We start from the raw sequence: 115,343 nt of genomic DNA on the forward strand, positions 1-115,343 counted from the left end.
AGCCGGGAGCAATGGTTCCTGGGCGGAGAAAAGCTTGAAGACGTACAGGCGGGCCGGGAAGATCGTTTGCCATTGGTGCTGCCAGAGCTGGAACCTCTGCGTAAACTCCTTGCTCAATCACCGTGGCTCGGCGGGGAAACACCGAATTTTGCCGACTTTTCCGCACTGGCGGTATTTCTCTGGTGCGCGTCAGTGGCAACCACGCCGCCATTTACGGACGATGATCCATTGCGAGACTGGCTGGATCGCGGCTTTGATCTCTACGGAGGATTGGGTCGCCATCCTGCCATGCATTCACTGTTTGGTTTGCAATTGCGTCCTGGCGATCCCGCGCCCTTTGTAAAGCAAGACGTCGAAGCTGGCATCAACGGCATCAATACCGGTCCGGAATCCACCGGTATGCCCAAGCGCACCGGCAGTGATTGACGTTAACGATTGAATGCGGCGTACTCAGGGATGAAGCCATAAACAACGCCGCCATTGATTGTCGTCAAACGGCCCGGAAAAACACAGGCGACCGTCTACCTCTTGCGGTGCCTCGATTCCGTAAAATGGATTTTGAAATCGTTCGCGCTCAAGCGGTTGGCTATGAAGCTGATTGAACAAAGCGATCTTCGCGTCTAGATCAAACAACCGCGCCACATAGCCGTCGGATTCAGGAGGCATTTGCAATAATACCTGGCCGACATAGTTGCGCCATTTAGACGTTGTCGGCTGACGATACTCATACCCCGTAACCGCCTCGGCAAACTCGGTTGCCGAGCGCTGGGAGAGCCAATCCATCCTGGAATTTATCGGTGCAAGCGCGTTGATGGTCATATGTGGTTTGAAGAAAAGACGTGTCAACCAACCTGGCACATTACCGCCAACGTCAAAAAATTCCGGATGCTTATCTAGCTCTATAAACGAGTAATAAGCCATTCCAAATTCTCGCGCAGCAACTAGGCTTAGGCTTTTTTCGCGGCCACTCAACATGGCGATAGGCTCGGACGTCAAATCATGTTCACTGAGGATGACACTGGTCACATCGAGATTGTCCGCCAGCATCGCCAACAGAACCATCTTTCCAATCAGATTATCCTGTTGCTCAAAAACCTGCCTGATCTGTCGGCGCTGGTGTTTTAACTCGGCCAGAGCCTCATCTATCTGTCCCTGCTGATAACGAGCGATTACGGACAATGTCTTAATACGCTGTGCGGCGACCAGGTATTGAAATGGCGGAAAGACTTCATCTATGCTCGGCGTCACCAGCGTTCGATAATCCTGCAAGTCTAGAAAATGATTGTAGCGATCAACCAGAAGCTGATGTGCCCGAACCACGGGCGCGATTGCATCGACATCAGAGAAAAGTACGTCTAGACAGCCATCCTCTTGTAAACCGCAAAACAAGGGCCCGGAGGGCAAGGGAATCTTGTGGGAATCGTCATAATCAGAGATCGAATCCGAATCTCCGAGTACGCGCTTTTGATAGCCTTCCAGTAAACGACGCCCGACCTCTGCGGGATCTCCCTCTTCGGCAGCAAAAATACCCAACAAATAGCGATAGGCTCGACTGTCTCCCGAGGTGTCGATTCTCTGCAACAAGCCCTTAGATTCCGCACTTAACTCATCATCGACTTGTAACATAAACGCCAGAGCGATAATCGCCACAAATACCACCAGCAGGCAAAAACACAACTTTTTCATAGAAACTGCAACGCAAACAAGGCCTTGCACAAGCCTAGTCTGCTTCTGCTGAGCACGCGAATGGCGCTTTAATCTTTTTAGTCGTACGAGTCATGGATCACAGATATGGAAGCGCTGAAACCGCCAAAACGCATAAATCTAACGGGTATGATCGCCTATTTCATCGTAAGCTGTGACAGAGAGTCGTTCGCCCAGGCGCCGCATCTCCAACATCTCTTTGGGGTTTTCAGCCATCCAGAACGCTTGCCACGCGTCTTTGGAAACCCATTTTGCGACCGTCAATACCTCACAGGGGTCATCGTGATTGCGCAACATAAAACTTCCCAGCGCGCCGGGAACGGTTTTATGAATGTGGTTGGTGGTGTCTGACCATACCTCTTCAAACCGTTGAAAATTTTCCGCTTGCACACGCCACTGATAAACAACTCGAATCACTACAAACCTCCAACGTCATAGAATGGAAATGACAGTGTATTGTATTTCCTGCCCGTGATTTTACGAGCGCCGCTCGGTGAAAAAGGCTTTCATCGCCTATTTTTGAAAGTGCATTGCACTTTTTTTCGGTCTCATCCGTCTTGGTAGTAAAGCGATCGGGCAATCTCGCATCGTATTACCGCAAGAAGGATGGTTTAGATGTTGGTACACACACTTTGTCGGATAGCGATCTTAGTCGCTATTCCATGTTTCTGGATAACCCACGCACAGGCTCAAGACACACAAGAAGCAGCAACGCTTCTAGACAGTGTTGACGAAACATCAGATGCACAACAACCAATAGCGGATCCAGCAACGACGACAAAGACAGCCGAGCGCTCAGACTCCGAACCGCCGCTTAAGCCTCCAGCAGAAAATCAGCAACCTGCCCTACAGCAGCCTCCAACAAACGAAGACCTCGATACAAACCATACGCAGGAGGCCAACCCCACTCAGGAGGCAAAAACACCGGTGAGCAGCAACGCACGTCCGGCGACAATGCCTCACGATCTCAGCCCCTGGGGAATGTTTCAACAAGCGGATTGGGTGGTGAAATCAGTAATGATTGGCCTGGCTCTCGCCTCTTTCGCTACCTGGGTCGTACTGCTGGCCAAATCTCTGGAACTGTGGACACAGATGGCCAGGCAACGACAAACCCTACAGATTCTATCTGAAGCACAAAGCCTGAAATCCGCTCATGCGGATCTCGCCGACGCTGGCTCGGACACAGACCTAACTCACGCCGCAGCCCAAGAACTGCGGCTATCAACCAGCGTACTGTCAGATACCGACAGCGCCAAAGAGCGTGTTGCCTCCACCTTGATCCGCCTGGAAGCGGCTCGATCGCGAAAAATCCTGCAGGGCACGGGCATTCTGGCCACCATTGGTTCGACCGCACCATTCGTAGGATTATTCGGTACGGTGTGGGGCATCATGAACAGCTTTATCGGGATATCCAAAGCTCAGACGACCAATCTCGCCGTCGTTGCCCCCGGGATTGCAGAAGCGTTACTGGCCACAGCGCTGGGGTTGATCGCTGCCATTCCAGCGGTCGTCATCTACAACCATTTTGCTCGCAAAATCGCCGTTTATAGAGCCCTGGTTTCCGATTGTTCAGCCGCCGTATCCCGCCTGGTCTCGAGAGACCTTAGCCTCTATACAACCCACAGTCACGACTCGACGTTTGAGGTTTAAAGCATGCAATTTCAGCAAAACCAAGACGACGAGCTGATTGAAAATCATGAGATCAATGTGACGCCATTTATCGACGTCATGTTGGTATTACTCATCATCTTTATGGTGGCCGCACCTTTGGCTACGGTTGACATCAAGGTTGACCTACCCGCATCAACAGAAGCGCCAACACCGAAACCGGAAAAACCTGTCTATCTCACGATTCAGGCAAATCACCGCCTCAATATTGGCAATGACGAGGTTCTGATTGAGAACATCCCTAGTGCACTGAATAACGCCACCAACGGTGTACGCGATACGTTGATTTTTCTCCGCGCGGATAAAACGGTGGACTATGAAACGTTGATGCAAACCATGAATAAACTCAGAGAGGCTGGCTACTTGAAGATTGCCCTGGTCACACTCGAGGACAGCTCTGCGTGACACATTTCCACAACCGCCGATCACATCTAACACTGGTTGCAACCAGCGCCAAAGTGAACTCGCCATCACAGACGCATGCCTCCGCGAAAGCGCGCATTACCATCGCGGATTTGATTCCGGAAGCATTAAGTCGCTCTCGTCCGCAGCCACAACCGAAGATTTGCCCGGAAACTCTGCGATGGCTCATTGCCATGGTTTCGGTCAGTGCCATTTATGGTGTGATTATATTAGGGTGGCTTCTACCCGGTGAGACAGCCTCTGTCCCCAGGCCGCCACCTGCGGCCATGGTTGTCGAGCTCGCACCCGCGCCAGTTGCGCCACCATCATCAAAAAACTTACCACCCGGCCCCGAACAAACAGAAGCGACGCCTTCAGCAATAGAGCCAGTAACAAAACCGCCGCAAGAACCACAACCTGTTGTGCCCGACGCGCCTAAAGACGTCGATCCAGCGCTCGCTGTCGAGAAAAAAACCATCGAAAAACCGATCGAGCCGCCACTGGAAGAGATTAAGCCCACGATCGACACCGTTAAAGAAAACACGCTTGCGAACGAAGCCATGGCGACCTCCTCGGCACCTCCGGAAGCCAAGCAGGAAGCTGACATAGCGGCAGCTCCAACAGTTGGTACCCCCAATTCGGACGCCTCTCAACAACGCAATTTAACCTGGCAGAACGCACTGATGCTGAAGCTAAACGAAAGCAAACGCTACCCAGCGCAAGCGCGTCGCCAACGCCAACAAGGCGTCGTCTACCTGAGATTCTCCATGGGTAGAGACGGTCACGTTATTACCGCGAAAATTGAGCAAAGCAGCGGGCATTCACTGTTGGATGCAGAGACACTTGCGCTTATTGAACGAGCTCAGCCCCTACCTATTCCGCCTCCGGAAATGGCAGAAGCTGCGCTGGAATTTGTTGTACCCATTGAATTTTTCTTACGGCGTTAGGAAACCCAAGTGCTGCTATGAAGACTGAACGAGATATCCTTCACGACGCTGGCCTGAAAGCGACACTGCCACGCCTGTACGTCGTCCGGGAACTCCTGCTGGCAAAAGCGCAGCAACAGCGACTGAATGCTACCGATATTTATCACATCATTATTCGACGGGGCGAACAAATCAGCTTGGCGGCCGTCTATCGAGTACTTCAACAACTGGAAAAATCGAAGCTCGTCGTACGCTATCAATTTCATCAAGGCTCACTCCTATATCAGCTCTCAACGAGCGCTCATCACAACCACATGATTTGTGAAACGTCCGGCGAAGTCATTGAATTCGAGAGCCAGATACTGGAGCAACTGCAAAAGGAACTGGCCGCAAAATTAGGGTTTGATATCGTCTACAGCCAGCGCATTGTCTACATCCGAAAACGCCCCACTTAAACCACGTCAGCTGCCACTATGGACAATCGCCACAAACACAAATAAGAATACTTTGCATTTAATAGGCGCGACGATTACTATCCAACGGTAAGATCGCAGTTGAGACAGGCACATGACTGGTCCCGCCAAAAGCAACCCGCTGGAAGATATGTACAGTGAGCACCAAAGCTGGCTATGCAGTTGGTTGCAGCGTAAAACTGGCTGCAGTTTTCAAGCAGCGGATCTGGCGCAGGACACCTTCTTACGGATTCTAAGCTCGCCAAAGTATCGTCACGAAATTGATCAGATTCGCGAACCTCGTCATTTTCTTTCGACCATCGCGCGCCGACTGTGGATTGACTTTGTACGCCGGGACAGATTGGAAAAAGCCTGGCTGGAGGCGTTGCAACTCGAACCGGAACCCTTATCCATTTCGTCTGAGGAGCAAACGATCATTCTCGAAACCCTTATGCAGCTGGATAAGATGCTGGAAGGTCTGGGTGAAAAGGTACGACAAACGTTTTTAATGTCGCATTTGGAAGGGCTTCGCTACGGAGAGATTGCCCAGCGCTTACAAGTCTCAACAAGCTCCGTTAAAAAATACATGGCAAAAGCAACAGAACAATGCCTGCTGCTCATGCTCGACGATGATCTGAACAAACACACCAATGAGCGTCTCTAGCCCCATCAAAAAAGATATTCTACGTTCTGCAGCTCAGTGGTACGCATTATTACAATCTGAAGATGTCTCGGAACAACAGCGGCGAGAACACCAACACTGGCTACAATCATCTCCCGAGCACCGCAACGCCTGGCAACAGGTTGAGCGACTGCGACAACAACTCCTGTCTGTTCCGGGCAAAACATCAATCAACACCCTGCGGATAAAACAACAGCACGGCAAGCATAGACGCACTGTTCTGCGTAGTTTTGCGCTGCTTGCAACGGGCGGAGCAATTGGTGTGCTAGGCAAACAGCACATTCCCATGGAGCGCTGGCTGGCACACTACAAAACCGCAAAAGGCGAACATCGTGAATTCCAATTAACCGACGGAACACGCGTGGTTATGAACACCGCAACCGCCCTCAATCTGCTCGATACTGCCAGTGGTCGCGCTCTTCACCTTTACGACGGAGAAATCTACGTAAAAACTGGAGCGTCGAAAAATCCATTGAAACCTCTGGAAATCCATACTGAGCAAGGGCGTATCACGCCACTGGGTACGGAATTTACCGTCAGGGTGTTCGCGTCTTATACCGAAGTGGTTGTTTTGCAAGATGCCGTCGACATGAAACCTTCTGGGCGACAGGACATATCACAGCGCCTGGAAGCCGGTAACCGTGCTCGCATGACCAAAGATCACATTCAAGTGTCCACCGCACCGGCCCATCAAAGTACCTGGGTCAAGGGGCTGTTGGTCGCCATCGACTGGCCACTGCAACAACTCATCAACGAAATCAGTCGTTACCGAACAGGCATATTACGCCTGGATTCAGACATTGCCCATCTGCAGATTTCGGGCACATTCCCAATTCATGATACAAACCGGGCACTGCAGGCGATTGCCAATGCGCTTCCCGTCACCATCACCAAACTCACCGATTATTGGGTATCCATTACGCCCGAAAAAAAATAATTGTTAGCTGCAATTGTCCTTTTTGAAATCTCGTTCGACCCAAAGGTATATCGACCACACAGAACGAGAGACAGACATGGCAGTAGATGTTGCAAAAAAATCACAATCCGACGCACCGACACAGGCAATTCCCAAACGCTATGGCCCACGTCTGAAGCATTCCTCGTCGCTACCTGCCATTGCAAGCATTCTGCTTCTCAACCCGCTCTTACTCGCACCTCTCTCAGTGCATGCCCAGGAACAAAGACCGAGCGAGGTATCGCAGCCCAGAGCGTCGGCGCAGAACTATGATATTCAAAGCGGACCCTTGGGGAGTGTGCTCAGCGAATTTGCCAGTGTATCGGGTATCGTGTTGTCGTTTCCCTCTACGCTAACCGCAGACATACACAGCGGAGGACTACAGGGACAATTTACCATTGAAGAAGCCTTTGCCTATTTGCTCTCCGGTACCGGACTTGAGGTCAGCCAGAGGGGGGCTGCCGACTATGTCATTGGCAAAGAATTAGATTCGGAGGCAACCTTGTTGAGCACGATTGTCATCGAAGGGGAATCCGATGCATCCGCGGGCTATCTGGCAAACGCGTCGGCTACAGGATCAAAGCTTAATATCGCGCTTGTCGAAACCCCACGCAGCATTAGCGTTATCACCGAAGATCAGCTGCACGATCGCCAGGTACAAACCATAGAGCAAGCTGTCGCTTACACCGCAGGTGTGCGAATAGATGGTGCAGGACTCGATCCCAGATTTGATACCGTCAACATTCGTGGCTTTACGACGGTATATAACGGCGACTTCCTCGATGGCTTACGCCAACCCAACAGCGGCTGGCTGTCTTACTATTCAACTCTGCCTTACAACTTGGAGCGCATTGACGTCGTAAAAGGTCCGGACTCCGTGTTGTACGGTCAGTTATCACCCGGCGGACTTATCAATCGTGTCAGTAAACGCCCCAACGCGAGCGCGCCTCAAGAAGTGCAATTCCAAATGGGAAGTCACGATCATCTGCAGGGACAATTTGATGTCGGCGCCAGATTGGGAGCAAACGTGCAAGGCAGATTAGTGGGTTTACTCAGGGATGCTCAAACAGACATCGAACAAGTCGATGATGACGCAGCAATGTTGGCGCCCACACTAAAATGGAACATCAGCGAAAAAACCGACATTACCTTTATTGGCCAGTATCAAGACCGCTTAACCGCAGCCTCACCCCGCCCTTATCAAGACGGCGAGACACTGACACGTTTTTGGGCTGGTGACGAAGACTTTGACAAGCTGGACCAACAGCAGTGGGCACTGGGTTACGAACTGAATCACGCGTTTAGTGAACAGCTGACCCTGCAACAAAATGTTCGCTATGGGCAAGTCGATACCATTAATCAATACCTTTCCGTCACAGGAAGAACAGACAATATCTTAGAGCGTTCCAGTATCGGACTCTATGAAGATATGGATACCCTCAGCACAGATACTCGACTTATCAGCAAGCTGTCCCACGGTCCCGTAGACCACCAACTTCTGTTTGGTTACGACTATGCGAAACTGGAACATCAAGTCGAATATATTGCTGGAAGCGCCCCGTCTATCGATATGACCAATCCAGACTACCACCAGTATGTTCCCAAACCCGAAGGCGCTGTGTATTCAGACGATAATGGTAGAACGTCACGCCAGGGTATCTATGCTCAAGACCATATCAAGGTAAATAATTGGACCGTGATGACGGGGGTTCGCCGCGATTGGGCTGACGACAAAACCTTAAGTCACATCACGGGAAATACCACTAGGCGCAAAGATCAAAAAACCACGTGGCAACTGGGAGCGCTTTACCTGTTTCGTCCGGGGCTCTCATCGTATTTCAGCTTCGCTCAATCCTTTGTTCCCCAAACCGGGCAAAGTTTCGATGGCAGCGACTTTGATCCCACAGAAGGCGAACAGTATGAGATAGGAGCAAAGTATCAGCCCGAGCAGATGAACGCGATGTTCACAACAGCGGTTTACCAGATCACAGAATCAAACCGTTTAACCAGCGATCCTCTCAACTCCGGCTTTCAGGTGGAATCCGGCGAAGTTAGAACCCGCGGCGTAGAATTCGAAGCCGTAGGCAGTCTTAATGAACAATTGCAAATGACCGCCAGCTATAATTACAACGCCGCCATCATTACCCACGACAATGACGGCTATCAAGACAACGATCTCGCACTCACACCCCGACATCTGGGATCGTTTAGATTTGATTATTCACTCGCCAGTTTTCGCGGGTTGAAGTTCGGTGGCGGCGTACGCTATACAGGCAGCGAGTATATCGATAATGCTAACAGCTACAAAAATGACGGCTACGCGCTTTATGATCTCGATGCTCATTACGATTTCGGCGGAGCATTGACTGGCGTCCGGCTCAGCCTCAACGCAGCCAACATCACTGACGAGGAGCATATATCCTGCCAAGGCAGCTATTGCTATCGAGGGCCGGGACGCAGTTTAATCGGTAGTGTGGCCTTTCAATGGTGATAGGTTAAATAGATAATGTAACGGAACACCGTCTAAAAAACGTTCTTGCACGGTAACAATAGCAATTGTTACCGTTTAACCCCAAGCTGCCGTCTCGGGTTGAACGATAATAACTACCGAGACGAAAAATCGTCGGCAACACGACGTCGATATTCAACTATCGTGATACACATCGATCGCAGTCAATCTGGTTTTCTTAAAAATTCACACTGGCGGAAAACGCGATGGTTCTTGGAATACCTAACGAGTAGCTGGTCGCCCAATAGCTTTTGTTCGTCAAATTTGAAACATTTAACCGAAACACCGTTGGCGTCCTGAAGGCGTTAGTTTCGTAACGTAACCCAGCATCAAAGATGGTGTAGTCGGACATCTCCTGTTGATTCGCCGAATCCTTATACATCTCTCCCGTATAATAAGCTCCCGCAGTAGCGGTGAGGCCCAGCATCGCCGGGACAGAATATTCTGCGTAAACTTTAGCGAGCTTTGACGCAATTCCCGTCGGCTTTTTTCCTTCGATGGTTGCGTCAGTCGCCTTCTCGACACTGAGATCCATCCAGGTACCACCCGTAATCAGCGTCAGATTGTCCGTCACTTTTCCCTTTAACGTGAGTTCAAATCCCTGATGTATTTGTAAGCCATCTTGATTGACCGTAAGTTTGCCATTGGCAGTGCGCTCGTTAAAGGAATTGGCTTTTTCCAGTCGGAATGCTGCCGCGGTGAGCATCAAGCGGTCAGAAATTCCGTAGCGGGATCCCAATTCATACTGCTTGCTCACATAGGGTGCAAGTATCTCGCCTGGGTTGTTGTATTCATCGGGATTATTGGCAACGGTTGTCCCCTCCTCCAAGCCTTCTATGTAACTGGCGTATGCCGTTAACGACGTCGTGGGTTTGTAGATAAGCGAGAGCGTAGGCGTCAGTTCTGACTCATCGTATGATGATTGCTGTACACCTGAGCTGTTGTAACTTTTAGATTCAATCGTTGAGTAATTAATCCCTAATAACGCACTCCAATGCTCGCCAAAAACAACATCATCTCCAACAACGACATTTGTTACGGTATCTTTGCTCGCAGTATAACGTCGCCCTTTGTCATCAAGCTGAAGATCATTGGCAATATAGTTTTCAATATCCAGAGCGGTATTGTAAATGGGCGAATTGCTCCCGGAGATTCGGTTGTTCTCGAATTGTTCCACTTCGAACACATCACCGGACAAACCAACCGTTAGCGTGTGTTGCACGCCTGCTGTCTCGAAACTGCTGTCCAAGTAAGCGTAGTAACCATTGGCGATATTATCGTAGGGAGCACTGTTAAAATTCCAACCGGATGCCCAGCCAGAATCTGCATAATAGACCGGATACATTCCCTGTTGCGTGTGCGTGTCTTTCTTATAGAGATACGCACTCCGAAAGGTAAACATCTCGTTTAAGGTATAGGTGAGGTTGATACCCGCTCGGTCAGTTTCCGTCTCTAGAAACGTCCAGTCAGGCGTATATGTATGATCGTTATCTTGGGGGGCGATCCAATAATCCAAGGCACTGTTGTTGCTATCGGCATAGGCGTAGAATCTTGAATCGATTTTATCCACGCGATAGAAGGTATAACCTGCTTCTACCTGCATTAGTAACTGATCAGTAATATTCCAATCGAGAGCACCACTGACCAGCTTTCGCTCTACGTTTTGGTCTTGCTTACCGGTTTCACCGTCCTGATACACGCCATTGAATCGATACGCAAAACGGCCTTCGTCATCGATTTTATTTCCCAGATCGATATGCCCAACCCATTGGTCGTCACCATAATTCGCAACCGTCACCTGAGTGAGAGGATCGTAAGTCGGCCGCTTTAAGACATAATTGGTCGTCCCACCAACCTTACCGGCACCAAACATAAATCCGGTAGGACCACTGACCACCTCTACTTGTTCCAGTTCTTCCATGCTAATGCCAATCGACGTCGATGACAGCTTGATGCCATCGACCACACCGGACTGGGTATGTATGCCGCGGATAACCGCATAGGGTGTTGCATAGACTGTAGTCGGCGCAGAGTTTTGCACGACGGGGTTCATTTTATAGATTTGATCCATGTCTCCGGCGATAGCATTTTCGATCAAATCTTTGGACGTGACACTGATAGAGTAAGGCGTGTCCTGTAGCTCTCTTGCGCCCCAAGGCCCAACGCCGGAGCTGTCACTAACCACATAGCCCTGAGCGGCTGAACCCGTCGAGCCTTCGACATCCGCGCTAACTTTAAGCGGCGGCAGCGTATCGATATCATTACCCAGTAGACGATAACTGCCGTCTGATTCCTGACTGACGTCGAGTCCTGATCCAACAAGCAATTGCCTCAAGCCCTCATCAACGGTATAGCTTCCCTGCAGCCCCTGTGTTGTCAGACCTTCGGTGAGACTGGCGTTAAAATAAATCGTTACGCCGGTCTCCACGGCGAATGCGTTAATCGCCGCACCCAACTCGCCAGCAGATATATCGACGACGACAGGATCGGTTTCCGCCAGAACAGAAGAAGATGTCGCCAACAACGCAACCACGATGACGCCCACAGCAAAACGCTGGGTTACCGCTTTCGCGAGGGTTGATTTGGAATACGGTGGCAACGGCAGATTGCTTACACTGGGCGCTGGGTTCATGGTGCATCCTATTAATTTACGGCGAAGAGATATTAATTAGGTCGCACAACACAGCAAAAAGGTACCGAGCTAACGTAAATTATGTTTGCGATTCAATACTCACCCAGTATCGAGTAAAACGGCGAACGGTAACCGGAAAGGATTTTTCCAATGCTTGTAACGCCTGCTCAGTGTTATCCAGGCGAAACACGCCGCTGATCCGGAATCGGGCGAGCGCCGGATCACAGCGAATAACACCGTTGCGATATCGGCTAATTTCGGCGACGAAGATATCCAGTGGCATCGCATTTACCGCGAGGGTTAAGCGAGTCCAGGCATCACCATTCTCACGCACCGGCTTGGTAAAAATGCCGGCCGCCCCGAAATCAGCCGCCTGTCCGGCGTCCAGAATCTGCGGCTCACCACCCTTAGCCGTTATGGCGACCTGATGCTCAAAAACCTGTACATCAACGCGGTCCTCGAGTTCCCTTACTGAAAACCGTGTCCCCAGCGCTTCGACAGTTCCCTGTCGGGTGACAATAATAAACGGTCGACTCAAGGTATCTTTAGCGGTTTCGACCAAAATTTCGCCCCGGCGTAAATGCACACGTCGCGCCGTCAGGGAATAGTCAACGTCCACACTGGAAGCGGTGTTTAGAATCAATGTCGAACCATCGGCCAATTGAATCGGTTTGACCTCTCCTCGGCGGGTATACACATCAGCCAGCCACGCCTCCTGCAATTTATGCTGATAACCCAACCAGCCCGCAGTGCCGACACCGGCAAACAGCAACATCCCGCGGAGTAAGTTTCGTCGCTCGCGATCGACTTGACGATCGGCATAGTCGACAGCATCCACCGCCAGATTCGCCGAGGGGTGGTTGCGCGTTGCTAACAGTTGCTGGCGGAGAGTTTCCACACGATGCCAGGCCCAACGATGGGCAGGGTCCGCCGCCAACCATTGCTCCAAAAGTACATGATCCGCTTGGCTGGCATCCTCTGCACAGAGTCGGGCATACCATTCAGCCGCCGCTTTGAGCGCACGACTTTCTTCCATGGTTGATTGCATAACCTCCACCAGAACAATGGTTAAAGATCGTGATGCAACGCAAACACCAAGCAGTGCTCAGTCGCCTTTGCCATATATTTTTTAACAGAACTGACGGAAACGTCTAAGCGCACGGCGATTTCCCGGTAGGTTAGCCCTTGAATCTGCGACAACAAAAAAGCCCGTCTCACATTGGAACCCAAGCCGCACAGCATGGCATCCAGAGATTGCAGAAGATTGATCACCGAGACTCGCTCTTCCGGAGAAATGTCCTGGGGCTCTGGCAGCGCCGATATCGCTTCAAGATACGCCGCTTCAATCGCGCGCCGACGGATGTTGTCGACCATAACGCGATTGGCGATGGTCGCGAGATAACTGCGCGGCTCGCGAATCGATTGTACTGTCGCGATAACATTTTCAGCGGACAGAACTCTGAGGAAAACGTCTTGGGTCAAGTCCGCGGCCCGATGGCAGCAGCCTAACTTTCGGTAGAGCCTGGCCAAAAGCCAGCTGTGATGGTCGCGGTATAAGTCAGTGAAATCGGTATGAGGTACTGTATCCACGCCAGTCACGTCGAACTCCTTGGGTGGGACAAAGGTAGAGCTCCAAAGCCCATAAGAATGAGAATATTTCTCATCTTATCGAATGCCGACGCAATTAAAAAGATATTGCCGCCATAAAGCGCCAGTTTTCGGTAACTGCAGCCCTTCTTTATCGGCGTTTCAGTTTGTGAAGTGCCAGTGGCGGCCAGAGGTAAGCTAGGAGTGAGCCAATGAGATGAGAGATGCACAAAGGATGACGGGATGATCTGCGCCAACAGGCCTGGCAGACCCGCAAGCGAATAAACGGGAGAAGCCCTCCCGGCTTTTATAGGCTCCGCTCGGTTTTACGATTCTAGCTCTTGATCAATTGGAATGGACTGAAACAACGCATACAGATAATCACTTTCCATACGCTTGCACTCCCCCTCGAGCTGCTCGACAAGCATACGGACCTGCGGCAGGGTAAGTTGTAGCTGCATACGTTCCATGACCAAAGGTTGCCCAAGAGGTTGGTCCTCAACGATGGGCATGTCGACAATGGTTTGGTAATCCGCCGGCGTTGGCAAAGGATTAAGCCGATAACCAGCCCCCATGGTGGCATCTCCACACGCGAGAAAACGCTTTTCTTTCATCTGCTCTACCTCTACCTGTTTCGGGCTAGCCACGCGCGCAACACAGTACGGACCCGCCCAATGTCAAAGATCCACTGTAATGAGAGGTCAGTTTTTAAACAATACGGCAAATGTCGGTTTTTTGACACGCAGGCAGGCTACCACTCGACGATTCAACCAGAAAACGGGAAAACAGCAAACACCTTTGGCATTAGCGCCTGACTTCTGGCAGAGCGAAGCGAAAACGCCGACCGAAATCTCTGAGAAACAATAGGCTAGGCGTATAGAAGCGAGAGAGGGTTTGGCAAGAGCTGGCAGTTCGGTATGGCATTTGCCCTAAACGACGAGCCAAGAACCGACGTAATTTACAGGAATTAAAAGAAGAAATTGGCGGAGAGGGAGTCCGCCCAAATAGAGTCTCCAGAAATCCATATAGATCTTTATATACACCATATTTCAACTACTTATGGTCTATCCGAATCTACTAAAATCTAAATAAATTGGGGGACCAACTGGGGGACCAGACTTCCCATTTAACCTGTAGATTTACCGACGCAACGCATGGCAATACACCGGCTCAATGCCGCCACCCTGAAGAAGCTCAGACCTGGTAAATATGAAGATGGCGGCGGATTACGTTTTGTGGTCTCGAAGAGACTGGCAAGAAAATGGGTGTATCGTTTTACCGTGGCCGGAAAGCGAAGAGAGATGGGGCTGGGGAGCTATCCTGCAGTTACTCTCGCAGAAGCCCGGAGGAAGGCTATAGAGTACCGGAAACAGGTCAGCGAAGACCGCAACCCAATCCAGGAAAGGCGGCAGGAAGCCGTGCGGATCCCAACCTTCACGGGCTGCGCTGCTCGATATATCCGCGCCCACCGACGAGGATGGCGCAACAGGAAGCATGCCAAGCAGTGGGTAAGCACCCTCAAAACCTACGCGAGACCCATCGTTGGCAAAAAGACCGTGGACAACATAACAACCGAAGATGTTTTAAAGATCCTTAACCCCATCTGGAATGACAAAACCGAGACTGCCAAGCGGGTGCAGGGCCGCATGGAAAACATCATCGATTTTGCGACCGCCCACGGGTATCGCGAAACAGCCAATCCTGCCCGGTGGCGCGGGCACCTGGACAAGCTATTACCAAAGCCCTCCCGGGTTGCTCGGGTGCAACACCACCCGGCCATGCCCTACGAGCAGGTTCCGGCCCTCATCCATAAGCTCAGAGAATCCGATAGTATTTCTGCCCTCGCGCTGCAGCTTCTTATCCTGACTGCGACACGCACCAGTGAAGTGCTAAAAGCACAGTGGGTGGAGATTGACCTGGAGGAGACGGTCTGGATCATCCCACCCGAGCGCATGAAATCTGGGCGAGAGCATCGCGTCCCCCTATCTGCTGCGGCTGTGAGCATACTGGGAGAGCTACCCCGGATTGCCGGCACCCCCTTTCTGTTCCCTGGGACAAAGCTGGGGAAACCTCTATCCAACATGGCCCTGCTGCAGCTGATGCGACGGATGGGCTACGGGGGTGAGGGAGATCTCGGTGATTACGTGCCACACGGCTTCCGCAGCAGCTTCCGTGACTGGTCTGGCGAAATCTCCAGTTATCCGCGTGATGTTGCCGAAATGGCCCTCGCTCACGTCATCGAAAATAAGGTGGAGGCCGCCTACCGGCGTGGAGACCTTTTTGCCAAGAGGCGGCAGATGATGGATGACTGGGCCGGTTATTTGGTCGGTCACAGCACCAATTTGTAGAGCCACTGCGGTTCGATGGTTTGCCAGGGAGTCGAACCGCTGCACTGACTTTCATCTCATGCTGTGGGTTTCTCTTGTATAGCGCCATATTCGGTATAAGAACCCTAAATTGCCTAATTTTAAGCATCGCCGACTTTCGCCGGTCACATTAATCACAGATTTCAACTATTTCAAAAGATGGCTTGAATGCCATCGACAACGCTCCGCCTTTAGTCCCCTATAGATCGGGTCTGCCTATTCAACTGCTCCAATAAATATTTTTAATATTTACAGACAGATACCAACCCCCTTGGCGGAATTTGCATCGCCTCAATAGTTTACAATGCAAGAATCGCGTTTTCATTCGATGTGCCCAGTATATGTACCCCAAACGTATTGCCCTGCGAACCAAGAGTATAGACTTCTGCCTTTCGTGGTAAGGTGTAAAAGCGAACATCATCTGCGACCGGATTAATTAAATTGGCAATTTCCTGCAGTATGGTTTGGATATCTATGACTGCGCAATACGCAAGAAATACAGAATTCTGGACTGGCATCGCCCGAGCCTTCAGGTAGCGATGAACCTTTTGCAGGCGTTTTCGATCAGCAATATCATAGCTGATTATATGCAGGCGCAAGTCTGTTTTACTCATCAATCAAGCTCACAGATCCAGAGTTCAAATCGCATCAGTAATCGCTGAGTCTGAAACTCTATAAACTCCTTTTCTCGGGCAAACCAAGTGACCACGTCACGGTGTTGCAGAGAAGTCTTTCGGTGTCTTCGCAACCATTTATCACGAACAATTAAAAGTAAACAAAACAATGTATTGGATAGATCTGCAGCCAGATCGATAGGCTCGATCAAAAGTAACGGGCTATTTTCCCAGACTCCACGCTCATGTAATTTCTGCGTCATGTACCCGTAGAGTTCACTTTTTAGCCACCGTAAGGAGGACTCGAGGTGTTTAGTATTAAAATCCTTTGATAATAAATCAGCGCTGGCGCCGGGCAACTTGTACAATGCTTCTAAATCCGAATACCTTAAACCTAAACGTCGAGCTGCGTCTCGGCGGTTTTGAAAATTCAGAGCATAGCACCACTGATCATATTCAGTTTTCCAATCAGGCCTCTGAATTAGCCTACAAAGCAGTAGCGCCAGATCTGTCTGTTTCGCCATACAGCCCACCATTCTGTACAGCGGTCTGCCGTCGCGCTTCACAAAATGAATCGTAATACCCTCTTCCGCGCAGGCCTTTAGAGCTTCTCCTCCCCAAGTCACCGGTCCACTGACCTGAATACGTTCAATTCTTCGCAGAGGGAAAACCCTCTCAGTTTTATCAATCCCGGAAACCGTAAGGGCAGGCCATTTGACTGCAATTTCCAATGGTTTACTTGCATACAAGTACAAGGGCTCCCTCATCGTCAGAATGTTTGCCAATGTTTTGCGATTACAGCAACTACCTTGCGTGCACTTTTACGCATTCGATGAGCGTGTGCTTCGTACTCCGGATAAAAAATCGCTCTGCCTTCCTTACTAAGCAGGCAAGCTTCCCCGTCAATATTAAAATGGTGCTTTCGAAGCGTTTTATCCGCCAACAGTCGCCAAACCAAATGATCAATATGAGTGCGATACAGCTCAGCCAGATCGCAAGCCAGAGATGGCCTGCCGTGCATCGGTTCGTGGTACATTCCCAACCACGGATCGAGGCCGATAGAGTTGATGCTCTTTACCAGCTCTCCATTCAGAAGCGTATAGCCCAGCGATAGCAGAGCATTTACAGGATCCCTGGGTGGTCGCCGGTTACGGCCGCGGAAACCGTATTCTTTCGGGATAATCTGCGCAAAAGCGCGGAAATAACTCCTGGCTGCCGCACCCTCTATCCCTCGCAGAGATTCCAGGATAAATTCTTCTCCAGCTGTCAACCGACTTTCCATCGTTTCCAGCTGCTGTATTCCTGAAGTCAAAGATTGACGCCTATCCGGCCGGCGTAAGACTGCTTGTTTTAAGAAGCGTTTTTGCCGAACAAGCTTATGGGCAAGCAACCTGTTGACCCAACGCTGTCTATAAGAAACATCATTGAAGCAACGAAACTGCCCGACTCTGCGAATAACATCGCCACCGCCCACTGATCCGATGAAAACCGAATGACGAGAATGGCGGCCTCCGGCAATACTGACCGCAATTCCGCTCTCCGACAACCTTGCCAACAAGCCAGTTTTGATATTGACACTACTGTTGCAGATAATCTGACTGATCATCCCGAGCGGTATCGTGCGCTGATATTGTCCATCCAGATACAGCGCCAGCGCCTTATTTTTCAACTCGAGAGCAAGGCCCCGTCGATCCAGATAAAGTGTTTTGTCCATCATTCCTCCTAACCAATGTAAAACAGATCATCGGCCGACAATGAAACTCCCCTGCCCAGCGCATAGCTGCTACACCGAGCATCGAGTCGAATTAACGCAAATTTGTCCTCGTCAGGGTCAATGACCTGCCGCAGTCGAGTCAATATTTCATCGAGCTCATTTGCAGTTAAAGGGCATTCGAATACTGACTTCTGATAGCCGAGCGCATAGTCGCGCAATATGACATGTGCCTGTCGCAATCGACGCGGATGTCGAATGTCGTAGGCAGCGAGATATAAAGTGCGACTTTTCATGAACAGAACTGTAGGCGGGTTTCGTTCTAAAAGCCGTTGCGGCAAGCTTGCAATAGAAATACATCTGCAAGCTTATAAAACTTTTCAAACGTCGATTATTCGAATGAGCATACCGACTCAATTGATTACGCTAAACATTATCCCCTGTGTTTCGGGTCTTCGGTTTTTACGACATCATCGCAATCAAATTCACCGGCATTTCTTAATCCCCTGTGTTTCGGGTCTTCGGTTTTTACCTCGCGAAAGTCCTCAATACGACATTGAAAGAGTCTTAATCCCCTGTGTTTCGGGTCTTCGGTTTTTACTTCGCACAACGGATCATAACGGTCAAGCGATGATTGGTCTTAATCCCCTGTGTTTCGGGTCTTCGGTTTTTACCCGCCACTGCTTCTTTAATCATCCTGAGCAAGAAGTCTTAATCCCCTGTGTTTCGGGTCTTCGGTTTTTACGCATCCAGACCTGATAGTGGCTTCTTTGTTCACCGTCTTAATCCCCTGTGTTTCGGGTCTTCGGTTTTTACGCAGACGGTGATCAAGATACGAGCACTCCGACTGAAGTCTTAATCCCCTGTGTTTCGGGTCTTCGGTTTTTACCAGCAATGGTTTCTCATTTGTTTCAACGTTTTTAGTCTTAATCCCCTGTGTTTCGGGTCTTCGGTTTTTACGCTGATCGTGAAATACTTGATCGTTTTAAAAATGTCTTAATCCCCTGTGTTTCGGGTCTTCGGTTTTTACCAACAAACCGGTGGTAAATGAACACTATTTACAAGGTCTTAATCCCCTGTGTTTCGGGTCTTCGGTTTTTACATTTTCACGACTGGAAAAGCGGAAGAAAAGCCGTGTCTTAATCCCCTGTGTTTCGGGTCTTCGGTTTTTACCAAGCAGATTGCAATAAAGGCCCATCTACTCTGCAGTCTTAATCCCCTGTGTTTCGGGTCTTCGGTTTTTACGGCCAATGGAGACGGTAAAACGACGAAGAGCGACGTCTTAATCCCCTGTGTTTCGGGTCTTCGGTTTTTACTAAGGGCTTGCACGGTATAGATGGTGAAAACGAGTCTTAATCCCCTGTGTTTCGGGTCTTCGGTTTTTACTGCTGTGGTCAATTTCCCCTTGATTTTCATAGAACTATAGAGGCCTTTGGCAAGATCTAGGCTTTCCAAAAAGTTTACTCTTTGCAACATCTCTAGAACTCGTTGTACATAGGTTTAATCGAGACTATATCAAACTCACCTAACCGCTCTAACTCAATAGCCATTGCTGCAATCTGGGACGAAGCCCCTGAAGTTCGCGAAACTGGAGTATGTCAATATTGAGATCCTGAGCCCTGCGTCTACTGGCTGAATTCAGTTCCTGATAACTGATCAACATGGGTTTAGCCTGTAATCCCCCCACGGCGTCCACCAGGCTATCGAGTTTGTAAAGAGCATCTGCAACGTGTAAATCTGAAAGCTTGCTGAAATTTCGTGACTTGCATTCGATAAGCCGCAGCCGGTTATTTGCTAATATCACCACGTCCAGTTCATTGCGGGAGCCTTTACCTGCCCATTCGATTTCCAGCCCCTGCGCGGTATCCTGGATAATTGATAATTCGGACTTTAAGCTGTTAACGCAGGCAAATACATATTGCTCAAGCCATCCTCCACAAGAAAAAAATCGAGATTCTTCATCAGTAAAGTGCAGCGCTTTTCCTACGGCAGTAACCATGCCAATCGCCGTTAAATGATCAACCAGTTCGGGAAAGGCACCGTACCCGAGGTGAGCGCTATCCAGCGGCTTTGAAATCAGAGCCGCCTCAGCGCTGCTGGCATACCAACTCAGTACGCTTAGTGCCGGCGCAAAAAAATCTATACGATCAATTAACAGCTGGGAAAACTCACGCCGGGCTGGGGCCACCTGTTCCCGGCACTTTCCAAGTACTCTGGCACCATGAGCATGTATCATATCGACAATACGAAGGGTTTCTGAAATTTCATAGGGAGGCTCACCGGTAGGCGATAGCCAGACCAATTGATCCAATTCCGGGTGTACGTAATAGATGGGTTGATTATACAACCGGAAGACTTCGTAACAGGCAATACTCATGGGTTTGGTGCCGCCTGTTGCATTGAGTGCAATACCCGGCGTTAAATCGCTAATATTTTCAGCTTCGAACAATTCAAGAATCCGCTCCTGGATGTGGGAAAAATCCCAGGCATTGTCTATTGTCCAGACCATGACAGAGATTCCGCGAGGGCGGTAAATTTCCATCAACCAATTTGCGCGCTGGTGCATATCCGGGCTAACCAGTAAAACGATCTGTTTCGGGCGACATGCCGGATCCAGCGCAGGGGTAAGATTGGGGGTGGGTTGGGCAGACACCAGCATGCAGTGAATATCATATCTGGCAGGTGTATTCATGAAGGGAAACTTTCCAGTAGTTTTTTATAAATGGCGCGATCCACTCGTTTTAACAATTTTTCACGGTCTTCGCTACTTATAAAGGCGCTGGCAAATGCCTGCTTATTGAGAGATAACACCTCCCACAGACTGAATGGTTTGTCTATCATCAGATTTGCTGCTAAAAACTCATCGCAGAGGGAGGTACGGCTGATACCGGGGTTGTCGGTATTGATACAGAGCGACACCCCCTGATCCCATAAGTCGCGCAAGGGGTAAGCGGGATAGTTCTGGCTCGCTGGATAACGTGGGTCCCGGAATCCCACGACCTCTCGATTGGAGGTCGGGCAGAGCTCCAGGCAAATGCCCCGGTCGCGAAAACGTCGCAATAGCTGCGGTTGTTCATGGAGAGTTAAACCATGGCCAATTCGGTCCGCGTGCAGATGATAGGCAGCGTGCCAGATCCTGTCCGCTGACTGTCCTTCGCCCGCGTGAATAGTGATGGGTAAGCACGCGCGGAAGGCCGGCAAAAACCACTCTGCCATCCGCTCCGGGTCCTGGCGCTCTTCTCCGGCGAGATCCAGTCCTACTACAAATCCCTCCCTCTGCGCGGATACTGCAAGGTCGACGGCCTGGCGAACCTGAGTCTCACTGCCGCGTCGATCTACAATAATGATAAATCTAAGTACGGGGGAATCGTCGTCATTTAGATGACGCCGAAATCTTGCTTTGCGGATCTCTGCGGAGAAAGCCTTGATAAAAGCCGCACCATCGCCGCCCAGATATTTCTGTGGACTACCTCGAAGTTCGACGTAGGCGAGATTCTCCTCCAGAGCTTGCTGCAAAACAGCCTCCGCGTAGGGGCCAACCGCTGCAGGGTGTTGAAGAATAGCCGATCCAGTCAGTTCACCAGGCCGTTCGTAAGCGGCAAATCCCCTTGGGTTTTCACGAGCAAGCCCCAGGCGCGGCTCCGTTGCTCCCCACAGCTGCTCGATCAATCTCTCATCGTCGATTTCACTAAAAAGTGCAGCCACACACAGGCTGCGAAGCATTGGCGATTGCTCGCCCATACTCTTGAGAAGATCCGGCCAAGCCCACTCCCAGCGGGAATCGTTGCTGAGCAGTGGCTGCACGCGGTCCAGCAATTTCCCCCGCTCCTGAAGTGGCGTTTCATCCCAGACGTAAGCTGCGACCCTGCGTTGAGATGGAAGATCCAGACACCCACCCAGATGCCGGTGCAGATCCGCTTGCGGTAGACTTGCGAGCCATTGCCGGTGTTCACTCGAGAACCGGGTCGACCTAAGCCGATTGATCAGTTCACTGGGTAGCCGGTAGAGTTGCCGCCAGTTTTCATGGTGCTCCCGGTCAATGATGGTTGCCAGATAGTTTCCGAGTAAAGACGCTCCTTCGCTCTCACGGCGATCCACTTCACTGAACAGACGCGAGCCACCAGCGACCGGAGCCCAACTACAAATATCGCCGCTTTCCGGTAATGGGATCGGGTAAGCACCCGTTCGCACCGGAGGAAAGTCACGAGTGTCAATATCCAGCAACTCTGCCCGATGCCCTGAACCGACGACCAGTGGAATCAACTGTGGAGTGCCCTCCGCGCTACACAACATATGCGTGGGAATCGGCGCTGCCAGTAAGCTTGGTTCGGGGTAGCGCAACGGCTCCGGTAGTTCGCCTGCATCGACAATATGTAATAGCCGATAGGCGCCAAACAGGCTGGCAGCCCGTTGCAGATCAGCACTCATCGTTTTTCGGCCACCGGCTAGGCTGAAATTCAGTTGGCCGCCAGCACAGCGCGCCCAGCCAAGTAGTGCCAGCCTGAAGATCAGCTCCCGAAACAGCTCGCACTCTGCCTGGCTGGCCAGCTGGTCGGTACCGGCTGCTGTCCAGATTCGCAAGGGTATGGGTTTGCCGGCAATTTCCCACCAGCGAGTGAGCGCTCGTATGCTGTTGTGCGTCTTACGACCTTCTGTAGTACACACCCAGATTTCATCCGGAGCCAATAGTCCATGTTGCGCACGCGTTTGTTTTAATTCACGTATCTGGGGGTGATTTTTGTAGAGAGACAGTTCAGATTCGAGAAATCCATAGGCTTCCGGGACAACCGCCCAGCTCACGCCCAGAGTTGAGAGCAATATATTCATTTGCAAAACCCATCAGTTGCCCCTTCGAATCTTCACGTCGAAGCGGGGGTGCTTTGGAAGCATTTAGTATGGCAAGCGCCAACAGCTATCCCTTGCGAACGCGTTCAATGATTTCTCGTTTTTTGTTCTCCTGTTTCGCACGTTTTTTCTTATCCGTGCCGGCCGGGTACCAACCGACCGACTCGTACACCTGTTGCATCAACTCAGCAAGTTTCGCGCGACTGGGATCAGTCGCTTCCCATGAAGCTGCGACGTCGGCGTAGGAGTTTAATAAACCGACCAGCAGTGCATACCGATCTTTAGGTACCGGGGCTACCAGATTCCCCAGTGCAGCAAGCTCGGAATCCAGCCGGAACAGGTGTTTGCCAGACTCGGACAGCGCATCGAATGCCGCCTGCTCTCTGGCTTTGCGCTCCGCTGCGGCGTCAGCTCGCGCCTGCGCAGCGGCTTTTTCTTCAGCTTCGTGCTGCCGTTCTGCAGCCTCTTCCCGCATTTGCGCTTCTTTTCGTGCATTGATCTCTGCAAGGCGCTCAGCCTGAGCCTGTTCTCGCGTCTGACGCCACTGCAAAATCTCATCATTCTTCAACGCCAGCGGCCAGTCCTCCAGTGACTCATCCTTCTTAAATACTTCAACGAGCAACCAGCCAAAGGGTAGCAAGTCACGTTGAGAGGTCAGCTCAGACCCGGCCAGCCAAAATGTTGTCGCATAATCTTTATACTCATGCGTATGTCGTCCTGTCTTTATCTTTATGCAACGTAAGCCATTCAAGGTGACGGATTCGGCTCCACTATGGCGACCCACCCGAAGCAAAAACAGACGGTTGTCTGCCAGCTTTGCCCTAACCCACGGCAGACTGAGCAATTGATTAACCTGCTGGCCCCAGTCGGGATCCATATAACCCAGACTCTGCAACTGCTTCATCTCCTGCTGCAGTCGCTGCCCGTAAAACTGGTTACAGGCGGAAGCAATTTCCGCTAAGTTAAATTGCATAGCGGGATATTTTTCAGGATTTCCGCAATTGATATTTTCTAACTCAAGCTGGCCGGCGAAGGCGCGGGGCAAAAACCCAGGTACGCATTCCAGCATTTGCGGAATTCCTTTCTGCTCCGCCTTAGCGTCTCTGAGCCGCTCGCCTTCTTTTCTGTCAGACTTTTTAGTGCGATTCAGAGCAAAGTAGATAGCCGTCGAGGCCGGTATCCCGTCCCGAGTATTGGCATCACTCAACTTAACCAGTCGCAAAGGATCCGTTGCGAAGCTACCTTGCAGCAAGCGTTCCTGCAGCTTTTGATTTGCCCTTCGATCGCGCTTAAGGTCCGAATCCAGAGATTCACCATTGTTGAGTCTATCCAGCAAGGCTGTTCGAATAGCTCCTTTCAATCCGCTACCGGGTAAAATCGGGCGTTGCGATGGAGGGTTCCACGCACACCGCTCAATCTGCAGTTTATTCTGGACATAACGACCACCCGCTTCGCGCTGACTGACCTGCCCAACACGGCTTTGATAGTATTTTTCTACCGAGTCTCTGACATAAATAAGATGTTCCGCACCATCTTTAAACCGGGATCGATTGTCATAGAAGAACTGCTGTATCAGCCGCAACATCCGCTCATCGGCGCGTCCATCAAGAAGCTTCAACAACTTAGCGCGTTCTATTTCGGGCAAAGCCCTCATTGCAACCATCGAGTTAAAATGATAAAGAGTTTCATCCTCTATCACATAGTTGGTTGGGTCATAGTCGGCAGCAGTACCCATATGAACCGGTGACAGGGGTGTAATAGCCAGCTTCCAAAGTGCGGTTGTCATTTTTCATCCCCTTGTGACTGCCCGAAATTAACAAGCTTTTCGGGGAGCTGAATGCCAACCCCCGGCGCATAACCCTGATGAACGGTTTCTGGTAATGCCTTTGATAAACGGCCTCGGCCGCCAAGCCCTTGCCCAACAAAATACTGCGCTTTCGGGAAATCCCCGTAGAACACTGCACCCGTGTCGGCAAGCAGTAATGGGTTTTTAAAAGGCTTGCCGGTGAAAACGGCGCGATCCCCATGACGACCAAAACGTGTGAAAGGTTCGTAGAAGCTACTGGCTGCGCAATATCCCATCCCCTGAGGAGCACTGGGTGCTAGCGTCATTTTGGCGTTTGCACCTGCCTGACTCGGTAGCTCTTTATTTTCCAATGCAACGACCGCAAACTTACCGAGACCGATACTCGCGTCTCTACCGAACCCAATTTGCCCAATATCAGTGATCAGTTGTTGTAAAAGATCTGCAGATAAACGCTCAGTAGCGATAAGTATCCAGAGCTCCAGTGGTTGTCCAACGGGATACCAGTATTGTGGGAGGGAAAAGGGTGCAAAATCACTTCCTTGTGTGGTATTGAATAAACGGTCGATGCTGTTGTGCGGTTGCAGATGGGAAATTACCAGGGAGTTGCCAGATGGATCCTTTTCTGTAATAACCTCCTGATCCGCGCGGCAATACGTTAACCAATCTCCAAAGCATTGTTCTATTTCCGCGATAGGCATCCACCGCCTCTTTTTTAACTGTTTGGGATCTGATTCTGCCTCTTGATTAAAACAATGAATCGGTAGTGACGGGCGAGGGACAAACCCCAAGGGGAAAGCATCTGAACATATCAGAAACGGGGAGCCCTCGGTGTAGCCCTCCAGGCAATGTGACAAAGCATCCACACCCTCGCGATTAGCCAGCGCCCAACATAGTTGACCAAAGAAGGTGTCGCCTTTGAGGCTTGTTCCGAAGGCTGATTCCGGCCGGATCGTCAGACAATAGGAGTTCATAGCCATCTCATTCAAAATCAAACTGTCAGCTCAGAAAGCCGTTCCATTAGCGACTCTCCGGCGTACTCCAGCCCCTCGAACTTCAGCTTGCCATAACCTCTGGACCCGGAGCCACCGATGCCGCTCAATTCGAGTAGGCGAAGCCCTATCAGGACATCTTCAATTAAATCCTCTTCATCGTGAACACGGATCGACAGCCGAAAATCGAAGATCGCGCCTGCAGGCACACGCTCCGTATTCCGGGGATTTTCTGCGACGCCTTTGATTCGATCGATCGAGTTCTCCATTTTGATTTCCGTAAGAAGCTCATTCCGACTTTTCATTGATTCGACCCAGGCAGTGTCAAGCTCGCAGTCCCAGAAGGAGAGTCGCGACGGACCGATGCGGGAAACCAAATTTTGGTCAAGCCCAGCCCCTTCCGGTGCCCCCCCGAAAAGCTTTAGGATAGTTTCAGCCTGGGAAAGACTTTCCTGTTCAAGTTCAGTAAGGTGCTTGAAGCTCACCGGCGCACCTTTCGTAACGCCGACCACCCCAGCCCGCCACTCCATCAGACTGCGCATTTTTCCCTTTAAACTGGAACCCGGTACGTAGGGCTGTTGCGTGACAGGATTCTTGATCACGGGATTATCTGTACCACCAATATGCATCTCCGTGTTACCCGCTCCGATATGAAGTCCGGATACCAGTTCAATTTTTCCGGTGACTTGATGTATATGATTGAGTTTCATAGCTGATCCTAACCCTGTTAGCCTTTTGGATTGTGCAGCTTGTAAAAGCCAATAAAGGCTTCAAAAAAAAGTTTAAAATTATGCAAGCTTTTACCGTCAGTCACTTGATCCAGACATCGCGAAATAAAAAGGACAAAGTTATCGTCAACGTTTTTTCGTCCCTGCGCATAGGCGGCTTTTGCCTTGATCATGCGTATGAATGGCAAGCACTCCGCGAATGATTCCGGGGACTGGCGGATCTTTTCATCCCACATTACGACTTCATTGTAAAACTGCCGGACCTGACTGGGTTTATTGCCATTAGTATTTGCGCCGATGACCTTCGCCACCTGCTCCGCTATGGTATCGAACAAATCCGGGTTGAGGGGTTCTCCGGGAGCTGCTGCTAAAACGATGGGTCTGACATCCAGCTCCTCGCGATCACCTTTTCTCCCACCATCTCGGGACGAATTTTCTCTATTCATGTTTTTAATTCTCTCTAGTTTCTGTATTGATAAAGAAGCGTATACAGTGCGACCCGGAATGATCCTCCATGACGTCGAATTGCATCACCGAGTAAACTGCCCAGCTGCATCTGGTAATGCGCATAGCGCTCAGCCGGTATATCCCTGTTTTTCTCCAGCATACGGCGGGTTCTGTAGGCAAAACGGGAATTCCAAAGCGCACTCTCTACCTGCCAATGGTTGTTTTTCAAATCCTCCGACATATCGGCCAGGTGCTGAAGTCCGTATAGATAGCTGGTACTGAGATTCAGATCTTCTTTTACGGCCATCATTTCGGCAGCCAGCTGCAAAAGTTCTTCAAATTCCGACCATCCCAGAGTGAAACCAAAACAGTTGACGCCATCCTTAACAATTTCCCCCTGAAGTTGCCGACTTTTGGCAGCGTCCAGACTTCGCTCTGCATACTCTCCCAATTGGCGAATCGGAAAGCCCGGGCGTGTCATCGAGAGCCCCGCGGATAAATGAATCTCCGGATTGCCCGCCACATAGTGACCGAATTTTAGGCGCAGCTCACCGGCAAGCTTTAAAGTACTGTGCCAGGGTCCGATGAGGAAAAAGTCATCCCCTCCGGCAAAAACGGTATAAGTGCTGGGGTAGTTTTTTTGACAATAAGAAGGTAACCAGATTGAAAAAAATGCGTTCATCTGGCGGGAGAGCGCAGCGAGCTTGGCAAAACTCGGGCTCTCCATCCCACTTTGAAAAATTCGGCCCAGGTTATCTACATCCCCTTTTAGAGTGACAAGGGCTTCCACCCCTTGAAAACTCTCTGAATGCTCTGTTACAGGCTTGCGATCATCACAGGCAATCATCTCCAACGTCTTAAACCCTTTTGGGTCCGTACTAATAGCGTCAGGTGTAAGCTGGTCATAGCGAGAGGCTTCCCATTCGTTCAGAATGCCAACTTTCGGAACATAGCCGTTGATAAAACGGCGCGCATAACCGGCAAATACTGCCTCATCTGCCAATAGAGGAATGGAATAATCCCAGGCTCTGCGTAGCGTGCCGTCGCGAGCGACAGTGCTGAACTGACCACTGGCCTCCTCATTGCCGGTGAATTGGATGTAGTAGTCAAACAGGGGTATCCGCAAGCTATTATGTTTGAGCGTTTCGGAGCTGATCAGCAGCCGCTGGCGGGATGCCAAATAGGATCCAATGGCGATCTGATCTGCAGCCAGATCACTGACCTGGGCGCCCTCCATAGCCCGTTTTGCGGGAGAGACCCCATCGATGGAGCAGACGCCTCGATCCCATTCGAATGAGTCCAGAAAGTCATCGAATATCGCCGGAGGCGCATCGTCTCCACAGAGATCAAACCGTCTGGACTTGGCGAAATGCAGCGACTCAAACAGCTTTTTGGTCAGCCCCGCAAAAGGGCTTTGCTCGTCGTCACGCCCGCGAAGAAAGTCATTACAGGCGGCGGGTATCCAGGCGATGCCGAGACCTGCCTGCCCATAAGTATGTTGCAGGAACCACTGATCAAATACGGTGCGAAGATCCTGCAGCGCAGCGATAACTTCCGGTGTATTCGGCGCCACGATCAAAAATTTGCCGGCGGCATTCCAGATCTGACTAGTGGGCGGTAAGCTAAGCGCCTCGAGGATTCTAAGCCCCGCACATTCGGTCAGCAGAGACACGTAAAAAGAGCGGCCTCGCAGTAACTTGGCGGCTTTCTTCTGGCTCTCACCGCCGGCAGCAAACAGAAAATTCTGAATACCAAACAGATCGCCCTGAACCAGCAACAATTTCTGCTCGTCCCAATCGGGCCTGTGAAATTGACTCAATTGCGCTCTGACCGACGCCAGATCATGATTAAGATCGTGATGATAGCGCCAGATGGCCGTGGCCAGAGCGGCTGTGGTTTTACTGTGATCGTACAAAGAAACTTCCGGGCGGATATTAAACGCAGTGGCTGCCGGAATAGCATGCGTGAAACTCGCCCAGGCAGAGTCAAAATGATCCAGCCATAACGACCAGTTCCGACGATGCGCGTCCGGGATCTGCGCCAAGGACTTCTGGAACACCTCCCACAAGCGCAAATACTCCGCACTGGCCTTATGCTTATCGTCACTCTCGCAGACCGAAGCCGCGACGGGAAAGATGGAGACCGGCGACAAAGGAGCAAGCGGATATCGCCAGTTCAGCTTCTCCCGCCGGTGTTCGTTAGTGGTTTCCAGGCGGATCTGTTCAAATAACGTAAATTGGCGTGCGGTAATGTGGTTTTTACCAGCTCGAGTGGTTTCACTCTTTGATTCTTCCGGATTATTGTATTTTTCAAATTCCTCGCGTTCGAAGCCAGAGGCAACCCGATCTGCCGTAGCGACAACCCACTGTAGAAAACTCTCCGGTTTGTGATGCATCGCCGCGGCATTGACGACGGAATCATCGATATCGCGACTCGTCCAGTCTTTAAATGGAAAAACATCTCCATCCAATAGTTCCGGAAATTGTCGCTCAATCAGCTCCCAGGCCAACGCTGTATAGGCAGCGTGGCGATGACTATACCAAGAACGCCCCCCGGCTTCCTGACGCTTCGCGTATAATTGTAGATGTGTCTGCAAACGCTCTTTGTCAACAGCAATATTGGCGCGCTCGGCGAACTTACCCAGATCGTGCAGATAGGCGGCTAACGCTACCCGGCAGGAAGCTTCCAGAAGTGCTTCAGTAGCCATATGTTTTAGCTCTCCTGATCAAACCACTTATTAACTGGTAGTTTACTTTCACGTTTCAATCTAGAAACCATCCTTGGCAAAAAGTCGCTATCAACTCTCAATCCATGGACGAAAATATATATTGCCTGGCAAAACATTACTGCTCCTGCAAGCTTGCGCCATTCTCTAATAGATTAAATTCGATTGATGCCGGGCCCAGCGTAAGTCGGTATCGTCGAGGACGCTCGTTTCCATCGGAAATAAGGTAAGGTGCAGCGGCAGCGCCCAAGCTAAGCGTGATTTCTCGGTGTAAACGGCTTTTACACGTCGAAAAGTATTCCCCATCCATACCGCGTCGTAGGGACTGGCAGGTTGCATCCGTGTTGGCCAACGGGCCGCGGATCTGTACATATTCCGTCAAAAACCACTCAGCCCATTGCTCGTCCGGAACACCTTTGACAGGCGCCGTTACCGGCCCGAGAAACTCAAGGGTTCGCCGAGCAAAAACACACAACATGGCCAGGCTTGCAGGTTTCAATTTGAAGGTATGCCCCGCTGCCTCTACTTTCTGGGACTGCCGGTCAATGACAAGTCGGGGCGGTGCAAAAGCCCGCCGGGCATTACTAACCGCCTCTGAAAAGCTGGTATTGCCTTCAGGCAGGGTTTCATTTAGTCCGTGTCTTAAGTGGACGATAGGAATTTCAGCCAGCGTCACGGTAGCATCGCGGGTATCAATCAAATTTGAACCTTTCGCAGGGATTACACAACTATAAGGTGTCGGGTAAAAAAAATCCCAGCAGGACTCGTAGGGTTCACTAACCAGCACGTGGGATAGCCGGTCCTGAGGTCGTCCTAGCAGCGAGAGCGCATAGCCGAGATAGAACCCCATGGTCTTGCGGCCGCCGGCAATGGAGACGTGCAATTGATGGCAACTGTCAGCCGTAAGTCTTCTGACCTGCTCTAGTATGAAATCCCCCATGCACTCGGTGTCAGCCTGCGTTCTAATATCATTGAGCTCCGCGCCATCTCGAGTCTTTGGTACCAGAATATCTTCAAGACCCAAAATAATTTCTGGCAACGAGTAATCCCGCCGGAGTCGCTCCAGCCAGCCAGGATTATCACTCAGCAAACTGAGACGCACACGGCGCGCGCCCTCAGTTGTGGTTATTATCTGTACCCTATCCGGTATCCAGTTCTCATCAATTGCCAGAGAATAAAGAGTTTCTGTAATAACCTGAGGCGATAGCCCGGCGACGCAGAGTAATGTACGACTACTGAATTCCGTCACACTTAATTCGCGACTGAAATACGATAGCGGCCTAATCCAAACAACGCGTGCTTGCCCGCATGCACCCACTGCCCCAGCTCAAGGAGTGGATAAATTACAGCCAGAGAATCCCCCCCTAGCTGAAAGACCCCGACGACACCGCCCATCTGCATTTCCGTTTTCTGTCGGGAAGAGCGTCGTTGCCATTCGACCCAACGCAGATTGATATCGCTGGTTTCAATACAATCAGCGGCCTCGAGTACAAGACTGTGATTCCAGCCGACAGACTCTGGATCATGCAATTTTCTCAGTGACGACATCCGCGCCGCTAGACTCCTTACAAACCTGCGGCCACAAAATGTTTTCGGCGTCACCAGACTGCCATTAGCTTTACTGCGATAAGGGGTATTGAGTGATACTTTGATATCCATACTTTGGGCTCGGATATTCCTGACGGGATCGATATTCGGCAATTCATCTTCACCCGCGTGATGATGCATCAACGTCGTTACTTTTCCCGTGGCCACATCAAATTGCCGTACAGCGACAACGTCAAAACGCGCTCTGGCTGGCCCGAGGCCCAGCTGTCCAGCTCGACGCCAGGCCTGAACAATATAGGGCAGGTGGAGAGAAGATTTACCGATCAATGTCATCTCGATAGCGAAGAGTGAGCCTTCTCTGTAAAATCTTTGAAGATTGAATGCATCGATAAGGATTGGCTGCGGAGAGTCACTGGCCTGCCCCGTGAACAACCCAGTTTCAAAGAGTTGTGTGTAAGCACATTGCTGCCTCAGGGGGCAGTTTCCACACTCTTTCTGGCCCGTTATACATACGGTTTGTTTAAGAGCATGACCGAAAACACCACGTAGAGCCGATCCCGAGTAGGCGGACAATGGCATATCATCCAACGTTCGGCCTACAAATTGATATCGAGATACGGCAAGCATCTGGCAATTCCCTCTGAAAATGTTCAGCTGTGATTATTTTTAAATTTCAGTTACAAAATCAATGGCTGCAAGCTTGCACGAAAGCTGGTTTCAGGACAAATGGTTTGGTTTTCGGATGATTATGGGCAATTTCTCATTTCAGTATGTATTTCCAGCCGACTGCTGATCAAAAATTAAACGAATTATTGCGTTGTAACTCTCTCTGGTACGCATTAAATGCTACCTCCAAAGAAAATCGTTGAATGACATCGGGCGAGAGGCCCTGAATATAATAATGAATAAATTTTGAAACTTGCAGAGGTAGTAGGTAGATTTGCCCCGCTATGTTAATAGCGTATGAGTTGTATTTCTAACAGATCTGACAGAATCCCACTTGTCCAATTGAATCCCGTTTGCAACTATTTTTGTTTAGATACTAACAATGTCCTAGGCATCATCGCTTCGTTCCAACGAATGCGAAATTCTACACTATTTGAGGTTGAACATCCGAGCAAGACGCTGCTCGGACTAGTTAACTGTGGTCGCCACAGATGGATAAAGCTAATAAGTTGCTCTTCGAGATCTTGGCACATGTTTCAGCATGGACACGCTTAAGGACGCGAATACTTAATATAATCTTATAAGCTGGTATGGCTTCTGGTCCTGCTCCGGGCCCTGATTGACCAGTCAGTCTGGCAATTGGTTTAGCAGCCGCCGCTGTTCCCGGAGTAATCGTGCGATCTGACGAAGTTGTTTCCGATGCCCTCCCTTAAAACCGCGTGCGGCCGACCGGTGCTTACCCTGATCAGTCCGCGGGCCGGTCGATCTCTCCCAGGGTTTCCACTGCCGAATCCTCTCTGCCTGCCGCGCCCGGTGTTCCGGAGTGCGCTCGTAACTCATACCCCACCCCCTTCGGTTGATAGTTGGTTTGGCGCCTTTTCTTTCTCCCGCGCGCGTGTCGCCGGGTCGACGGTATTATTAACCTGCTGGTGCCCCTGCGCGATATTGGCTTGCTGAGCAAAAACAACGGGTGGATTTTTGATTGCAGAAAGCGCTTCCAGGGTTGCGCGACTCTGGGACTGAGCTCGTAGTGCCAGTTTCATATAGCTCTCCATAACGCATAGTTGTTCCGCGCTGAAGGCCCGAGCGATCAGCTGTGAAAATACCGATTGCAATGCAACGGCTTGATTGGCGAGCATGGCCTCCGCCTGCCTCATATCGCCGTTCTGGACAGCCTCCGCTTGCCGTTGCAACTCCTTGAACAAGGCGGGCACATCCAGCTCGCCATTGAGCGGTGAGTTTGATTCCGCCGCGTCAATGACACGGTAACACGCCAGCTCAGGCGACGTCGCGGTGCGGGCAACGTTTGCGCGGGTCTGGTCTGGAGTTTCTCCGAGCAGAAGGGGGATGGATTTTCGTGGCGCCAGAACATCACTCACGCAATTGTTTTCTGTTTCCATCACTTCACCTCCAAAGGCTCATTCGCTACCGTCCAAAGATTTGATAAGCAAGCCATACTACATTCATCCAAAACCCCAAATAGCCTTGCTGGCGCACCTAAATTCCCTAATTTGCTCGCTCGATGGCTTTAGGGAAATTAGGTTAACCATTCAATCGTATTACGGACTTTTATCGTCGTTTTGCATTATGATTTTCGGATTTATCAAGTAAGTATATGCAGGTTTGGTTCCTCCTCCAGCTCGATTTTCCTTCTCCCGCAGATAACCAAGATCTACCAACAGCCTGATGGCCTCCTTCACCATTTTACTGTCCGTCAATCCAGACCAGCCGCTCTGATAGATCTGAGCCGGTTTGAAATTATCCTGAATTTTTCCATTCAGTATTTTCTGTAAAATCAATCGTGCACTGTCCTGTACCATATTGGCGCTCGCTTGGTAAACCCGGCGAGCATGGGTTTCTAAGTATTTGGACCACCGTGTTGCAAGGTTGAGATCTTCTATCGTAATGTGATCGTGCCCATTTACCACTGCAAATATCGCAGAGAGAGAGCACCAGTTTTCGATATTTTGCAAAATGTGATTCGAGAGCGGGCGCCCAATCCCCTTGCCGCAGATAATGCTCAAGTTTAGCTCTCCACTCATCAAAACTATCTTGTGCTGCTGGATCAAACCGCATCTCCTTTGCGATCAAGCAGCCATGTTCGTCCAACTCCTCGGGCATAGCCGCAATTTTTTCGAACAGCTTATAAACCTTTTCCTCTGCTATCTCATTGGGGTGCCGATCCACATTTTCCCACTTCGAGCAAACATCCGGGTATGCCATCAGACCAAACCTCTGCATTAAGCCGTCATCACCTTTACCTCCAGATTCAGCATCTCGCACATATGATTTCAGCTTGCCAGGCTGTATTCCGCCCAGAACGCTCAACGCTACGGCTGGAATGTGCAGATACTTGCCCCGGCCGATTCGATCGAAGGTAAACGGCTTGTCGCCATCATTTCCCTGCAAATAAAATGATCTGGAACCCTCCTGCCCTTTCGCATCCAGACCCTGTAACAATCCATGTAGCTCATCCCGATAGGCAAGCACACCGCAAGGATTTTCGATGGAAATTTCCCCCAATGCCTCTACGGTTGCATCGGTAACCATATAGCGCCGCATGACCGGGATCAAATTGTCCTTTGCTTCGATAAACCTGCTGAACTCTGCTTCAGCGGCCTTTTTATCGCCCTTTTTTAGCTGCATTTTTACAGATTTCTCCGCTTCCTTGAGTTCGAGTTCATACATCATCTGTGCGACCTTATGGCTTTTAACAGCCTGCTCATACTCTTTATTCGCATTAGTCTGGAGCCGTGTGAGCAGTTTCAGTACGGCACCTATCGCCGGGGATTTCATCACTCCGGGCCTGCCGATAATCATCCCCCATAGAATGGGGTGGACTCGCCAATTATCGCAACGTTTTGGCAGGACAACGATTTTTTTACCTGACAACGAAGATAGGATCGTCAACAACGGAATAGCCACGAAATCCGGCGGGCACTGCATGCGTTCAGAAATATCCTGAACGAAAATGCGCAGATCAGGGGGTAGCAAATCAAAGTCAAACGGTAGGACAGGCGGAAGACCGGTGTTGAGAGGTATCGGATCCCCCCATTCGGAGCCGTTATTATCAACGACACATTGCACAGTCCTTGGAATATCGTCATACCTCTCCTTCCAACGTGCAGACGTTTTGTCGGTCTGGCTATTGTTCATTAGCTCACGTAATGTGTTTACGACCGCGCCGGGAAGCATCCCCTGCTTAATATACTTGCCTGCAAGACGGAGTAAAGAATCATGAAGAGCGATGCCGGAGAGGATATTACTGACCAAGTCCTGTGGCTCTGGGGGTGCGCTGGGCTCTTCAAGCCAATCGACCTGAGCTTTCAGCTTTTCAATGAGAATCGGAGGTGCGAGAGGCAGCTCGTCATAAGGTGGCAACTCATCATCACGTAAATTCTTGTGGGGCTTAATGTGCATCAGCTGATTCCCCCGCTTTACGTCTACACCCGGCCAACAGCCATCTCGAGAATGACGTAACTCCGTTTTATCATTCGTTCTGAACAGCCAATGTAGTGAGGTGCCCTCCCTATTTTCCTGAACGGGTGCTTCCAACTCTATTCCAAGAATCGCTTCAAGCTCCGCCAAGGAAACTACACCTTCTTTATAACCATCATAATCGACAAGAATTACATCCTCCAACACTATCCCGACCGCACTCGCATTTTCATAGTCCAGCATGTCCAGATAAGTCTGATGATTTTTAAATGGTTTCGCGGCATTTCCTGGATAGACGGGCACGACTCGATAACCTATCTCGTGCAACATAGTGACAGTGTCCTGTACCCATTCAGCAGGAGCCAGCTCCACTCCGGCAGCCTGGTTATTTTTTGTGCTTAAATTAATCTTGGAATTGAGTTGAGCCGTTCTTTTCGGGGCGGCATCTTTTTTCATTGTTCCACCCCCCAGCCATCGGATACTCCTCTCCTAGCGATCTGAACGTCGAACCAATCATCTATGTCCTCTTCAAGACAGCCGACGGCTCGCCCAGATAACCTGATAGGTTTCGGAAAGACACCCTCCTTCATCTTTTTATAGATGGTGGGACGCGTCAGGCCCGTGCGGTCCTGAACTTCGGGAAGTCTCAATACTTTTTTAGCCATGTCTGGATATCTCCGGATATGTTGATGGACATGGCTGGAGATGTTAGGCGCCAACATTTCGATTCTTGGATCGTAGTTAGTACCTATTTTTCAGGTATTAACTACTTTCAGAGTTCCGGGCCCGACCGCTTCGTTTCTGCAATAAGATCGCGCCAGGTAGCCGGGCTGTACTTGAGCCCACAGGCATCGGCCACGATTTTAATCATTTTGATGGCGGTAGAGAGGTAGACCGATTCCCCGGGGTCTTCAGGATTCAACGTGATGTCGACCAATTTTTCGTACTGACGATAGGTGCCCGACGGAGAAATGCCATAGTCCATCATTACCCTTAACGCTCGCAGCGCAAACTCCCGGGCAGCATGTCGTTTGCGGCCGTCGAGCCGCTGTCTGGCGGGAACTGCAGATTTGCTGGACGAATCCCCGGGCAGCGCCTTAATAAAAGCAGTAAGTCTGTCATCCAGCTCGCCGACATCCGCTGACTGGGGTAATAGCCTTAACACCTCGTCGGACATATTCCTCAGGCCATGCTGCGCTGCCGAAAGGCGTGTCGCGAGATCCTCGCATTCGGCCAAAATTTCACTTCTGGTCAATTCATTGTCGATATCGAGGAGCTCACTGTGAAAATCAAGGCCGTGTGCGAGCAGCAATTGAACGAATTCCTCTGGGGGCGTTATCAGACCATGGAGCTCATAGGGCCCAGCAATAGGATATAAATTCAAGAGCTGTGTATGTATTTCATCTGAAAACTCGAAGATCGCACCGGTTGGCCGATTTCCGCGATATGGGGGTTTAGTGAATGCCATTCAGAACACGCTCGTCGGAATGTAAAGTATCACAGGGTTGCTTGAGGAAACTGAAATGGGGGACCAGCTGGGGGGCCGAGATCACACTACAAATCTATGTGATTGTTTTTATTATATTTTTTTACGGAATATGGCGGAGAGGGAGGGATTCGAACCCTCGATACGTTGCCGTATACACACTTTCCAGGCGTGCTCCTTCGACCACTCGGACACCTCTCCGCAGAGGTAACGAACAGCCAGAGAAAGCCGCCCGTTTAGCGAGGGCGGTACTCTACACAAAGCCTTGCCCAAAGGCAATGTTCCTGCCGTAGCTTTTTGAAATTCCTCAACAATTAACCGCCATCCCGATTAAATCTTAACCATTCCAAGACGACACAAACTGAGACGGATCGACATCTGCCACCGCGCGAAAAGGCACCTGGGGCTTACCCAGATAGATAAAGCCAATGATGGCTTCCGATACGCTTAAACCAAGTCCCTTTTTGACAACCTCATGTTCTGCCATGGCGCCGGTACGCCAATAGGCGCCAATTCCCATATCATAGGCAGCATTGATCATATTTTGCACAGCGCACCCCACAGTTATCCGCTGCTCCCACTCAGGGACTTTAGGGTGTTCACTGTAATTGAGAATCGCGACAATGATTAACGGTGCACGCATCGGTTTGTGCCGCAGCTTATCGGCATCCGCTTCCGAAAAGCCCGGATCATCCGAGCGAGCGGCATCGACAAACAAGTTTCCAAGAGCCTGACGGGCCTCCCCCTCAATTTCAAGGAAACGCCAGGGTTTCAAAGACTTATGGTCAGCAGCACGAACGGCAGCCTTATACATCCATTGACGCTGCTCGCTATCCGGCGCTGGCTCAGCCACTCGCCCACAAGACACACGGTTTAAAAGGAGATCCAACCCTTCCATACTACTCGCCTCCCCTTTGGGCTTTTGTTAAATTCATAGTGTTGCCGAGTTCAAGCGTGAATTCGCGAACTTTGCATTTTTGTCTCATACTCTTTTTAACCTCTCAAGTGTTTGATTTTCTTGAGTACCTGTAATGGCTTTATGTTACCAAGCGCAGTGATAACGCAACAGCGCAAGCGACACTTACGTTTGGAGAAAATAGATAATGCTACCCGACAATTGGCTTCTCTATGGTGCCTTTGAGATCGTCGCGATACTCACTCTTGCCACCGTTCTTTTATTGATCTATACGCGCAAACTCAAAGGACTGACCGTCCGCCTGCAAAACAAAGCCAAAAAGATGTTGCAGGAACTCAAACAGGAAAGAGACCACAACCTAGAGTTGAAGAATGCCATTTCGGATTCCTACGACTCCAATCTCGATTCTAAGCTGGCAGAAACATTGGACTTTCATGCAAGCCAATCGCCGGACTGTGATATATCACAGGATCTCAGCTTGGAATCCCCTATGCCCAGACGCGTCGCCTCATTACGTCACGCGATGCTAATGACGGAAAAGGAAGCCTACGCCGAAGGCAACGCCCACGACAGCAATTGGTCTGTGCTGCAAGCCAAACTAGGCCACATCATGACCTTCCTGCAGCAGGATGCCGAAGAGTTTTTTAAGAAAAGCCTGCCGCACAAATCTGAGCCCGCCCAAACGGATGATCAGCTGGAAGAATTAAAAGCGCAACTGGCAACCAGCCATCAACACATCGACAATCTCGAGCATTTTCGTGAGATGTTTTTTAATCTTGAAGAACACTGGGCCACGATGGAAAAAGAACTGGCATCCTGTCAACAGAAGATGGCCGAGGAGCTCGCAGCCGCCAATTTAGAGCCCAACGAACACTATCGAAATGCCTTAGAACAGCAGCAGCGTATTATTACGGCCTTCGGTGAACAAATGCAGTCGCCTAATCGTGCTGCGGACACCGGCGTCACTCGGGTTGTCGACGTTGATCGCAAAGCCAGCGCCGATAATTCGGACGAGCTTAGCCAGATGAAGCAGCTCACGGCAAACCAGCACCTATTGATCAACGAGCTTCAGCAGCGTCTTGCCCATGCCTACTCTTCGGAGGAAAAGCAAGACGTCATTGATGAAATGCAACAACAGCTGCAGAAACAGCTGGCCTTTATTCAGGAGACCGAATCCTGTATCGAACAGTTGGAAAATGAACTCCAGCAGGCCAACAATCACATTGACCAGATGCAAACGGACATGAACAGCATGACCGAACGTCAGCATCGCGCCGCGAAGCTATTGCGACAGGCCGAACAGATGCAAAAACGCTGGGACGAAATGGAGACGTCTCTGAAGATGCTGGAATCGGAAAACGATCAACTGGCGAGCCAGCTCGAAGCGTCCATGGCAAACCCTGGTGGCGACAGCAGTGAACTGGAAATGCAGCTACATGCCATGGAAGAAAAATACACCCAAATGGAAACCAAATATTTGGAGTTGCGGGCAAAAAACGGCTAGTACCATCGTCAAACTTACTGTCGAATCAACCTCAATGACGACGGCAGCTCCCCCTTATGACTGCTGCGAAACGGATTGATATCCAGCCCGCCTCTGCGGGTATACCGCGCATAGACAGCCAGACGCTCTGGTCGGCACCTATCCCAAATATCCATAAACATCCGCTCAACGCAATGTTCGTGATAGTCCTGATGTTCGCGGAAAGAAACGATGTAGGCCAGCAATCCCTTGTGATCGATCGGCGCACCGCGATAACGAATTTGCACACTGGCCCAGTCCGGCTGCCCGGTAACGGGACAATTGGTCTTTAGCAAATCGCTGAACAATTGCTCTTCCACATGAGCGTCGGCATCTCGAAGTGTCAACAAGCTCGGCTGCGGCGTGTAATGCTCAATCACCACAGACTGATCATCAATACAGGTTCCTTCAAATCCCTCCAGATTTTCTGCTTGCATCGTCGACAGCAACTGCAGCATCACCCCTGTCCGCTGCCCCGTCGCGTTGGTCAAATCTGCTTTGAGTGTTTCGGTTACTTCACTGACAGAACCAAATCGGGTCTGATTAAACGAATTCAGATAGAGCTTAAACGACTTAGACTCGACAATATTCGGACTTGAAGACGGCACATAAAATTCTGCCAAGGCGACCTGTGGCAATCCACGAGGATTAAGCCAGCTGATCTCAAACGCCGTCCAGATATCGACGCCGTGAAAGGATACCTCATCGCCCAATGGCAGATTCTTTCTCGCTTCATGGCGGGGTATCGGAAACAGCAAGCTGGCATCGTAGTCGGTCTTGTAAAGCGTGGGCTGCCCCAGGGGATTACTGTGTAACAATGAATCGTCAGACATAGATCTTCTACGCGCGCAAGCGCTTACCATTACTCAAGAGATAGAGACAAAAAATAAAAAAGCCAATGATGAAAATAATCACTCCGAAAAAGGCATGGCCAATATCGATATCGGAAATTCCAAGGATACTGTAACGAAAGGCATTGACCATATACAGAATCGGATTTAGCTGCGAAACACCCTGCCAAAACGGTGACAGCAGATCGATGCTATAGAACACGCCGCCCAGATAGGTCAAAGGCGTCAACACAAAGGTTGGAATAATAGAAACGTCATCAAAGGATTTCGCGTAAATACCGTTCACAAACCCCATCAGAGAAAAAAGCACCGCCGTCAAAACCACAATCAATATCATCACAGGAAGGTTGTGCACGTGGAGGCGAGTAAAGAACAGCGAGACCAGCGTCACAATAAGACCAACGGCGAGGCCTCTTGCCACGCCGCCCAGGACATACCCCAACAGAATAATATAGTTGGGTGTCGGCGACACAAGCAGCTCTTCAATACTGTGTTGAAACTTTGCACTGAAAAACGATGACACCACATTGGTGTAGGAATTACTGAGAATTGCCATCATGATCAAACCGGGGACGACAAATTCCATGTAGCTGAATCCTGCCATGGTTCCCACTCGCGACCCGATCAGCTGACCGAAAATAACAAAATACAGGGACATGGTGATGACCGGAGGCACCAATGTTTGAATCCATATGCGCATAAAACGGCGAATTTCTTTACGCAAAATGGTCAAGAACGCTACCCACTGCTCTGAAGGGCTCACGCGGACACCTCCTCGAGCTTCGCGGCAGATTTTCCGTCGTGCTCGTGAATCAAATTGACAAACAACTCCTCCAAACGATTGGCTTTGTTACGCATACTGACAACATCAACGCCGACTGCAGCTAATGCACTGAACACACCACTGAGAGACGCCCCTTTCGGCAATCCCACTTCAAGGGTCGTATCGTCCACCAGAACCATGTCGTAGGGTAAAGCGTCGGGCAAGGTACCGATGGCGGTGCGAAGGTCGAGAATAAACGTCTCACGATCCAGGGTTTTCAGCAGCGCTTTCATGCTGGTATTTTCGACAATGCGTCCCTCATCAATAATCGCAATATTGCGACAGAGACTTTCCGCTTCTTCGAGATAATGGGTAGTGAGAATGATGGTCGTACCCTGTCGATTAATCTCTTGCAGAAATTCCCACATTGAGCGACGCAATTCGATATCGACACCCGCTGTCGGCTCATCCAGGATAAGCAGCCTGGGCTCGTGAACCAACGCTCGGGCGATCATCAGCCGTCGTTTCATCCCGCCAGACAACATAAATGCTTGCGTATCTCGTTTATCCCACAAACCCAGCTGCTTGAGATAGCGCTCGATGCGAGGCGCAACGACCGAGGATCGCAAACCGTAGTAGCCTGCCTGATTGGCAACAATATCAGCCACTGTTTCAAATTGCGGAAAATTAAATTCTTGCGGGACAACACCGAGCATTTTTTTGGCGAGGGCAAAATCCTTATCGATGTCGTGACCAAATATGGAAACACGCCCCCCGGACTTGCGCACGAGCGAACAAATCACACCAATCGTCGTGGATTTTCCGGCGCCGTTAGGACCGAGCAACGCGAAAAAGTCCCCTTCTTGCACCTCCAGATCGATTCCTTTTAACGCCTGAAAGCCTTTATCGTAAATTTTCGTGAGCTGCTCAATGGATAGAGCGATCGACATAGATGTTTACCAACTGAGTGTATACGAGAACGTTTGCCGGTCTGATCGCGGCAACACCGCAGGCTGGAGATTCTGTCCGTTAGAATATGACAGCATCAGAAACAGGAGATTAGGCGCAGATCGAGAACAAATGAGCCGCCATAATACCATTTCCTCGTTATGACGGGGAATGCCTCCTGCGCTGCGCGATACAGTTGCAACGCAGCGCCAGGGGAACCTGAATCAGCCTCGAAGGGCAAAAGATACGCCATCCAACCAAGAAATGTTCAATATCACGCCAACACGTCCGGGTACTTTCGCAAAGCGGCCCGGAGTTGGTGGTAGGTCAAACCCAGCGCCTCAGCCGCAGGCTTCTGTCGAAATTGATGTTGCTCAAGGGCTTTACGCAAATAGGTCTGCTCAACGGCCGCTAACGTCTGCTTCAAATCTAGGGGTAGGTCTTGCGGTTTATTTGCGACGCCTATTGAAAGCTCTGACGCCTGCGCATCCGTCACGTTTGCATCAGATACATCCACCGATTCAGCCCATTCGTTTCCAGAAGGTGAGCCCATGGGTAACCATGGCGCCTGAAAAGGATCGATCAATAACGACGCCACCACCGCGTCAGGATTGTCATTGCGATACACACTGCGCTCCACCACATTTCTCAGCTCACGAACATTTCCCGGCCACGAATACTCTTGCAATTGCGCTAACGCCTGCCGACCAAACCCCGGAAACCAAGCCCGCTCCAGCTCGCGACACATTTTGTGAGCAAAGTGCTCTGCCAACTCTATGACGTCATCATCCCGCAGACGCAGTGGCGGCAAATGAACCACATCAAACGCCAGGCGATCCAGCAGATCTGCCCGAAATTTGCCGGACTCAACCGCCGCAGGCAAATCCGCATGCGTCGCTGCGACGACTCGAACGTCGACGTCGTACACTCTATTGCCACCGAGCCGGGTGAATTGACCATACTCGATCACCCGCAGCAATTTTTCCTGCACATTTAACGGCAGCGTTGCCAGCTCGTCTAAAAACAATGTGCCGCCGTCGGCCCGCTCGAACAGGCCTTCCCTCGCTCGTGCAGCACCGGTGAACGCCCCCGCATCATGGCCGAACAGCTCAGACTCCAGCAGCCCTTCTGTAAAGGTCGCGCAATTTATTTGCAGAAACGGTTGATTCCAGCGCGGTGACAAAAAATGCAATCGCTCGGCAATCAGCTCCTTACCAGTCCCTCTCTCACCAATAACCAGTACAGGTCGCTGCAACGGCGCCACACGAGAGACGTGCTCGAGTGCTTTTAACAAATTTTCCGAACTGCCCACCAGGTTTTGACGAGGGGTCACGGCACCTCCCAACTCATAAGCCAAATTAACCACATTATGGTCGATCAGACACATTAAAAGCTATATTAACCGCCAAAAGATCACCAAGAAAACACCAAAAAGTCACTTTTTTATTATTTTTCATAGAGTTACGTAAACCGGCACACTCCTCGCTATGTATCCGCCATACAACGCATTACGACCAAACACAGATCACTAGGAGACAGACCATGGGTATCTTTTCCCGCCTTGGCGACATCGTGAACGCCAACCTCAACGCGCTGCTGGATAAAGCAGAAGATCCGGAAAAAATGATCCGACTGATGATTCAGGAAATGGAAGAAACTCTGATAGAAGTCAGAAGCACGTCTGCACGCATCATCGCAGATCGGAAAGAACTTGAAAGACGCGCCGAATTTTTACAACAGGAAGCTGGCAAGTGGGAGCAAAAAGCCCGCCTGGCACTCAGTAAAGACCGCGAAGATCTCGCCCGCGCCGCTCTGATTGAACAGGACACCATCGAAGAAAATCTGGCACTGGCGCAGAAAGAAATTGCGGCAATTGATCAACAGGTTTCAGCCCTGGATACAGACATTGCCCAACTTCAGCAAAAGCTGGATGATGCTAAGAACAAACAGAAGTCTCTGCTGGCCCGCGAACGCTCAGTGCGTTCACGCATGGATATTCGCCGTTCAAGCAACCGCAGCAAATTGGAAGATGCCTTTAGCCGCTTTGAAGCTTACGAACGTCGTATGGATACCATGGAAGCAAAAGTGGAAGCTGAAGATCTCGGTTACACACGAACCTTACATGACGAGTTTGCGGATTTAGAAAAAGACGACAAAGTTAACGAAGCCCTCGCCAAGCTGAAAGCATCCATGTCATCCAAACAGGAGGAAAGCTGATGTCAACCACTGCTGCGTTTGTTACACCGGCGGTTGTTTTTCTGGTCATTGTCGCCCCGCTATGGCTGATACTGCATTACTGGACACAGGCCAGACTGCGCAAAGGTTTGTCCGCGGAAGATCGGGATTTATTGCGCCAGAGCCAACAGACGATTGTGCGTCTTGAAAAACGTCTGGAAACCCTCGAAACCATTCTTGATGCCGAGCACGAAGGGTGGCGTACCTACGAAAATCGCGACAGCGATGACAAGCACATGAGAGGACACTGACATGACTTGGTCTAGAAAATCCAGCGGCTACGGCCGCGACCTCTATCGAGACAAAACCAATGGCTGGATCCTTGGCGTCTGCGCGGGAATTGCCAATGCCTATGATAAGCCTCGCTGGCTGATTCGAATCCTGTTAATTACCGTGTGTCTGTTTAGTGGCGCACTGGGATTGCTACTCTACTTTGGTGGCTATCTACTGATGGATCGTCGACCAACACGACGACGTGAATCGTTTACTCATCATCAGCGACCCGTTTTTGATTATGATGAACCGCCCATGGAGCGAGCGCATAAAGTGCATGAAAGCCTTCACAGAATCGACCGACGACTGCAGGCCATGGAGCACTATGTCACCTCAAATCGGTATAAAGTAAACGAAGCATTCCGGAAACTTTAAAGAAAACCGATGCGCTTTCTACCGAAAGCGCATTTGTCCTCCCTCTAGATATTTTCGCGGCACCCTGTCATTTAAATCCTTTTTATATAGTTACCATGTTAACTATATTGCCTCCATTGCAGTTGTATTCTCCTCGTCTACACTGACAGTAGCGCAGGAATTTACCGACACCAGGGTCGGCAGCCGATAAAGCCCTGCAAACAAGTGTTGCCAGCATACAAAACCGTTCGATAGGCAACGTCTGGAATGCGTCGCCCATTGCAACGACGCTTCTGCGAACAGCGCTTAGACTCCTTTTCGATCGCCAAACGATTGAGCAGGTATTTTGATGGCACCCTCAGAAATCAACGTCGGCCAGATTAGTGACCTAATTCGGGATACTTCCTCTCTTATATCCCTGCCCGAAATCTATCTGAAAATAAAACAACTGATGGACGATGACCTATCGGATATTGAAGATTTTGCCGGTGTCGTTTCCATGGATGCGAATCTGGCAAGCGTCGTTCTCAAAGTCGTTAACAGCCCCTTTTACGGATTCTCCGGTCAGATCCAAGCCATAGACAGAGCCGTTAATTTACTGGGAATCGGTCAACTGCACGACTTGGTGCTGGCACTGTCTGCCGTTGATGCCATTAAAGTCGACAATGATATCGAACCCCTCAAAACCTTTTGGAAACGCTGCATTTATTGTGGTGTTATGGCACGTCTGCTGGCTGAAGAGCGAGGCGCGAAAGATGCGCCCACGATGTTTGTCATTGGCTTGCTGCACGAGGTGGGCCATATGCTGCTTTATATTAAACACCCACATGCGATAAAAACAGCCATTGACCTGGCTCTTGAAAAAAACGCCCCTCTTGCCAACAGTGAACTGCAGTTATTTGGATTTCACTATGGTCAGGTCGGCGCCGACCTTATGGAAAGCTGGAATTTGCCATCAAAATTTCAGCAGATCACCCGCCACCACATACAGCCGGATGCGGCTCCAGAAGACTTCCGTATGGACGCGTCCATTATGGGCCTCAGCCATAAACTTGCGAGCAATCTGCACCGCGGCGCTGATCCCCACGAATTTATAGAAGGAGAAATTGATCCGCAAGATATCGGAATAGATAAAGACACTATTGACAGCCTGCTGCCCCGAGCGGAAGAGCTGAGCCGTGACATGGAAAGTATGATCATTCGCAACTGATGTTGATACATTAATTCTATGGAGAGGCTATGATTCCTGCCCATCAAATGGTAATGCGCGTCGCCGACAAATTAACCTTGCCGCCGGTTTATGAAAAAGTCCGTGCCTTGATGCAAATGCAGGAGACCAACATTGATCAATATGTCGACGTGGTTGCTACAGATCCGGCCCTGGCTGAACGCATTACAAATTTCGCCAATAGTCAGTTTCTTGGCTATAGAAGACGCGCAAGAACCCTAAAGCAAGCCATGTCACTTATCGGCGCTATTCAAGTCCATGATATTTTACTGGGCTGCCTAGCCATGCGCGCGTTCGACGCCATCCCCGCTACGATTTTGGATCTAACAGAATACTGGCAGGGGAACGTATTTTGTGGAATAGCGGCTCGCAGCCTGAGTCGCCACGCGATGCTACCCGCCAGAGACAGAATGTTTACTCTCGGCTTACTGCACGATATCGGCCATATTGCCATGTACACAACCCTGCCCGCCAAGATGCAGGAAGCCATTGCCAACGCAAACGATCGACATCAAGCATTACATTTATTGGAAAAAGACCTGATTGGATTTCATTATGGTGAGGCGGGTAAAGAGATGGCGACCTATTGGAAATTGCCGGAAATCTATTGCGACGTCATCGAATGGCATATGGAACCGACGCTTGCCTCAAGTAATCGAATAGAAAAGGCAATTGTCTGCCTTGCACGTCATCTTTTATTGGATCAACCACAGGTTGGGATTAATCAGAAAATTCTGCCCAGCTGTCCCGGCTGGCAAATATTGCAAACCCCAATCGATAAACTCACCTATCTGCGCGAAGAGTCTCTGGCCCAAGTTCCGGATGTTATGAGCTGCCTCGCGCCAGACCTGGCGATAAACTCAGCATTAACGATAAACTCGCATTAAGGGAACTAGAGTGACGAATTTCGCCCAGACTTGGTTGAACATTCAATGTCGCTTGATTCAAGGTGTCGCGAGAGCGGTATTTCTACTGGCGGACGCAGACCAACGAAAATTAAAAGTCGCAGCACAATGGCCGCCCAATGATAGCGAAGCCAGCGAACTATTGGCGATTGCGCGCCTGTCCGCAAAAAAGCATCAACATAAAACACCTACGGCTTCATTAACGACCACCAAAAACTACGATTACTTTGCCTGGCCTCTAACGTTAAATGGCAGACTCTTAGGGATCGTTGCAGTTAAGACTTCTCACCAGGCAAAAACAACTCAAAAAAATATCTTACAAGCGTTACGCGTGGGATCACAGTGGCTCGCCCTACCTGAGCCCACCCAGCGAGAAAAAGATCAAACATTTGAGAAAATAACAGAGTTCGCCATCGCCATCAGCGCGCAGCCCGATCTCAAATCGACCATCGCCACCATCGTTAACACTCTGACCGCCGACCTGGAGTGTGAAAGAGTCAGCTATGGTGAGCAGCAAGGAGATCATTTACAGGTTAAAGCAATCTCCAATACCGCACTGTTGACCAATAGCTCAGACATTCTCAACGTGATCGGCGCCACCATGAATGAGGCGGCAGATCAGGACACGATCGTCAATTACCCTGCAACTCAATCAAAAATGCTAATCACACACGCGCATCGTGAACTTACGCGTCGTTACGGCAGCGGTTGCATCCTAACCATACCCTTAATAAACGACGGAATATTATTTGCGGCGATAACCTTAGAGCGTCGGGAAAGCAAACCTTTCACACAACGAGAGATCGATATTTGCCAACAGGCATTAAATTTATCTGCACCACTTATACAACTCCGTATGGATGCAGAGCGACCGCTTCACGAGCGGCTAGCCAAAGATACAAAAGAAGGCGCAGCGGCATTATTAGGCCTCAAGCATTTACGCGCCAAGGCGGTCGTACTCGTAATGATCGCCGTTCTGACCACCATGGCATTCTGGCAAAGTCCTTTTAAAATCACCTCAGACGCGGCGCTCGAAGGCGTCATTCAACGGTCGATCGCTGCACCTGTCGAAGGGTTTATTAAAACCGCCGTTGCCCGCGCCGGAGATACGATTCGTGAAGGCGATATTATTGCTACCATGGACGACAGCGAGCTACAACTGGAGCAAACCAGACTCACCAGCGAACAGCAACAGCTCAATCGGGAGTACCGTGAAGCCCTGGCGAATCGTGACCTTGTAGAAGTCAGAGTACTCAACGCCAAGCTTTCACAAACTGACGCGCAACGTAAACTGGTGTCTGAACAGCTGGAACGTACCCAAATACGCGCACCTTTTGATGCCATAGTGATTGACGGTGATCTGAGCCAATCTCTCGGCGCTCCCGTCACTCGCGGAGAGAACCTCTTTACAGTAGCGCCCTTGGATGGCTACCGAGTCATTTTAAAAGTTCGCGAAAACGATATCGCATATATTGAAAAGTCTCAGTCAGGCAACTTGTTATTATCCAGTCTACCGGATCAGACTCTACAGTTTACCGTGCGAAACATCACTCAGATTGCCACCAGCGAAGCTGGAGACAATCTGTTTCGTGTTGAAGCAGAATTGTTAAATCCACCAGCCAATCTGCGTCCGGGGATGGCAGGTATCGCCAAAGTTGAAATCACCGAAAAGAGCCTCCTGTGGATATGGAGCCGCGATCTTCGTGAATGGTTACACCTGCAATGGTGGCGGCTACTCCCTTGACGGATTCACCTTTCAGCCCCCAGTGGTATCGTGTTTGCCGGCTGACGCCTCGATTGGCATCCCATGTAGTTGTCCAACGCAACAGCTATCGAGGAATGATATGGTTTATCCTCGACGACCGAATCAACAACCGCACCCACCGATTCAACGCGGCAGCCTATCACATCATTGGCATGATGAACGGGCGCCGAGATGTCGACACCATCTGGCAGAAGACGCAATCAGAACTGGGAGATTTCGCCCCCACACAAGACGACGTCATTGATCTGCTCTCACAATTACATCAGGCGGATCTTCTCGGCACCAACAAAGCCAGCGATCTTGATGAACTGTTTTCTCGCTCTGATACCCAGCGTCAACAAAACCTTAAGCAGCGAATCGGCAATCCTCTGGCCATCAGGATTTCTCTCTGGGATCCTAACGCATTTCTGAATAAACACATCCGCTTTATCAGTTTGCTATTTCACGCCAGGATTCTCTATCTAAGCTTTCTGTTTCTCATTGTTTGCTTACTGACCTTGGCCATAAAATGGTCATCACTTTCCATTTATGCCGCTCAAAGCCAAGACTTTGGCTTTACCTTGGTGTGCTTTTTACTGCTCTACCCGATCGTTAAACTCTTGCATGAATTGGGACACGCGTTTACAGCGAAACACTACGGCTGTGAAGTTCACGAGATGGGCATTACCTTCCTGTTATTTATGCCCATCCCCTACGTCGATGTCTCCAGCGCCAGCTTATTACGCAGTGCTAAACAACGAATGTTAATCGGCGCCGCCGGCATCCTTGTTGAACTGGTCCTGGCGGCAGTCGGACTGGTTATTTGGCTTGCTACTGAACCCGGATGGATCAAGCACATCGGCTATAGCCTCTTGTTGATCGGCGGGATCTCTTCGCTGTTGTTTAATGGAAATCCTCTGCTTAAATACGATGGTTATTACATCCTTGCGGACGGCATCGGTATACCTAACCTGTTTCAACGATCTCGTCATTATCTCGTTTTCTTATTAAAAAAATATGTGCTTGGGATCAATACCCTCACGTCGCCAGCTACGTCACCCGGCGAATCCTCCTGGTTTATCGGATATGGCATCGCCTCTACATTCTATCGTCTGCTGCTGATATGGATCATTGCCTTATATTTACTTGAGATCAACGTTTACCTTGGCGCCGCCTTGGTCGCCTGGTTGGCCTTTGGACAAATTGGCTATCCACTGATAAAAGCAATAGGTTTCCTACTGACCAGCGCGTCTCTCGATGGGAAACGGCTTCGCAGTATTACCATCACACTATCCACTACAACCACATTGCTCGCCTGCATTTTCTGGATGCCGTTACCATCGTACACCTCTGCCCAGGGAATCGTCTGGATGCCGGATGCCGCCGAACTTCGAGCCGATGCAGACGGATTCGTTACACAAGTTTCAGCGTCAACCGGCGACACACTTTCAGAAGGAGGATCGGTCATCGGACTCAGTGAACCCGAGCTTGGTGCCCGCGTTACAGTCATTCGCTCGCGCTTACGCGAGTTGGGCAGTCAATATCAGTCCCTCTGGGGAAAAGACCGAGTTGCAGCACAAAATATAAAAGAGGAAATGAAAGTCCTCTATGCAGAACTGACAGAGGCTGAGAAACGACTCGCCAACCTCGTCATTCGCACTAAGCAAACCGGAACACTTATCTTCCCCGATGATGACCTGCTACTCGGTAAATACCTACACAAGGGGGACTTGGTTGGATTTGTCGTTTCCGACCAGCCGACGTTAATTAAAGTTGCCATACCACAGACAGATATCGGAAAAATTCAAAACCACGTTCACAAAGTCACGTTTCGACTCTCAAGCGATATACATCGAACACTTACCGGCGATTTCATCAGAACAATACCGGAGGCAAGTCACAAACTCCCGAGCCCAGCTCTGGCGAGCCGCAACGGCGGTCCAATCGCCGCAGAGATGACACCCGATAACACTTTACGCAGTTTCGATAAAATTTTTACAGTCGAAGTTGCACTACCAGAAATGAACATGCCGCTGCTTATCGGACAACGTGCTTATGTCCGCTTTGAACACGGCCGAGAAACCCTCGCCACTCAATGGTACCGAAGCTTTCGGCAAACCTTCTTGAGGCGTCTGCATGTTTGATAGTAGCCTTAAACCGGGCTTGTCTCTGGGCCTCTATCCGCAGCGGTGGTCTCAAACACCAAATTTCGCAGAGCGCACTTTCAAATGGCTAAAGGATCAAAAAGACCGCCAGACTCTGCCAACAACAAGAGCACAGCTTGCCGCCAAAGTGGATGCCGCTGCGAGCCACTTAAACGAGCTCACTGATATACAACTCGGAAAAGAGTGGCACCAACTCCGCGATAAATTAAACCGTTTTGGCCTCTGCCCATCAAGCATATTCCTGAGTTTTGCACTGCTACGAGAAATCGCAGAGCGTGAAACAGGGAAACGGTTTTATGATACACAACTGCTCGGCGGATGGACGATCATGACCGGGCGAATTGCTGAAATGGAAACCGGCCAAGGAAAATCCTTCACCTGTGTACTGCCTGCCTGTACCGCCGCTCTGGCAGGAATTCCCGTCCATGTCTTCACGGCAAATGACTACCTCGCCCAACGCGATGAGGCAGAATTTCGCTCTCTCTACAGAAGGCTTGGGCTAAGCTCCGCCGCGGTGTACGACGGACAACCGCTCGAAGAGCGACAGGCGGCTTACGAAAGTGACATCGTTCACTCTACCGCACCTCAGATCGCTTTCGACTATCTGAGAGACCGCCGAGAGATGTCCAGTACTCGTTCAGACAAACAATTACAATTGCGATATATGCAAGCCCGCCATCGCGACCAAAAAAGGCCTTTCTGCCTGCGCGGCTTATGCTTTGCGATTGTTGATGAGATCGATAGCGTGCTGATTGATGAAGCGAGTACGCCGCTGATTTTGTCTGCCACTCGCCAAGAAAAAGCACGTCAACGGCAATTTTGTGATGCCCTGTATCTGGCAAAATCTCTAGAGAAGACGGTCGACTACACAACTGATCTTGAAAATCGCAAAGCGACACTAACCGAAGCGGGTTCCGAAAAGCTAACCACATTGGTCGACGTTCTCGATGGCTTTTGGAAAATTCGCCGACAACGAGAATTTTTGGTGACTCAAGGACTGCAGGCACTTCACCTCTATCAACGGGATGAAGACTATATTGTCCGCGATGGCAGGGTTATGATCGTCGACCCTCTCACCGGTCGAGTTATGCCTGATCGCAGCTGGCAGCAGGGCTTACACCAGCTGATCGAAGCAAAGGAAGGCTGCGAAGTAACATCGGAAAAAGACCCTCTCGCCAGGATCACCTTCCAAACGTTCTTTCGTCGTTATCTGTTTATGGCGGGCATGTCAGGCACGGTCACCGAATGCTCAGCTGAAATCTGGAAAGATTATGGTCTAACGGTGACACGCATCCCTCCTCATCAAAGCAATCGACGTCATCATTTCGGTGAACGATTGTATCTCGACAATCACGCATTACGACACGCACTGATATCGACACTGAAACAACGGCACAATCAGGGACAGCCCGTCCTCATTGGTACTAGAACGATTGCCGAAAGCGAGAAGGTCAGCGACTGGTGTCATCAGGCATCACTTCCTCACCAATTACTCAACGCTCATCAAGACTACCAGGAAGCGCAACTCATTGGGCAGGCAGGAAACAAAGGAGCCATTACCATTGCTACCAATATGGCTGGTCGAGGCACTGACATCTCTATTTCCAAAGAGGCGGCGCAATTGGGAGGCTTGCACGTCATCTGCATTGGCCGCAATACATCTCACCGCCTGGACAGGCAGTTAATCGGACGCTGCGCCCGGCAAGGCGACCCCGGCAGCGCAGAGTTGATGAGTTCACTCGATGACGAACAACTAAAAGCCGGATATACGGAAAGTGTTCTTACCGGGTTACGTAAATTATTCATACGTCCCCACGATGCCCTACCTGCTTGGCTATCGACAGTGATCCTGGCCATCCCTCAAATCCAAAAAATTCATTATGACAAACGGCATCGACAACGAATGAAGCGCCACGAGGAACAACTGCAGCGATCTCTGGCATTCAGTGGACGACAGGAATAACCAATCTCGCTATCAAGGAAACAATCGTGCCGCCGCTATTGACGTTATGATTCTAATGAAACGTGTAACCATGCAAATTTCAACACCAGAGTTTCGCACACCACACCTTCGCTGGTTAGGGCTGGTCTTATGTATCGGTGGGTCTCACCTGTTCGCTCAAGATTCGACAGACCTCGATTGCATGGTAAAACCGGAGATGTATATCAATCTGGCAAGTCCCGTTGATGGTGTTCTGGCAGAAGTTCATGTCAATAAAAGTGACACCGTTGTGCGAGGACAGGCACTTGCTCGCCTAGAATCTCTCGTGGAGGAAGCAAACGTCGACATCGCCCGGGAAGAAGCGGAAACCGATAATCTGGTAAAAGCCCGAAGGCTTCTTTATAAGCACTCTCTGCGAAAACAAAATCGTATCGGAGATCTCTTTAGAGCCAAAGCGGCCTCCAGTCAGGATTATGATGACGCGGTAATCGAAACCGAAATTGCACAAACGGAACTTTTACAAGCGGAAGTTGATCAACAACGGGCAAAGTTGCAACTGGAATTGGCGAAAGCTCAGTTGGAGCAAAAGATTATTCGTAGTCCCGTGGATGGCATCGTTGTCGAACGCTATCTGATGCCGGGGGAATCTGTCGAAAACCGCCCAATATTGCAATTGGCCAAGGTCGATCCTCTGCAAGTCGAAGTTCTTGCTCCAGCGCAGATTTTTGGCAAAGTTCTGCCCGCTATGGAGGTTGAGATATTTCCCGATTACCCTACAGACAGTCGTTACCTGGCAAAGGTATCGATCATTGACCGCATCATTGATGCCGCCAGTGGAACCTTCACGATACTGCTGGAGTTACCGAATCCGGATGAAAAACTGGTTGGAGGCACTCGGTGCATCGCTCGCTTTGCAATCCCTTCCGACATTCAAATCGGCCGAATTAAACAAACGGGTTTTGACGGCGATCTTCCGGCGGAAATTCGCGCCTTGCTAAAGGAATAAGTCACTGCGACAAACAAACGATCCCTGTCATTGCCCTCGACTAAAACAGAAGCCAAACAAGGCGTTCCAGCCGTGCGCTTTCGACTACTCTTACAATAGCAGGTAAATCGCACCCTATATTTCTATTCGAAATATAACATACGTATTTAGTCAAAAAGGTTTGCTGCGTTGCTCGTGTTTCCGGTTTCAGGACGAGACCAAGATTTCCAGGCCTTCTGAACTATGAAACAGAAAATTCATCTTACCGTTCACTCACAGGCAATTTTTGAACGATTAGAGCCCCGCCAATTGTTCAGTGCCGGAGTGGAATCTCTCGTGCTCGACTCAGGTCTCGACAACACTACACCACCCCTGGAAATGACAATCAACGAATCCTCCTCGGATTTCGATCATAGCGAGCAGGCAGACGCATTAAATATGCGTCATGAACTGATTATTATCGACGCAGGTGTTGAAGATTATGACCTGCTTGTCAACGACATCCTTGGAGATAAAAACGATCTCGAACGCAATATCGAAGTCGTCGTGCTTGACAGCAATCGCGATGGTATCGATCAGATCTCCTCCATTTTGGCCGACTATAATGATCTCGATGCCATACATCTGCTCTCCCATGGCAACGATGGTTTCATAGAACTGGGCAATCAACGCATCGACGATGTCAGACTTTCTCAAGAGTTTGAAGAGATCAGTCGTTGGGCAGGTTCGTTCAGCGAAAATGGCGAAATATTGATTTACGGCTGTAATCTCGCCGCCACAGAATCCGGCCAAGCCATGGTGAACACCCTTGCCGCATTAACCAACACGGATGTTGCTGCTTCAGATGACGTCACCGGATCAACCGCTCAGGGCGGTGATTGGCAACTCGAATACTATACCGGCAGTATCGAAACCACCGCACTGAATAGCACCAGCCAGAGCAGTAGCTGGCAAGGCACACTGGCGAGTGAAAACCTTACCGGAATCTGGGGCTCGCCCGCCACGAACACCTACACGGCAAATACCAGTGCCGCCAATCAGGTTGGCGTAACAGTAAACTACGCAACCCCCTCCGGAACCGCCGTCACCAACGTTTCTAACAACACGATGACAACAAACAGCTTCTTCAGTAATTCAGCTGTCGAAGGCGCTACATCACTGAGCGGCAACTTCTTTTGGGATACATCCCCTGAAGACGGAACCAGCGCAACGGACGACGGGGGCACAATTACCGTCACCGTAACATTTGATCAGGAAGTGATAGACCCCATCATCCACATTGATCGTCTCGGAGGCATCGGCAGTAGTGTCAGTAATTCCGCCTTATGGACACTGACGACAGCCGGTGCCTCACTCGTCAAACTGGCGGGCGTTGATCACCTCGATGTGACTTCAACAACGTTTCAGAGAACGCCTGGTGATGCTCAATCCGTGGTAAATCAAGAAGCCTCTGCCAACCGGAATGAAGGCACCGCAGCGGGATCCATTCAGGTAACCGGGACGTTTACGACTCTCACCTTTGCTGTGACTGGATCAGGCGTGGAAGGCGCGGGTGGCGATGGTATTGAGTTTGTTTGGGAGACCATTGGCAATAACCCACTCATTACCAGCGATGGCGGCGGCAACAATGCAGCGATAAGTGTCATCGAGAATACCAATGCAGTGACCACCGTAACTGCGACGGATGAACAGTCTCAAGACATCACTTATAGTATTTCAGGCGGCGCCGACGCCAGCTATTTCAGCATTGACTCGAATAGCGGTCAACTCCGTTTTATTTCAGCACCCGATTATGAAACTCCGGCAGATGCGGATGCCGACAACATCTACGATGTTACTGTTAGGGCAACCGATACGTCCGGTGCGTTCGATACCCAACAAATATCCGTCACGGTTCAAGACGACCTGAGCGGCCCCACCATCACTAATCCTGGCAACCAAACAACACCGGAAGATACTAACCTGATCTTTAGTACTGCGAATGGCAATGCGCTGTCGCTAAGCGATGATGCCGGCACTCTTCTTACAACAACTCTGAACATAAGTAACGGTGTTCTGACATTGGCGACAACCTCTGGACTGAGCTTTTCTGAAGGCGACGGCACAAATGACAGTACGATAACGTTTACCGGCAGTGTCGAAGACATCAACGCAGCCCTGGATGGAATGGTTTTTACGCCAGCAAATGACTTCAACGGGACCTCTCAACTGTCGCTCAGTACCGAGAACAATGAACATGCTACCCTAGCCATCGACAACTCGCTGCAAGCGAGATACACCTTTGATGAAAGCGATCCAGGAAGTGATTCAAGCCCTAGTGGCGCGAAAGACGGTATTGTCAATGGTGCGACTCAGATAGAGGATTCTGAACGAGGCACCGTACTCGATTTCGATGGCAACGACGACTATGTGGAAATCGCAGGCCTGTTTGATCAGCCAGAAACTATAACGCTTGCAACGTGGATCAATGTTGATGCGGGGGAAACCACAGGACATCTTATCGTTCTCGGGGATTCCGTTGGTCTAGGTTTAAATTCCGCAGGCAGCCAGATCCACGGTTGGTTTTACGACGGCACCAGCTTTCTTCATACCGGTACGACAGATACTGCTTACAATCTAGCGGGCGACGGATGGCAACATCTCGCCTATACCTTAGATACAGTCAACAATATTCAGCGATTTTATTTGAATGGTGAATTACTCGCCGAGACGACCTATATCACGGATGTTTCCTGGACGCTGGGCACAAATACGTATTTAGGTTCTAGAGATGCGTCATCGCCGGAATGGGCCTATTCCGGGCTAATGGACGACGCCAGAATCTACGACCGCGCTTTGACGACTGACGAGATCGCAGCTCTCGCCATCGCCGCCCCCATTCAAGATGAAACCTTAGAAATTCAAGTCACTCCGTTAAACGATGCCCCTGCAGTGACCGCTGCCACAGGAAGCTTCAACTATTATGAGGGCTACGGCGTCGTACCGCTCGGCGGTACAGTTAACATTACAGATGTTGACAGCAGTGACTTTGATGGAGGAACGCTGATCTACCAACTGTCACAAAATGGTGAGGCGGAGGACCGACTTGCCCTCACCGACGAAGGCCCAGGAGCAGAAAATGTTAATATTGATGGCACTAACATTTACTACAGTGATGTTCTGGTAGGAACCTATACAGGATCTGTAACGGGTTCAACACCACTCGTAGTCACCTTTAACGGCAATGCGTCCGTTGAGGCTGTCAATGAAGTTGCTCGCAACATCACCTACGAAAATACATCCGAGAATCCGATCGCTTCAACCCGTACGATAGAAGGCTATGTTACCGATGGCGATGGCGGCACGAGTAATACGATCACCGGATATATAAACGTTGTCCCCGTTAATGATGCGCCGCAAGGCATCGACAGCTACGTCAGTACAACCGAGGATTCTACCTATACCTTTGCGCTCAGTGATTTCAATTACAGCGATCTTGAAGACGACAATCTTAGTGCAATCTGGTTTGACGATATTCCCAGCAGTGGCAGCCTGATTCACAATGGCGTTATCCTGTCAGCCGGGGACTCAGTATCAGCTGCCGATATTCAGGCGGGGCTACTGACTTACCAACCCGCATCAAACATCAACGGAAATAACGCAGATAGTTTTACGTTTCGAGTCCAGGACGACGGAGGCACAGACAACTTCGGAAGTGATACAGATTCAACACCGAATACCTTAACCATCAATATTGCGGCTGTTAATGACGCCCCGGTTATTACCAGCGACAGCAATCTGTCAGTGGTGGAAAACACCACCACAGTCGCTACCCTTACCAGCAATGATGTGGATGGCGATACGGTAACCTACACCATTACCGGTGGTGCCGACGCCGCGCTCTTCTCCATCGACAGTAATACAGGCGAATTGCTCTTCGATGCCGCACCAGATTTTGAATCCCCCGTCGATGCCGACGGTAACAATATTTACGATGTACAGGTAACCGCCAACGATGGGAATGGCGCCAGTGATGTACAAAACCTTGCCATTACGGTTACCGACAGCAATGAAACGCCAACAGATATTTCCCCCAATGGCTTTTCTATCCCAGAGAATACCGACACCTCTGGCGGGTACTCCCTCGGTGCACTCTCCACCATTGATCCGGACTCGGGCGATACCTTCACCTACACCATTGTTGGCGGACCAGATGCAGCCGTGTTCGCTATTGGCGGCGCCAACAGTGACGAACTGATCATCGATGATGGTGTGCTGGATTATGAAACTCAGGCGCTTTACCAGGTCGTGGTACAAACCACCGATGCCGGTGGACTGACTTATGATGAAACCTTAACCCTTACAATCACCGATCAAAATGACGCACCCATCATCACCAGCGCCAGCAATCTGTCGGTGGTGGAAAACACCACCACGGTCGCTACGCTCACCAGCAATGATGTGGATGGCGATACGGTAACCTACACCATTACCGGTGGTGCCGACGCCGCGCTCTTCTCCATCGACAGTAACACAGGCGAACTGATCTTCGATGCCGCACCAGATTTTGAATCCCCTGCCGATGCCGACGGCAATAATATTTACGATGTACAGGTAACCGCCAGCGACGGCAATGGTGCCAGTGATGTGCAAAACCTTGCCATTACGGTTACCGACAGCAATGAAACGCCAACGGATATTGCCCCCAATGGCTTTTCTATCCCTGAGAATACCGACACCTCTGGCGGGTATTCCCTCGGTGCACTCTCCACCATTGATCCGGACTCGGGCGATACCTTCACCTACACCATTATTGGCGGACCAGATGCAGCCGTATTCAGTATTGGCGGCGCCAACAATGACGAACTGATCATTGATGATGGTCTGCTGGATTATGAAACCCAGGCGCTTTACCAGGTCGTGGTACAAACCACCGATGCCGGTGGACTGACCTATGATGAAACGATAACCCTTACAATCACCGATCAAAATGAAGGTCCCGCCTTCACATCAACTCCGGTGACCATTGCGTCGGAAGATGCCGCCTATTCCTACACTCTGACCGCCAACGATCCCGAGGGAGCCTCTCTAATCTTTACGGCAGATACCCTGCCCGCCTGGCTGACTCTTACCGACAACGGTGATGGCACCGCGACCTTGAGCGGTACCCCCTCTAACGATGATGTCGGTGACCAACCGGTGGCAATAAGAGTCTCCGACGGTGTCAATCAACAACTGCAGAGTTATACCCTATCCGTCGTCAACACCAATGACGCTCCGGTTATTACCAGCGCCAGCAATCTGTCAGTGGTGGAAAACACCACCACGGTCGCTACGCTCACCAGCAATGATGTGGATGGCGATACGGTAACCTATACCATTACCGGTGGTGCCGACGCCGCGCTCTTCTCCATCGACAGCAACACAGGCGAACTGATCTTCGATGCCGCACCAGATTTTGAATCCCCTGCCGATGTCGACGGCAACAATATTTACGATGTACAGGTAACCGCCAGCGACGGCAATGGTGCCAGTGATGTGCAAAACCTTGCCATTACGGTTACCAACAGTAATGAAGCTCCAACGGATATTGCCCCTAATGGCTTTTCTATCCCAGAGAATACCGACACCTCTGGTGGGTATTCCCTCGGTGCACTCTCCACCATTGATCCGGACTCGGGCGATACCTTCACCTACACCATTATTGGCGGACCAGATGCAGCGGTGTTCTCTATTGGCGGCGCCAACAGTGACGAACTGATACTCACAAATGGAGTTTTAGATTTCGAACGACAATCAAATTATGCGATCGATATTCAATCCGTCGACAGCCAAGGGAATCTGCTAACGAAAAGGGTTCAAGTGACGACAAGCGACGTTGATGAAACAGCACGAATCACGTCAATAGTTTCCACGAATCTCATTGCCGACGAGACGTACGTGCAGAGATTAGTCATAGAAAATGGCAGTAGCGATACACAATGGTCAACAATAACGCTACCCTCTTGGCTCGTCTTAAACCAACACGAAGATGGCAGTGCGACCTTGCAGGGTATAGTGCCGCAAAGTCTCACAACTACCACAGATGTCATTCTTGAAGTCACACATAAAGGAGAAACGACTCGATTCAGCTTTTCACTCACGCTGGATAGCAGTCAAACCACTCCTGTATCAATTGTGAACGATGGGGACCAACGTATTTTCGGTTCCGGGCCAGATATAACCAACGGACATCAGCATCAAACAACAATTCAGCGTATTGACGACGCCATCGCAGAACCATCTCATACCGAAAACTCTGATCACGATGCAACGCTGGAAGAATCCACCGAAACCATCGACGAAAACACTGAATCTGCACAGAGTTCAAACGCAGAGGAAAAGCTATCATCTGACGAATCTTCATCCACATCCGAAAACCTTTCTCAGCTCAGCGAAAGCACAACTGAAAAAACAGCAATTGCGACACCTTTCAACAAACTTAGAACCGAGACACCGGCAAGCCAGTCACACGATCTGTTTGATCAAGGTCTTTCACCAAAAGACAGTAACGATCATGAGCGCATTGAACAGAATTATGATTTTGAATCCCTAATAAAAACCTCTAACCCGGTCGATAATTGGCGCAATCAAAGTGCGCAACTCATGCAAAGTCAATTGCAGCTTAGTCGCGCCTCCCTTTCTACAGATTTTACCTTAAACAGCGACAATGATGAGCTATGGACCAATATACGCCGCATGCAACTCGAAATGGAGGAGGATTATCAAGAGATAGAAGCCAATGACGTAGAAATCCATTTTGTTACTGGTGCAGCGATTAGCGTTACAGCAGGGTTCGTGGGCTGGATCTTTCGCGGCAGTGCCCTTCTAAGCAGCTTGCTGTCTTCGGTGAAAGTATTCCAAAACTTTGACCCTCTCGCTATTGTTTCTAAAAGCTCGACGACCTCGGGCACCGAGAGAGCACCTGCTGACAGCGAACATCAACCCATTGACGAATTTTTTAATCAACACAAGCGATGACTGAATGAAATCACTATCGTTCAAACAAATTGTCGCAATCGTCTGGCCATCGGCACGAATAAGCCTTGCACTCGTTTCGATTCTCACCAGCATTCTGCTTTTTTCCGATCTTTTAGGACTGACACCAAACCACCGTCAATATGAAATGGAAACCCGCAAGCGCATAGCGGAGACCTTTGCAATAACAGTGGTCGAACTGATTCAAACCGAAAACCTGACGCTGATTAGACGCCTTCTCGCAAAAACCGTTGAAAAAAATGATACCCTAGAGTCCGCAGGATTTCGCTACGTCGATGGTAGACTTCTGTTTCAGATAAACCAGCACGAATCAGCTTGGGGTGAATATGACAATACAAAGTCCACCTCGACTCACATTCAAATCCCCTTGTACAAAAATGCTCAACTGCTTGGGCGAATAGAGTTAAAATTCAAACCTCTTACAGCAGACGCCGGCATTTTTAGCAACAAAACTTATCGCTGGATTGCCTTCGTCGCCAGTACCTCGCTGTTTTTCTTTTTAGCCTTTATGCTACGCACATTAAGGCAAATTGATCCTTCCGCCGTCATTCCCGACAGAGTAAATGCCGCCTTCGATACACTCGCAGAGGGTGTGGTAATCCTCGATGATCGAGAGCATATAGTTCTAGCAAACAAGGCATTCACTGAATTCATTGGGCGGCCAAGTTACACTCTTATGGGACTAAAACTGTCAGAATTAGGCTGGAAACGAAAAGATACTGAATTTGACAACCAACCTCCCTGGGTCGATGCCTATCGCACAGGCAAACATCGCATTGGCGACAAGCTTGCGATAGATACCGGTCTTGACGCCTCTCGAACAATGTTGATCAATAGCGCACCTATTATGGATGCCAACAACAATCCACAGGGTATGCTGCTAACCTTCGATGACGTCACCGACCTAGAAAAGCAGAAACTAAAGCTGCAAACCATGGTCGACGACCTGGAAATATCTCGTAAAGAAATTCAGCGACAAAATAAAGAGCTTTATTATCTCGCCACCAGAGACCCGCTCACGGGCAGCTTTAACCGCCGCTATTTTTATGAGGAGTTTGAAAAGCGCTACCAATCCGCTAAGGCTAGCCAAAAACCGCTCTGTTGCATCATGGTTGACATTGATCACTTTAAAAATGTGAATGATACCTACGGACACGATATCGGCGATCAAGTGATTAAAATGCTCGCTTTCGCACTAAACAGTGTTACTCGAGACGTAGACCTTGTCGGCCGATACGGCGGAGAAGAATTCTGTGTGATCCTGCCCGACCTGCCGCTGGATGATGTTCTCAGCGTTGCGGAGAGAATTCGCCTGAAAATTTATCGTGACTCCGGTCAGGCTATGCCCAACGGAGAGAAAGTGACGGCGAGCCTGGGCGTCGCCAGCATCGATGACGGCTCGACAACCCACGACGAATTAAACAAACAGGCCGACCAGGCGTTATATGCCGCGAAAAACTCGGGCAGAAACCGAGTTGTTCGCTGGATTCCTGCATTTTCAGAGGCGCGAGCGGAAGACGCTTCCCAGAAAGCAAGCCAGGCCGAGCAGCGCCTCTCTCTCACGGATGGAAATGAGCGTCAGGATGAAATGCTGAATCTGCAACAACAAATTCAGCAACTTGAAAAAGTCGCGTCCTCATTCGCTGACCAGCTTCAGAAAGAAAAACACTTTGATAAAGTTACGGGTCTACCAAACCATAGCCTGTTTTACGACAGGGTGAATGAGGCGATGGAACGCTCGGGGCGCGCAGGCACCAGCACCGCTGTTCTGATTACTGAATTTGCAATCAGCAGCCTGACCAAGGCATTATCTGATCAGAGCAGCTTGGATCAACTCTATTCCGAAGTTGCAAGCCGACTTCAATCCAGCATTCGCAAATCGACCAGCATTTCGGTTTATCCGCTGGAGGCCGAAGAGTTAAAAACCGTTTCTCGTATGTCACAAGACGAGTTTGGTATTCTACTACCCGATTTGCGGGACACGACGTCGATACCCGGTGTTATTGATCGCATAATGCAAAAATTCGCCGAGCCGCTCAACAGTGAGCATCAATCCTTCAAGCTCACTTTTCGAATCGGCATTAGCCTGTATCCAGACGATGCCACCACCCCCGAAGAATTGATATCCCACGCCGCAATTGCAAAAGCCAAGGCTGAAAACGAACCCAATACCGGTACCTACCAATTTTTCGATAAAGTGATGCAGGAAGAAGCGCATCGACAACTTTTGATCGAAAAAGAAATCCATCACTCCGTAAAGCTCAAGCAATGGCAACTCTACTATCAACCTAAGCTTGATCTGAAAACCGATACCGTAACGGGCGTTGAAGGATTAATTCGCTGGAATCACCCAAAGCGAGGACTGCTAGGCCCCATGGAGTTTATTCCTATTGCAGAGGAACGGGGCTTGATCATCGAAATCGGCGAATGGGTACTGCAGGAGGCCTGCGCCCAAATTGCAGCCTGGAACAAAGCGGGCATTCACTTGAAAGTGTCCGTAAATATATCTGCATTGCAGCTAAGGCTGCATAATTTGTCGGACCTTATCCTACAGTCTATCGATAACGCGAACATCAGTCGGGATCAACTTGAGCTGGAATTAACCGAAACCATGCTGATCAACAACTATGATATGGCGATTAAGTCTCTTACAAGGCTACATGCAAATGGCGTGAGAATCTTAATGGATGATTTCGGCACAGGATACTCTTCCCTGACGTATTTGAAGAAGCTTCCTGTCGATACCATCAAAATCGATCGCTCCTTTGTGCAGAATATCGTCACCAATAACGATGACCGCAGCATCGTCAAAACAGTGATCAATATGGCCCAATCTCTGAATTTGACCGTCGTCGCCGAAGGGGTCGAAGAAAAAGAACAGTTAGCTCTACTAAGAGCATTTGACTGCGATGAGATTCAGGGCTTTTTTCTTGCACGCCCTATGTCGGCAGAAAACCTTGAACGTTGGTTACAGGAACAAAAAACGTCAAACCAACAAAAATGAAAGGTAAATCAGCCCAAATGGAGATATACTGAATATGCACCGACTGGCGCCTGACTCTTTCCGACATCGTTTTGACTTCCAGAATTGTGAAATCAAAAGACTCTTTTTCGAAAAGATATGGAGCGGGATATCGGGTTCGAACCGACGACCTGTACCTTGGCAAGGTACCGCTCTACCAACTGAGCTAATCCCGCAATGGCGTCCCCTAGGGGAGTCGAACCCCTGTTACCGCCGTGAAAGGGCGGTGTCCTAGGCCTCTAGACGAAGGGGACCTTGGAGCTTTGAAGGCTACTGCCTCCAGAAGAGATGCGTATTCTAAGGACCGACCCCTGCTCTGTCAACAACTCTTCTGAAATTTTTTTATTTTTTTTAAACAACAACTTACGACGCTGGTCATTTCTGCGGCACCCCAACAGAAGCATACCCAGGGCGCATTGCATAGTGCAGCTATACTTAGGTTAAAGGACGCCTTAGATACAACTCGGAATTGTCAATTTCTATTCAGGGCGACCTTTACTACGCGATCACTTTGAGCCTTAGGAAATAGGAAGCGGTACAGGCGCCATGTCTTACACCTTGCTAATCATTGTCATTACATTGCTCCTCTTCGTTCTCGTCGGCTACGCCTATGTAACCCAGACGATGGAAACGAAACGCCAAAAAAAACAGCGGCTGATTATGGCATTGCATCAGCGTAGCAAGGAGTTCAAGTCTCTGATTGGGGGCTTTCCAGCAGGATTCCTATCCAAAGATATAAGCCTACTGGTCTATCGGTGCTTAATTGATGTAACAGAGCAACTGTCCCGCATAGAGCCCAATACCTCGATGCACGTGGAAGAGCTGGCACTGTTTACCCAGAAAATTGATGAAGTCAAACGTCAGCCACGGGATGTACATCCCCCAACCTTAGACAGCGTACAACAAGTTAAAGAAGTCAAAGGGCTGCTTCAGGGTTTGAATGTGTTTCTGCATCACCAAAAAAAGAAGGGTGCGATTTCGCCCGGCGAAATGCAAAACTACGAAGCTCAGATTAAGCAGATGGTTACGCGTATATCCGTAGATGGCTATCTTATTAATGCAGAACAAGCGGATACCAGTGGTAAACCCCGCCTTGCCCTGCACTACTACAGCCTAGGAAAAAAGCTTCTGGAACGTGAACAAAGTCAAAACAGCGATCCCGTCAAACTCAAGCAAGTGGACGACTTGATTGAAGCTCTGGAAACCCGACTCAATGGGTTGGATCCGGAATATGACGTCGACAAGCAAAATCAAGCTGCGAAAGAGGCAACCGCGAAAGAATGGGAAAATTTCAGCCCGGAAGAAGAATCAGAATGGATGAAAAAAAACGTCTACGATTGATGCAGCTCTATGCGTTTTAAATAGGTCCTTCTGACAAAGTGGTATAAGAAACAATTCGACTCAGTGCCGACAAGCTCATGCCGGTGTCACCGACCCAGTGATTAAAAGCCGCCTGCACATGGTGTAAATCCCGCTTCGACGTCGGCAATTTATCAATCACCCCCTGAGATCTAAGTACAGAAACCACATCTTCGGTCAGCAGGAAGGTGTCTTTTCCCACCATACGCAGGAATCTCGGCCCCGACATTCCGCCCAGCTGAGCTGCCTCCTTTTTCATCAGCAACCAGAGATCGACGATGCGTTCCCCTGGCCAACCCGCAAGAAACGTCCCGAAACTACCATGTTGGACACTGATGTCACGAATCCATAAAGCGTTTTTACGAACGGCTTTAATCTTGCCGAAATGACGGATGATACGCGTATCTTTCGCCAGCCCCTCCAAGACCTCATCAGACATCATCGCAACCTGCAGGGGATCAAAGCCGAGAAACACCTCTGTAAAGGCCGGCCACCGATCGTCTACCATCTTGTGCTTGAGTCCCGCTCGAAATATACGGCGGCTCATTTCCGACAGATAATAGGCATCGTCAGAAGCCATCAATTGAGCGTTACTTGCCACCGGAGGTAACTGGCTCATCACAGCCTTGCGCCCTCCTTTTTGAATCTCGGCCGCGGCCAGGATTCGGGAAAAACTCGGAAACGTCACTGACATTTAATCGTCTGCGTTCAATTTTATCGACGCAGAATTGATGCAGTATCTTAGTCCTGTTGGCTGGGGGCCATCTTCAAACACATGCCCAAGATGGCACCCACAATTTCGACAGTGCACTTCCGTGCGAACCATACCTAAACTGGTATCTCGCTCTTCTTCTACGACATGTTCATCCACCGGCTGAAAGAAACTTGGCCAACCGCAACCGGCATCAAATTTTGTTCCGGATTCAAACAATGTCGTACCACAACAGCGACACCGATACTCTCCAACGGTCGTCGTATCCCAGTATTCACCGGTAAAAGCCCTCTCTGTCCCCTTCTCTCGACAGATACGAAATTCTTCCGGCGTTAAACGCTCGCGCCAGTACTCTTCATTAAATTCTTGCGGAACAACCTTTTCTGTTCCGTCACTTTTTCCGTCTACCCCAGACATGATAACTCCTAAAATATCGTGAATTTGGGCTTGATCCAGACAACCTGGACTCCTATATTACGCCGCTTCCCAGTCCCTGCCCATGGTAAACACAATGCGTCCCGTCGATAAATCGGAGAAGTTATACGGCATTTGCTACGACATCCGCGGTCCTGTTCTAGAGCAAGCACAACACCTCGAAGAAGAAGGACACCGCATCATCAAGCTGAATATCGGCAATCCTGCACCCTTCGGTTTTGACGCCCCCGATGAAATCATCCTCGACGTAATCGCCAACCTACGCAATGCCCAGGGATATTGCGATTCCCGCGGTTTATTTGCTGCTCGTAAAGCTATTATGCAGGAATGCCAGCAGCTCAATATCCCCAACGTCGACATTGACGACATCTATCTTGGTAACGGCGTCAGCGAGCTCATCATGATCGCCATGCAAGCCCTATTGAATAACGGCGACGAAGTTCTGATTCCAGCACCGGATTACCCGCTGTGGACCGCAGCCGTGAATCTGGCTGGCGGCACCCCAGTACACTATCGCTGCGACGAGCAAGCTGACTGGTTTCCTGATACGCAGCAGATTCGCAGCAAGATTACCGAAAAAACCCGGGGCATTGTTCTTATCAATCCAAACAATCCCACCGGCGCAGTCTACAGCCGCGACCTTCTCAATGAGATTGTTGCTCTGGCGAGAGAACATGGGCTCATCATTTTTGCCGACGAGATCTACAGCAAGATTCTGTACGATGACGCCGAATATATTCCCATGGGGAGCTTGGCGACAGAAGACGTACTCTGTGTGACGTTTAATGGCTTGTCGAAAGCCTACAGACTCGCTGGTTTTCGTTCAGGCTGGATGATTCTATCGGGCGCCAAACATCTCGCAAAAGGCTACATTGAAGGCATCAACATGCTCTCAAGTATGCGTCTATGTGCCAATGTGCCGTCGATGTTTGCCATCCAAACGGCTCTCGGCGGCTATCAAAGCATTCGCGAATTGATTTTGCCCGGAGGTCGCCTACGGGAACAGCGCGATCTCGCCTGGTCAAAACTGAAAGATATTCCGGGAATCAGCTGTGTAAAGCCTAAAGGTGCACTCTACGCCTTTCCGAAAATCGATCTCGATATTCATAAAATCAAGAACGATGAGCAGATGGTTCTCGACTTTCTCACCCAGAAAAAAATTCTGCTGGTACAGGGCACCGCGTTCAACTGGCCGGAGCCAGACCATTTTCGTATTGTGCTACTGCCTCGTTCAGATGATCTCGACGTTGCCATTACGGCATTTGCGGACTTTATACAGCGATATCGCCAGTAACAATGTCTTAAATGCCGTTATTAGAACCGCTTCTCTCGCAACAAGATCCAATGCGAAAGGTTCATCTGAATCGTGAGCATGGTAATATTGCGTTTTTTTTAAATCAGGGAAGAAAATTTGGCCTCGCTGACCGCAATCCTGTCAGCAATCGCCTGAAACACATCCGATCTGGACGGCTTGGCACCAACGCATGCAGGACGCGGATGCCGCCCCTAATAAAAGACACTCTTCCCACGGAAAGGTAGAAAACTTTGAGCGATCTCAATATTGATGATTTTTATCGTGATGCCGCGCTGATTTTGACCCGGCTATATCGAAAGTTTCCACGCAAATCGATGATCTTGATTGAAGAACTGATTGGGCCTGACACACCAGATGACTTTGGCTTACACAGTGACCGTCACCAGGCGTGCTTTGGAGCCGCCGTATGGCTCGCAGAGAGCGGATATATCAGCTACGAAGACACCATTCGCCAGGAAGGTTTAGACCAGGTTGTTTTATCCCATAAAGGTTTCACTTTGCTTTCCTCGAAAACACAAGCGGTCAATGAAAGCTACTGGGAAGGCCAGGAGCTGCTGCAATCACTTTTGGAAGACCAGCAGACCAACATCCATCAAATGCGGGTGGCCTTGGAGTCTGGGTCCTCACGAGATCTGAAACGCATTATGCAAGCCCTTATGAACCAATCTGCCGAACACGTCTAGCCTTCCTCGAACGCGCCCTCCACAGGCAGGCCCTAGAGCCTGCCAGAACACCCGCCCAAAAAACGCAAGCTCCCGAAACAACCGGATTTGCGCGCCACATTCATTAATGGTAGCGTCTTATCACGGACCAAAAAGAACTAACATAAAGTAACACTGTGATAGGGAAGCCTGTGAAATGCACTATGAAAAACCATTGTCACCACTGAAACCTGCGGACCAATCCGGACTGTCAGATGGCTATAGCATAAATTTCTATGGTGCCGCACTGCTCCACGAGGACGGCACAGAAACACCGATTACTGAGGCTATGGTCTCTGCAGCGCTTGACGCTCTGCACACAGAACACACTGGCGACCAACACAGCATGGACCGGTAGGCCCGCCCCATAGATAGCGCTTCCAGGTCAGTTCGCAGGCAGGGCAAACCCCATAATTGCCGCCTGCTTTGCCAGCGTCTCACGGGAAGCCGCAGACATCTTTTCCGGCAACTTAACAAGGCGATAGCCACTGCATTCTCGACGGCGAGGATAGTGCTTACGCAAAGCATCGAAGTGGGTTTTCATATCGTCACCACGCGCAAGACTTCGCAATTTCTGATCATCGATGGCTGGATCATAAGCCATTAACAAAGCTTCGTTCAGAGCCAGATGCGGGTCGTCAACGCTCATAAGAAGCTCCTTTTCAACTCCGGGAAGATATTGCTCCACCAACTTAGAATAGGGTGAACCCGAAGCCAAAAACGCCGACAGAGCTTCAGCGATCATCAAGGTTCCCCTGAGGCGGCCATCATAGCTATAGCCAGCGATATGAGGCGACCCCAACCGCACAAGATCCAGCAAAGGCCTCAGAATATCCGGCTCATGCTCCCAAACATCGAGCACGACATCCACATTCGCCCCACGATTCAAAAAGTCAATCAGTGAAGCGTTATCTATGACTCCCCCGCGCCCAGCGTTAATAAGAAGAGCACCTGAACGCAGTTGACGCAGGCGTTTTGCGTTCAAAAGATGAAAGGACGGGTGTGGACCAGATTGAGTTAGCGGTGCATGAATACACACAATATCACAGTCGAGAACGTCATCGAGTGTGGTTAAATCTGCCACGTCAACCACAGACTTAAAGGGATCGAAAACGCGACAGTCCACCCTCAGAGCTCGGAGGCTGCGGTAGAGTGAGCCACCAACATTGCCACAACCAATAATGCCAAAAGTCTGCTGCTGCCAGCTCGGCCGCACACCTGCCACGACAGAAAACACATAATCAACCACGCTCGTGGCATTGCAACCCGGAGCATTGCTCCAGGCAACTCCCGAGTCATTGAGGTAATCCGTATCCAGGTGGTCCGTACCAATGGTACAGGTGCCCACAAAGCGCACGGAAGACCCGTCCAACAACGACCGATTCACTTGGGTCACGGAGCGAGTAATGAGAATGTCCGCCGAAACTAACTGTTCTGGGTGAAGATCTCTTCCGGGCAGAGGGATAACCTCGCCAAAATGGCCAAAGACTTCCCTGCCCATGGGTATATTTTCATCAATGACAAGACGAAGTGACATAACGCGCTACTCCAATAGCCCATCCAAGGGCAAGCGTCCAAGACCCATTTCCTCACTCAGGGCTACCAATTCCTGAAGGTTCACGTGATTGGGACTCCAGAGAAGGTCGTCCGGATGCTGAATTAAGGGGGTATCCGTTTTCAGTGCCGCAAGCTGTTTTGCAACCTGCACTTGTGATTGATGATCCGCCAGACGCTCCGCCAATCCCCTCGCCCCACGGATCCCACTGGAGGGCAGTTCGGGCAGCCCCTGAAAAATCTGATCGCAGGATTTGTAGAGCTGCAGTAATTTAACGGCCGTTTTTGGTCCGATACCGGGCACTCCCGGAATACAGTCGACGGTGTCGCCCACCAATGCCAAATAATCAACAAATTGCTCCGGCTCGACGCCAAACTGCTCAACCCAATGATTTCGATCTCGACATATCCAAACGGGTTGGGCTTCTCCTGGCGGACGCCGACAATCCAACAAGCAGTCCTGGGGCCTTCTCAATAGCTGACCGAGATCTTTGTCGGTTGTTGCCAGCGCCACCGCCAAAGCCTCTGGTCGCGAAGTCACCGTACCAAAAAGAGATCCCAGGAGATCATCCGCCTCCAGGGTATCACTAGCAAAAGTTCGTATTCCAAAGCAGCGTACAAACGCCACACAAGCCCTCAACTGCTGGATCAAATCCTCATCAGGAAGCGCTCGATTCGATTTGTAGTCGGCATAAATTTCATTGCGAAAACAGGTGCCCAGACTTTCGTCAAAACAGACAGCGACGCGATCTGGTGCCATCTCCTTCAACAGCGTGAGAAAAAACCGGCTGAACCCCCACAGTGCTGCTGTAGAGAAGCCCTGGGCACTCACTTTTCGCTCAGGAGGAATGGCGAAATAACTTCGAAAGAAAAATGCGGATGCGTCCACCAAACAGGTTTTCAGTGGCCATCCAGGCGAGGCGGCGATCACAGAGGCTGCAGAAGGCATTGGAATATCTCGTCAGTCGACCGCTGAGAATAGGCTTTCAGAGCGTCAACAAAGCTGGCTCCTCGCATGGGCATTCCACCCTGAAAGTAAGTGAGGGACTGGCTATGGACAGCCTTGGCAAAACTCTCTGAAGCGCCAACCTGACCTTCGAGATTATCGACGCTGATTCTGAATGGCAGCCCAACTGCCGCACAAAAAACACGTTCGAGCCCCTGAGGCTTGATTTCGACCTGCTCAAACGCACGCTGCTGCTCAGCAGAACGTCCATCCGGACAATACCAATAACCGTAGTCTTCCAAGGTACGGCGAGCATCACCAGCAATGCACCAATGGGCAACCTCATGAAGCGCGCTGGCCGCAAAGTCTTCGCGATAGACAACACGGTGAAACGAATCCCCGCTGTCGGCGGGCACATAAATAGGCTCGTCACCACCACCGACCAACCGTGTCTCATGTGAGGCCGCAAAACACTCGGCAAACAGCCTTTCCAGAACGGCAGACATAGCAGAGCTGCCGAGGGCTGACGATTCCAAGATATTAACTCCTTCGGACCATCGCCTGGGGCTCGGTCGGATGCAGTCTTTTAACGGCCGGCTCAGTCGGCTCTGCATCCAAACAGGCTGTGCGAGACAAGAACTGATAGTATTCGTCACTCAACCAAGAGCGCCCCGCCAACAGATGTTCGAGATACCAGCGAGCCGGTAAGAGCCCCTCTGTTATCATGGCTCGATTGGCCACATAGACCCAGGCGGGGATCATCCCTTGCTCAGTATCGACCAGGAACACGTCACGGGAGTATCGCAAGGGCGCGCCTTCAAACGGATCCATTTTGAAAATTTGTCGGTTATCCGTCAGCTCATAAAGGACGCCTTCTACCCGATCTCCGCGGGAGTAAACAACATTGGCATAAGAACGATGAGGGGCATCTGACGCTCTTTTATTAAACTTTAGTGCCAAATTAGAGATTTTCCCCGACATTGATGACTTATAGCCCAGCCCTCTTTTAGTCATTCGGGCTGAATTCATATTGGAGCCGTAAGCGAAATAAAAGCAGGTCATGGTGAAATGTGGGTAATTTGAAAATGGTGCAGTAAATATTTCGTCAAAGTATTGTGCTTTTGAACAACAGCATATACCTTAAGTATTGAAGATGTATAAACGTACATCCACGCACGGCGCAGAAGGTTGTTCACCGGCCTGATACAGTGCTTGGTAGGGCGGTCTGTTAGCCTCAGAAAATCACTCGGAGGTGGTATTATGAAGACCTCAACTGGCGATCACACGTTGAATAACGTGGTCGACTTCTTCACCGGTCAACCTTACTCGGAGCTTCAAAACAAGCGCATCATCCGCCTCTCACCTGAACTCGACGGCCTCGAAATGCTGTATTCCAACGAGGCAAGCCCAGACAAACTCTTCAGCTTGAAGATTCTATGCTGGGGACTCAGAGCCAATGGCGAAGTTGTCGGCCTGGTTCCATGGCTCGACGACATTATCGCAGCCCCCGAAATCAGAGACCCGCTGAACGGCAAATGGGAAGGATATTACGACCCAGGTATCGACGAGATTTTCTACGACGGCCCGATTCATAAAGTCGTGGAGCTTGAAACCGCGGCCGAATACTACGACTTTCAGTGCGATAAGCCCAGCGATATTTTGCAGGAGATCCCCGACACCATTGGTACACACGCGGTACTGTCTACCAATGGCTTTCACACCATCACCCTCACAGAAGTGGTCAGCTGGCGCCTCCATCATGACGGCAGCGTCCAGGGAATGCTGGCAGATCCGAAAAAGATCAGCAGCACACCGGTACTTCCCGGGGACGACTGTCTCTATGCAGCCAAAAGCAAGAAAGCGTTTCGCTACTATTTTCAGCATCAAATTGCCAACAAATTGAAAGCTGAGGACCCGGAAGCTCTCGCTGCGATTTCTACATTAGTCGACAAAAAATAACGTTTTGTCAGTATCTACTACAAGCGCAGCCCACTTGGGGCTGCGCTTGTCTCGTTACCCACTCGATGCCCGCAACCAAAGTTACCGATCACAAAGACGGAAAAATGACGACCTACTTTTTTTGCACAAAGTAAAGGAAAGAACCGTCAATAGTCGCGACATCAAGTAATTTATGCCCTAAATATTGACAAAATTTAGGAATATCCCTTTCCGTCGCCGGGTCTGTCGCCACAATTTTAATCACCTCTCCCGACTCAGCAGCACGCATCTCCCGATGCAACATCATTACCGGCTCCGGACAGACCAGACCACTGGTATCTAGGGTTCTATCAAATGAAATTTCCATAACATCATCGTTTTTTAGCGACGTTTCGCCGCAAATTTTCATTGCTACACTTAAATTCAACAGCAGCCGCTTAATTTAAGCCCATGGCAGATACCGCCCCCCAACCAACCGACGCCAGAGGCACAAAGGCAAGCCCAGGGCGATCAATGTGCGGCGCTGTAAGACGAATTTGCGAGCTAGCCAGCTGGGCATGAGAACCCGGTGTAAGTGAAACAGGGGACTTCCCGATGGAGTTGATGACAAATTTCGAAACGCGACCCGATGTCTTTAGCCGTCGAGCTTTGGAAATGACTGTCGAGCTGCTCCAACAGCATCACGAAGGGCTCGCCTCAGACATTCAAAATCAACTGCTCATTAACAGTTACTCGCTGGAACATTCGTTTCTCTACAACCCTCAGGATCCCGGTGCGCACCAGGAACACTATCAAGTGACGCTCTCCGCCCAGACGATCGGCAAAGTGGTTGATGCCCTGACAAAGCTGGGCGAAAAGTATATCTCGCAGGCCGCTCAGAATAATGCACAACTCTGCCAAATCAAAAAATTGATTCAGGAATGGGTCAGCTTGGCAGAATGGCTGATCATACAGGCAGACCCACCAACCCAATCACTCCATTGACTCAATACCCTGCGAGCCTTGCTGTATCGACATCTGCTGTGTAACGAACTGCCCTACTCGCTTCGCCGCCAGTTCGATCAATCCCTGCTGCGAGTGACCACTGCGCTTACGCGGCTGAAAATCGTGATTGCCATCTGGCAGCCAAAATATGTCTACACCTTCAGGCAGTTCATAAGAGGCAACTTCGGCAGGCGTTCCAAAAGGATCTCTCTCTCCCTGCACGATCAACAATGGCGCACGTAAGTCTGGTAAATGCTCAGTTCGCAACTTCTCCGGCTTGCCCTGGGGATGAAAGGGATAACCAAGGGCGACAACCCCAGCGACGGGACGCTCGCAGGCAACCAAAGTCGCCATACGTCCGCCCATGGATTTTCCACCAATAAAGACCTTGCCCGCAGCCCCCTGCTGATCGATAACGGCATGCCATGCCTCGCGCAAAACCGCTTGGCGATCGGGAGGTCGACGCCGCCCTTCCGCTTCCATCTTCGTCATGTAAGGAAAATTGAACCGTAACACGCCGATACCGACGTCCGCTAGAGCGTCTGCCATACTGTTCATAAAGGGCGATGACATCCCTGCTCCAGCGCCATGAGCAAGAAGCAGTAATGGCGCCGATGGCCCGGTCTGTATTTGGTTTTCCGTAATCATTAAGACGACGACTGCCAGCGACGAAGCTCTTCAGCGGTCAACACGTTACACGTTTGCGTTTCAGAATCGAAAACAATAACCGCTTGTCCAGACGACAACATACGCCTGACCTGTGTCACTTTCGTGCCCTGAGAAACTTCTTGCAGGCCATAATCCGTACCTTCCCTTGCGATGAAGGACTCAATCAACCCCGCCAGAGCCTCTTCCGAGAGCTTGGCGGGAGGAATGATGATCGGATCGGTCATGGGTTATGGAAAACAACCATTATGGCTTTACGAACTTTAAGGTCATACGATCGCTTTCACCGATTTCGGCGTACTTCTCACGATCTTCATCGCCAAGCGCATAGGTTGGCGGGAGAGTCCACACGCCTTTTGGATGATCGGCATGATCCAACGGGTTGGCATTGATTTGCGCCCGAGCCTCCAGCTGAAAGCCCGCAGCTTCAGCGAGCTTGATGACGTACTCTTCAGTGACATAACCAGATTCAATCATGGTATCCAGATCGGTGCCTGACTTCGCGCGATGTTCAACCACGCCGAGCACACCACCTGGCTTGAGCATGCTGTAAAACTCACTGAAGGCATCTTCCGCGAATCCAGCCTTCATCCAATTGTGGACATTGCGGAAAGTCAGGACGAAATCCGCACTACCTGGCTCAGCGGCAGCGACGCCATCAGGCGGAAAAAACTGTGTGACTTCAACAGGACCAAACAACTCGGGTTCGGCTTCAACGCGCGCCAGAAATGACTCACGACTCTTTTTGAAATAGGACACCGGCGTGTTTTCAGCAAAGTGCGCCGCGATAAATTTGCCATCGTCAGCCAGATAAAAGCCCAGAATTTCGGAATACCATCCACCACCAGGCCAAATTTCAACGACAGTGCTGTCGGGTTTTATACCAAAAAATTCGAGTGTCGGACGCGGGTGGCGATAGTCGTCTCGAGCCACATAATCCGTCGTTCGGTGGGGATTGTTGATCGCCTCCGTCAAATGATCTGGTGGCGTAGGGTCAGCCATTGCCGAGTTGGTGAGGGTTGCCAATATACATAACGATGCGAACTTCCTTGTCAACGAGCGAATCCTGCCTCCATGCAGATTCATATGCCGTTTTTTCATCAATCTAGATTCTCTCATGAGAAATTTGTGTGTAGCGTAAATCGACCTGTAGTATAAATTGCCATTTAACAGACACTATACTGAATCAATGCTGAAAGGTTTGATTCTTGCAGGAATACTGTGGAAACTAGGTCTTTTGACGGATATCTCGATCTTGTAATCCGTAAATTGTGAAACAGTCGAATAACCAGCGACAGGGCTATTGTAGCCAAAGGTAATTTTTTATGAATCGTTTTCTTGTGCTCAGCATCCTCAGCGATGACCGCCCAGGTGTTGTGGAAGCACTGGCAAAAGTCGTTCACACGCACCATGGAAACTGGCTGGAAAGTAAAATGAGCCACCTCGCCGGCAAATTTGCTGGCATACTGCACCTATCGGTTGCCGAGTCCTCTTACGAATCTCTGTGCCACGCTCTGACGGAACTTCAACAGCGCAAAGGCATTCAGATGGTCATCGCCGAAAGCTCTGAGCGGGCAACTCGCTGGCCGGAAGCCCCGACCAATCTGCACTTTAATCTGATGGGGAATGACCGACCCGGTATCGTGCAGGAAGTCTCTCAGGCATTTGTGAATCACGGCATCAACCTACAGGAGTTGCACACCGGCTGTACCAGTATGCCGTGGTCTGGCACGCCGATGTTTACCGCCCACGGTCTGCTGCAAGTACCTTCCAGCCTCGACCTCCAAAGCCTGGAGGAGCAACTCGACCGAATTGCTGACAACCTGGGTGTCGATATTGAGATCAGAGAGCCAGCCGACTCAGTTACCGGTTGATATCGCGACCGAAAACAGAGCCGCCTGCTCTATCATTGCAACATCGGAGAACCGACTGCGTCGGTTCTCTTTTATTATCCCCGACATAACTGTTCAATGTCGCTTTTTCAGCGACATAGCCCGAGATAGTTTATACTCTGCCGCCCTTCGCATTCGCAGTAAGCTGGCAAGAGGTGAAACCCACGGCCAATGACAGACCCGCTTTTTCACATTGTACTTTACCAACCGGAAATTCCGCCAAATACCGGCAATATCATTCGGTTAGCAGCCAATACCGGTTGCCAATTACACTTGATTGAGCCCGTAGCCTTTGCCTTGGATGACAAACGCTTACGGCGTGCAGGCCTGGATTACGGTGAATGGCAAACTATGCAGGTGCACTCAAGCTGGGAATCATTCCTAGAGCAGCACTGCACCTCCAGAGTATTTGCCATCAGTACAAAGGGCAGCCAGCATTTCCACACCGCCAATTTCCAACAAGGTGATGTCTTGCTGTTCGGGCCGGAAACCCGTGGGCTACCGAACGAGATTCTGTCTCAACAGACCAGTGACCGTATTCTTCGCATTCCCATGCAAGCGAACAGTCGAAGCATGAATTTGTCTAACGCCGCATCTGTCCTCGTCTATGAGGCTTGGCGACAGTTGGATTTTTGCGGCGCTCGATAACGACACACCGATTAATTTCTAGACATCAACACAATGAGTAACAAAGCACCTATCGGTCTCTTCTACGGATCTACAACCTGCTATACCCAGATGGCCGCAGAAAAAATTCAGACTGTTCTGGGAGATGCGCTTGTCGATCTCTACGATATCGCCGAAGAAGCGCCGGCGACGATGATGGACTACTCACTATTGATTTTGGGGATTCCCACCTGGGACTACGGCGAGTTGCAGGAAGACTGGGAAGAGATCTGGGATGAGCTGGATGAGCTGGAATGGCATGGGCGTAAGGTTGCCATTTATGGACTCGGTGATCAGGTTGGTTACCCGGAATGGTTTCAGGATGCGCTCGGTTACCTGCATCACAAGGTTAAACAACAAGGTGCAGAGTTAGTCGGATATTGGCCAAGCGCGGGTTACGAGTTCGAATCCTCAAAAGCCCTCAGCGACGACGCCTCGCAATTTGTTGGCCTGCCTCTCGATGAAGAAAGCCAATTCGATCAAACCGAGCAAAGGGTTGCGGGTTGGTGCGCGCAGATTTTAACGGAATTTGGCCTTGCAGACGCCTGAACGGCACCGCAATCAATGACTGACTCTCACATCCCTCGAGCAGAGATTCACTGGACAGAAATCGGTGAGCCCTTGTCCAGCCGCTTTGGCGATGTCTATTTTTCCCGAGACAACGGACTCAACGAAACCCGTTACGTCTTTCTCGAACAAAACCAACTGAAAGAACGCTTTCAACTACTCAAACCCGGCGCCACCTTCGTCATCGGGGAAACCGGCTTTGGTAGCGGCCTGAACTTTCTCGCTTGCTGGCACTTGTGGCGAGAAACCGCCCCGCCAAATGCACGACTGCAATTTATCTCGGTTGAGAAATTTCCTCTCTCCCGAGACGACCTACAGCGGGTATACCAACTCTGGCCGGACTTGACCGCTCAAACCGAAGAACTGCTCAGCAGCTACCCTTGGGTGCCTGCGAGCGGCTTTCACCACTGCCTTCTCGACAAAGGCCGCGTTGAACTGACACTGATTGTTGGAGACATCAACGACGCATTGCCGCGTCTATTGATCAGCGAACACCCTAGGTTTCACCGCCCTCGCCGCGCCATAGACGCCTGGTTTCTGGACGGTTTCGCGCCAGCGAAAAACCCGGACATGTGGAGCCCCTCGCTCTATGACAGGCTGGCCAAACTCAGCCACGTGGGGACGACACTGGCAACATTTACCGCGGCAGGCGATGTGCGCCGAGGCCTACAGTCTGCTGGCTTTGATGTCACCAAAGTAGCCGGCTATGGTCGGAAACGCCATATGCTTAGGGCTGTTCTGGTTACGCCTTGGCAACAACCCCCTGAGACCGATTTTCCTTCACAGCGCTTCAACTCGCCTCACCCCCAGCCCTGGGATATTTCCGAAAAGCCCTTTAACCAGTCATCAGGACAAGGACAGAACTCCCAGAGAGTGGCCATTTTAGGTGGTGGCCTGGCGGGCTGCCTCACTGCCGCGGCACTGGCCCGCAGAGGCATTGATGTAACCGTATTCGAGCGTAGTCAGGGTCTCGCAGCGGCGGCATCCGGCAATCCTCAGGGCATCGTTTACGCCAAACTGTCTCATCGACCTGAGCCTCTGACGGAGTTCAATCTTCACGCTTTACAGTTCAGCCAGCGCTACTATCGCTCTTTTTGGGAAGCTGGCTTAGGAGATCAATGTGGCGTTTTGCAGTTAGCTGTCAATGAGAATGAAACCGCTGCACAAGAGCGCCTCAACCAGCGCTTTAGCGGCTACTCATTACTGCAGTTGCTGTCAGCTCAGGAAGCGTCAGAAATTTCCGGATTGACGCTTTCTGCAGGCGGATTGTTTTACCCCCACGCTGGCTGGCTTTCTCCTCCGGAACTCTGCAATCAACTGTGTCAGCACAGTACCATTTCCGTAAAAACCCTTACTCCAATCTCTGGCATTCAGCTGACAGACAATCACGAATGGCGGGTCTCAACCCCCGAGAAAAAGCATGAGCTCTTTACCGACCTGGTCATTTGTACCGCCACGGATACTCACCTTTTTGAGCAGACATGCGACCTGCCGTTAAAAGCCATTCGAGGACAGATCAGTTACCTCGAAGCCAATCGGAATTCCACCAATCTACGCACAGTTCTCTGCGGTGACGGCTATATCGCCCCGGCCTACCGCGGGCAACACTGTCTCGGAGCTACCTATAAGTTCAATACGACGAACACCCAAACGAGCCAAGCAGAACACCTTGAGAATCTCAACACCGTGACCAGAACACTGTCACCCAGCGCGTCGGACTTAGTGGCGGCGCTCCGAGAAGACCGAATTACAGGTGGTCGTGCAGCATTGCGTTGTGTCTCGCCCGATTATCTTCCTCTGGTTGGCCCCGCGCCCAGGCTTGCAGGCTACCTGGACGCCTACGCGCCTCTCCGTAAAAATGCTCGTGCCGCAATAGCCACCCCCGGCCCCTGCCATCCAAATCTCTACGTCAATGTCGGCCACGGCTCTCGCGGACTGACCTACGCGCCCCTGTGTGCAGAGATCGTCGCCAGCCAACTTTTAGGTGAACCCTCCCCTGTTGGTAATGACGTTGAACGCGCCCTGCATCCAGCCCGCTTTTGGATTCGCCGACTGATTCGCAACCAACTGTAAGTCGCTTTTCTCCACCCCGATTAAAATTTAATAAATGTTGTTACTCCTTGGGATGGAAATTGCGGGAAAAGCCAGCAGGCTGGTCTACACTTAGGACAAACAACGAACAGATGGAGAGCAGAATGCTTCTAGGAGCCGTGCCTCGAACAACCGACTTCCCCGGTGGCGTCGATACCATCCACAACTATTATGAAAGTCTGGTCCTTGATGAAATTCTGCGAACCAACGAACGCAGCCAAAAAGATCAGGATTTTCTCGCAGACACCGCCTGTGTGGCACTCAATCATCTACCTCCACGTTACATTCGACACAACGTCGATATGACATTCTTTATGTCGTCCCAGGAATTAAGCGAAGTCTACAAAAAAGTCGAAAAGGCGGTAAAAGAAGCCATCGCCTATGTGACAGAGCGCGAAGCCGCTCGTGCGGCGATGCGTGAACAGGAAACCAGCGACGCAGACGCCGAGTAAACGCAACGCAGAAACAGTTGAAAAGACAGAGAGAACGGGGCACAGTCTCGGCAGCTCCGCTCTTTGCTTTTGAACGACTATGTCTCTACGATTTTCCCTTGCACACCTGTTTTACGGGCTGTCATTAATTATTCGATGCGCGCTATTTCTGATTATCTTCAATAGTCATGCAGTATTTGCAGGCCCTAATCAGACGCCAGCCACATTAACCTACAAGATTCTCCAGACAAAAGCCCATCCAGGTACTCGCTTTACTCAAGGGTTGCAAGTTTACGGCGACCAGCTTCTGGAAAGTAGCGGCCTCTACGGCGAATCTTACGTTGTTCGCTACGACAAAGTGTCAGGCCAGGAATCCCAGACATTACCACTGCCAGATCGCTATTTTGCTGAAGGCATCGCTCTGTTGAACGGCAGTCTGTATTGCTTAACCTGGCAAGCGGGAAATCTTCTGGTTCTCGACCCAGATACGTTATCGCTAAAAGAAGTTCAACGCTATCGGGGTGAAGGCTGGGGACTGACGCAGTGGCAACACTCACTGGCGATGAGTAACGGCAGCGACCGTATTAGCTTTCGCGACCCCAATCACTTTGCCGTGGAAAGACAAATTCGCGTGAAGAATGCGGGCAAACCTGTCGAGAAGCTTAACGACTTGACGAGTGACGGCCAGTCAATTTACGCCAATGTTTGGCAGACCAGTGACATCCTGCAAATTGACCCACAATCTGGAGACGTCACCGGCATATTGGATCTTTCAGATCTGACGAATGACCAATGGCCTGGTGATCGGGAAAATGTTCTCAACGGCGTCGCCTGGGATAACGCTCACCAGGGCCTCTGGGTCACCGGAAAGCGCTGGAACAAACGCTACCTTATCAAAGTGGAGACGCCCCAAGACTAAACGGTCGAACCTTGACCCGATTTCGCCCTCCGGACTTGGCGTCGTACATCGCATCGTCTGCGCACTTAAGGAGGTTGCGTCCCTGTTGAGGTAAGTCCTTACGGCGGCCATCGGGCGTCCAACAGCACACACCGATGGAGACGGTCGGCCGAACCTGTTGATCATCTACCGTTGTCAGCGATATCAGCGATACAGCCTGGCGGATTCGCTCAGCAATGCGTCGTGCTTCCAGTTCGTCACAGAGCGGCAGCAGCACAACAAACTCCTCCCCACCGTAGCGAGCCAGCAGATCGGTCTTTCGCAGCAAATGTTCAGTGGTTCGAGCCACCTGCTGTAAACAGCGATCACCCACGCCGTGACCAAATCGATCGTTGATCGACTTAAAGTGATCGAGATCCAAAAACAAGCAAGTAAGAGGCTCTGCCCGGCGATTGCTCCGCTCCAATTCTTTAGCAAACTCAAGATCAAAATGGCGACGATTGCTCACCTGAGTGAGAACATCTACCCGACTCTGCGTTTTTAAGGATTCATGGGCCAACCCATTTTCAAGGCAAATGGCAAGAATATTCGCTAAGCGCTGTAAAAAATCTGTCGCCTTGTCCGGTGTAAAACGCTCGCGATCCCGGCTGGCGAAGTGCAAGCTGCCGATTAGCCGGCCATGACGCAATAGAGGGACCAGAGCAAAAGAGCCAGCATCTCGAAAATGAGCAAAGAGATCTGCCGTCAACTGGGTGTTGTGATTGTGCAGCAGAATCCGAGGCTTATTGCCATAGAGAAACAAGCCAAACTCGTCCGAGGCCTTCAAACGCAACTCTTCATCCAGAAAGGTAGATTCATTTTTGCTCAGAAGGCCATTTAAAGACCCATTGCGATCGACCAAAAACAGACTCACGTCATCGAGCTGAAAGTGCTCTTTGGCACCCACAATTAAAATATCCAGCAGCGGTTCGAACCCCTGGGCATTTAATAGTCGGAGTTCATAATTGGCAAAATGCCGATCCAGGCGCTCATTCTCCTGTACTCGAGAGATGAGTCCTTCTATGGATTGCGGTGTGTATTTACTGTCCATCGCCAAAGTAGCAACAGCTCCTTTACCATGAACCGAATCTGGTTCTAGGCCTGAAAAATTCTGGCAAATTCAGTAGAATCCGCCGCGAAGATCGCTGCGGCAAACATTCTGAACCGCAGACACTGTCTAAAGTGTAGCTTCGTTTCTCGCGACCGACCTGCACTGGCACTAGAATTAACCGACCTAACTGGCAAACAACGCTTCCATTATGGGGGCGAACGACTGGATACCGAGGCTACATCCGCCCATGACGACCGAACTACTCTCTCCCGCAGGCACATTAAAAAGTATGCGCTACGCCTTTGCTTATGGTGCTGACGCCGTCTATGCAGGCCAGCCTCGTTACAGTCTGCGAGTTCGCAACAACGAATTTAACCGATTGGAAAATCTCGCGGCTGCCATAGATGAAGCGCACAGCCTGGGCAAACACTTTTATCTTGCCAGCAACCTGTCTCCCCATAACGATAAAGTCAAAACCTACCTGCGGGATCTGGAGCCTGTCATCGCCATGGGTCCAGATGCTTTGATTATGTCTGATCCAGGGCTAATCATGCTGGTCAGGGAAAACTGGCCGGATATGCCCGTGCACCTTTCGGTGCAAGCCAATGCCGTCAACTACGCTACCGTGCAGTTTTGGCAGCGACAGGGAATCAGTCGCGTGATTTTGTCCCGGGAACTCTCCCTTAATGAAATTGAAGAGATCCGCCAACGTTGCCCCGAGATGGAATTAGAGGTTTTCGTACATGGCGCGTTATGCATCGCCTACTCTGGCCGCTGTCTACTGTCTGGTTACATGACCCATCGTGACTCTAATCAAGGTGCCTGTACCAACTCTTGCCGCTGGGAGTATAACGCCCACCCGGCCAAAGAAACGGAAACCGGTGAACTCCAGCCCATCGATGCCAATGCCACCCCAACGTCGGAAGTTTTGCAATGGGAGGCACCACAAGTGTCCCAAGAATCCAGTGAAATCGCCCTTCTACTGCAGGAGAAAAGCCGTCCAGGCGAATATATGCCCGCCTATGAAGACGAGCACGGCACCTACATTATGAACTCCAAGGATTTGCGTGCGGTCCAGCACGTCGAACGCCTCGTCAATATGGGCATTCATTCTCTGAAAATCGAAGGCCGCACCAAAAGTCACTACTATGTGGGTCGCACGGCTCAAGTGTATCGCCAAGCGATTGACCAAGCCTCCAACGGTAAAGCCTTCGATGTTAAATTACTCGACGAGCTGGATCATCTCGCCAATCGCGGCTACACCGAAGGCTTCTATCGCCGCCACGCTCCGGATACCCACCAAAACTACACCGCCGGAACCCCTTCCAATAACCAACAGTTTGTCGGTGAAGCCATCGCTTACGATACCCGCAATAAACGTTTAACGGTCGACGTTAAAAACCGCTTTGAAACCGGGTCCCGGCTGGAATTGATCACCCCCAACGGCAATTGCGAATTCGTTCTCAATACCATGGAAAACACGCGCGGAGAAAAAACCGACATAGCGCCGGGGTCCGGCCATAAGGTAACGCTTCCCCTGGATTTTCCGATTGAATTGGGCGAAGACGGTGGTTACGCAATGCTCATGCGTCACATCGGTTGACAGGGAAACTATTATAGGGCGACTATTCCCGCTCGATAATCGCCTTAAATACCAGCGGCCTGAATACGACGCCAACGTCGGAAAAGGAATTTCTATGACTCAATACAAGAACATTGTGGTTCTCACTGGCGCAGGCATTTCAGCAGAGTCTGGCATACGCACCTTTCGAGCCGCCGACGGCTTATGGGAAGACCACCGGGTCGAAGATGTCGCCACCCCCGAAGCGTTTGATAAAGATCCGGCCTTGGTGCACCGATTTTACAATGCTCGCAGAGCCCAACTGCTCGGAGACATTCATCCCAATGCTGGCCACCAGGCTCTGGCGGATTTCGAACATCAACACTCGGGGCAATTTACCCTGATCACTCAGAATATCGACAACTTGCACGAAAGAGCTGGAAGTCAGCATTTGTATCACATGCATGGCGAGCTGCTAAAAAGTCGTTGTCGTGTAACCGGTCTTCTCTATGACTGCCAGGAGAAGACCGCGACGGCAGACATCTGTCCCTGTTGTGGCGTACCCGGAAACTTGCGCCCTCATGTGGTTTGGTTCGGGGAAATCCCACTGTATATGGAAGAGATTGACAATGCCCTGTCACAGTGTGATTTGTTTATATCCATTGGCACGTCAGGCAACGTTTACCCCGCCGCAGGATTTCTGAACACAGCCAAATATGTTGGCGCAAAAACCGTGGAATTAAACCTGGAACCATCTGCCAACAGTGATCATTTCGATGAAACTCACTATGGCTACGCCAGTGATGTGGTGCCAACCTTTCTGGGTTCGCTGAACAGCAACCCGACCAAATAATTTAGTGAACTGAGAAAGCAGGCCATCCCTAGCCGTAACCTATTGCGCCCAATCCTCGCACAGTGTCCTTGCAGCTCTCCAGACCATCCTTGATCCATTTGTAACCGGTTCCCGAGGAAACCCCTTCATCCTTGCGTAATGGCTGTGCCTTTCCCTGACAATCCACTCCCTGTTAATAATTCCCTTAATGTTACAGACCATTCCCTGGTCAATCTTCCCTGTTCACTCCGTGACAAAACTGCTCCCTGGCCATCCTGGCAATGTTGCAGCCCACCCGGCTGCTGCTCCTGCGTTTCCTTATACCTTTACGACATCCTGTCGTAATACTTTAGAATGGACAAAGAGAATTTTCACGCCATTCTTTGTCTGAAGTTTCAACAATCAGTTGTTGATCACATTTTTTGATGAACCCACCATACCCATATTATGGGATTCCGGGGCCACCACGGCATTCATCTCAGTGAACTCCGTCGACGTCCTATCCGCCGGAAAATTCACGAAAATGGCCACGTGTGCTGCCACGAAGGCGAGAGCCATCACCACCTTCAACCTGCTCAATGTGTAATCCTTCATCTCAACAACTCTCCATCTCAAAGATCAAACAAACTTCAGAACCGATTCGGTGCAAAGCAGCATCGAGCTCATAGCCGATCCGCATGCTGTTTAGCAGGAATTAAGCCAGCAATTTATTTCCCTTTTATTTCAATAAGATAAAATTTTTAAAGATAACAAAACGAGGCGCAAAATAAGGCACCGTAAAGAATTTCGACACCCTACAGCACCAGATTGGAGCAAGCTTCTTTAAATTAAGAAATATGCCGCGTAAAACAGGTAGAACTGGATCTGCGTGCAATGACATATCGAGTCAAATGACGCCAAAAAGAATAATGTGATCAGGCAAATGATAATGAAGTTAGTTATATAGAATTGAATTGTTTAATACGAAAGAGTCTCAACATGAGGCATTAGCTTAACTAGTCTTATTAGATAGCGCGCCTCAAATAAGTTGCTCAATATGAAGCTGTTCGCCTCAACATCGATTCGAGGAAAAATCACTCTCGCCATAACCGCACTCTCGGCGCTGACAGTCGCGATTTCTGCGCTCTTTGCCTATCACTTACTCATGCAAGAAAAGCTGGAAACCATCGAGACAGCCTATCGAGCCAATTTACAGTCAAGAATTCCCGATGTTCACTACCGATTTGACGCCATCGATCAAGAATTGCTAACCCTGGCGTCCCTCCCCCCGATAGCCGGCCTTGGTCGGGCATACAACAATAATGGATTCGATGACCAAGATCAGTCCACCACAGCTCAATGGCTACAACGTTTGCAAATCATATTTATTTCAATACTGAAAAAAAACGAACATTTTTTCCAGATCCGCCTGATCGCTGCCGACGAAAAAGGTATGGAACTGGTTCGAGTGGAACGAACCGCCGATGGCAGTATTCAAGCGACCAAAGATCTACAAGCTAAAGCATCAGAACCCTATTTCCAGGAAAGCTTAGCTCTAACACAGGGTAACGTTTATCACTCTCAGATCACCCTCAATCGTGAACACGGCAAGGTCGATCCAAGACGTATTCCGACCTTTCGCTCGGCAACAACACTGGTTGATGAGAATGATCGGGTTTTTGCAATACTGGTAATCAATGTTGACTACCGAAAAACACTGTTACAACTAAACGATACGTTATCATCGAACCAAGAAACACGGATCATGGATAATCAGGGTAACGTTTTTATATCACACCCTGACCTACAAAAATCTGCGTTCTTTTTTAAGGAAGATCTGTCTGAGCGAGAACAAACCTTAAATCAGAAAATCTTGGCAAGCCCGGCATTTCGCGTATTCAACACTACCGACCCTAGTAGTAGTAGTAGTAGTAGTTTAATGATTGTGACCTCGCCTCCTATCGCTGTCTCCGGTAATAATCTGGTCCTTGCAATATCTATTTTGGAAGACAGAAATTCACTGTTGGCCCCTCTGCACCACTATCAACAAAAATTACTGATGTCGGGGGCACTCTTTGTCGTAGCGATGGCGACAATCGCATTTTTGGTAAGTCGATCTATTACAAAACCACTGATGCAATCCATCGCCTCAATTGGCGATTATGCTCAGCACGGAAACCAATTAAAACTTCCCGATTTTAAGGATATTGAACTTAGTACTCTTGTCAATAACGTAGAATGCGCCCTACAGAGAGAGGCGGAGTCTCACCAAGCGAGACAAACCGCGCTTCAGGGCTACGAAGCCATCTTTCAAACGGTAGTTGATGCCTTAGTCACTATTGATAATCATGGGATTATTCAAACAGTAAACCCCGCTGCTTTAGAAATGTTCGGCTACCGAACTGATGAATTAATTGGTCAGAACGTAAAAATTCTGGTTCCCGAGCCTCATCGCTCCCAGCACGACCACTATATTGAGAACTATAACCATACCAATAAGGCACGGCTCATCGGTAAGAGTAGAGAGCTAACCGGTCAACGGAAAGATGGCGCAACCTTTCCCGTTCAGCTGACATTGGCAGAAAGCTCTAATAATCAGAAATTTCGGTTTCTCGGGATCATCGCTGACATCAGCGAACGCAAAGAAAAAGAAAACCGCATACTTTCATTAATTCAAGATCTTGAAAAAAGTAACCGCGAACTGGACGACTTTGCCTACATTGCTTCTCACGACTTAAGGGAACCTATGCGAGGCATCCAATTACTTGCACAAAAAATGGTGACGAAATACGGCGACATCTTAGATGTGGATGGCATTAAACGGCTACATAGAATGATGACATTGAGTGAGCGCATGCATGATCTCGTCGCAGATCTACTTTTCTATTCGCGCCTTGGCCGCGCCACCGCAGAACTCACAAAGGTCGACCTCAATCAATTGGTTCTCGACATTAAAGACAGTCATCAAGATTATCTCCAAGAAAAAAACGCCGAAGTAATCATCAAGAAGCATTTACCCGCTCTTATGTGTGACCGAAACAAAGCACATTCCATCTTTACCAATTTGATCACCAACGGCGTGAAATACAATGATGCGCACCTAAAGCACATTGAAATCGAAATTTTTGAATCCATGCAACATGAAAACGTGAGATTCCGAAATGTCTTTTCCATTCGCGACAACGGCATCGGCATAGAACCCGAATTTCACGAACAGATATTTCGCATGTTCAAGCGACTGAACCGGGAAGACGCCTATGGATATGGTACAGGGGCGGGACTGACCTTTGTCAAAAAGGCTATCGAACAGCATGGCGGCCAGATTTGGCTGACCTCTACCCCCGGCAGCGGTACCTGCTTTATGTTCAGCTTGTCGCCCGGCACGCCCATTACCGCAATAAAAAAAGATGAAGAAAAAACAATAGAGACTCCAACACCCACTTCCCAACAGGAATCAATGTATGGATAAAATTCGACCGCAACATATTCTGATCGTTGAGGATAACGATGAAGATTATGAATGCACCTGTGATGCACTGACAGAATCTGCCAACTTTAATAATCCCATTCATCGGGCGAAAGATGGCAAGGAGGCTCTGGCGTATCTTTCTAATTCACCTCCCTTTACCGATTCTGAAAAATTTCCAACACCCGGACTAATGCTACTGGATTTAAATATGCCGGGAGTCGATGGTAGAGCAGTTCTGCAAGAAATGCGCTCGTTCCAACAATTTCGAGGCATTCCGGTAATTGTTTTTACAACCTCCTCAGACCCTGTTGATGTCGAAGCCTGTTATGCCATGGGCGCAAACAGCTATGTGCAAAAACCAGCCACACTAAATTCATTGGTGGCAGCCATTCAACGTATTAAAGAATACTGGTTTGAAATTGCGCTGATTCCCAGAGACACCTCTCATCGTAACTGGACACAGAAATAACACATTTGGAGTTCTTGGCACCATGCAGCAGGAAAAAGTGAATATCTTGATCGTTGACGACTCTCCCGAAGATTTGGAATTTATTCAGGATACGCTGATGTCTACCGACGCGAATCAATTTGATATAGCGACCTGCTCTAGCGCTAAGGAAGCCATTTATAAGATTCGATACCAGAACTTTCACTGCATTTTGATTGACTATAATATGCCAGGCCACGATGGTTTTTGGGTTTTGAATGAGATTCAAATGGCGAGCATTCAAATACCTGTAGTCATGCTCACTGGCGGCGGCGATGAACGTGTTGCCACCAAAGCCTTAAAAATGGGCGCCCAAGATTATCTTTCCAAAAATAGTCTGACAGCCAAAGAACTGCATGAATCCATCAACTATTCCATTCGCCGTAAACAGGAAGATTTGGCGTTTCTCGCCCGGGCAACCCGAGATACGTTGACCGGCGTTATGGCCCGCTACGCATTTCTTGACCAACTCGAAAATGCCATTGCCCGGGCAGAACGCACCAGCAAATCCCTCGCGTTGATATTTGTCGACCTCAACAAGTTCAAAGAAATTAATGACACCCACGGTCACGACGTCGGCGATCAGGTCATCAAAGAGGCCGCAAGCCGCATGTACGATGCTATTCGACGTTGCGATTCGATTGGCCGCTATGGCGGAGATGAGTTTGTCATATTGCTCGAAGACGTTGAAGGTTGCGGCGGCAACAACAGTTGGCGAGTAGCCAGCCGCTTAGCCAAAGCCATTAAAGATGCTCCCTACTGCTCACCAAACCTCAATTTAGCTCTAGGAGCGAGTATCGGAATCGCTCTTTATCCTCTATCCGGCATGACAGGAGACGAGTTAATCCGAGCCGCCGATGAAGCCATGTATGAATGCAAAAATAACCCGTCGCTGTCCTACTCATTCCATAGCCAAAGTGCACTGGCGCAGCATCATTCTTCGGCCTAGTTACGAACGGCAATTTACTGTAAAAACGAGGTCATAAAATCCCTGAGTATCAGGGTAAGGATGCGAATATGAACAACCATGATATAGATACGTTGCAAAAATATTCTACACTCCAATGCCGCTATAGCCGTCTGCTCTGTGAATTTTCAAACCTCAATCGGGGCAGATTAAAAACAACATCCTCTGGGGAGAGACGTAATCTTGATCAAACATGGGCAAAACTATTTGCAGAATTGGTAATCTGTCAGGCCGAACTCAAAGAGGCAAATACAGCACGTACAGACGTTGAGGACAAGATCCCAACCAATGAGGGAAAAAACACTGAAAAACCATAAAAGCGCGATATCGACAATCTTGTCCAGATCCGCGGATACAGTCTCCTTGGAAACCCTACACCATACCTCTGCAATTGTTCGCCGTTATAGCCTAATACTGAGGGAGCTGTCTCAGATCAATCGTAGAAGATTGGGGATCACCTGCCTAAAAGCTCAACACCAGCTATACATTTCATGGCATCAATGCCATCAGCAATTGCAGAATTGTCAGTTGGAATTGCCATTGAATTTAGAGAGTAAGAGCTGATCAAAAATCAAGCAAACTTATTCAAGCATGCAACAGCGCTGCACGTTAGGACTGATCTGTAACAAATGGTACCAGAGGCCGGACTCGAACCGGCACACTATCGCTAGCGGGGGATTTTGAATCCCCTGTGTCTACCAATTTCACCACTCTGGCACATAAGAATTGCTGCGACTGCAACAAGCTGTGGTAACAATGAGGGCGGGATTATAACAGGGGTTTTTCCCGGGTCAACCGAAAACGAGTCCCACTCACACGAAAAGCCAACTGCTTAGCCCCGAGTTTACCTGGCACACAACCGCTGGGTATACTGCACCCGTACCCTTCTATTCATGTCATTCAGTTTTATGGGGAAAAACCCAATGCTCACTCTCGATCGTCCAGACCTGCTTGCGACCAAATCTTTCGTCAATGGAGAATGGCTCACTTCGGAAAAATCGGTGGATGTGACCAATCCCGCCAACGGCGAAGTGGTCGCAAGTATCACCAGCCACGGTGGAGATACTACGCGAGAGGCGATCGACGCAGCTGAAGCGGCCTTTCCCGCCTGGGCATCTACGCCTGCAAAAGAGCGCTCCAAGATTCTGCGTAAGTGGTTTGATCTAATGATGGAGCATCAGGAAGATCTCGCAAAGATATTGACCGCCGAGCAAGGGAAGCCTCTCGCTGAAGCCCGCGGGGAGATCGCCTACGGAGCCAGCTATATCGAGTGGTTTGCTGAAGAAGCCAAACGCATCGACGGCGACATCATTCCAGCCCCTAAGAAAGACCAGCGGATCATGGTGATCAAACAGCCTGTTGGCGTCGTTGCCTCGATCACCCCATGGAACTTCCCCAATGCGATGATTGCACGTAAAGCAGCACCAGCACTGGCTGCGGGCTGTACATTCGTCGGCAAACCCGCATCAGAAACTCCGCTATCTGCACTGGCCATGTGTGTTCTGGCAGAAGAAGCAGGCGTCCCGGCCGGAGTACTCAATATGGTGGTTGGCGGTAGTTCGAGCGAAGTGGGTGCTGAAATGACCAGCAACCCCAAGGTTCGCAAGCTCACGTTCACTGGCTCCACCGGCGTTGGCAAGATTCTTCTGGAACAGTGTGCTGGCACCATTAAGAAAACCTCCATGGAACTGGGTGGTAATGCCCCCTTCATCGTCTTCGACGACGCCGATCTCGACGCGGCCATCGAGGGCGCCCTGGCATCCAAGTACCGCAATTCGGGGCAAACCTGCGTGTGCACCAACCGTTTACTGGTGCAGGACGGGGTTTACGATGCCTTCGTCGAAAAACTGCGCGCCAAGGTTGCGGAGTTTAAAATCGGTGACGGCTTCGACAGCTCTGTTACCCACGGCCCACTCGTAAACACGAAAGCGGTTCGCGACGTCAAAACGCTGGTCGATGACGCGGTTGAAAAAGGCGCTCAAGTTGTACTCGGAGGCAAAACATCCGACCTTGGCGACTGCTTCTTTGAGCCCACCATCCTGGCAAACACAACCACCGACATGCGACTCTTTAAAGAAGAGATCTTCGGACCCGTTGCGCCCATCTTCCGCTTTTCAACGGAAGAGGAAGCCCTGCAAATGGCTAACGATACGGAGTTTGGACTTGCCTCTTATTTCTACACCAAGGACTTGGGCAGAATCTTCCGAATTGGAGAAGGCTTGGAATACGGTATTGTTGGCGTAAACGAAGGTCTTATTTCAAACGAAATGGCACCGTTTGGCGGCGTTAAAGAAAGTGGTAGTGGCCGTGAAGGATCCAAGTACGGCATCGACGACTATGTCGAAATCAAGTACATGTGCCTAGGCGGCATTGTCTAATATTCATCATGAATCCGGCTGTTAACGGGGTGACCCGTTGACAGTCACCGGTCACCACCTCTCCTACCGTCTCTCCTAAGTTCCCCATCCAGCCCTTCCTTATTTTTGTGACGGGTTACCGTCATTACCGAATCTAAAACTGCCTTTCCCTGTTCTTTCGACAAAGGTCACACCACAACTGTGATCACTCAAAGGGTAATCCGTCCAAACAAGAATAAAATAATCTAAACGCGCCACTGACAGTGGCAAAACTGGTTTTATAATAACTGTCGCTAAAATCAACACTGGTATCGATCGATGTTACACGCCATCTTTCCCTACAAAGCTGAATTCAAACTCTCGCACCTGCTGCTGCCCCTGCTGGCCATCACGCTTGGTGTGAGCTCCGGTGTCCGCGCAGAAACAACGCGCGATCTCTTTCTGCCCGACCAACTCAACTATTACAATCCGCTGACCCACAACGCAGCAGGCACCCGAAAAGCAACGCACAATGATGCCTACAGCGCCGGTCTCGACAATCGCTCATTAGAGCAGGCGGCCGCGCTCATCCGGGAACACGGCACACGCGCTGAAGTTCGGGCACTCAACCATCAGTGGTTATTACAAAACCGGGACGAGAGTGATCTGCATGTTGGCACTCGCGTGATCTCTCACATTGCAAAAATGGGCTTTAAAACCTACTGGAAGGGGTTGCGAAACCGCGGCATGTCCAATAAGGCGCTTCCCGACAGCAATGGCAACGGCAAACTTAGCAGTGCCGTCGACTACAAGTTCCGAGTCTCTGACGACAAAGTCCGATTGCTGTTCGAATATGAGTTTTAATGCCCCCGGGGAGTACCTTCGGCTCTCCCTGGCCTCACCGAGCTGATCAATCGAGACACGAACGTCGACTTCCCACGTCGCCGATGTCGACAGGAACCGACCCCCACCGCAGCAGATTGCGCCCCGAATGAAGACAGGCACCCCATGAGTCGGTAGAATTCCGTCTGTTTTTCTACCTGACTCACTGCCCTATGCAAGCAATGCAGCTGCCCCCCGCCGGCTTAATCCGGCGCCTTGCCGCTCTGGTTTACGATTCACTCATTCTCATCTCCATTGCGATGGCTTATGGAGCACTGTTTTTGACGGTTAAATATGCCATTTTCCATATTGCGCTGCCGAATTCCGGCCGCGCGACCATGGGATTATTTGGATTTATCGGTCTTTTGATCTGCCTGGAAGCGTTTTACATCTATTTCTGGTGTCGCGGCGGACAAACCGTTGGCATGAAAGCCTGGAGAATCCGACTGATTGAAAGCCCCCATTCCCAGGTCAGCTTACGTGCGGCACTGATTCGCGGCGTCTTAGGCCCTCTGAGCCTCGCCTGTGCAGGAATCGGCTACCTGTGGAGCCTGATTGATCGCGAAAAACGTTGCTGGCACGACATGGCCAGCGGTACGCAAGTGGTGGTGCTTCCGAAACCCAGTAAGAAAAAATGAATCGACAGTCGACAACTGCGGCAAGTTTCGAACAAAACGATTGAGAACTTCACCGCGTCCGACTCAGCAGAAAGAGCCCAATGCCCGCGCAGACGGAAATCGGAATCAGACTGGCCAATAGCGGAGGAAACCCATAGACAAGACTGGCTGGTCCCAGTAAGTCCTGGGTTGTTTGAAAAACGATACCAACGATCACGCCAGTAAAGATGCGATAGCCGGTCGTCACTTCTCGCAACGGCCCAAATATAAAAGACACCGCAATTAATACCAAGCTGATCGTTGCTGCCGGTTGCAGAACTTTTTTCCAAAGTGACAATTGGTATTTCTCGTTATCCAGATTTTGTCGATCCAAATACCGGGAGTAACGGTGCAGGCTGAGAATCGAAAGGGTTTCAGGATCTGCGGTTAAAATCCGAAGCATTCTCGGCGTTAAACGTGTATCCCACTCCCGCGACTCGATGTCCTTGCGACCAATATGATCCTCAGCGAACTGAGTTTCTTTGATATCCCGCTCCCGCCACTGACGATTTTCAAACAGTGCCTCTTTCGCGAAACTCGCCGTGATCAACTTGCCACTGTCATCAAATCGATAGCGGGTAATGCCGTGTAAAATTCCGCCGGGAAGAATTGTATTAAAATGCATAAACTCCCCCTCTTCCCGGTTCCACAGGCCATATTGCGATTCCAATGCATGCCTGTCGCCTTGCGCGAGTGCTCGCCGACTGTCGGCGGCTTCATCGAGTGTCGGAACCGCAAATTCACCAATAGCGACACCGATGACAACAAACAACAGCACCGGGCGAATGACCGCGAGAGTGATTTGCAATACAGAGACGCCAGCCGCTCGCATAACGACCAGCTCACTGGTTCCCGCCAGCATTCCAAGACCGATTAAACACCCCACTAAAGAGGCAAAAGAGATATTGCTGTAGATTCGCGAAGGCAAGGTCATGCCGACGTAGATAAGTGCTTCAGTGAAGGTGTAGTTGCCTTTTAGCTCACCCAGCTGATCGACTAATGCGGCAATGGCATCCAGAGCAACGATGACCATCAATACGACCAATACCGTTCCCGCGACCGTCGTACCAATATACCAATTGAGTTTTCTCACGTTAGCGCCCTCCCTTCGCCGCTCTTTGTTTTCGGCGGAAATGAGGAGCGCTCAAAATCGCGATGGCAATCGCGGTAAACAACCCGTGGACCAACCACATGCTCGACCAAGGACTGCCGCCATCTTCAACCACACCACGAGCACCATTGAGCGATACCAAATAAATAATGTACAGCAGTATGGCAGGCAACATTTGTAGATAACGCCCCTGCCGGGGATTGGTTTTACTCAGCGGCACAGCCATCAATGTCACGACCACCACCATGATTGGCAGAGATAAACGCCAATGCAAAGCGGCAACATCCGCCGGCTCCGAAGAGCGCCACAGGGCTGCGGTTGTGCGAGCATCGGATTCCTCATGCTGCTCGTCCAACAAAACAGGCTCAGGCAAGAGCTGCCAATAGTGCTCAAATTCCACCACCTGATAATCCTGCTGCCCAGGTAAACCGGTATAACGATAGCCGTCGCTGAGGCGAATATAGCGGCGACCTGACTCAGGATCTGTCACCTGCTCGCCGGTTTTTGCAACCACCACCGAAATATCATCCTGTTCGTTTGCTCGCTGTGCGATAAACACATCGTACATCGTCTGGCGATCGGCACTCATTCTTTCGGTATAGACAACGCTTCCACCGCTGCGCAATTCCTGAAAGCGTGCAGCAACCAAATGCTCCAGCTCACTGCGGTTTTTTTGCTCCTGCAAAATGGCATCAGCTTCACGAATACCGATCGGACTGATCAGTAAACTCAAGAGACCAACCAATAACGCGACCATACCTGCAGGAAAAAAACTGTAGCGCAGCAACTGTGTTGGACTGAAACCGCAGGCGGTCAACACGGTCAGCTCGCTGTCCATATAGAGTCGACCATAGGCGAGCAAAAAGCCGATAAACAGTCCCAAGGGAAGAATTAACTCGAGAAAACCCGGCAGGCGGTAAAACATAATCGACAGTAAAACTTCCGCGGCCAGACGACCGGAGGCCGCTTCCGCCAAATATTTTACAAACCGGCCGCTCATGATGATCAGCAGCAGAACCCCGCTCACCGCAGCCATACTGACCAGGACTTCACGGGCAAGATAACGAAAAATAATCACTCTGAATTAAGGCCTGTTTAAACGAATCTTTTTTTACCGGCGGTTTGGATAGAATGCACGCATAGCGTACACTTTCATGGATAACGCATTTTGACGACGCAGTTGGTGCAAATTATCGCCGATAGCACTGACTTTGTCTCGCCCGGGGCTTCTCAGGTTCCTTCCAAATGCCAATACACTGCAAAAAATATCGCGGAGACGATTCATGGATTTTCAAGCAAAAAGCACATCGCTATTAACGTCACGTACCGGCTGTCTGGTGATACCCGCCAGCGATGACGGTAAGTTTAGCGGTGAATTGGCAGAACTGGACAGCGCCGGTGGTGGATTTCTAACCACATTGGTGAGCCGCAAAGAAATCACAGGAAAACACGGGTCGACACTCTCCGTATTGACCACGTCCGGTATCAAGGCCGAGCGCGTGCTGGTTGTGGGCACGGGCAAAGCCAACACACCCATGTCAGCTGATCAGTTCGACACTCTGGCGGGTAAACTCGCTGCGGCTGTTAAAAGCATGACCACCAAAGACGTGACACTGGCACTCGATAGTGTCGAGGTTACCGATCGTGACGAAGACTGGAAGGCTCGTCAGATCGCCAAAGCGTTTGTTGACCAATTCTACGCATTCGCAGAACTGAAGAGTGATAAGCCTCAACCGGTCTCCCTAAAGAAAGTGATTTATCTGGTGAGCGGCCGTGGCGAAGCCACCTCCGTGAATAAAGCATTGAAAACTGGTGCCGCCATTGGTGCCGGAATGTCGACCGCGAAAGACCTTGGCAACCTGCCCGGCAACGTCTGTACCCCGAAATACCTGAGCAAGGAAGCCCGCAAGCTTGGCCGTGCCAGTGAAAAACTCAGCGTGAAAATTCTCGGCGAAAAACAAATGCAAGAGCTGGGAATGGGATCTCTGCTTTCTGTCTCCGCCGGCAGCGATGAGGAAGCCCAATTGATTTCCATGGAATACATGGGCGGCAAAAAATCCGAAAAACCCATCGTCTTGGTCGGCAAAGGTATTACCTTTGACTCCGGCGGCATCAGCTTAAAGCCTGGTGCGGGCATGGACGAAATGAAATTTGATATGTGCGGAGCCGCGTCCGTGTTCGGCGTAATGAAAACGGTGACTCAGCTGGAACTGCCTATTAATGTGGTTGGTCTCGTTGCAGCATCGGAAAACCTCCCCAGTGGACGCGCCACCAAGCCGGGCGATATCGTGACGTCCATGTCAGGACAAACGATAGAAATCCTTAATACGGATGCAGAAGGTCGTCTTGTCCTCTGTGATGCCCTCACCTACGCAGATCGCTACAATCCTGAAACCGTTGTCGACATGGCCACACTCACCGGCGCCTGTATGGTGGCATTGGGTAAAGTCGCCACAGGGCTCTTCAGCAACGACGACGAGCTTGCAGAAGAGCTGCTCGAAGCAGGTCGTAAAGCCGGCGATAAAGCATGGCGCCTGCCAGTCTGGGATGAATACCAGCCGCTGCTCAACAGCAACTTTGCCGATATGGCGAACATCGGTGGCCCGCACGGTGGCGCCATAACGGCAGCGTGCTTCCTGTCTCGCTTTACCAAAGGATATCGCTGGGCACATTTGGATATTGCGGGCACCGCTTGGCTAAGTGGAGGCGCGAAAGGCGCCACGGGACGTCCAGTATCTCTGCTGGTTGAATATTTGATGAGCAAGGTAAAATGACACGGGTTGATTTCTACAACCTGGAAACTGCCGATCTGAGCCAGAGGCTGCTGTTTTGCTGCCGTCTGGCCCAGAAGGCGTTTCAACAGGGAAATCAGGTCTATATCGCCGTTAACAATCAGAGTGAAGCTCAGCACCTGGATCAGCTGCTGTGGGAATTTCAGCCAGAGAGCTTTTTACCACATCAGATCAATCCGCCCCAGGCAAGTGATTGTCCCATCGCGATCGGTTTGGATGATCAATGCGGGGATCATCACGATTGTCTGATCAATCTCAGTGACCGAGTGCCAAGTGGATTCAGTCGCTTTCAACGCCTGGCAGAAGTGGTATGTGCAGAGCCTAGCGTCTTAAATCACTGTCGGGAGCATTTTCGTTTCTTCCGCGATCGGCATTATCCGATCAAGACCCACAAGATCGCATAGCATCGGTAGACCAGTTTTTGACATTCTGCAACCGATTACTGACAACGCGAGACAATTTTGTAGGAAATGTCTTACAAACACGACTGAAAATGTCGCCTGTATTACCCACACGAAATGCGAGACTATAGATCCCGTACACGGAAGTTGTCACGGACGAACAGGCTGGCCACGAAGGGCCGAAGGATACGCCAAAGCATACTTGACGGTGACCCCAGCAAAGAGATTAGGATGATCTCCTCAGCTGAAGACCCAAGGGAAGCGGTTGGTCACGGTCTTGTGAGGGACCACAGAAAAAGCCACAGCGGTGACGCTGAGGCTTTTTTTTCGTCTGTAGGTTGTGCCCCACCCCCTTGACGCACCCCCAACTATAAAAACAAGTTCTCTGTGTCAGGCCGGCTTGGGGTAGGTAATCACCGAAAGCAATCGAATCGGAACCTCGATCAATCTCTCAGGGCCGTGGGGAATTTCACCGTCAAAAGAGAGGCTGTCCCCCTCTGCCATTTCGTACAAATGATTGCCATGTCGATAAACAATTTTCCCTTCGACAATATAAATGAATTCCTCTCCGGGATGAGAAAAGGTTGGGAAGACTTCGGATAGGTCATCCATCGTCACCATAAAAGGTTCGAAGCTTGTCGTCGCTCCTCGCTTATAATTCAGAAGATGATAGGTGTGTCCTTTTTCTGTACCTCGACGAACAACCTCTAACCCCTGCCCCGCCTTAGTATACTGAGCGCCACCATCCGGCCGATCAAAATCCGCAAACAATTTCGAAATGGGTAACCCTATCGCATCGCAAAGGCGACTCAAGGTTTCCAGACTACTGGACACCTGCGCATTTTCAATTTTGCTGACCATACCCTGACTGATGCCCGAAATTCGCGCCACATCAACAAGCTTTAATCCTTCATCCAGCCGGGCCCGCTTAACTTTCATTCCAATATATTGGTCGAGATCAAATCGTTTATCTTGCGGATCCGCCATAGATTTAGCCCTGACTTCGTGCACAGCGCGCCATAATCGCGCACAAAAAAATAGAAAAGTGCAGTGACTCTGCACCTCCGAAATATTCTCACAAAGAAATATTATTTACTACACCATCAAAATCAATTACTTAGCTGATCAGAATAAAAATTTCCTGTTCAGAAATAGTCTGGCACAGTCAATGCTTTCTCAATGGTAGATTTTATTTACCGACAAGAAACAATCTAACAAAGAGGGCTCCGCCATGCCGCAAGACATCGACAAATTCATCGCAGACAATGGCATAAAATATATTCTCGCCCAGTTTGTAGATATCCACGGCGTCGCCAAAACCAAATCCGTACCCGCCCAATGCCTAATGGACGTCGTGGAGAACGGGGCCGGGTTCGCAGGCTTTGCCGTCTGGGGACTGGGTATGGAACCTCACGGGCCAGATTTTATGGCCCGAGGCGACCTCAACACACTCTCTCTCGTACCTTGGCAACCGGGTTATGCGCGTATCGTTTGTGATGGGCATGTCAATGGTGAACCCTACCCTTACGACAGTCGTGTGGTTCTTAAACAGCAGCTGCAACGGCTTGCAGATCGAGGATGGACACTGAATACAGGTCTGGAGCCTGAATTTTCCTTATTTAAACGCGACGCTGAAGGCACGCTTTCCCCCATTGACGATTCCGATCAGCTCGATAAGCCCTGCTATGACTACAAAGGACTGTCACGCTCCCGTCAGTTTTTAGAAAGACTGGTTGAAAGCCTGCAAGCTGTCGACTTTGATGTCTACCAAATCGACCACGAAGACGCCAACGGCCAATTCGAAATTAACTACACCTATGGCGAAGCGTTGGAATCTGCCGACCGCTTTACTTTCGTTCGTATGGCGGCGGGAGAAATCGCCAATGAGATGGACATGGTCTGTTCCTTTATGCCAAAGCCCGCATCGAATCGTACCGGCAACGGCATGCACTTTCACCTCTCAATCACTGACGCAGAAGGTAAAAACCTTTTTGCTGACGATAATGATCATCACGGCATGGGGCTGTCGAAGATGGCTTATCACTTTACCGCTGGCCTGCTTCACCACGCGAAGGCCCTGTGCGCGTTTGCCGCTCCTACAGTGAACTCATACAAACGCCTCGTCGTCGGCGGTTCGAATTCTGGATCCACCTGGGCACCAGCCTATATTGCCTACGGCGATAACAATCGCTCTGCGATGGTAAGAGTCCCTTACGGCAGACTGGAATTTCGCTTGCCCGATTCCGGCTGCAATCCCTATCTGGTACATGCCGCACTCATCGCAGCAGGGCTCGATGGTATCGATCGCCAACTAGATCCCGGTGATCCACAAAATATCAATCTCTACTCACTGACCGACGCGCAAAGAAAAGAACAAGGCATCGACATATTACCGCAAAACTTAAACGAAGCTCTTAATGAGTTAGAAGCTGACAGTCTCCTGCAAGAACATTTGGGCAACGAAATCGTGAATGAATTCCTGAAAGTCAAACGGGCCGAGTGGATTGAATACAGTCGCCATGTTTCCGATTGGGAGATCAAAAAATATGGTGAATTTTTCTGACCCATATACAGCACTAGCTTTTACATATCGAGGAAATTATGTGTGGAATTGTCGGCCTGTATCTAAAAAACCGTGCATTGGAGAGTGACCTGGGCAAGCTCTTTACACCAATGCTCATTGCAATGACTGACCGCGGCCCAGACAGTGCTGGGTTCGCAATATACGGTGACGAGGTCAGCGATGATCACGTCAAACTCACTCTGCGTCACGAAGATCCCAATTACGATTGGGGACGTTTAGCTGGCCAACTCGAAGAATCTCTTGCCACAAACGTAACCTGGTTTACCAACAGCAAAGTGACCGTTTTTAAAATCGGAAGCTCACCAGATCTCGCGACAGAGTCCGTACACGAATTAGCACCCGATGTTCTAATTCTGAGCGCGGGGAAATCGATCGAAATTCTTAAAGAAGTGGGTCTGCCCGAGGAGATCTCAGCAACCTTTAATCTACCCGCCATGAAAGGAAGCCATATCATCGGACACACGCGCATGGCGACCGAATCTGCCGTTACCATGGCGGGCAGCCACCCGTTTTCCACCGGTCAAGATTTGTGTCTCGTTCACAATGGCTCGCTCTCCAATCACAATCGTTTGAGAGAACTGCTGGAACGACAAGGCGTGGTCTTCACGACCGAAAATGACTCAGAAGTCGCAGCGGGATACCTCACTTGGCGGCTACAACTGGGTGAATCCCTCCACGACGCCTTACAAAACGCGTTAAAAGATCTCGATGGCTTTTATACATTCGCCATCGGCACGCGGGATGGATTCGCCGTTATGCGCGATCCCATTGCATGCAAACCGGCGGTTCTCGCTGAGACTGACGACTATGTCGCTATGGCATCAGAGTATCAGGCACTCACCACCCTTCCAGGTATTGAAACAGCCAAAGTCTGGGAGCCAGAACCTGCCACCATGTACATCTGGGAACGCGATAAGTAAGACGCCGACGTTAGGAAAACAATGATGAAAACAATCAACTTGCAAGAACACAGTGTGCGCGAACTCAATCAGCTTCTGCATAACCAGGTACAAGCCTGTACCGATCGGGAGTGGGAGGTACTGGAACCCAAAGGCGCCCACAACATCGCCTGCGGACTCGATCAAAGCCTCGCTGTCGATATCAAAGGCCACGCGGGCTATTTCTGCGCGGGTATGAACAAACATGCCCACGTCACTGTGTTCGGGAACGCCGGTCAGGGTGTCGCAGAAAATATGATGTCAGGAACGGTGAGAATTAAAGGCGATGCCTCACAAGCTGCCGGCGCTACCGCACATGGCGGACTTTTGGTTATTGAAGGGAACGCTGGCGCTCGTTGTGGCATTTCCATGAAAGGCGTCGACATCGTTGTAAAAGGCAACGTCGGTCACATGAGCTGCTTCATGGGACAAGCGGGCAACTTGGTCGTTTGTGGCGACGCAGGTGAAGCTCTGGGAGACTCTCTCTATGAAGTTCATATCTATGTGAAAGGCAGTGTGAAATCCCTCGGCGCCGACTGCGTCGAGAAAGAAATGCGCCAGGAACATATCGAGGAATTGACCACCTTGCTCAACCGCGCTGGCGTCGATGAAGATCCAATGCAATTCAAGCGTTATGGATCCGCTCGCAACCTGTATAACTTTAAAGTCGACAACGCCTCAGCCTACTGATCGCCGCAGCAAAGGACACAACGATGAAAGATGACAGCAAACTGACCGAAGGCTTGCGCGAATCAGCCACCTTTGACCGTGTAACCATGACGGAAATCCGTCGTGCTGCCGAAACAGGCATTTACGATATTCGTGGATTTGGCGCCAAACGGAAGCTTCCCCACTTTGACGATCTGCTCTTTCTGGGAGCGAGTATGTCGCGCTACCCGTTGGAAGGATATCGCGAGCGCTGCAACACCGCCGTTACGTTGGGGACTCGATTTGCTAAAAAGCCGATTGAATTAGACATCCCTATCACCATTGCCGGTATGAGCTTTGGTGCCCTATCAGCCAACGCCAAAGAAGCGCTCGGACGCGGCGCCTCTATCATGGGTACGTCGACGACCACCGGTGATGGGGGTATGACACCAGAAGAACGTGGACAATCTGAAAAACTGGTGTACCAGTACTTGCCCTCCCGCTACGGAATGAATCCCGATGATTTACGCAAAGCCGATGCTATTGAAATCGTACTCGGCCAAGGCGCAAAGCCCGGTGGCGGCGGCATGCTGTTGGGTCAAAAAATTACCGATCGCGTTGCGCAAATGCGCACACTGCCCAAGGGCGTCGATCAGCGCTCAGCCTGCCGGCATCCAGACTGGACTGGACCGGACGACCTCACCATTAAAATTCTAGAGCTGCGTGAAATTACCGATTGGCAGGTGCCCATTTACATCAAGGTTGGTGCTACTCGCACTTACTACGACGTCAAACTCGCTGTCAAAGCCGGCGCGGATGTTATCGTCGTCGATGGAATGCAAGGAGGAACCGCAGCGACTCAAGATGTCTTTATTGAACATGTCGGCATCCCTACCCTCGCTGCCATCCCCCAGGCAGTACAAGCCTTACAGGAAATGGACATGCACCGTAAAGTGCAGCTAATTGTGTCGGGCGGAATTCGCAATGGCGCCGACGTTGCTAAATGTATGGCACTGGGGGCAGATGCAGTCGCGATAGGCACAGCAGCGCTCATTGCGCTCGGCTGTAACGATCCAAAATACGATGAAGAATTTCGCAGCATTGGCTCAGCCGCTGGCTATTATGACGACTATCACGAAGGGAAAGACCCAGCGGGAATTTCGACACAGGATCCAGAATTAATGAAACGACTGGATCCTGTCATTGCCGGTCGCAAGCTGGCTAATTACCTCAATGTCTTGACACTTGAAGCGCAAACACTCGCGCGAGCCTGTGGCAAAAATGATTTGCGCAATCTGGAGCCGGAAGATCTCGTTGCATTAACCATCGAATCTGCAGCCATGGCTCGAGTCCCACTTGCAGGAACGCAATGGATTCCGGGTCAAAATATCTGACGCCTACACGAACACAATACTGAGATATGTAAAACGACTTTACGGTGTAGGCTCAATCTAGCATCCCTGCCGCATAGGGCCTGCCACACCGTATATCGTTTTCTTGCAACAAGTGAGTCAGATGGCTTCTATTAATGCCATTCTCAAATCTTGCTGAACACTTGGCGAGTGATTTTTTGAAAACTGCTTTCGAGATGAGGGATATGAGTAACAAATCATCGCAACAAGAATACATCATTAACGTCAGTTGTCCCGCCAGGGGCGGAATCGTCGCTGCCATCACGGTATTCCTTGCCGACCGCGGCGGCTATATCAGTGAGATGAACCAATATGATGATGTGGAAAGTAATACCTTTTTTACCCGGGCGCGCTTTCACGTAGAAGACGGCTCCTATTCTCTTAGCGACCTACAAGGAGAATTCGAAGCGGTAGCGGGACAATTTGATATGAACTGGCAATTACTGCCCGCCGATGCCCCCACCAAAACCTTGCTTATGGTCAGCAAATTTGATCACTGCCTGTCGAATCTTCTCTACCGCCTGCACAAAGGCGAAATCAACATGGAAATAACCGCGATTGTTTCCAATCATAAAGATCTACGCCCCATGGCAGAGCGCGAAGGTATACGGTTTGTTCACCTGCCGATCACCAAAGAAAACAAGACGGAACAAGAGCGTGCATTGCTCGACATTGTCGACGAAACCGGCACAGAGTTAGTGGTTCTCGCCCGCTATATGCAGATCCTCTCCAACGATTTGTGCAAAGCGCTCAGTGGCCGAGCCATAAATATTCACCACTCGTTTCTACCCGGATTTAAAGGCGCCCGCCCCTATCATCAAGCCCATGAGCGAGGCGTCAAACTTATCGGTGCGACCGCCCACTATGTCACATCCGATCTCGATGAGGGCCCAATCATTGAGCAAGCAGTACAAACTGTCGACCACACCTATGGCCCTGAAGAACTGATTGCCGTCGGTCGGGACACAGAAACCATTGCCCTCGCCAAAGCCGTTAAAGCTCACGTCGAGCATCGCGTCTTTTTAAACGGCAACAAGACCATTGTATTCAAGTAGAGAAACTTCTTATGGCTTCCTTGATCAATGGAAAAGAAATCTCCCAGCAGCTTATCGACCGGGTTAAAGAGGGTGTCGCTGAACTGGCGCGAAATCACGATACGGTGCCCGGACTGGCTGTGGTGCTGGTCGGTGAAGATCCCGCCAGTCATGTCTACGTTCGCAATAAAATTCGTCGAGCGGAAGAAGTGGGTATCCGATCATTAGAATACCGACTAGCGGTCAACACCTCGCAGCAAGAATTGAACAAACTGATAACAGAATTAAACGCCAATCCAGACGTTCATGGCATTTTAGTTCAGCTACCGCTTCCGGATCATCTTGATGAGAAACACGTCATCGCCACAATTGATCCGCGCAAAGACGTCGACGGCTTTCACCCCATGAATGTCGGAGCGCTCGCCAGCGGAATGGAAGGTTTGGTGCCCTGCACCCCACTCGGCTGTCTTATGATGCTAAAAAGTGTTCTGCCGGAATTGAGTGGCAAGACCGCGGTTGTTATTGGCCGCTCCAATATTGTCGGAAAGCCGATGGCATCGCTACTACAACAAGAAAATTGTACCGTTACGACAGTTCACTCTCACACGAAAAACATCGAAACCGTCTGTGCTCAAGCCGACATAGTCATCGCGGCAATCGGCAAAGCAGAATTTGTTGGAATGAATTGGATCAAACCTGGCGCCGTTGTCATTGATGTCGGTATCAATGCTGTAGAGCGAGATGGAAAACGGAAACTCGTGGGCGATGTCGACTTTCAAGAAGTCGCGCCTATTGCCAGCGCGATAACGCCTGTTCCCGGTGGCGTCGGCCCAATGACCATCGCGTGCCTGATGAAAAATACGTTGGCGGCCGCCGAGGGAGCACTGCACGCCTAATGCCATAACGCAATCGATCGAAGCTCAGACAAATTTTGCACTGCACGTCATTCAGCAGAGGGAGAAGAAAGGACTATGCCTTTCTCATTATTGAAATACGGTCTTAAAGAAGACTTCCCATTTGACCGACATCCAGACCTGCCCTCTCCACGAGAGCTAAAGCCAAATTACGATGTCGTCATTATCGGTGGTGGTGGTCACGGCATCGCCACGGCCTATTACCTGGCTAAATACCATGGAATCAACAATGTCGCCGTTTTGGAAAAAGGTTACCTTGGAGGGGGCAATACCGCGCGTAATACCGCGGTCATTCGGTCTAACTATCTCACCAGTGAAGGCGTTAAATTCTATACAGAATCCGTCAAACTTTTCGAACGCCTCTCGAACGAATTTGATTTCAACATTATGTATTCAAAACGGGGCCAACTCACACTGGCACATACCGACGCAGCGATCCGAGGGTTTCGTCAGCGAGCCGAAATCAATCGCCACTTCGGTGGAAAAACCGAACTGATTAATCCCCAACAAATCCGTGAACTGGTACCGACTCTGAACATGAACCCCAGTCACCTGCCCGTGCTGGCAGGACTCTGGCACATGGATGGCGCCACCGCCCGTCATGATGCTGTCGCGTGGGGTTATGCCAAGGGAGCTACGCAACGGGGTGTTGAACTCCATCAGCTAACTGAAGTTACCGATGTTATCGTTAAAAATGGTCGTGTCACCGGTATCAAAACCAACCGCGGCAACGTCGATTGCGGCTGCGCCATTCAAGCTGTGGCTGGCCATAGCTCGCTACTGGCCGCGAAAGCGGGGTTTCGACTGCCAATCAAGACCTATCCTCTTCAGGCAATGGTCACTCAGCCGGTTAAACCATTTCTCGATCCCCTGGTCAGCTCACCGTCCTTACATTGCTATGTCCAACAGACCAGTCGCGGCGAGTTGGTTTTTGGAGGCGGCTCTGATCCTTACCCTCTTTACAACACGCGTTCAACGATGGATCTCAAAGAAAGTCTGCTGGCAAACGCTATTGAGCTTTTCCCATTTATGGCAGAACTTCGATTGATGCGACAGTGGACGGGGTTAACCGACATGACGTCCGATTACAGTCCAATCATGGGATTGAGTCCGGTAGAAAATTATTTCCTAGATGCGGGCTGGGGAACCTGGGGTTTTAAAGCAACCCCTATCTGCGGTAAGACCATGGCAGAGTTAGTTGCAAATGGAGGCAAAGTGCCTGATCTGATTCAACCATTTTCTATGGAGCGCTTTACGACTTTTCGACAAGTCAACGAAATGGGCGCGACTGCAGCCAGCCACTGAGAGAACAGAATGAAAATCATGCACTGCCCGTTAAACGGGCCGAGAAACATCAGTGAATTTGTTCACGGTGGCGAGGTTCAAATAATGCCGGACCCAAATAGTTGCAGCAATCAAACTTGGGCAGAATACGTCTTTTATTCAGACAACGCCATAACCATCGTAAGGGAGTGGTGGTTACACGCAGCGTCGGGATATTGGTTTATTGCCGAACGCCATACTGCCTCCGACGAAATAATAAGAACCTATGACCCGTCAGTAATTTTTAAAGAACGCATCGATTTCGCAAAAAACTCCGGGGAGTCCTAGTTATGACGCGGCAACGCTTACCGGCACCATTAGGCACGCTTATCAACCGAAATAAACCCATCACGATTTCCTTTGAGGGGGAATCCTATAAGGGTTATGAAGGCGATTCTATCGCCAGTGCATTGCTGGCAAACGATCAGTGGATTCTCTCGCGGTCTTTTAAATACCATCGTCCTCGCGGTCCTTTAACCCTCGCGGGACAGGATGCCAATACCCTGATTCAAAAAGGCGGTGAGCCAAATATTCTGGCTGATCGCACGCCCGCAGGTAACGGCGATAAAACCCACGGACAAAATTACTCTGGTTCATTGGAAAATGATCGAGACGCCTATCTCGGCAAACTCAGTCAATTTATGCCGGTTGGATTTTATTATCGAGCGTTTTACAAACCTTTCGGCGCCTGGATGCAATGGGAGAAATTGATTCGAGCAAAGGCGGGGCTAGGTGTGTTGGATCTTGATGCCAAACCGGAATACTACGACAAACAATATCTATTCTATGATGCGGTCATCATTGGCAGTGGTCCGGCAGGACTCGCTGCGGCAATTACCCTAGCCGAATCTGGTGCTAGTGTGCTGATCGTTGAAGAGCATTCCGTCTTAGGAGGCTCTTTAACCTATCATCGGTTTGATACTACGGGTCAAAAAGGCGAGCGGCTACACAGTGAATTGATCGCCAAAATCGACACCTATGACAATATCGACATTCTTAAAGATGCCGTTTGCAATGCTTGGTTTACCGATAACTATCTACCCGTCATTCAGGGCAAGCGGCTGTTTAAAATTCGAGCCATAGAATGCATCGTTGCCGCCGGATCTTTTGAACAACATGTCGTGTTTCGCAACAATGATCTACCTGGCATCATGATGTGTAGTGCCGCCCTTCGTCTATTGAAGTGGTACGCCATTGCCCCGGGGAAACGTACAGTTATCCTCACCGGTAATGACGATGGATATCGGGTTGCTCTCGAACTGCTCGATCACGGTCTGACCGTGGCGGCGATCATCGACATGCGCAACGAACTGGAGGACGAATCTCTCTACGATGCCGTGCGCACCCGGGTCGTTCCAGTTTTCCGAGGGTCGACTGTCTATGAAGCGCTGGCGACAAACGGTAACAAACATATTCGCGCAGTGGATATCCGCAGGATTACCAATCGGGGGCAGGTCGCAGAAGATAGTAAGCTGGTCTATTGCGACACACTCTGTATGTCAGCCGGATACATGCCTACCTATCAGCTGCTTTGCCAGGCCGGCGCAAAACTTACTTACCTGGATGATGCAGCCGCCTTTTCGATTTCAGATCTTCCCGAGCATTTGCACATTGCCGGCTCAGTCAATGGAATTCACGACCTCGATGCCGTTGTCGCAGATGGCCAGCGTGCAGCAAAGCATGCACTCTGCCAACTGGGTAAAAACGATGAAGCGCCCACACCGATCCACTGCAATCAGCGCGTCAATTTCGAATGGCCCATATTCCCCCACCCAGAAGGCAAAGAATTTGTCGACTACGACGAAGATCTGCACATTCGAGATATCATTAATGCCACGCGCATGGGTTACCGGGATGTACAACTCGTTAAGCGCTTTTCTACCGTTGGCATGGGTCCCTCCCAAGGACGTCACTCGGCGCTACCAACCGCTCGCCTGGTGGCGCAAGCCACCGAACGCAGTGTAACAGAAACCGGGGTTACCACGGCTCGCCCTCCTTTCGCCCCAGAAAAACTTGCCCACTTGGCAGGGCGACGCTTTGATCCCTACCGACGCACAGCCATGCATCAGCGACACCTGCAACTGGGCGCGCAAATGATGCCAGCAGGAAATTGGCAGCGCCCGGCTTACTATGGTGCTCCCGAACAGCGAACGGCCAACATACGTAGAGAAGCGAAAGCCGTACGCCAGAACGTTGGGCTAATAGATGTCAGTACCTTAGGGGGTATTGAGGTGCGGGGGCCGGATGCGGTTGAAATGATGAACCGAATCTACACAGGTCGTTTTACCCAATTGCCCGTTGGAAAAACTCGCTATGGCATCGTGGCCAGTGAACACGGCGTCGTCATCGATGATGGCGTTGTTTGCCGATTGGCCGACGAGCACTTTTATACCACAGCCACCACCAGTGGTGTTGATCGAATCTATCGGGAGATGACCAAATGGAACGCCCAATGGCGTCTCGATGTGGATATCTACAATGTTACCAGCACCTTTGCTGCGGTTAACCTGGCCGGCCCACTTTCCCGCAAGGTGCTGAGCAAACTGGTGGATACTGTCGACCTTAGCGCAGAAGCCTTCCCCTATCTCGGTTATCGAGAGGGCAAGGTCGCTGGAATTCCTGCACGTCTGTTACGAGTGGGCTTTGTTGGCGAATTGGGATACGAAATCCATGTACCGCGTGGTTTTGGTGAGGCGCTATGGGATGCGCTTATGGACGCAGGTAAGGCATTCAACATCTGTCCCTTTGGCGTAGAGGCCCAGAGACTTCTCAGACTGGAAAAAGGACACATTATCGTCAGCCAGGATACCGATGGAATGAGTCATCCCGGCGAGCTCGATCTGGGCTGGGCTATCAACCATAAAAAGCCGTTTTATGTCGGTTGCCGCTCTGTCGACATTATGATGTCACAACCACTGACTCGAAAACTGGTGGGATTCACTCTTCCTGCGGATAGCCCCCAACCTAAAGAGGGCCATTTGGTGTTAAACGGATTGGATGTCGCAGGTTCTGTTACATCCTGTGAATTTTCTGAGACCTTAGGATCTATTATCGGGCTCGCCTATGCTGCTCCAGAGTCCGCCACGCCAGGCAGTCAAATCATCATTCGTGTCGACAATGGCGATCCAGTAGAAGCCAAGGTCGTTCCTCTCCCTTTTTATGATTCCGCCGGAAGACGCCAGGAGGTCGAACTGTGAGTAATCGTTTCCCTGAAAGTAGCCTGTTTCAGAGCCCGGTGTATCCGCTTATTCAAGCCGCTGAAAACAACCAAAGTGGTGATAATAACGCTATTGATTCAGACCGGTTCGACCCAGCAACGTCACTCAATTGTGCCTTAATCGACTTATCCCCCCTTCCTCGCATTGGGCTTCGGGGTACGGGTACAGAGGCTGCCCTGGAAGCTGTAGAGTTTCAATTCCCTGATCGACCCAACACGGCAGTTGAGAGTACAGAGGGTCAGCTGGTATTACGCCTGGGGAAGACTGAGTGCTGGATTCTAGACTCGCCGATGTCATCGAAAAATGCAGAGTTAACACCGGAAATCTTTTCTGAGGCGGAAAAAATCTATCCACTCTATTGTCAACATTCTCACGCGTGGTTCGCATTAGTCGGAAACGACTTACCAGCAATGCTGGCAAAGCTCTGCGGAGTAGAGCTACGACCGGCGTCATTTGAGAAAGGTGCAATCGTACAAACGTCCATCGCCCGAATCAGCGGGATTATTGTCAACGCGTCACCTCAGAATACTCCGATTTTCTACGTGCTCGTCGACAGCAACGCGGCTGAATATCTTTGGCAGGTACTCCTGGATGCGATGACAGAGTACGGGGGGCAAGAGGCAAGTCTTGGCTACTTGAGAAGGGAAATCTAAACCTCCCCATTTGGAGGTACCCCTCCCTGGGGATTGAGAAAAATCCCCTAAAAAATAGTATGAAACCATCACGTAGCTCAGTTGGCACTTGACCGCCAAGAATGAGCCCCCTCAACACTCTGGGGTCAATAATTCAAATGAGAATTGGAAAAGCGTTATGGACTATCAGGTGAGAAGTCGGCCTGTCTACAAACAAACCGCTGCGAAAAATGCGCGCGCGAAACACCACTTATTCATTACGCAAGGTGAAATGACACCTGCATTGTCATCGATTTTTCATTCCTGCGACAGCGAAGAGCGAGAATTGATTGTTGCGGAAGACATGAACTCCAATGACGCCGTCGCTCGAGTTCTCGCCGGCCTGCCTCTCTCCACCGCCATTTATCTCTGTGGTGATGAGTGCTTTATTTGGCAAATTGCAAGCATGCTGGAATCCGGTGGTGTACTCCGCGAACAAATCACGCTTTTACCGCCGACAACGATGGTGAGAGCGGTTTTCTGCTGCCATTGCTACACCACCACCAGCGCGGTCACCACTTCACCTGCGATTTGTGCAGGTTGCAACCGCCTTTTAGCCGTTACAGATCATTTTGCCAGACGACACGGTTCATATCTTGGCTATCAAGTTAACGCGGAGGACTCTCAAGTTATTCCTCCATCGGTGGAGTTACGCTAATGCAAACTGAACACCTGCAAGTCCGCGTTACCAACATTCACCCAGTAACGTCGCTCATTCGAGAGCTTCGACTTGAACCTCTTCAGGGAGAACTTCTTCCCTTTTCTCCAGGCTCTCACGTCATTGTCGAAATGCACGCTGATAAAAACCACAAAAATGCCTATTCACTACTGAGTGACCCCAGAGACACAAAGGCGTACCGAATCGCCGTGCGCTTGCAAGAAAATTCGCGCGGAGGCTCTAAGTTTATACACGAGCAGGTCAAGTTGGGCGACGTTTTGTCCATTTCACCACCCGCGAATCTGTTTGCCCCCTATTGGCCAGCGAAACATCATGTGCTCTTGGCAGGCGGCGTTGGCATCACACCCTTCATGGCCTATCTGCCAGAAATGCAACGGCAAAATGCGGACATTGAGCTGCATTATATGTTTAGAGGTCATCAGACTGGGGCATTTCGCGAAGAACTTCGGGATCGGCTCGGCGAACGCTATCACGAATACGATGCTGACGAACACAGAGTTTGTTCATTAACCGACGTGCTTACCGACAGACCGGTTGGAACTCATATCTATGTCTGTGGCCCGGAGAAATTACTCGCAGGGGTTTTAGATGTTGCTGCGAGCATAGGCATCCCCACGAGCGCTATTCACTACGAAGAATTCTCTGCGCCTAAACCAGGAACGCCCTTCGAGACACAGGTTTCTTCGACAGGTCAAATAATCCAAGTCGGGCCAGAAGAAAGCCTGTTAGAGGCTCTGGAAAGTGCTGGTATTGAGATTCCTAACCTCTGCCGTGGAGGCGTATGCGGGCAATGCCAGTGCCGGGTCGTTAGTGGCGCTGTTGAACACCGGGACAACTTTTTAAGCGACGACGAAAAATTATCAGGCGGAGCCATAATGCCCTGCGTCTCACGCAGCTCTGGCTCTCGCCTCGTTTTGGACATCTAGGAGAAATACCATGCGATTGGCGCCAAAACCGATTCAAACGTTCCGGGATGACTTCACCTATACCAATAGCGCCGAAGCTATCGAGCGATTTCCATTCCCGTTTCCCGAAGATGAATACCGTTATTCGGTCAATATTGAACCGCACTTACCGAAAGACGGGCCTGGTTCTGCGTACGAATATCTGCTCGACATCGATGAGCATTATCTTTCGGAAATGAAAGAACGTGCTCTGGTGCTCGAAGACATGCCCCACCGCTGTCTGGCCATGCCACATATGGACCTCGCCTGCTGGGATATGATTGAACGCGTAATGGTTTCCCTGGCAGAGGACTATCCCCAACATTTTCAGCTGGAACGGAATGGCGATCACTGGCGCTGGCGAAATCACCTTCTGAACATTGACGACCGCTTTCTCTTTTGTGACAGCAGTACCTTGCCACTTCCACCAATGGAATACATTGGTCGCCAGCTTCAAGGAGACTTTACTCTGCTAGACCAACGTAACGGCGACTTGTTTATGGATGCCGGTATCATAACTTGCCCGGCAGACTGGTCATTGGCCTTCGACGCGGGTATGAGCTTTTCCGAGTGGCACGGGCCAGTGCCAATGGCGAAAACTGAAAACATTTTTGAGCGCGCGCTGAAATATCTCACAGCCCTACCCGTTGGCAAACCCGTTCGCCGTTTGAATTGGACGATGACCGTCAATGCCCGCATGGATACCTCTCCGGAAACCTACCACGAGTGGGGGCACGAACGCACATCGGTGACACCTGAAAACGTCGGAGAAAAAGTGTACTTACGGGTTGAGCTACAAGTGCTCGATCGCATGCCTCGCAGCAACGCGCTAATGTTCAGTATCCGCACATATCTGATGAGCCTCGACGATATCGTCACGAATCCAGAATGGGCCAAACGTTTGCATCGGGTGATGAAAACACTGCCACCGGCACTCATTGACTATAAAGGCCTGTCTCGCTATCACAACACGGTTCTTGAATATCTTGCCCAGTTCGATGTAGCCAACTGATTGCACCAACTTTCATCAATGCCTCAGCCTGCGATCTGTAGGCTCTCTTCGTTTTCTTAAAAAAACTCAAGGGCAAGTCAACCACAAGGGCGATTTTTATCAATTGAATCGTAGGTAAACAATAATGGGTTGGGTTTATCTGGGTATCGCGGGACTGTTAGAGTGTGCTTGGGCAATAGGTCTTATGCACAGCGATGGGTTTAACAAACTCAAACCTTCTATCATCAGTATCGCGCTGATTATCGTTAGTCTGTTTCTCCTCTCCATGGCCATGAAGACGATCCCAATAGGAACCGCTTACGCCGTTTGGAGCGGCATCGGCGCGGCCATGCTGGCACTCTATGGAATTACGTTTTTAGGAGAATCTGCCAGCTACCTGCGCCTTCTCTGTATCGCTCTGATTATTTTGGGTGTGGGCGGCCTGAAATATTTCGCCTGAATCTGGAATAAACCTGTTTGCGACGCTGAGTATTATCAAATACCATTTTTCATCTGCAATCCATAGGTTAAAAGACTCTTGGCCATTCGATGGTAGCTGATTTTCTACTCTCCTACCACTTTACGCTCGCCAACCACTCGGATACGTCCACACCTCTTAAATCGACGTTCTTAGACGCGTTGAACTTCGTTGCTGATAAACGTTACACAAAGTCTACCTCCTTGTAAGTGACTTCAATTCCTACTAACAATATTCAAGAGAAGGATCGCGCTCCGAACTCAGCAAAAGTGTCCGAGCAAAAAAAAGCGCCGTTAAAGCGGCGCTATAAACTCTGACAAAGGGATCTTTACCTCAATCTCAATAAAGATGCCCCATCGATCACTTTAAAAAGGCTATCGATACCCCCTAGTGATAATCGATATAGGTATTGTTCTCGTGCTTAACGGACGCCACGATGGTTCCCACGGTGACCGCCACCGCCAAGGCTAATACCACCATCATTGCGACGGGCTTATCCGCAAGCATAAAGTAGGCTTCAACACCATCCCAACTTGTGATTGGACTTACATTCATTGGAAATCTCCTTTTATACCGTCATAGGGGAAGAAACAGGAACGGGTTTATCCAACTTCGCAGGCACCGACTCTGGGTAAGCCGCTAGGGGAACCTCGACGAGATCCAAACCTGCTTCTTCCGCTTTCGGCGGAACTCGAAGGAAACCGATCTTTGCCATCACAAAGGACAGGCAAAATCCGGGGATAAAACCAAGACACGCCATAACCAAAGCACTCTTCAATTGACCGAAGAAACTGATGGCAGGAGCGCCTTCCACGACATTCGGAAAGCCGCTAAAAACACCCAGGCCAACGATTCCGATAAGCCCACCCATACCATGCACCGCAAAAGCCCCAACGGCGTCATCAATTTTAAATTTACTGGTGATGAATTTATCCGCCAATGGCGCGACCACACCACCGAGGATCCCCATTAAAAATGCGAGCGGTGGATAGTAAAGATCAAGACCCGGCGCCGCCGAAAAGATGCCTGCCAGTGCACCCGACATCATCCAGAACGGTTGACGAGTGATGATGTAGGAACCAATGATACCGCCAGCAAATGCCATCAAAGTGTTAAAGCTGATCGCGGATAACGTGGTCGGTGTGCCAAAAATCGTCGTCCACTGGGCGCCAGAGTTATAGATAATACAGCCACCCAGAAAACCAAAAAATCCAACGATAATCAGCATCAATCCGATAATGCTCATCGGCACACTGTGACCGGTTATGGTTACGGGTGTGCCGTCAGGAAGAAAACGACCGATTCGAGCGCCCAAATTAATGGTCACGCCAAGGGCGAAAAAGCCCGCGATCATATGTACCGCACCGGCAGCGCCGAAATCGTGAAATCCCCATTGCACCGTTAACCAACCGGTTGGATGCCAACCCCACGCAGCGCCCAAGACCCAAACCACGGAACCGAGAACAATCGCAAGAATAATAAACGAACTCATGCGAATACGCTCAATGACAGCACCGGAGAAAATAGAGGCTGTGGTGGCAGAAAAGAGTACAAAGGCCCCCCAAAAAATACCTGAAGCGTTGTCGGCGAGGTTAGGCCCCATCGCCGTTGCCCAAGGTAATCCAGCAGCGCCTGCTTCAAAATCTGGCACAAAGCCTTTGTACATGGCCAGGTAGATCCACCATCCAAAGAAATAAAACGTTGGAATAATAAAAGCCAGAGCAAGAATATTTTTTACACCAGAAGCCAGTGCATTTTTAAGTCGAGACGCGCCCATTTCATACGCGAGAAAACCCGCGTGAATGATGACCATTAAACCGGTACACCACCAATAGAAAACTTCCATATTGATGGTGCCCGTCATATCGATCTGGGACTGCAACTCCGCCAACTTTTCAGCGATCTGTATTTCGTCCATTTAACCCCCTCAAACATCGAATGCCGTCTGTAGCGCCGGTACTGCCATCTATGACAAGAAATACCTGCAGTAAATTTACTTTCCCTTCAGGAAATGCAACAGACATACCGACTCAA

General features: G+C 50.3%; 104 protein-coding genes, 4 tRNA genes and 1 CRISPR repeat array (1 of these 109 cut by a window edge). Of the genes, 58 read left to right on the forward strand and 50 right to left on the reverse strand.

What is annotated here, in order from left to right; genetic code table 11:
- Nucleotides 1–426, forward strand: the 3' portion of a protein-coding gene (locus ACXAFR_RS11980; RefSeq protein ID WP_475177104.1) for a beta-etherase. Its footprint begins 408 nt before the window's first position; the window shows 426 of its 834 coding nt (coding positions 409–834); its start codon lies off the left edge, out of view; its stop codon occupies nt 424–426.
- A 24-nt stretch (nt 427–450) separates the two neighbouring features.
- Here the strand turns inward: ACXAFR_RS11980 and ACXAFR_RS11985 are convergent, their stop codons facing one another.
- Together ACXAFR_RS11985 and ACXAFR_RS11990 are read right to left on the reverse strand one after the other, a co-directional pair.
- A complete protein-coding gene (locus ACXAFR_RS11985) occupies nt 451–1,686 on the reverse strand; it encodes a hypothetical protein (protein ID WP_475177106.1) in 1,236 nt (411 codons plus the stop codon).
- Nucleotides 1,687–1,824: 138 nt separating this feature from the next.
- A complete protein-coding gene (locus tag ACXAFR_RS11990; protein WP_475177111.1) occupies nt 1,825–2,121 on the reverse strand; it encodes an antibiotic biosynthesis monooxygenase family protein in 297 nt (98 codons plus the stop codon).
- Nucleotides 2,122–2,319: 198 nt separating this feature from the next.
- Here ACXAFR_RS11990 and exbB point away from each other — a divergent pair, with 198 nt between their 5' ends.
- The 7 genes from exbB (at nt 2,320) to ACXAFR_RS12025 (ending at nt 9,280) form a co-directional block, all read left to right on the forward strand.
- The gene (gene exbB / locus ACXAFR_RS11995; RefSeq protein ID WP_475177116.1) at nt 2,320–3,354 is read left to right on the forward strand and encodes a tonB-system energizer ExbB; all 1,035 of its coding nucleotides are present in this window, start codon (nt 2,320–2,322) and stop codon (nt 3,352–3,354) included.
- Nucleotides 3,355–3,357: 3 nt separating this feature from the next.
- Complete coding sequence (gene exbD / locus ACXAFR_RS12000; protein WP_475177118.1) at nt 3,358–3,777, forward strand: TonB system transport protein ExbD; 420 nt, start codon at nt 3,358–3,360, stop codon at nt 3,775–3,777.
- A complete protein-coding gene (locus ACXAFR_RS12005) occupies nt 3,774–4,721 on the forward strand; it encodes an energy transducer TonB family protein (protein WP_475177120.1) in 948 nt (315 codons plus the stop codon). Before exbD ends, ACXAFR_RS12005 begins: the two co-directional genes overlap by 4 nt.
- A gap of 17 nt (nt 4,722–4,738) precedes the next feature.
- Nucleotides 4,739–5,155, forward strand: a complete 417-nt coding sequence (locus tag ACXAFR_RS12010; RefSeq protein WP_475177123.1) for a transcriptional repressor — start codon at nt 4,739–4,741, stop codon at nt 5,153–5,155.
- Between the two features lie 112 nt (nt 5,156–5,267).
- The gene (locus ACXAFR_RS12015) at nt 5,268–5,816 is read left to right on the forward strand and encodes a sigma-70 family RNA polymerase sigma factor (protein WP_475177127.1); all 549 of its coding nucleotides are present in this window, start codon (nt 5,268–5,270) and stop codon (nt 5,814–5,816) included.
- The gene (locus ACXAFR_RS12020) at nt 5,803–6,771 is read left to right on the forward strand and encodes a FecR domain-containing protein (RefSeq protein WP_475177130.1); all 969 of its coding nucleotides are present in this window, start codon (nt 5,803–5,805) and stop codon (nt 6,769–6,771) included. The genes ACXAFR_RS12015 and ACXAFR_RS12020 overlap by 14 nt, the downstream gene beginning before the upstream one ends.
- Before the next feature lie 76 nt (nt 6,772–6,847).
- On the forward strand, nt 6,848–9,280 hold the full coding sequence (locus ACXAFR_RS12025) for a TonB-dependent siderophore receptor (protein ID WP_475177132.1): 2,433 nt from the start codon (nt 6,848–6,850) through the stop codon (nt 9,278–9,280).
- Nucleotides 9,281–9,476: 196 nt separating this feature from the next.
- Here the strand turns inward: ACXAFR_RS12025 and ACXAFR_RS12030 are convergent, their stop codons facing one another.
- The 4 genes from ACXAFR_RS12030 to ACXAFR_RS12045 all read right to left on the reverse strand — a co-directional run bounded on the left by ACXAFR_RS12030 (nt 9,477) and on the right by ACXAFR_RS12045 (nt 14,131).
- Entirely contained in the window at nt 9,477–11,930 is a 2,454-nt protein-coding gene (locus tag ACXAFR_RS12030) for a TonB-dependent siderophore receptor (protein WP_475177134.1), read from the reverse strand.
- A 79-nt stretch (nt 11,931–12,009) separates the two neighbouring features.
- The gene (locus tag ACXAFR_RS12035) at nt 12,010–12,978 is read right to left on the reverse strand and encodes a FecR domain-containing protein (protein ID WP_475177137.1); all 969 of its coding nucleotides are present in this window, start codon (nt 12,976–12,978) and stop codon (nt 12,010–12,012) included.
- Nucleotides 12,979–12,998: 20 nt separating this feature from the next.
- A complete protein-coding gene (locus ACXAFR_RS12040) occupies nt 12,999–13,529 on the reverse strand; it encodes a sigma-70 family RNA polymerase sigma factor (protein ID WP_475177139.1) in 531 nt (176 codons plus the stop codon).
- Between the two features lie 314 nt (nt 13,530–13,843).
- On the reverse strand, nt 13,844–14,131 hold the full coding sequence (locus ACXAFR_RS12045; protein WP_475177141.1) for a hypothetical protein: 288 nt from the start codon (nt 14,129–14,131) through the stop codon (nt 13,844–13,846).
- Nucleotides 14,132–14,671: 540 nt separating this feature from the next.
- Here ACXAFR_RS12045 and ACXAFR_RS12050 point away from each other — a divergent pair.
- Nucleotides 14,672–15,865 (forward strand): tyrosine-type recombinase/integrase, encoded by a 1,194-nt coding sequence (locus ACXAFR_RS12050; RefSeq protein WP_475177144.1) that lies wholly within the window; start codon nt 14,672–14,674, stop codon nt 15,863–15,865.
- A 317-nt stretch (nt 15,866–16,182) separates the two neighbouring features.
- On the opposite strand, the gene cas2 (ACXAFR_RS12055) is transcribed toward ACXAFR_RS12050, so the two are convergent.
- From cas2 (ACXAFR_RS12055) to ACXAFR_RS12150, 20 genes are all read right to left on the reverse strand, one after another.
- On the reverse strand, nt 16,183–16,497 hold the full coding sequence (gene cas2 / locus ACXAFR_RS12055; protein ID WP_475177146.1) for a CRISPR-associated endonuclease Cas2: 315 nt from the start codon (nt 16,495–16,497) through the stop codon (nt 16,183–16,185).
- On the reverse strand, nt 16,497–17,228 hold the full coding sequence (locus ACXAFR_RS12060; RefSeq protein WP_475177148.1) for a CRISPR-associated endonuclease Cas1: 732 nt from the start codon (nt 17,226–17,228) through the stop codon (nt 16,497–16,499). Before ACXAFR_RS12060 ends, cas2 (ACXAFR_RS12055) begins: the two co-directional genes overlap by 1 nt.
- Nucleotides 17,229–17,266: 38 nt before the next feature.
- Nucleotides 17,267–18,214 carry a CRISPR-associated endonuclease Cas1 gene (gene cas1, locus ACXAFR_RS12065; protein ID WP_475177151.1) on the reverse strand — a complete coding sequence of 316 codons (948 nt, stop codon included), beginning with the start codon at nt 18,212–18,214 and terminating at the stop codon, nt 17,267–17,269.
- A gap of 5 nt (nt 18,215–18,219) precedes the next feature.
- Nucleotides 18,220–18,504, reverse strand: coding sequence for a CRISPR-associated endonuclease Cas2 (cas2, locus tag ACXAFR_RS12070; protein ID WP_475177153.1), 285 nt, complete (start codon nt 18,502–18,504; stop codon nt 18,220–18,222).
- Between the two features lie 133 nt (nt 18,505–18,637).
- Nucleotides 18,638–19,594: a CRISPR direct-repeat array (repeat unit 37 nt; unit sequence GTCTTAATCCCCTGTGTTTCGGGTCTTCGGTTTTTAC).
- 148 nt (nt 19,595–19,742) lie between these two features.
- Nucleotides 19,743–20,900, reverse strand: a complete 1,158-nt coding sequence (locus ACXAFR_RS12075) for a Card1-like endonuclease domain-containing protein (RefSeq protein ID WP_475177156.1) — start codon at nt 20,898–20,900, stop codon at nt 19,743–19,745.
- Nucleotides 20,897–23,035: a CRISPR-associated ring nuclease gene (locus tag ACXAFR_RS12080; RefSeq protein ID WP_475177158.1), complete on the reverse strand. Its 2,139-nt coding sequence runs from the start codon at nt 23,033–23,035 to the stop codon at nt 20,897–20,899. The genes ACXAFR_RS12075 and ACXAFR_RS12080 overlap by 4 nt, the downstream gene beginning before the upstream one ends.
- An 85-nt stretch (nt 23,036–23,120) precedes the next feature.
- Nucleotides 23,121–24,839: an RAMP superfamily CRISPR-associated protein gene (locus ACXAFR_RS12085; RefSeq protein WP_475177161.1), complete on the reverse strand. Its 1,719-nt coding sequence runs from the start codon at nt 24,837–24,839 to the stop codon at nt 23,121–23,123.
- On the reverse strand, nt 24,836–25,831 hold the full coding sequence (gene csm4, locus ACXAFR_RS12090; protein ID WP_475177163.1) for a type III-A CRISPR-associated RAMP protein Csm4: 996 nt from the start codon (nt 25,829–25,831) through the stop codon (nt 24,836–24,838). Before csm4 ends, ACXAFR_RS12085 begins: the two co-directional genes overlap by 4 nt.
- 17 nt (nt 25,832–25,848) lie before the next feature.
- Nucleotides 25,849–26,559: a type III-A CRISPR-associated RAMP protein Csm3 gene (csm3, locus tag ACXAFR_RS12095; protein WP_475177165.1), complete on the reverse strand. Its 711-nt coding sequence runs from the start codon at nt 26,557–26,559 to the stop codon at nt 25,849–25,851.
- Between the two features lie 17 nt (nt 26,560–26,576).
- Nucleotides 26,577–27,023, reverse strand: coding sequence for a type III-A CRISPR-associated protein Csm2 (gene csm2 / locus ACXAFR_RS12100; RefSeq protein WP_475177168.1), 447 nt, complete (start codon nt 27,021–27,023; stop codon nt 26,577–26,579).
- Nucleotides 27,024–27,037: 14 nt separating this feature from the next.
- On the reverse strand, nt 27,038–29,731 hold the full coding sequence (gene cas10, locus ACXAFR_RS12105; protein ID WP_475177170.1) for a type III-A CRISPR-associated protein Cas10/Csm1: 2,694 nt from the start codon (nt 29,729–29,731) through the stop codon (nt 27,038–27,040).
- Between the two features lie 136 nt (nt 29,732–29,867).
- The gene (csm6, locus tag ACXAFR_RS12110) at nt 29,868–30,998 is read right to left on the reverse strand and encodes a CRISPR-associated ring nuclease Csm6 (protein WP_475177173.1); all 1,131 of its coding nucleotides are present in this window, start codon (nt 30,996–30,998) and stop codon (nt 29,868–29,870) included.
- A 2-nt stretch (nt 30,999–31,000) separates the two neighbouring features.
- Nucleotides 31,001–31,924, reverse strand: a complete 924-nt coding sequence (gene cas6 / locus ACXAFR_RS12115; RefSeq protein ID WP_475177176.1) for a CRISPR system precrRNA processing endoribonuclease RAMP protein Cas6 — start codon at nt 31,922–31,924, stop codon at nt 31,001–31,003.
- A 666-nt stretch (nt 31,925–32,590) separates the two neighbouring features.
- Nucleotides 32,591–32,803 carry a hypothetical protein gene (locus ACXAFR_RS12120; RefSeq protein WP_475177178.1) on the reverse strand — a complete coding sequence of 71 codons (213 nt, stop codon included), beginning with the start codon at nt 32,801–32,803 and terminating at the stop codon, nt 32,591–32,593.
- Complete coding sequence (locus ACXAFR_RS12125) at nt 32,800–33,363, reverse strand: hypothetical protein (RefSeq protein WP_475177179.1); 564 nt, start codon at nt 33,361–33,363, stop codon at nt 32,800–32,802. The genes ACXAFR_RS12120 and ACXAFR_RS12125 overlap by 4 nt, the downstream gene beginning before the upstream one ends.
- A 358-nt stretch (nt 33,364–33,721) precedes the next feature.
- Complete coding sequence (locus tag ACXAFR_RS12130) at nt 33,722–35,857, reverse strand: DUF3987 domain-containing protein (protein ID WP_475177181.1); 2,136 nt, start codon at nt 35,855–35,857, stop codon at nt 33,722–33,724.
- A complete protein-coding gene (locus ACXAFR_RS12135) occupies nt 35,854–36,066 on the reverse strand; it encodes a helix-turn-helix transcriptional regulator (RefSeq protein WP_475177184.1) in 213 nt (70 codons plus the stop codon). The genes ACXAFR_RS12130 and ACXAFR_RS12135 overlap by 4 nt, the downstream gene beginning before the upstream one ends.
- A gap of 107 nt (nt 36,067–36,173) precedes the next feature.
- Nucleotides 36,174–36,869 carry a hypothetical protein gene (locus ACXAFR_RS12140; protein WP_475177186.1) on the reverse strand — a complete coding sequence of 232 codons (696 nt, stop codon included), beginning with the start codon at nt 36,867–36,869 and terminating at the stop codon, nt 36,174–36,176.
- 131 nt (nt 36,870–37,000) lie between these two features.
- Nucleotides 37,001–37,088, reverse strand: a tRNA-Ser gene (locus ACXAFR_RS12145).
- 136 nt (nt 37,089–37,224) lie between these two features.
- Nucleotides 37,225–37,785 carry a nitroreductase family protein gene (locus ACXAFR_RS12150; RefSeq protein ID WP_475177189.1) on the reverse strand — a complete coding sequence of 187 codons (561 nt, stop codon included), beginning with the start codon at nt 37,783–37,785 and terminating at the stop codon, nt 37,225–37,227.
- 205 nt (nt 37,786–37,990) lie between these two features.
- On the opposite strand from ACXAFR_RS12150, the gene ACXAFR_RS12155 reads away from it, so the two are divergent.
- Nucleotides 37,991–39,307, forward strand: coding sequence for a hypothetical protein (locus ACXAFR_RS12155; protein ID WP_475177191.1), 1,317 nt, complete (start codon nt 37,991–37,993; stop codon nt 39,305–39,307).
- 14 nt (nt 39,308–39,321) lie between these two features.
- On the opposite strand, the gene queF is transcribed toward ACXAFR_RS12155, so the two are convergent.
- The 4 genes from queF to pspF all read right to left on the reverse strand — a co-directional run bounded on the left by queF (nt 39,322) and on the right by pspF (nt 43,220).
- Nucleotides 39,322–40,158 (reverse strand): NADPH-dependent 7-cyano-7-deazaguanine reductase QueF, encoded by an 837-nt coding sequence (gene queF, locus ACXAFR_RS12160; protein WP_475177195.1) that lies wholly within the window; start codon nt 40,156–40,158, stop codon nt 39,322–39,324.
- A gap of 7 nt (nt 40,159–40,165) precedes the next feature.
- Nucleotides 40,166–40,939, reverse strand: a complete 774-nt coding sequence (locus ACXAFR_RS12165) for an ABC transporter permease (protein WP_475177199.1) — start codon at nt 40,937–40,939, stop codon at nt 40,166–40,168.
- The gene (locus ACXAFR_RS12170; protein ID WP_475177203.1) at nt 40,936–41,889 is read right to left on the reverse strand and encodes an ABC transporter ATP-binding protein; all 954 of its coding nucleotides are present in this window, start codon (nt 41,887–41,889) and stop codon (nt 40,936–40,938) included. Before ACXAFR_RS12170 ends, ACXAFR_RS12165 begins: the two co-directional genes overlap by 4 nt.
- 272 nt (nt 41,890–42,161) lie before the next feature.
- The gene (pspF, locus tag ACXAFR_RS12175) at nt 42,162–43,220 is read right to left on the reverse strand and encodes a phage shock protein operon transcriptional activator (protein ID WP_475177208.1); all 1,059 of its coding nucleotides are present in this window, start codon (nt 43,218–43,220) and stop codon (nt 42,162–42,164) included.
- 209 nt (nt 43,221–43,429) lie between these two features.
- On the opposite strand from pspF, the gene pspA reads away from it, so the two are divergent.
- The 11 genes from pspA to ACXAFR_RS12230 all read left to right on the forward strand — a co-directional run bounded on the left by pspA (nt 43,430) and on the right by ACXAFR_RS12230 (nt 63,739).
- A complete protein-coding gene (gene pspA / locus ACXAFR_RS12180; protein WP_475177211.1) occupies nt 43,430–44,104 on the forward strand; it encodes a phage shock protein PspA in 675 nt (224 codons plus the stop codon).
- Nucleotides 44,104–44,373 carry an envelope stress response membrane protein PspB gene (gene pspB, locus ACXAFR_RS12185; RefSeq protein WP_475177213.1) on the forward strand — a complete coding sequence of 90 codons (270 nt, stop codon included), beginning with the start codon at nt 44,104–44,106 and terminating at the stop codon, nt 44,371–44,373. The genes pspA and pspB overlap by 1 nt, the downstream gene beginning before the upstream one ends.
- Before the next feature lies 1 nt (nt 44,374).
- A complete protein-coding gene (pspC, locus tag ACXAFR_RS12190; protein ID WP_475177214.1) occupies nt 44,375–44,770 on the forward strand; it encodes an envelope stress response membrane protein PspC in 396 nt (131 codons plus the stop codon).
- 328 nt (nt 44,771–45,098) lie between these two features.
- Entirely contained in the window at nt 45,099–45,959 is an 861-nt protein-coding gene (locus ACXAFR_RS12195; protein ID WP_475177217.1) for an HDOD domain-containing protein, read from the forward strand.
- A gap of 29 nt (nt 45,960–45,988) precedes the next feature.
- On the forward strand, nt 45,989–46,864 hold the full coding sequence (locus ACXAFR_RS12200) for an HDOD domain-containing protein (protein ID WP_475177219.1): 876 nt from the start codon (nt 45,989–45,991) through the stop codon (nt 46,862–46,864).
- A 10-nt stretch (nt 46,865–46,874) separates the two neighbouring features.
- The gene (locus ACXAFR_RS12205) at nt 46,875–48,626 is read left to right on the forward strand and encodes a GAF domain-containing protein (protein ID WP_475177223.1); all 1,752 of its coding nucleotides are present in this window, start codon (nt 46,875–46,877) and stop codon (nt 48,624–48,626) included.
- Nucleotides 48,590–50,770 (forward strand): site-2 protease family protein, encoded by a 2,181-nt coding sequence (locus ACXAFR_RS12210; protein WP_475177225.1) that lies wholly within the window; start codon nt 48,590–48,592, stop codon nt 50,768–50,770. Before ACXAFR_RS12205 ends, ACXAFR_RS12210 begins: the two co-directional genes overlap by 37 nt.
- Nucleotides 50,763–52,754 (forward strand): preprotein translocase subunit SecA, encoded by a 1,992-nt coding sequence (locus ACXAFR_RS12215; RefSeq protein ID WP_475177226.1) that lies wholly within the window; start codon nt 50,763–50,765, stop codon nt 52,752–52,754. Before ACXAFR_RS12210 ends, ACXAFR_RS12215 begins: the two co-directional genes overlap by 8 nt.
- 70 nt (nt 52,755–52,824) lie before the next feature.
- Complete coding sequence (locus tag ACXAFR_RS12220; RefSeq protein WP_475177229.1) at nt 52,825–53,739, forward strand: efflux RND transporter periplasmic adaptor subunit; 915 nt, start codon at nt 52,825–52,827, stop codon at nt 53,737–53,739.
- Between the two features lie 222 nt (nt 53,740–53,961).
- A complete protein-coding gene (locus ACXAFR_RS12225) occupies nt 53,962–60,717 on the forward strand; it encodes a DUF4347 domain-containing protein (protein WP_475177231.1) in 6,756 nt (2,251 codons plus the stop codon).
- 4 nt (nt 60,718–60,721) lie between these two features.
- Nucleotides 60,722–63,739, forward strand: coding sequence for a bifunctional diguanylate cyclase/phosphodiesterase (locus ACXAFR_RS12230; RefSeq protein WP_475177233.1), 3,018 nt, complete (start codon nt 60,722–60,724; stop codon nt 63,737–63,739).
- 118 nt (nt 63,740–63,857) lie between these two features.
- Here ACXAFR_RS12230 and ACXAFR_RS12235 read toward each other — a convergent pair.
- Together ACXAFR_RS12235 and ACXAFR_RS12240 are read right to left on the reverse strand one after the other, a co-directional pair.
- Nucleotides 63,858–63,933, reverse strand: a tRNA-Gly gene (locus tag ACXAFR_RS12235).
- 2 nt (nt 63,934–63,935) lie between these two features.
- Nucleotides 63,936–64,011: transfer RNA gene (locus ACXAFR_RS12240), tRNA-Glu, on the reverse strand.
- A gap of 292 nt (nt 64,012–64,303) precedes the next feature.
- On the opposite strand from ACXAFR_RS12240, the gene ACXAFR_RS12245 reads away from it, so the two are divergent.
- Nucleotides 64,304–65,098 carry a hypothetical protein gene (locus ACXAFR_RS12245; RefSeq protein ID WP_475177236.1) on the forward strand — a complete coding sequence of 265 codons (795 nt, stop codon included), beginning with the start codon at nt 64,304–64,306 and terminating at the stop codon, nt 65,096–65,098.
- 16 nt (nt 65,099–65,114) lie between these two features.
- Here ACXAFR_RS12245 and ACXAFR_RS12250 read toward each other — a convergent pair whose 3' ends face one another.
- Together ACXAFR_RS12250 and msrB are read right to left on the reverse strand one after the other, a co-directional pair.
- Nucleotides 65,115–65,810 (reverse strand): DNA-3-methyladenine glycosylase I, encoded by a 696-nt coding sequence (locus tag ACXAFR_RS12250; RefSeq protein WP_475177237.1) that lies wholly within the window; start codon nt 65,808–65,810, stop codon nt 65,115–65,117.
- Complete coding sequence (gene msrB / locus ACXAFR_RS12255; protein WP_475177239.1) at nt 65,811–66,245, reverse strand: peptide-methionine (R)-S-oxide reductase MsrB; 435 nt, start codon at nt 66,243–66,245, stop codon at nt 65,811–65,813.
- A gap of 94 nt (nt 66,246–66,339) precedes the next feature.
- On the opposite strand from msrB, the gene ACXAFR_RS12260 reads away from it, so the two are divergent.
- From ACXAFR_RS12260 to ACXAFR_RS12270, 3 genes are all read left to right on the forward strand, one after another.
- Nucleotides 66,340–67,557 (forward strand): pyridoxal phosphate-dependent aminotransferase, encoded by a 1,218-nt coding sequence (locus tag ACXAFR_RS12260; protein WP_475177240.1) that lies wholly within the window; start codon nt 66,340–66,342, stop codon nt 67,555–67,557.
- 251 nt (nt 67,558–67,808) lie between these two features.
- Nucleotides 67,809–68,261 (forward strand): hypothetical protein, encoded by a 453-nt coding sequence (locus tag ACXAFR_RS12265; RefSeq protein WP_475177243.1) that lies wholly within the window; start codon nt 67,809–67,811, stop codon nt 68,259–68,261.
- Between the two features lie 175 nt (nt 68,262–68,436).
- Nucleotides 68,437–68,637: a hypothetical protein gene (locus tag ACXAFR_RS12270; protein ID WP_475177244.1), complete on the forward strand. Its 201-nt coding sequence runs from the start codon at nt 68,437–68,439 to the stop codon at nt 68,635–68,637.
- Between the two features lie 27 nt (nt 68,638–68,664).
- Here the strand turns inward: ACXAFR_RS12270 and ACXAFR_RS12275 are convergent, their stop codons facing one another.
- From ACXAFR_RS12275 to ACXAFR_RS12290, 4 genes are read right to left on the reverse strand one after another with little or no spacing between them, the layout of a single operon-like run.
- On the reverse strand, nt 68,665–69,816 hold the full coding sequence (locus ACXAFR_RS12275; protein WP_475177245.1) for a 4-phosphoerythronate dehydrogenase: 1,152 nt from the start codon (nt 69,814–69,816) through the stop codon (nt 68,665–68,667).
- Between the two features lie 6 nt (nt 69,817–69,822).
- On the reverse strand, nt 69,823–70,782 hold the full coding sequence (locus tag ACXAFR_RS12280; RefSeq protein ID WP_475177248.1) for a 5'-3' exonuclease: 960 nt from the start codon (nt 70,780–70,782) through the stop codon (nt 69,823–69,825).
- On the reverse strand, nt 70,761–71,315 hold the full coding sequence (locus tag ACXAFR_RS12285) for an elongation factor P hydroxylase (protein WP_475177250.1): 555 nt from the start codon (nt 71,313–71,315) through the stop codon (nt 70,761–70,763). Before ACXAFR_RS12285 ends, ACXAFR_RS12280 begins: the two co-directional genes overlap by 22 nt.
- Before the next feature lie 4 nt (nt 71,316–71,319).
- The gene (locus ACXAFR_RS12290) at nt 71,320–71,841 is read right to left on the reverse strand and encodes a gamma-glutamylcyclotransferase family protein (protein WP_475177252.1); all 522 of its coding nucleotides are present in this window, start codon (nt 71,839–71,841) and stop codon (nt 71,320–71,322) included.
- Between the two features lie 198 nt (nt 71,842–72,039).
- Here ACXAFR_RS12290 and ACXAFR_RS12295 point away from each other — a divergent pair, with 198 nt between their 5' ends.
- Nucleotides 72,040–72,738, forward strand: coding sequence for a hypothetical protein (locus ACXAFR_RS12295; RefSeq protein WP_475177254.1), 699 nt, complete (start codon nt 72,040–72,042; stop codon nt 72,736–72,738).
- Between the two features lie 112 nt (nt 72,739–72,850).
- On the opposite strand, the gene tusA is transcribed toward ACXAFR_RS12295, so the two are convergent.
- A complete protein-coding gene (gene tusA / locus ACXAFR_RS12300) occupies nt 72,851–73,144 on the reverse strand; it encodes a sulfurtransferase TusA (RefSeq protein WP_475177256.1) in 294 nt (97 codons plus the stop codon).
- Between the two features lie 167 nt (nt 73,145–73,311).
- Between tusA and ACXAFR_RS12305 the strand changes: the two genes are divergently transcribed.
- Nucleotides 73,312–73,701 (forward strand): hypothetical protein, encoded by a 390-nt coding sequence (locus ACXAFR_RS12305; RefSeq protein ID WP_475177259.1) that lies wholly within the window; start codon nt 73,312–73,314, stop codon nt 73,699–73,701.
- Here the strand turns inward: ACXAFR_RS12305 and ACXAFR_RS12310 are convergent.
- From ACXAFR_RS12310 to ACXAFR_RS12320, 3 genes are read right to left on the reverse strand one after another with little or no spacing between them, the layout of a single operon-like run.
- Nucleotides 73,690–74,349, reverse strand: a complete 660-nt coding sequence (locus tag ACXAFR_RS12310) for an alpha/beta family hydrolase (RefSeq protein WP_475177261.1) — start codon at nt 74,347–74,349, stop codon at nt 73,690–73,692. The two genes, ACXAFR_RS12305 and ACXAFR_RS12310, sit on opposite strands and share 12 nt — an antisense overlap.
- Nucleotides 74,349–74,594 carry a YheU family protein gene (locus ACXAFR_RS12315; protein WP_475177262.1) on the reverse strand — a complete coding sequence of 82 codons (246 nt, stop codon included), beginning with the start codon at nt 74,592–74,594 and terminating at the stop codon, nt 74,349–74,351. Before ACXAFR_RS12315 ends, ACXAFR_RS12310 begins: the two co-directional genes overlap by 1 nt.
- 19 nt (nt 74,595–74,613) lie before the next feature.
- A complete protein-coding gene (locus ACXAFR_RS12320; RefSeq protein ID WP_475177265.1) occupies nt 74,614–75,423 on the reverse strand; it encodes a class I SAM-dependent methyltransferase in 810 nt (269 codons plus the stop codon).
- 269 nt (nt 75,424–75,692) lie between these two features.
- Between ACXAFR_RS12320 and ACXAFR_RS12325 the strand changes: the two genes are divergently transcribed.
- The 6 genes from ACXAFR_RS12325 (at nt 75,693) to ACXAFR_RS12350 (ending at nt 80,933) form a co-directional block, all read left to right on the forward strand.
- The gene (locus ACXAFR_RS12325; protein ID WP_475177266.1) at nt 75,693–76,241 is read left to right on the forward strand and encodes a glycine cleavage system transcriptional repressor; all 549 of its coding nucleotides are present in this window, start codon (nt 75,693–75,695) and stop codon (nt 76,239–76,241) included.
- Between the two features lie 189 nt (nt 76,242–76,430).
- Nucleotides 76,431–76,907, forward strand: a complete 477-nt coding sequence (gene trmL / locus ACXAFR_RS12330; RefSeq protein ID WP_475177267.1) for a tRNA (uridine(34)/cytosine(34)/5-carboxymethylaminomethyluridine(34)-2'-O)-methyltransferase TrmL — start codon at nt 76,431–76,433, stop codon at nt 76,905–76,907.
- A gap of 33 nt (nt 76,908–76,940) precedes the next feature.
- Nucleotides 76,941–77,474 carry a flavodoxin FldB gene (gene fldB / locus ACXAFR_RS12335; RefSeq protein WP_475177270.1) on the forward strand — a complete coding sequence of 178 codons (534 nt, stop codon included), beginning with the start codon at nt 76,941–76,943 and terminating at the stop codon, nt 77,472–77,474.
- Nucleotides 77,475–77,489: 15 nt separating this feature from the next.
- The gene (gene mnmC, locus ACXAFR_RS12340; protein ID WP_475177272.1) at nt 77,490–79,565 is read left to right on the forward strand and encodes a bifunctional tRNA (5-methylaminomethyl-2-thiouridine)(34)-methyltransferase MnmC2/FAD-dependent 5-carboxymethylaminomethyl-2-thiouridine(34) oxidoreductase MnmC1; all 2,076 of its coding nucleotides are present in this window, start codon (nt 77,490–77,492) and stop codon (nt 79,563–79,565) included.
- A 122-nt stretch (nt 79,566–79,687) separates the two neighbouring features.
- On the forward strand, nt 79,688–80,035 hold the full coding sequence (locus ACXAFR_RS12345) for a late competence development ComFB family protein (RefSeq protein WP_475177274.1): 348 nt from the start codon (nt 79,688–79,690) through the stop codon (nt 80,033–80,035).
- 79 nt (nt 80,036–80,114) lie between these two features.
- A complete protein-coding gene (locus tag ACXAFR_RS12350; protein WP_475177276.1) occupies nt 80,115–80,933 on the forward strand; it encodes a glutaminyl-peptide cyclotransferase in 819 nt (272 codons plus the stop codon).
- Here the strand turns inward: ACXAFR_RS12350 and ACXAFR_RS12355 are convergent.
- Nucleotides 80,908–82,002, reverse strand: a complete 1,095-nt coding sequence (locus ACXAFR_RS12355) for a GGDEF domain-containing protein (protein ID WP_475177650.1) — start codon at nt 82,000–82,002, stop codon at nt 80,908–80,910. The genes ACXAFR_RS12350 and ACXAFR_RS12355 overlap by 26 nt on opposite strands.
- A gap of 247 nt (nt 82,003–82,249) precedes the next feature.
- Between ACXAFR_RS12355 and trhP the strand changes: the two genes are divergently transcribed.
- Nucleotides 82,250–83,605 carry a prephenate-dependent tRNA uridine(34) hydroxylase TrhP gene (trhP, locus tag ACXAFR_RS12360; protein ID WP_475177277.1) on the forward strand — a complete coding sequence of 452 codons (1,356 nt, stop codon included), beginning with the start codon at nt 82,250–82,252 and terminating at the stop codon, nt 83,603–83,605.
- A gap of 94 nt (nt 83,606–83,699) precedes the next feature.
- Complete coding sequence (gene cobB, locus ACXAFR_RS12365) at nt 83,700–84,416, forward strand: Sir2 family NAD+-dependent deacetylase (RefSeq protein ID WP_475177278.1); 717 nt, start codon at nt 83,700–83,702, stop codon at nt 84,414–84,416.
- A 381-nt stretch (nt 84,417–84,797) separates the two neighbouring features.
- Here cobB and ACXAFR_RS12370 read toward each other — a convergent pair whose 3' ends face one another.
- Complete coding sequence (locus ACXAFR_RS12370) at nt 84,798–84,989, reverse strand: hypothetical protein (RefSeq protein ID WP_475177280.1); 192 nt, start codon at nt 84,987–84,989, stop codon at nt 84,798–84,800.
- A 550-nt stretch (nt 84,990–85,539) separates the two neighbouring features.
- Between ACXAFR_RS12370 and ACXAFR_RS12375 the strand changes: the two genes are divergently transcribed.
- From ACXAFR_RS12375 to ACXAFR_RS12390, 4 genes are all read left to right on the forward strand, one after another.
- On the forward strand, nt 85,540–87,843 hold the full coding sequence (locus tag ACXAFR_RS12375; protein WP_475177281.1) for a sensor histidine kinase: 2,304 nt from the start codon (nt 85,540–85,542) through the stop codon (nt 87,841–87,843).
- Nucleotides 87,836–88,312, forward strand: a complete 477-nt coding sequence (locus ACXAFR_RS12380; RefSeq protein WP_475177284.1) for a response regulator — start codon at nt 87,836–87,838, stop codon at nt 88,310–88,312. The genes ACXAFR_RS12375 and ACXAFR_RS12380 overlap by 8 nt, the downstream gene beginning before the upstream one ends.
- 22 nt (nt 88,313–88,334) lie before the next feature.
- On the forward strand, nt 88,335–89,279 hold the full coding sequence (locus ACXAFR_RS12385) for a GGDEF domain-containing response regulator (RefSeq protein WP_475177285.1): 945 nt from the start codon (nt 88,335–88,337) through the stop codon (nt 89,277–89,279).
- 68 nt (nt 89,280–89,347) lie between these two features.
- Nucleotides 89,348–89,614 (forward strand): hypothetical protein, encoded by a 267-nt coding sequence (locus ACXAFR_RS12390; RefSeq protein WP_475177287.1) that lies wholly within the window; start codon nt 89,348–89,350, stop codon nt 89,612–89,614.
- Nucleotides 89,615–89,927: 313 nt separating this feature from the next.
- On the opposite strand, the gene ACXAFR_RS12395 is transcribed toward ACXAFR_RS12390, so the two are convergent.
- Nucleotides 89,928–90,014, reverse strand: a tRNA-Leu gene (locus tag ACXAFR_RS12395).
- A 206-nt stretch (nt 90,015–90,220) separates the two neighbouring features.
- Here ACXAFR_RS12395 and ACXAFR_RS12400 point away from each other — a divergent pair.
- The 3 genes from ACXAFR_RS12400 (at nt 90,221) to ACXAFR_RS12410 (ending at nt 93,153) form a co-directional block, all read left to right on the forward strand.
- On the forward strand, nt 90,221–91,675 hold the full coding sequence (locus tag ACXAFR_RS12400) for an NAD-dependent succinate-semialdehyde dehydrogenase (protein ID WP_475177289.1): 1,455 nt from the start codon (nt 90,221–90,223) through the stop codon (nt 91,673–91,675).
- A gap of 297 nt (nt 91,676–91,972) precedes the next feature.
- Nucleotides 91,973–92,497 (forward strand): hypothetical protein, encoded by a 525-nt coding sequence (locus ACXAFR_RS12405; protein WP_475177291.1) that lies wholly within the window; start codon nt 91,973–91,975, stop codon nt 92,495–92,497.
- Nucleotides 92,498–92,688: 191 nt separating this feature from the next.
- Nucleotides 92,689–93,153: an RDD family protein gene (locus ACXAFR_RS12410; RefSeq protein ID WP_475177293.1), complete on the forward strand. Its 465-nt coding sequence runs from the start codon at nt 92,689–92,691 to the stop codon at nt 93,151–93,153.
- Nucleotides 93,154–93,202: 49 nt separating this feature from the next.
- Here ACXAFR_RS12410 and lptG read toward each other — a convergent pair whose 3' ends face one another.
- Both lptG and lptF read right to left on the reverse strand, forming a co-directional pair.
- Entirely contained in the window at nt 93,203–94,264 is a 1,062-nt protein-coding gene (gene lptG, locus ACXAFR_RS12415; protein WP_475177295.1) for an LPS export ABC transporter permease LptG, read from the reverse strand.
- Nucleotide 94,265: 1 nt separating this feature from the next.
- Nucleotides 94,266–95,360 (reverse strand): LPS export ABC transporter permease LptF, encoded by a 1,095-nt coding sequence (gene lptF, locus ACXAFR_RS12420; protein WP_475177296.1) that lies wholly within the window; start codon nt 95,358–95,360, stop codon nt 94,266–94,268.
- A 205-nt stretch (nt 95,361–95,565) separates the two neighbouring features.
- Here lptF and ACXAFR_RS12425 point away from each other — a divergent pair, with 205 nt between their 5' ends.
- Together ACXAFR_RS12425 and ACXAFR_RS12430 are read left to right on the forward strand one after the other, a co-directional pair.
- Nucleotides 95,566–97,056, forward strand: a complete 1,491-nt coding sequence (locus tag ACXAFR_RS12425) for a leucyl aminopeptidase (protein WP_475177299.1) — start codon at nt 95,566–95,568, stop codon at nt 97,054–97,056.
- Nucleotides 97,053–97,478: a DNA polymerase III subunit chi gene (locus ACXAFR_RS12430; protein ID WP_475177301.1), complete on the forward strand. Its 426-nt coding sequence runs from the start codon at nt 97,053–97,055 to the stop codon at nt 97,476–97,478. The genes ACXAFR_RS12425 and ACXAFR_RS12430 overlap by 4 nt, the downstream gene beginning before the upstream one ends.
- A gap of 387 nt (nt 97,479–97,865) precedes the next feature.
- Here the strand turns inward: ACXAFR_RS12430 and ACXAFR_RS12435 are convergent, their stop codons facing one another.
- Nucleotides 97,866–98,462, reverse strand: a complete 597-nt coding sequence (locus tag ACXAFR_RS12435) for a helix-turn-helix domain-containing protein (RefSeq protein ID WP_475177302.1) — start codon at nt 98,460–98,462, stop codon at nt 97,866–97,868.
- A gap of 244 nt (nt 98,463–98,706) precedes the next feature.
- Between ACXAFR_RS12435 and glnT the strand changes: the two genes are divergently transcribed.
- The 14 genes from glnT to ACXAFR_RS12505 all read left to right on the forward strand — a co-directional run bounded on the left by glnT (nt 98,707) and on the right by ACXAFR_RS12505 (nt 113,291).
- Nucleotides 98,707–100,038 carry a type III glutamate--ammonia ligase gene (gene glnT / locus ACXAFR_RS12440; protein ID WP_475177304.1) on the forward strand — a complete coding sequence of 444 codons (1,332 nt, stop codon included), beginning with the start codon at nt 98,707–98,709 and terminating at the stop codon, nt 100,036–100,038.
- A 38-nt stretch (nt 100,039–100,076) separates the two neighbouring features.
- Nucleotides 100,077–100,979, forward strand: a complete 903-nt coding sequence (locus tag ACXAFR_RS12445; RefSeq protein ID WP_475177307.1) for a class II glutamine amidotransferase — start codon at nt 100,077–100,079, stop codon at nt 100,977–100,979.
- A gap of 21 nt (nt 100,980–101,000) precedes the next feature.
- The gene (locus ACXAFR_RS12450) at nt 101,001–101,687 is read left to right on the forward strand and encodes a GltB/FmdC/FwdC-like GXGXG domain-containing protein (protein ID WP_475177310.1); all 687 of its coding nucleotides are present in this window, start codon (nt 101,001–101,003) and stop codon (nt 101,685–101,687) included.
- A gap of 23 nt (nt 101,688–101,710) precedes the next feature.
- Entirely contained in the window at nt 101,711–103,039 is a 1,329-nt protein-coding gene (locus ACXAFR_RS12455) for an FMN-binding glutamate synthase family protein (RefSeq protein WP_475177311.1), read from the forward strand.
- A gap of 203 nt (nt 103,040–103,242) precedes the next feature.
- Nucleotides 103,243–104,112 (forward strand): formyltetrahydrofolate deformylase, encoded by an 870-nt coding sequence (gene purU, locus ACXAFR_RS12460; protein WP_475177314.1) that lies wholly within the window; start codon nt 103,243–103,245, stop codon nt 104,110–104,112.
- 11 nt (nt 104,113–104,123) lie between these two features.
- Nucleotides 104,124–104,987, forward strand: a complete 864-nt coding sequence (folD, locus tag ACXAFR_RS12465; RefSeq protein ID WP_475177316.1) for a bifunctional methylenetetrahydrofolate dehydrogenase/methenyltetrahydrofolate cyclohydrolase FolD — start codon at nt 104,124–104,126, stop codon at nt 104,985–104,987.
- Nucleotides 104,988–105,062: 75 nt separating this feature from the next.
- Entirely contained in the window at nt 105,063–106,310 is a 1,248-nt protein-coding gene (locus tag ACXAFR_RS12470) for an FAD-dependent oxidoreductase (protein WP_475177318.1), read from the forward strand.
- A 9-nt stretch (nt 106,311–106,319) separates the two neighbouring features.
- Nucleotides 106,320–106,616: a sarcosine oxidase subunit delta gene (locus tag ACXAFR_RS12475; RefSeq protein WP_475177320.1), complete on the forward strand. Its 297-nt coding sequence runs from the start codon at nt 106,320–106,322 to the stop codon at nt 106,614–106,616.
- Nucleotides 106,617–106,618: 2 nt separating this feature from the next.
- Nucleotides 106,619–109,525 carry a 2Fe-2S iron-sulfur cluster-binding protein gene (locus ACXAFR_RS12480; RefSeq protein ID WP_475177321.1) on the forward strand — a complete coding sequence of 969 codons (2,907 nt, stop codon included), beginning with the start codon at nt 106,619–106,621 and terminating at the stop codon, nt 109,523–109,525.
- Entirely contained in the window at nt 109,522–110,199 is a 678-nt protein-coding gene (locus ACXAFR_RS12485; RefSeq protein ID WP_475177323.1) for a hypothetical protein, read from the forward strand. Before ACXAFR_RS12480 ends, ACXAFR_RS12485 begins: the two co-directional genes overlap by 4 nt.
- A gap of 157 nt (nt 110,200–110,356) precedes the next feature.
- A complete protein-coding gene (locus ACXAFR_RS12490) occupies nt 110,357–110,875 on the forward strand; it encodes a dimethylamine monooxygenase subunit DmmA family protein (RefSeq protein WP_475177325.1) in 519 nt (172 codons plus the stop codon).
- Complete coding sequence (locus tag ACXAFR_RS12495) at nt 110,875–111,822, forward strand: PDR/VanB family oxidoreductase (protein WP_475177326.1); 948 nt, start codon at nt 110,875–110,877, stop codon at nt 111,820–111,822. The genes ACXAFR_RS12490 and ACXAFR_RS12495 overlap by 1 nt, the downstream gene beginning before the upstream one ends.
- A 10-nt stretch (nt 111,823–111,832) precedes the next feature.
- On the forward strand, nt 111,833–112,852 hold the full coding sequence (locus tag ACXAFR_RS12500; RefSeq protein ID WP_475177328.1) for a heme-dependent oxidative N-demethylase family protein: 1,020 nt from the start codon (nt 111,833–111,835) through the stop codon (nt 112,850–112,852).
- Nucleotides 112,853–112,976: 124 nt separating this feature from the next.
- Nucleotides 112,977–113,291, forward strand: coding sequence for a DMT family transporter (locus ACXAFR_RS12505; protein ID WP_475177330.1), 315 nt, complete (start codon nt 112,977–112,979; stop codon nt 113,289–113,291).
- 405 nt (nt 113,292–113,696) lie between these two features.
- Here the strand turns inward: ACXAFR_RS12505 and ACXAFR_RS12510 are convergent, their stop codons facing one another.
- Nucleotides 113,697–113,864 carry a hypothetical protein gene (locus tag ACXAFR_RS12510; protein WP_475177331.1) on the reverse strand — a complete coding sequence of 56 codons (168 nt, stop codon included), beginning with the start codon at nt 113,862–113,864 and terminating at the stop codon, nt 113,697–113,699.
- 13 nt (nt 113,865–113,877) lie between these two features.
- Nucleotides 113,878–115,227 carry an ammonium transporter gene (locus tag ACXAFR_RS12515; protein WP_475177333.1) on the reverse strand — a complete coding sequence of 450 codons (1,350 nt, stop codon included), beginning with the start codon at nt 115,225–115,227 and terminating at the stop codon, nt 113,878–113,880.
- Between the last annotated feature and the right edge of the window lie 116 nt (nt 115,228–115,343).

The organism is Pseudomaricurvus sp. ABR4_320 (assembly GCF_056159445.1).

What these genes read in the sequence shown, in the direction of transcription:
- msrB (WP_475177239.1), bottom strand. Translation starts at nt 66,245, where the DNA reads ATGTCTGGGGTAGACGGAAAAAGTGACGGAACAGAAAAGGTTGTTCCG.
- ACXAFR_RS12350 (WP_475177276.1), top strand. Translation starts at nt 80,115, where the DNA reads ATGTCTCTACGATTTTCCCTTGCACACCTGTTTTACGGGCTGTCATTA.
- ACXAFR_RS12045 (WP_475177141.1), bottom strand. Translation starts at nt 14,131, where the DNA reads ATGAAAGAAAAGCGTTTTCTCGCGTGTGGAGATGCCACCATGGGGGCT.
- ACXAFR_RS12355 (WP_475177650.1), bottom strand. Translation starts at nt 82,002, where the DNA reads ATGGACAGTAAATACACACCGCAATCCATAGAAGGACTCATCTCTCGA.
- ACXAFR_RS12075 (WP_475177156.1), bottom strand. Translation starts at nt 20,900, where the DNA reads ATGAATACACCTGCCAGATATGATATTCACTGCATGCTGGTGTCTGCC.
- ACXAFR_RS12405 (WP_475177291.1), top strand. Translation starts at nt 91,973, where the DNA reads ATGTTACACGCCATCTTTCCCTACAAAGCTGAATTCAAACTCTCGCAC.
- ACXAFR_RS12470 (WP_475177318.1), top strand. Translation starts at nt 105,063, where the DNA reads ATGCCTTTCTCATTATTGAAATACGGTCTTAAAGAAGACTTCCCATTT.
- ACXAFR_RS12050 (WP_475177144.1), top strand. Translation starts at nt 14,672, where the DNA reads ATGGCAATACACCGGCTCAATGCCGCCACCCTGAAGAAGCTCAGACCT.
- folD (WP_475177316.1), top strand. Translation starts at nt 104,124, where the DNA reads ATGGCTTCCTTGATCAATGGAAAAGAAATCTCCCAGCAGCTTATCGAC.
- exbD (WP_475177118.1), top strand. Translation starts at nt 3,358, where the DNA reads ATGCAATTTCAGCAAAACCAAGACGACGAGCTGATTGAAAATCATGAG.
- purU (WP_475177314.1), top strand. Translation starts at nt 103,243, where the DNA reads ATGAGTAACAAATCATCGCAACAAGAATACATCATTAACGTCAGTTGT.
- csm3 (WP_475177165.1), bottom strand. Translation starts at nt 26,559, where the DNA reads ATGAAACTCAATCATATACATCAAGTCACCGGAAAAATTGAACTGGTA.
- ACXAFR_RS12455 (WP_475177311.1), top strand. Translation starts at nt 101,711, where the DNA reads ATGAAAGATGACAGCAAACTGACCGAAGGCTTGCGCGAATCAGCCACC.
- ACXAFR_RS12200 (WP_475177219.1), top strand. Translation starts at nt 45,989, where the DNA reads ATGATTCCTGCCCATCAAATGGTAATGCGCGTCGCCGACAAATTAACC.
- ACXAFR_RS12400 (WP_475177289.1), top strand. Translation starts at nt 90,221, where the DNA reads ATGCTCACTCTCGATCGTCCAGACCTGCTTGCGACCAAATCTTTCGTC.
- ACXAFR_RS12310 (WP_475177261.1), bottom strand. Translation starts at nt 74,349, where the DNA reads ATGATTACGGAAAACCAAATACAGACCGGGCCATCGGCGCCATTACTG.
- ACXAFR_RS12290 (WP_475177252.1), bottom strand. Translation starts at nt 71,841, where the DNA reads ATGACCTGCTTTTATTTCGCTTACGGCTCCAATATGAATTCAGCCCGA.
- csm4 (WP_475177163.1), bottom strand. Translation starts at nt 25,831, where the DNA reads ATGAACTCCTATTGTCTGACGATCCGGCCGGAATCAGCCTTCGGAACA.
- ACXAFR_RS12030 (WP_475177134.1), bottom strand. Translation starts at nt 11,930, where the DNA reads ATGAACCCAGCGCCCAGTGTAAGCAATCTGCCGTTGCCACCGTATTCC.
- glnT (WP_475177304.1), top strand. Translation starts at nt 98,707, where the DNA reads ATGCCGCAAGACATCGACAAATTCATCGCAGACAATGGCATAAAATAT.
- ACXAFR_RS12125 (WP_475177179.1), bottom strand. Translation starts at nt 33,363, where the DNA reads ATGGAAACAGAAAACAATTGCGTGAGTGATGTTCTGGCGCCACGAAAA.
- ACXAFR_RS12380 (WP_475177284.1), top strand. Translation starts at nt 87,836, where the DNA reads ATGGATAAAATTCGACCGCAACATATTCTGATCGTTGAGGATAACGAT.
- ACXAFR_RS12120 (WP_475177178.1), bottom strand. Translation starts at nt 32,803, where the DNA reads ATGAGTTACGAGCGCACTCCGGAACACCGGGCGCGGCAGGCAGAGAGG.
- trmL (WP_475177267.1), top strand. Translation starts at nt 76,431, where the DNA reads ATGACAGACCCGCTTTTTCACATTGTACTTTACCAACCGGAAATTCCG.
- cas2 (WP_475177153.1), bottom strand. Translation starts at nt 18,504, where the DNA reads ATGAAAAGTCGCACTTTATATCTCGCTGCCTACGACATTCGACATCCG.
- cas6 (WP_475177176.1), bottom strand. Translation starts at nt 31,924, where the DNA reads ATGCTTGCCGTATCTCGATATCAATTTGTAGGCCGAACGTTGGATGAT.
- ACXAFR_RS12025 (WP_475177132.1), top strand. Translation starts at nt 6,848, where the DNA reads ATGGCAGTAGATGTTGCAAAAAAATCACAATCCGACGCACCGACACAG.
- queF (WP_475177195.1), bottom strand. Translation starts at nt 40,158, where the DNA reads ATGTCTGACGATTCATTGTTACACAGTAATCCCCTGGGGCAGCCCACG.
- ACXAFR_RS12295 (WP_475177254.1), top strand. Translation starts at nt 72,040, where the DNA reads ATGAAGACCTCAACTGGCGATCACACGTTGAATAACGTGGTCGACTTC.
- fldB (WP_475177270.1), top strand. Translation starts at nt 76,941, where the DNA reads ATGAGTAACAAAGCACCTATCGGTCTCTTCTACGGATCTACAACCTGC.
- ACXAFR_RS12435 (WP_475177302.1), bottom strand. Translation starts at nt 98,462, where the DNA reads ATGGCGGATCCGCAAGATAAACGATTTGATCTCGACCAATATATTGGA.
- ACXAFR_RS12270 (WP_475177244.1), top strand. Translation starts at nt 68,437, where the DNA reads ATGCACTATGAAAAACCATTGTCACCACTGAAACCTGCGGACCAATCC.
- ACXAFR_RS12155 (WP_475177191.1), top strand. Translation starts at nt 37,991, where the DNA reads ATGCTACCCGACAATTGGCTTCTCTATGGTGCCTTTGAGATCGTCGCG.
- ACXAFR_RS12495 (WP_475177326.1), top strand. Translation starts at nt 110,875, where the DNA reads ATGCAAACTGAACACCTGCAAGTCCGCGTTACCAACATTCACCCAGTA.
- ACXAFR_RS12170 (WP_475177203.1), bottom strand. Translation starts at nt 41,889, where the DNA reads ATGTCGATCGCTCTATCCATTGAGCAGCTCACGAAAATTTACGATAAA.
- ACXAFR_RS12035 (WP_475177137.1), bottom strand. Translation starts at nt 12,978, where the DNA reads ATGCAATCAACCATGGAAGAAAGTCGTGCGCTCAAAGCGGCGGCTGAA.
- ACXAFR_RS12450 (WP_475177310.1), top strand. Translation starts at nt 101,001, where the DNA reads ATGATGAAAACAATCAACTTGCAAGAACACAGTGTGCGCGAACTCAAT.
- ACXAFR_RS12480 (WP_475177321.1), top strand. Translation starts at nt 106,619, where the DNA reads ATGACGCGGCAACGCTTACCGGCACCATTAGGCACGCTTATCAACCGA.
- ACXAFR_RS12195 (WP_475177217.1), top strand. Translation starts at nt 45,099, where the DNA reads ATGGCACCCTCAGAAATCAACGTCGGCCAGATTAGTGACCTAATTCGG.
- pspB (WP_475177213.1), top strand. Translation starts at nt 44,104, where the DNA reads ATGTCAACCACTGCTGCGTTTGTTACACCGGCGGTTGTTTTTCTGGTC.
- ACXAFR_RS12410 (WP_475177293.1), top strand. Translation starts at nt 92,689, where the DNA reads ATGCAAGCAATGCAGCTGCCCCCCGCCGGCTTAATCCGGCGCCTTGCC.
- ACXAFR_RS12375 (WP_475177281.1), top strand. Translation starts at nt 85,540, where the DNA reads ATGCAAGAAAAGCTGGAAACCATCGAGACAGCCTATCGAGCCAATTTA.
- ACXAFR_RS12370 (WP_475177280.1), bottom strand. Translation starts at nt 84,989, where the DNA reads ATGAAGGATTACACATTGAGCAGGTTGAAGGTGGTGATGGCTCTCGCC.
- csm2 (WP_475177168.1), bottom strand. Translation starts at nt 27,023, where the DNA reads ATGAATAGAGAAAATTCGTCCCGAGATGGTGGGAGAAAAGGTGATCGC.
- ACXAFR_RS12430 (WP_475177301.1), top strand. Translation starts at nt 97,053, where the DNA reads ATGACACGGGTTGATTTCTACAACCTGGAAACTGCCGATCTGAGCCAG.
- ACXAFR_RS12015 (WP_475177127.1), top strand. Translation starts at nt 5,268, where the DNA reads ATGACTGGTCCCGCCAAAAGCAACCCGCTGGAAGATATGTACAGTGAG.
- ACXAFR_RS12515 (WP_475177333.1), bottom strand. Translation starts at nt 115,227, where the DNA reads ATGGACGAAATACAGATCGCTGAAAAGTTGGCGGAGTTGCAGTCCCAG.
- ACXAFR_RS12280 (WP_475177248.1), bottom strand. Translation starts at nt 70,782, where the DNA reads ATGCCTTCTGCAGCCTCTGTGATCGCCGCCTCGCCTGGATGGCCACTG.
- ACXAFR_RS12140 (WP_475177186.1), bottom strand. Translation starts at nt 36,869, where the DNA reads ATGGCATTCACTAAACCCCCATATCGCGGAAATCGGCCAACCGGTGCG.
- ACXAFR_RS12230 (WP_475177233.1), top strand. Translation starts at nt 60,722, where the DNA reads ATGAAATCACTATCGTTCAAACAAATTGTCGCAATCGTCTGGCCATCG.
- ACXAFR_RS12475 (WP_475177320.1), top strand. Translation starts at nt 106,320, where the DNA reads ATGAAAATCATGCACTGCCCGTTAAACGGGCCGAGAAACATCAGTGAA.
- ACXAFR_RS12345 (WP_475177274.1), top strand. Translation starts at nt 79,688, where the DNA reads ATGCTTCTAGGAGCCGTGCCTCGAACAACCGACTTCCCCGGTGGCGTC.
- ACXAFR_RS12325 (WP_475177266.1), top strand. Translation starts at nt 75,693, where the DNA reads ATGAATCGTTTTCTTGTGCTCAGCATCCTCAGCGATGACCGCCCAGGT.
- ACXAFR_RS12130 (WP_475177181.1), bottom strand. Translation starts at nt 35,857, where the DNA reads ATGAAAAAAGATGCCGCCCCGAAAAGAACGGCTCAACTCAATTCCAAG.
- ACXAFR_RS12150 (WP_475177189.1), bottom strand. Translation starts at nt 37,785, where the DNA reads ATGGAAGGGTTGGATCTCCTTTTAAACCGTGTGTCTTGTGGGCGAGTG.
- ACXAFR_RS12505 (WP_475177330.1), top strand. Translation starts at nt 112,977, where the DNA reads ATGGGTTGGGTTTATCTGGGTATCGCGGGACTGTTAGAGTGTGCTTGG.
- ACXAFR_RS12260 (WP_475177240.1), top strand. Translation starts at nt 66,340, where the DNA reads ATGCGTCCCGTCGATAAATCGGAGAAGTTATACGGCATTTGCTACGAC.
- ACXAFR_RS12490 (WP_475177325.1), top strand. Translation starts at nt 110,357, where the DNA reads ATGGACTATCAGGTGAGAAGTCGGCCTGTCTACAAACAAACCGCTGCG.
- ACXAFR_RS12445 (WP_475177307.1), top strand. Translation starts at nt 100,077, where the DNA reads ATGTGTGGAATTGTCGGCCTGTATCTAAAAAACCGTGCATTGGAGAGT.
- ACXAFR_RS12020 (WP_475177130.1), top strand. Translation starts at nt 5,803, where the DNA reads ATGAGCGTCTCTAGCCCCATCAAAAAAGATATTCTACGTTCTGCAGCT.
- ACXAFR_RS11985 (WP_475177106.1), bottom strand. Translation starts at nt 1,686, where the DNA reads ATGAAAAAGTTGTGTTTTTGCCTGCTGGTGGTATTTGTGGCGATTATC.
- ACXAFR_RS12220 (WP_475177229.1), top strand. Translation starts at nt 52,825, where the DNA reads ATGCAAATTTCAACACCAGAGTTTCGCACACCACACCTTCGCTGGTTA.
- cas1 (WP_475177151.1), bottom strand. Translation starts at nt 18,214, where the DNA reads ATGATGGACAAAACACTTTATCTGGATCGACGGGGCCTTGCTCTCGAG.
- ACXAFR_RS12080 (WP_475177158.1), bottom strand. Translation starts at nt 23,035, where the DNA reads ATGAATATATTGCTCTCAACTCTGGGCGTGAGCTGGGCGGTTGTCCCG.
- ACXAFR_RS12425 (WP_475177299.1), top strand. Translation starts at nt 95,566, where the DNA reads ATGGATTTTCAAGCAAAAAGCACATCGCTATTAACGTCACGTACCGGC.
- pspC (WP_475177214.1), top strand. Translation starts at nt 44,375, where the DNA reads ATGACTTGGTCTAGAAAATCCAGCGGCTACGGCCGCGACCTCTATCGA.
- ACXAFR_RS12385 (WP_475177285.1), top strand. Translation starts at nt 88,335, where the DNA reads ATGCAGCAGGAAAAAGTGAATATCTTGATCGTTGACGACTCTCCCGAA.
- cobB (WP_475177278.1), top strand. Translation starts at nt 83,700, where the DNA reads ATGACTCAATACAAGAACATTGTGGTTCTCACTGGCGCAGGCATTTCA.
- ACXAFR_RS12215 (WP_475177226.1), top strand. Translation starts at nt 50,763, where the DNA reads ATGTTTGATAGTAGCCTTAAACCGGGCTTGTCTCTGGGCCTCTATCCG.
- mnmC (WP_475177272.1), top strand. Translation starts at nt 77,490, where the DNA reads ATGACTGACTCTCACATCCCTCGAGCAGAGATTCACTGGACAGAAATC.
- ACXAFR_RS12500 (WP_475177328.1), top strand. Translation starts at nt 111,833, where the DNA reads ATGCGATTGGCGCCAAAACCGATTCAAACGTTCCGGGATGACTTCACC.
- ACXAFR_RS12225 (WP_475177231.1), top strand. Translation starts at nt 53,962, where the DNA reads ATGAAACAGAAAATTCATCTTACCGTTCACTCACAGGCAATTTTTGAA.
- ACXAFR_RS12010 (WP_475177123.1), top strand. Translation starts at nt 4,739, where the DNA reads ATGAAGACTGAACGAGATATCCTTCACGACGCTGGCCTGAAAGCGACA.
- ACXAFR_RS12510 (WP_475177331.1), bottom strand. Translation starts at nt 113,864, where the DNA reads ATGAATGTAAGTCCAATCACAAGTTGGGATGGTGTTGAAGCCTACTTT.
- trhP (WP_475177277.1), top strand. Translation starts at nt 82,250, where the DNA reads ATGACGACCGAACTACTCTCTCCCGCAGGCACATTAAAAAGTATGCGC.
- ACXAFR_RS12245 (WP_475177236.1), top strand. Translation starts at nt 64,304, where the DNA reads ATGTCTTACACCTTGCTAATCATTGTCATTACATTGCTCCTCTTCGTT.
- ACXAFR_RS12085 (WP_475177161.1), bottom strand. Translation starts at nt 24,839, where the DNA reads ATGACAACCGCACTTTGGAAGCTGGCTATTACACCCCTGTCACCGGTT.
- ACXAFR_RS12210 (WP_475177225.1), top strand. Translation starts at nt 48,590, where the DNA reads ATGGTTACACCTGCAATGGTGGCGGCTACTCCCTTGACGGATTCACCT.
- pspA (WP_475177211.1), top strand. Translation starts at nt 43,430, where the DNA reads ATGGGTATCTTTTCCCGCCTTGGCGACATCGTGAACGCCAACCTCAAC.
- ACXAFR_RS12135 (WP_475177184.1), bottom strand. Translation starts at nt 36,066, where the DNA reads ATGGCTAAAAAAGTATTGAGACTTCCCGAAGTTCAGGACCGCACGGGC.
- ACXAFR_RS12390 (WP_475177287.1), top strand. Translation starts at nt 89,348, where the DNA reads ATGAACAACCATGATATAGATACGTTGCAAAAATATTCTACACTCCAA.
- exbB (WP_475177116.1), top strand. Translation starts at nt 2,320, where the DNA reads ATGTTGGTACACACACTTTGTCGGATAGCGATCTTAGTCGCTATTCCA.
- ACXAFR_RS12305 (WP_475177259.1), top strand. Translation starts at nt 73,312, where the DNA reads ATGGAGTTGATGACAAATTTCGAAACGCGACCCGATGTCTTTAGCCGT.
- cas2 (WP_475177146.1), bottom strand. Translation starts at nt 16,497, where the DNA reads ATGAGTAAAACAGACTTGCGCCTGCATATAATCAGCTATGATATTGCT.
- ACXAFR_RS12250 (WP_475177237.1), bottom strand. Translation starts at nt 65,810, where the DNA reads ATGTCAGTGACGTTTCCGAGTTTTTCCCGAATCCTGGCCGCGGCCGAG.
- ACXAFR_RS12275 (WP_475177245.1), bottom strand. Translation starts at nt 69,816, where the DNA reads ATGTCACTTCGTCTTGTCATTGATGAAAATATACCCATGGGCAGGGAA.
- ACXAFR_RS12315 (WP_475177262.1), bottom strand. Translation starts at nt 74,594, where the DNA reads ATGACCGATCCGATCATCATTCCTCCCGCCAAGCTCTCGGAAGAGGCT.
- cas10 (WP_475177170.1), bottom strand. Translation starts at nt 29,731, where the DNA reads ATGGCTACTGAAGCACTTCTGGAAGCTTCCTGCCGGGTAGCGTTAGCC.